The sequence below is a fragment of the Natronorubrum bangense genome, from assembly GCF_004799645.1.
Classification (GTDB): Archaea; Halobacteriota; Halobacteria; order Halobacteriales; family Natrialbaceae; genus Natronorubrum; species Natronorubrum bangense.
Genome location: NZ_CP031305.1, coordinates 1,346,159 through 1,461,501 on the forward strand (window position 1 = coordinate 1,346,159; position 115,343 = coordinate 1,461,501).

105 protein-coding genes (2 of these 105 running past the window's edge) are annotated in these 115,343 nt (G+C 62.4%); 53 read left to right on the forward strand and 52 right to left on the reverse strand.

The genetic code is table 11. The features are described from left to right. On the reverse strand, window positions 1-338 hold the start of the coding sequence (locus DV706_RS06730; RefSeq protein WP_006065386.1) for an AI-2E family transporter. Its footprint begins 793 nt before the window's first position; 338 of the gene's 1,131 nt are visible here — the first part of the coding sequence; the start codon lies at window positions 336-338; its stop codon lies off the left edge, out of view. Window positions 339-421: 83 nt separating this feature from the next. Between DV706_RS06730 and DV706_RS06735 the strand changes: the two genes are divergently transcribed. Together DV706_RS06735 and DV706_RS06740 are read left to right on the forward strand one after the other, a co-directional pair. Further along, window positions 422-1,564 carry a thiamine ABC transporter substrate-binding protein gene (locus tag DV706_RS06735; protein WP_006065385.1) on the forward strand — a complete coding sequence of 381 codons (1,143 nt, stop codon included), beginning with the start codon at window positions 422-424 and terminating at the stop codon, window positions 1,562-1,564. Window positions 1,565-1,752: 188 nt separating this feature from the next. Continuing rightward, window positions 1,753-2,064, forward strand: a complete 312-nt coding sequence (locus DV706_RS06740; protein WP_006065384.1) for a DUF7521 family protein — start codon at window positions 1,753-1,755, stop codon at window positions 2,062-2,064. Window positions 2,065-2,127: 63 nt separating this feature from the next. Here DV706_RS06740 and DV706_RS06745 read toward each other — a convergent pair whose 3' ends face one another. Continuing rightward, window positions 2,128-4,560, reverse strand: coding sequence for an ATP-dependent DNA helicase (locus tag DV706_RS06745; RefSeq protein WP_136350929.1), 2,433 nt, complete (start codon window positions 4,558-4,560; stop codon window positions 2,128-2,130). 185 nt (window positions 4,561-4,745) lie between these two features. Between DV706_RS06745 and DV706_RS06750 the strand changes: the two genes are divergently transcribed. Both DV706_RS06750 and DV706_RS06755 read left to right on the forward strand, forming a co-directional pair. Next, entirely contained in the window at window positions 4,746-4,985 is a 240-nt protein-coding gene (locus DV706_RS06750) for a DUF7127 family protein (protein WP_006065381.1), read from the forward strand. Between the two features lie 121 nt (window positions 4,986-5,106). Then, window positions 5,107-5,700: a DUF1684 domain-containing protein gene (locus DV706_RS06755; RefSeq protein ID WP_006065380.1), complete on the forward strand. Its 594-nt coding sequence runs from the start codon at window positions 5,107-5,109 to the stop codon at window positions 5,698-5,700. A gap of 101 nt (window positions 5,701-5,801) precedes the next feature. Here DV706_RS06755 and DV706_RS06760 read toward each other — a convergent pair whose 3' ends face one another. Further along, a complete protein-coding gene (locus DV706_RS06760) occupies window positions 5,802-6,482 on the reverse strand; it encodes a class I SAM-dependent methyltransferase (RefSeq protein WP_006065379.1) in 681 nt (226 codons plus the stop codon). A 232-nt stretch (window positions 6,483-6,714) separates the two neighbouring features. On the opposite strand from DV706_RS06760, the gene DV706_RS06765 reads away from it, so the two are divergent. The 4 genes from DV706_RS06765 (at window position 6,715) to DV706_RS06780 (ending at window position 11,328) form a co-directional block, all read left to right on the forward strand. Continuing rightward, complete coding sequence (locus DV706_RS06765) at window positions 6,715-7,854, forward strand: extracellular solute-binding protein (protein ID WP_006065378.1); 1,140 nt, start codon at window positions 6,715-6,717, stop codon at window positions 7,852-7,854. A 114-nt stretch (window positions 7,855-7,968) separates the two neighbouring features. Then, a complete protein-coding gene (locus DV706_RS06770; protein WP_240756833.1) occupies window positions 7,969-9,528 on the forward strand; it encodes an ABC transporter permease in 1,560 nt (519 codons plus the stop codon). Then, the gene (locus tag DV706_RS06775) at window positions 9,518-10,720 is read left to right on the forward strand and encodes an ABC transporter ATP-binding protein (RefSeq protein WP_006065376.1); all 1,203 of its coding nucleotides are present in this window, start codon (window positions 9,518-9,520) and stop codon (window positions 10,718-10,720) included. Before DV706_RS06770 ends, DV706_RS06775 begins: the two co-directional genes overlap by 11 nt. A gap of 29 nt (window positions 10,721-10,749) precedes the next feature. After that, window positions 10,750-11,328, forward strand: a complete 579-nt coding sequence (locus DV706_RS06780; RefSeq protein ID WP_006065375.1) for a DUF7090 family protein — start codon at window positions 10,750-10,752, stop codon at window positions 11,326-11,328. Between the two features lie 281 nt (window positions 11,329-11,609). Here the strand turns inward: DV706_RS06780 and DV706_RS06785 are convergent, their stop codons facing one another. The 4 genes from DV706_RS06785 to DV706_RS06800 form a co-directional block, all read right to left on the reverse strand. Continuing rightward, a complete protein-coding gene (locus DV706_RS06785; protein ID WP_006065374.1) occupies window positions 11,610-12,392 on the reverse strand; it encodes a DUF7089 family protein in 783 nt (260 codons plus the stop codon). 334 nt (window positions 12,393-12,726) lie between these two features. After that, complete coding sequence (locus DV706_RS06790) at window positions 12,727-13,716, reverse strand: OapC/ArvC family zinc-ribbon domain-containing protein (protein ID WP_006065373.1); 990 nt, start codon at window positions 13,714-13,716, stop codon at window positions 12,727-12,729. After that, window positions 13,716-14,117, reverse strand: a complete 402-nt coding sequence (locus DV706_RS06795) for a DUF2073 domain-containing protein (protein WP_006065372.1) — start codon at window positions 14,115-14,117, stop codon at window positions 13,716-13,718. The genes DV706_RS06790 and DV706_RS06795 overlap by 1 nt, the downstream gene beginning before the upstream one ends. A 6-nt stretch (window positions 14,118-14,123) precedes the next feature. Continuing rightward, window positions 14,124-14,762 carry an Era-like GTP-binding protein gene (locus tag DV706_RS06800; protein ID WP_006065371.1) on the reverse strand — a complete coding sequence of 213 codons (639 nt, stop codon included), beginning with the start codon at window positions 14,760-14,762 and terminating at the stop codon, window positions 14,124-14,126. A gap of 1,093 nt (window positions 14,763-15,855) precedes the next feature. On the opposite strand from DV706_RS06800, the gene DV706_RS06805 reads away from it, so the two are divergent. Both DV706_RS06805 and DV706_RS06810 read left to right on the forward strand, forming a co-directional pair. Next, window positions 15,856-17,460, forward strand: a complete 1,605-nt coding sequence (locus tag DV706_RS06805; protein WP_006065370.1) for a Cdc6/Cdc18 family protein — start codon at window positions 15,856-15,858, stop codon at window positions 17,458-17,460. A gap of 81 nt (window positions 17,461-17,541) precedes the next feature. Continuing rightward, window positions 17,542-17,997, forward strand: coding sequence for a hypothetical protein (locus tag DV706_RS06810; protein WP_006065369.1), 456 nt, complete (start codon window positions 17,542-17,544; stop codon window positions 17,995-17,997). Window positions 17,998-18,248: 251 nt separating this feature from the next. Here DV706_RS06810 and DV706_RS06815 read toward each other — a convergent pair whose 3' ends face one another. Continuing rightward, window positions 18,249-19,235 (reverse strand): S24/S26 family peptidase, encoded by a 987-nt coding sequence (locus DV706_RS06815; RefSeq protein ID WP_136350831.1) that lies wholly within the window; start codon window positions 19,233-19,235, stop codon window positions 18,249-18,251. Window positions 19,236-19,376: 141 nt separating this feature from the next. On the opposite strand from DV706_RS06815, the gene DV706_RS06820 reads away from it, so the two are divergent. Beyond that, on the forward strand, window positions 19,377-20,945 hold the full coding sequence (locus tag DV706_RS06820) for a DNA-directed DNA polymerase II small subunit (protein ID WP_006065367.1): 1,569 nt from the start codon (window positions 19,377-19,379) through the stop codon (window positions 20,943-20,945). A gap of 203 nt (window positions 20,946-21,148) precedes the next feature. Further along, complete coding sequence (locus DV706_RS06825) at window positions 21,149-22,054, forward strand: amidohydrolase family protein (protein ID WP_006065366.1); 906 nt, start codon at window positions 21,149-21,151, stop codon at window positions 22,052-22,054. Between the two features lie 210 nt (window positions 22,055-22,264). On the opposite strand, the gene DV706_RS06830 is transcribed toward DV706_RS06825, so the two are convergent. From DV706_RS06830 to DV706_RS06905, 16 genes are all read right to left on the reverse strand, one after another. Then, entirely contained in the window at window positions 22,265-22,651 is a 387-nt protein-coding gene (locus tag DV706_RS06830; RefSeq protein ID WP_006065365.1) for an FAS1-like dehydratase domain-containing protein, read from the reverse strand. Window position 22,652: 1 nt separating this feature from the next. Continuing rightward, complete coding sequence (locus DV706_RS06835) at window positions 22,653-23,381, reverse strand: ABC transporter ATP-binding protein (protein WP_006065364.1); 729 nt, start codon at window positions 23,379-23,381, stop codon at window positions 22,653-22,655. A gap of 1 nt (window position 23,382) precedes the next feature. Further along, window positions 23,383-24,141 carry an ABC transporter ATP-binding protein gene (locus tag DV706_RS06840; RefSeq protein ID WP_006065363.1) on the reverse strand — a complete coding sequence of 253 codons (759 nt, stop codon included), beginning with the start codon at window positions 24,139-24,141 and terminating at the stop codon, window positions 23,383-23,385. Next, the gene (locus DV706_RS06845) at window positions 24,138-25,166 is read right to left on the reverse strand and encodes a branched-chain amino acid ABC transporter permease (protein ID WP_006065362.1); all 1,029 of its coding nucleotides are present in this window, start codon (window positions 25,164-25,166) and stop codon (window positions 24,138-24,140) included. The genes DV706_RS06840 and DV706_RS06845 overlap by 4 nt, the downstream gene beginning before the upstream one ends. Then, window positions 25,163-26,089, reverse strand: coding sequence for a branched-chain amino acid ABC transporter permease (locus DV706_RS06850; protein ID WP_006065361.1), 927 nt, complete (start codon window positions 26,087-26,089; stop codon window positions 25,163-25,165). Before DV706_RS06850 ends, DV706_RS06845 begins: the two co-directional genes overlap by 4 nt. Window positions 26,090-26,102: 13 nt before the next feature. Then, complete coding sequence (locus DV706_RS06855) at window positions 26,103-27,428, reverse strand: ABC transporter substrate-binding protein (protein WP_240756835.1); 1,326 nt, start codon at window positions 27,426-27,428, stop codon at window positions 26,103-26,105. A gap of 255 nt (window positions 27,429-27,683) precedes the next feature. Continuing rightward, the gene (locus DV706_RS06860) at window positions 27,684-28,151 is read right to left on the reverse strand and encodes a MaoC family dehydratase (protein ID WP_006065359.1); all 468 of its coding nucleotides are present in this window, start codon (window positions 28,149-28,151) and stop codon (window positions 27,684-27,686) included. Window positions 28,152-28,189: 38 nt separating this feature from the next. Continuing rightward, window positions 28,190-29,971: an acyl-CoA carboxylase subunit beta gene (locus DV706_RS06865; protein ID WP_006065358.1), complete on the reverse strand. Its 1,782-nt coding sequence runs from the start codon at window positions 29,969-29,971 to the stop codon at window positions 28,190-28,192. 2 nt (window positions 29,972-29,973) lie between these two features. After that, window positions 29,974-31,806 carry an acetyl/propionyl/methylcrotonyl-CoA carboxylase subunit alpha gene (locus tag DV706_RS06870; RefSeq protein ID WP_006065357.1) on the reverse strand — a complete coding sequence of 611 codons (1,833 nt, stop codon included), beginning with the start codon at window positions 31,804-31,806 and terminating at the stop codon, window positions 29,974-29,976. A 2-nt stretch (window positions 31,807-31,808) separates the two neighbouring features. After that, window positions 31,809-32,975 (reverse strand): acyl-CoA dehydrogenase family protein, encoded by a 1,167-nt coding sequence (locus DV706_RS06875; RefSeq protein ID WP_006065356.1) that lies wholly within the window; start codon window positions 32,973-32,975, stop codon window positions 31,809-31,811. An 86-nt stretch (window positions 32,976-33,061) separates the two neighbouring features. Then, the gene (locus DV706_RS06880; RefSeq protein WP_006065355.1) at window positions 33,062-34,744 is read right to left on the reverse strand and encodes an acyl-CoA synthetase; all 1,683 of its coding nucleotides are present in this window, start codon (window positions 34,742-34,744) and stop codon (window positions 33,062-33,064) included. Between the two features lie 260 nt (window positions 34,745-35,004). After that, entirely contained in the window at window positions 35,005-36,141 is a 1,137-nt protein-coding gene (locus tag DV706_RS06885; protein WP_049889699.1) for a M48 family metallopeptidase, read from the reverse strand. Window positions 36,142-36,224: 83 nt separating this feature from the next. Then, on the reverse strand, window positions 36,225-37,616 hold the full coding sequence (locus tag DV706_RS06890) for a UbiD family decarboxylase (protein WP_006065353.1): 1,392 nt from the start codon (window positions 37,614-37,616) through the stop codon (window positions 36,225-36,227). Then, complete coding sequence (locus tag DV706_RS06895; RefSeq protein WP_006065352.1) at window positions 37,613-39,121, reverse strand: UbiD family decarboxylase; 1,509 nt, start codon at window positions 39,119-39,121, stop codon at window positions 37,613-37,615. Before DV706_RS06895 ends, DV706_RS06890 begins: the two co-directional genes overlap by 4 nt. After that, complete coding sequence (locus DV706_RS06900; protein WP_006065351.1) at window positions 39,122-39,604, reverse strand: hypothetical protein; 483 nt, start codon at window positions 39,602-39,604, stop codon at window positions 39,122-39,124. A gap of 259 nt (window positions 39,605-39,863) precedes the next feature. Next, window positions 39,864-40,301 (reverse strand): hypothetical protein, encoded by a 438-nt coding sequence (locus DV706_RS06905; protein WP_006065350.1) that lies wholly within the window; start codon window positions 40,299-40,301, stop codon window positions 39,864-39,866. Between the two features lie 157 nt (window positions 40,302-40,458). Here DV706_RS06905 and DV706_RS06910 point away from each other — a divergent pair, with 157 nt between their 5' ends. From DV706_RS06910 to DV706_RS06920, 3 genes are all read left to right on the forward strand, one after another. After that, a complete protein-coding gene (locus DV706_RS06910) occupies window positions 40,459-41,637 on the forward strand; it encodes an aspartate kinase (protein ID WP_006065349.1) in 1,179 nt (392 codons plus the stop codon). Window positions 41,638-41,781: 144 nt separating this feature from the next. After that, window positions 41,782-42,318: a hypothetical protein gene (locus DV706_RS06915; protein ID WP_006065348.1), complete on the forward strand. Its 537-nt coding sequence runs from the start codon at window positions 41,782-41,784 to the stop codon at window positions 42,316-42,318. A 128-nt stretch (window positions 42,319-42,446) separates the two neighbouring features. Beyond that, entirely contained in the window at window positions 42,447-43,793 is a 1,347-nt protein-coding gene (locus DV706_RS06920) for a tryptophanase (RefSeq protein WP_006065347.1), read from the forward strand. 31 nt (window positions 43,794-43,824) lie between these two features. On the opposite strand, the gene DV706_RS06925 is transcribed toward DV706_RS06920, so the two are convergent. The 5 genes from DV706_RS06925 to DV706_RS06945 all read right to left on the reverse strand — a co-directional run bounded on the left by DV706_RS06925 (window position 43,825) and on the right by DV706_RS06945 (window position 46,642). Then, complete coding sequence (locus DV706_RS06925; protein WP_006065346.1) at window positions 43,825-44,184, reverse strand: hypothetical protein; 360 nt, start codon at window positions 44,182-44,184, stop codon at window positions 43,825-43,827. Between the two features lie 67 nt (window positions 44,185-44,251). Then, on the reverse strand, window positions 44,252-44,665 hold the full coding sequence (locus DV706_RS06930; RefSeq protein WP_006065345.1) for a GNAT family N-acetyltransferase: 414 nt from the start codon (window positions 44,663-44,665) through the stop codon (window positions 44,252-44,254). A gap of 3 nt (window positions 44,666-44,668) precedes the next feature. Continuing rightward, window positions 44,669-45,205: a redoxin domain-containing protein gene (locus tag DV706_RS06935; protein ID WP_006065344.1), complete on the reverse strand. Its 537-nt coding sequence runs from the start codon at window positions 45,203-45,205 to the stop codon at window positions 44,669-44,671. Between the two features lie 61 nt (window positions 45,206-45,266). Continuing rightward, window positions 45,267-45,494, reverse strand: a complete 228-nt coding sequence (samp2, locus tag DV706_RS06940; protein ID WP_006065343.1) for a ubiquitin-like small modifier protein SAMP2 — start codon at window positions 45,492-45,494, stop codon at window positions 45,267-45,269. 71 nt (window positions 45,495-45,565) lie between these two features. Continuing rightward, window positions 45,566-46,642 carry a bactofilin family protein gene (locus DV706_RS06945; protein WP_006065342.1) on the reverse strand — a complete coding sequence of 359 codons (1,077 nt, stop codon included), beginning with the start codon at window positions 46,640-46,642 and terminating at the stop codon, window positions 45,566-45,568. Between the two features lie 269 nt (window positions 46,643-46,911). On the opposite strand from DV706_RS06945, the gene DV706_RS06950 reads away from it, so the two are divergent. After that, window positions 46,912-50,001 carry a replication factor C small subunit gene (locus tag DV706_RS06950; RefSeq protein WP_006065341.1) on the forward strand — a complete coding sequence of 1,030 codons (3,090 nt, stop codon included), beginning with the start codon at window positions 46,912-46,914 and terminating at the stop codon, window positions 49,999-50,001. Window positions 50,002-50,027: 26 nt separating this feature from the next. On the opposite strand, the gene DV706_RS06955 is transcribed toward DV706_RS06950, so the two are convergent. Continuing rightward, window positions 50,028-51,473 carry an ATP-binding protein gene (locus tag DV706_RS06955; protein ID WP_006065340.1) on the reverse strand — a complete coding sequence of 482 codons (1,446 nt, stop codon included), beginning with the start codon at window positions 51,471-51,473 and terminating at the stop codon, window positions 50,028-50,030. A gap of 215 nt (window positions 51,474-51,688) precedes the next feature. On the opposite strand from DV706_RS06955, the gene alaS reads away from it, so the two are divergent. Beyond that, a complete protein-coding gene (gene alaS, locus DV706_RS06960) occupies window positions 51,689-54,463 on the forward strand; it encodes an alanine--tRNA ligase (protein ID WP_006065339.1) in 2,775 nt (924 codons plus the stop codon). Window positions 54,464-54,564: 101 nt separating this feature from the next. Here alaS and DV706_RS06965 read toward each other — a convergent pair whose 3' ends face one another. Continuing rightward, the gene (locus DV706_RS06965; protein WP_006065338.1) at window positions 54,565-55,869 is read right to left on the reverse strand and encodes an ArgE/DapE family deacylase; all 1,305 of its coding nucleotides are present in this window, start codon (window positions 55,867-55,869) and stop codon (window positions 54,565-54,567) included. A gap of 219 nt (window positions 55,870-56,088) precedes the next feature. On the opposite strand from DV706_RS06965, the gene DV706_RS06970 reads away from it, so the two are divergent. The 5 genes from DV706_RS06970 (at window position 56,089) to DV706_RS06990 (ending at window position 62,011) form a co-directional block, all read left to right on the forward strand. Beyond that, window positions 56,089-57,099 carry a Bug family tripartite tricarboxylate transporter substrate binding protein gene (locus DV706_RS06970; RefSeq protein ID WP_193787981.1) on the forward strand — a complete coding sequence of 337 codons (1,011 nt, stop codon included), beginning with the start codon at window positions 56,089-56,091 and terminating at the stop codon, window positions 57,097-57,099. Between the two features lie 215 nt (window positions 57,100-57,314). Beyond that, on the forward strand, window positions 57,315-58,199 hold the full coding sequence (locus tag DV706_RS06975; RefSeq protein WP_006065336.1) for a hypothetical protein: 885 nt from the start codon (window positions 57,315-57,317) through the stop codon (window positions 58,197-58,199). Continuing rightward, window positions 58,196-59,707, forward strand: a complete 1,512-nt coding sequence (locus DV706_RS06980; RefSeq protein WP_006065335.1) for a tripartite tricarboxylate transporter permease — start codon at window positions 58,196-58,198, stop codon at window positions 59,705-59,707. The genes DV706_RS06975 and DV706_RS06980 overlap by 4 nt, the downstream gene beginning before the upstream one ends. A 170-nt stretch (window positions 59,708-59,877) precedes the next feature. Beyond that, window positions 59,878-61,146: an ArgE/DapE family deacylase gene (locus DV706_RS06985; protein WP_006065334.1), complete on the forward strand. Its 1,269-nt coding sequence runs from the start codon at window positions 59,878-59,880 to the stop codon at window positions 61,144-61,146. 85 nt (window positions 61,147-61,231) lie between these two features. Continuing rightward, on the forward strand, window positions 61,232-62,011 hold the full coding sequence (locus DV706_RS06990; protein WP_049889697.1) for an alpha/beta fold hydrolase: 780 nt from the start codon (window positions 61,232-61,234) through the stop codon (window positions 62,009-62,011). 11 nt (window positions 62,012-62,022) lie between these two features. On the opposite strand, the gene DV706_RS06995 is transcribed toward DV706_RS06990, so the two are convergent. Then, the gene (locus DV706_RS06995; protein WP_006065332.1) at window positions 62,023-63,180 is read right to left on the reverse strand and encodes an MFS transporter; all 1,158 of its coding nucleotides are present in this window, start codon (window positions 63,178-63,180) and stop codon (window positions 62,023-62,025) included. Window positions 63,181-63,577: 397 nt separating this feature from the next. Here DV706_RS06995 and DV706_RS07000 point away from each other — a divergent pair, with 397 nt between their 5' ends. Both DV706_RS07000 and DV706_RS07005 read left to right on the forward strand, forming a co-directional pair. Then, complete coding sequence (locus DV706_RS07000; RefSeq protein ID WP_006065331.1) at window positions 63,578-63,865, forward strand: hypothetical protein; 288 nt, start codon at window positions 63,578-63,580, stop codon at window positions 63,863-63,865. 197 nt (window positions 63,866-64,062) lie between these two features. Beyond that, the gene (locus tag DV706_RS07005) at window positions 64,063-64,797 is read left to right on the forward strand and encodes a type 1 glutamine amidotransferase (protein WP_006065330.1); all 735 of its coding nucleotides are present in this window, start codon (window positions 64,063-64,065) and stop codon (window positions 64,795-64,797) included. Between the two features lie 121 nt (window positions 64,798-64,918). Here DV706_RS07005 and DV706_RS07010 read toward each other — a convergent pair whose 3' ends face one another. Next, window positions 64,919-67,117, reverse strand: a complete 2,199-nt coding sequence (locus tag DV706_RS07010; RefSeq protein ID WP_006065329.1) for a heterodisulfide reductase-related iron-sulfur binding cluster — start codon at window positions 67,115-67,117, stop codon at window positions 64,919-64,921. A gap of 182 nt (window positions 67,118-67,299) precedes the next feature. Here DV706_RS07010 and DV706_RS07015 point away from each other — a divergent pair, with 182 nt between their 5' ends. Continuing rightward, window positions 67,300-67,890 (forward strand): hypothetical protein, encoded by a 591-nt coding sequence (locus DV706_RS07015; RefSeq protein WP_006065328.1) that lies wholly within the window; start codon window positions 67,300-67,302, stop codon window positions 67,888-67,890. A 128-nt stretch (window positions 67,891-68,018) separates the two neighbouring features. Then, window positions 68,019-68,699 (forward strand): CRISPR-associated protein Cas4, encoded by a 681-nt coding sequence (locus DV706_RS07020; RefSeq protein WP_006065327.1) that lies wholly within the window; start codon window positions 68,019-68,021, stop codon window positions 68,697-68,699. On the opposite strand, the gene DV706_RS07025 is transcribed toward DV706_RS07020, so the two are convergent. From DV706_RS07025 to DV706_RS07035, 3 genes are read right to left on the reverse strand one after another with little or no spacing between them, the layout of a single operon-like run. Further along, window positions 68,696-69,283: an L-threonylcarbamoyladenylate synthase gene (locus DV706_RS07025; protein WP_136350832.1), complete on the reverse strand. Its 588-nt coding sequence runs from the start codon at window positions 69,281-69,283 to the stop codon at window positions 68,696-68,698. The genes DV706_RS07020 and DV706_RS07025 overlap by 4 nt on opposite strands. A gap of 54 nt (window positions 69,284-69,337) precedes the next feature. Beyond that, a complete protein-coding gene (locus tag DV706_RS07030) occupies window positions 69,338-69,847 on the reverse strand; it encodes a redoxin domain-containing protein (RefSeq protein ID WP_006065325.1) in 510 nt (169 codons plus the stop codon). Beyond that, window positions 69,847-70,167, reverse strand: a complete 321-nt coding sequence (locus DV706_RS07035) for a glutaredoxin family protein (protein WP_006065324.1) — start codon at window positions 70,165-70,167, stop codon at window positions 69,847-69,849. The genes DV706_RS07030 and DV706_RS07035 overlap by 1 nt, the downstream gene beginning before the upstream one ends. A gap of 100 nt (window positions 70,168-70,267) precedes the next feature. Here DV706_RS07035 and DV706_RS07040 point away from each other — a divergent pair, with 100 nt between their 5' ends. Then, window positions 70,268-71,665 (forward strand): hemolysin family protein, encoded by a 1,398-nt coding sequence (locus tag DV706_RS07040; protein WP_006065323.1) that lies wholly within the window; start codon window positions 70,268-70,270, stop codon window positions 71,663-71,665. A gap of 8 nt (window positions 71,666-71,673) precedes the next feature. Here the strand turns inward: DV706_RS07040 and DV706_RS07045 are convergent, their stop codons facing one another. From DV706_RS07045 to DV706_RS07055, 3 genes are all read right to left on the reverse strand, one after another. After that, window positions 71,674-72,117 carry an acyl-CoA thioesterase gene (locus DV706_RS07045; RefSeq protein ID WP_006065322.1) on the reverse strand — a complete coding sequence of 148 codons (444 nt, stop codon included), beginning with the start codon at window positions 72,115-72,117 and terminating at the stop codon, window positions 71,674-71,676. An 84-nt stretch (window positions 72,118-72,201) separates the two neighbouring features. Further along, window positions 72,202-73,206, reverse strand: coding sequence for an AAA family ATPase (locus tag DV706_RS07050; protein WP_006065321.1), 1,005 nt, complete (start codon window positions 73,204-73,206; stop codon window positions 72,202-72,204). Between the two features lie 169 nt (window positions 73,207-73,375). Further along, window positions 73,376-74,473, reverse strand: a complete 1,098-nt coding sequence (locus DV706_RS07055) for a DUF7282 domain-containing protein (protein WP_006065320.1) — start codon at window positions 74,471-74,473, stop codon at window positions 73,376-73,378. 727 nt (window positions 74,474-75,200) lie between these two features. On the opposite strand from DV706_RS07055, the gene DV706_RS07060 reads away from it, so the two are divergent. The 9 genes from DV706_RS07060 to DV706_RS07105 all read left to right on the forward strand — a co-directional run bounded on the left by DV706_RS07060 (window position 75,201) and on the right by DV706_RS07105 (window position 86,114). After that, entirely contained in the window at window positions 75,201-76,370 is a 1,170-nt protein-coding gene (locus DV706_RS07060) for a poly-gamma-glutamate biosynthesis protein PgsC/CapC (protein WP_006065319.1), read from the forward strand. Between the two features lie 37 nt (window positions 76,371-76,407). Beyond that, the gene (locus tag DV706_RS07065; protein WP_006065318.1) at window positions 76,408-77,652 is read left to right on the forward strand and encodes a Mur ligase family protein; all 1,245 of its coding nucleotides are present in this window, start codon (window positions 76,408-76,410) and stop codon (window positions 77,650-77,652) included. Next, a complete protein-coding gene (locus DV706_RS07070) occupies window positions 77,649-78,818 on the forward strand; it encodes a poly-gamma-glutamate hydrolase family protein (RefSeq protein ID WP_006065317.1) in 1,170 nt (389 codons plus the stop codon). The genes DV706_RS07065 and DV706_RS07070 overlap by 4 nt, the downstream gene beginning before the upstream one ends. Before the next feature lie 244 nt (window positions 78,819-79,062). Beyond that, on the forward strand, window positions 79,063-79,272 hold the full coding sequence (locus DV706_RS07075) for a YgaP family membrane protein (protein WP_006065316.1): 210 nt from the start codon (window positions 79,063-79,065) through the stop codon (window positions 79,270-79,272). Window positions 79,273-79,404: 132 nt separating this feature from the next. Continuing rightward, on the forward strand, window positions 79,405-80,331 hold the full coding sequence (gene rnz, locus DV706_RS07080) for a ribonuclease Z (RefSeq protein WP_006065315.1): 927 nt from the start codon (window positions 79,405-79,407) through the stop codon (window positions 80,329-80,331). 218 nt (window positions 80,332-80,549) lie between these two features. Then, a complete protein-coding gene (locus tag DV706_RS07085) occupies window positions 80,550-81,860 on the forward strand; it encodes a TIGR00341 family protein (protein WP_006065314.1) in 1,311 nt (436 codons plus the stop codon). Between the two features lie 417 nt (window positions 81,861-82,277). After that, the gene (locus tag DV706_RS07095; protein ID WP_006065313.1) at window positions 82,278-83,390 is read left to right on the forward strand and encodes a pyridoxal-phosphate-dependent aminotransferase family protein; all 1,113 of its coding nucleotides are present in this window, start codon (window positions 82,278-82,280) and stop codon (window positions 83,388-83,390) included. 153 nt (window positions 83,391-83,543) lie between these two features. Further along, on the forward strand, window positions 83,544-83,972 hold the full coding sequence (locus tag DV706_RS07100) for a CBS domain-containing protein (RefSeq protein WP_240756837.1): 429 nt from the start codon (window positions 83,544-83,546) through the stop codon (window positions 83,970-83,972). Between the two features lie 168 nt (window positions 83,973-84,140). Continuing rightward, a complete protein-coding gene (locus tag DV706_RS07105) occupies window positions 84,141-86,114 on the forward strand; it encodes a DUF460 domain-containing protein (protein WP_006065311.1) in 1,974 nt (657 codons plus the stop codon). Between the two features lie 195 nt (window positions 86,115-86,309). Here the strand turns inward: DV706_RS07105 and DV706_RS07110 are convergent, their stop codons facing one another. Next, the gene (locus DV706_RS07110) at window positions 86,310-86,489 is read right to left on the reverse strand and encodes a DUF7470 family protein (RefSeq protein WP_006065310.1); all 180 of its coding nucleotides are present in this window, start codon (window positions 86,487-86,489) and stop codon (window positions 86,310-86,312) included. A 124-nt stretch (window positions 86,490-86,613) separates the two neighbouring features. On the opposite strand from DV706_RS07110, the gene eif1A reads away from it, so the two are divergent. Beyond that, on the forward strand, window positions 86,614-86,904 hold the full coding sequence (gene eif1A, locus DV706_RS07115) for a translation initiation factor eIF-1A (RefSeq protein WP_006065309.1): 291 nt from the start codon (window positions 86,614-86,616) through the stop codon (window positions 86,902-86,904). Window positions 86,905-87,065: 161 nt separating this feature from the next. On the opposite strand, the gene DV706_RS07120 is transcribed toward eif1A, so the two are convergent. Together DV706_RS07120 and DV706_RS07125 are read right to left on the reverse strand one after the other, a co-directional pair. After that, window positions 87,066-87,569, reverse strand: a complete 504-nt coding sequence (locus DV706_RS07120) for a plastocyanin/azurin family copper-binding protein (RefSeq protein ID WP_006065308.1) — start codon at window positions 87,567-87,569, stop codon at window positions 87,066-87,068. 128 nt (window positions 87,570-87,697) lie between these two features. Beyond that, the gene (locus DV706_RS07125; RefSeq protein WP_006065307.1) at window positions 87,698-88,930 is read right to left on the reverse strand and encodes an MFS transporter; all 1,233 of its coding nucleotides are present in this window, start codon (window positions 88,928-88,930) and stop codon (window positions 87,698-87,700) included. A gap of 210 nt (window positions 88,931-89,140) precedes the next feature. Between DV706_RS07125 and DV706_RS07130 the strand changes: the two genes are divergently transcribed. The 4 genes from DV706_RS07130 (at window position 89,141) to DV706_RS07145 (ending at window position 93,424) form a co-directional block, all read left to right on the forward strand. Further along, window positions 89,141-89,797, forward strand: coding sequence for a DUF6517 family protein (locus DV706_RS07130; RefSeq protein ID WP_049889696.1), 657 nt, complete (start codon window positions 89,141-89,143; stop codon window positions 89,795-89,797). 150 nt (window positions 89,798-89,947) lie between these two features. After that, window positions 89,948-91,288 (forward strand): O-acetylhomoserine aminocarboxypropyltransferase/cysteine synthase family protein, encoded by a 1,341-nt coding sequence (locus DV706_RS07135; RefSeq protein WP_006065305.1) that lies wholly within the window; start codon window positions 89,948-89,950, stop codon window positions 91,286-91,288. 5 nt (window positions 91,289-91,293) lie between these two features. Continuing rightward, window positions 91,294-92,505 (forward strand): homoserine O-acetyltransferase MetX, encoded by a 1,212-nt coding sequence (gene metX, locus DV706_RS07140; protein WP_006065304.1) that lies wholly within the window; start codon window positions 91,294-91,296, stop codon window positions 92,503-92,505. Between the two features lie 142 nt (window positions 92,506-92,647). Then, a complete protein-coding gene (locus tag DV706_RS07145; RefSeq protein WP_006065303.1) occupies window positions 92,648-93,424 on the forward strand; it encodes a hypothetical protein in 777 nt (258 codons plus the stop codon). A gap of 240 nt (window positions 93,425-93,664) precedes the next feature. Here the strand turns inward: DV706_RS07145 and DV706_RS07150 are convergent, their stop codons facing one another. The 4 genes from DV706_RS07150 to DV706_RS07165 all read right to left on the reverse strand — a co-directional run bounded on the left by DV706_RS07150 (window position 93,665) and on the right by DV706_RS07165 (window position 96,702). Beyond that, on the reverse strand, window positions 93,665-94,078 hold the full coding sequence (locus DV706_RS07150) for a hypothetical protein (protein WP_006065302.1): 414 nt from the start codon (window positions 94,076-94,078) through the stop codon (window positions 93,665-93,667). A gap of 108 nt (window positions 94,079-94,186) precedes the next feature. Next, entirely contained in the window at window positions 94,187-94,843 is a 657-nt protein-coding gene (gene serB / locus DV706_RS07155; protein WP_006065301.1) for a phosphoserine phosphatase SerB, read from the reverse strand. Between the two features lie 97 nt (window positions 94,844-94,940). Next, window positions 94,941-95,396 (reverse strand): universal stress protein, encoded by a 456-nt coding sequence (locus tag DV706_RS07160; RefSeq protein ID WP_006065300.1) that lies wholly within the window; start codon window positions 95,394-95,396, stop codon window positions 94,941-94,943. Between the two features lie 115 nt (window positions 95,397-95,511). After that, a complete protein-coding gene (locus tag DV706_RS07165; RefSeq protein WP_006065299.1) occupies window positions 95,512-96,702 on the reverse strand; it encodes a mechanosensitive ion channel family protein in 1,191 nt (396 codons plus the stop codon). Between the two features lie 147 nt (window positions 96,703-96,849). On the opposite strand from DV706_RS07165, the gene DV706_RS07170 reads away from it, so the two are divergent. The 3 genes from DV706_RS07170 to serA all read left to right on the forward strand — a co-directional run bounded on the left by DV706_RS07170 (window position 96,850) and on the right by serA (window position 100,340). Next, the gene (locus DV706_RS07170; RefSeq protein WP_006065298.1) at window positions 96,850-97,746 is read left to right on the forward strand and encodes an EamA family transporter; all 897 of its coding nucleotides are present in this window, start codon (window positions 96,850-96,852) and stop codon (window positions 97,744-97,746) included. Window positions 97,747-97,845: 99 nt separating this feature from the next. After that, window positions 97,846-98,253 (forward strand): DUF7475 family protein, encoded by a 408-nt coding sequence (locus tag DV706_RS07175; protein WP_006065297.1) that lies wholly within the window; start codon window positions 97,846-97,848, stop codon window positions 98,251-98,253. 500 nt (window positions 98,254-98,753) lie between these two features. Continuing rightward, entirely contained in the window at window positions 98,754-100,340 is a 1,587-nt protein-coding gene (gene serA / locus DV706_RS07180; protein WP_006065296.1) for a phosphoglycerate dehydrogenase, read from the forward strand. A 78-nt stretch (window positions 100,341-100,418) separates the two neighbouring features. Here serA and DV706_RS07185 read toward each other — a convergent pair whose 3' ends face one another. Continuing rightward, entirely contained in the window at window positions 100,419-100,931 is a 513-nt protein-coding gene (locus DV706_RS07185) for a hypothetical protein (RefSeq protein WP_006065295.1), read from the reverse strand. Window positions 100,932-101,052: 121 nt separating this feature from the next. Then, window positions 101,053-101,856 carry a sulfite exporter TauE/SafE family protein gene (locus tag DV706_RS07190; protein WP_136350833.1) on the reverse strand — a complete coding sequence of 268 codons (804 nt, stop codon included), beginning with the start codon at window positions 101,854-101,856 and terminating at the stop codon, window positions 101,053-101,055. A gap of 195 nt (window positions 101,857-102,051) precedes the next feature. Here DV706_RS07190 and DV706_RS07195 point away from each other — a divergent pair, with 195 nt between their 5' ends. Continuing rightward, window positions 102,052-103,080 (forward strand): NAD-dependent epimerase/dehydratase family protein, encoded by a 1,029-nt coding sequence (locus tag DV706_RS07195; protein WP_006065294.1) that lies wholly within the window; start codon window positions 102,052-102,054, stop codon window positions 103,078-103,080. A 76-nt stretch (window positions 103,081-103,156) separates the two neighbouring features. Here the strand turns inward: DV706_RS07195 and DV706_RS07200 are convergent, their stop codons facing one another. After that, entirely contained in the window at window positions 103,157-103,768 is a 612-nt protein-coding gene (locus DV706_RS07200; RefSeq protein ID WP_006065293.1) for a class I SAM-dependent methyltransferase, read from the reverse strand. Between the two features lie 97 nt (window positions 103,769-103,865). On the opposite strand from DV706_RS07200, the gene DV706_RS07205 reads away from it, so the two are divergent. Next, on the forward strand, window positions 103,866-104,636 hold the full coding sequence (locus tag DV706_RS07205; protein WP_006065292.1) for a hypothetical protein: 771 nt from the start codon (window positions 103,866-103,868) through the stop codon (window positions 104,634-104,636). A gap of 93 nt (window positions 104,637-104,729) precedes the next feature. On the opposite strand, the gene DV706_RS07210 is transcribed toward DV706_RS07205, so the two are convergent. Next, window positions 104,730-105,050 carry a cupin domain-containing protein gene (locus DV706_RS07210; RefSeq protein ID WP_136350834.1) on the reverse strand — a complete coding sequence of 107 codons (321 nt, stop codon included), beginning with the start codon at window positions 105,048-105,050 and terminating at the stop codon, window positions 104,730-104,732. A 134-nt stretch (window positions 105,051-105,184) separates the two neighbouring features. Here DV706_RS07210 and hisI point away from each other — a divergent pair, with 134 nt between their 5' ends. The 3 genes from hisI to DV706_RS07225 all read left to right on the forward strand — a co-directional run bounded on the left by hisI (window position 105,185) and on the right by DV706_RS07225 (window position 108,835). Beyond that, window positions 105,185-105,556, forward strand: a complete 372-nt coding sequence (hisI, locus tag DV706_RS07215) for a phosphoribosyl-AMP cyclohydrolase (protein WP_006065290.1) — start codon at window positions 105,185-105,187, stop codon at window positions 105,554-105,556. Between the two features lie 6 nt (window positions 105,557-105,562). Next, window positions 105,563-106,732, forward strand: coding sequence for a DUF7118 family protein (locus DV706_RS07220; RefSeq protein WP_006065289.1), 1,170 nt, complete (start codon window positions 105,563-105,565; stop codon window positions 106,730-106,732). 312 nt (window positions 106,733-107,044) lie between these two features. Next, window positions 107,045-108,835, forward strand: coding sequence for a site-2 protease family protein (locus tag DV706_RS07225; RefSeq protein WP_006065288.1), 1,791 nt, complete (start codon window positions 107,045-107,047; stop codon window positions 108,833-108,835). A 42-nt stretch (window positions 108,836-108,877) separates the two neighbouring features. Here DV706_RS07225 and glmM read toward each other — a convergent pair whose 3' ends face one another. Continuing rightward, on the reverse strand, window positions 108,878-110,242 hold the full coding sequence (gene glmM / locus DV706_RS07230) for a phosphoglucosamine mutase (RefSeq protein ID WP_006065287.1): 1,365 nt from the start codon (window positions 110,240-110,242) through the stop codon (window positions 108,878-108,880). An 81-nt stretch (window positions 110,243-110,323) separates the two neighbouring features. Between glmM and DV706_RS07235 the strand changes: the two genes are divergently transcribed. From DV706_RS07235 to DV706_RS07250, 4 genes are all read left to right on the forward strand, one after another. Then, the gene (locus DV706_RS07235; RefSeq protein ID WP_006065286.1) at window positions 110,324-111,193 is read left to right on the forward strand and encodes an HVO_0234 family beta-propeller protein; all 870 of its coding nucleotides are present in this window, start codon (window positions 110,324-110,326) and stop codon (window positions 111,191-111,193) included. A gap of 88 nt (window positions 111,194-111,281) precedes the next feature. Further along, the gene (locus DV706_RS07240; protein ID WP_006065285.1) at window positions 111,282-111,812 is read left to right on the forward strand and encodes a hypothetical protein; all 531 of its coding nucleotides are present in this window, start codon (window positions 111,282-111,284) and stop codon (window positions 111,810-111,812) included. Between the two features lie 90 nt (window positions 111,813-111,902). Continuing rightward, entirely contained in the window at window positions 111,903-112,757 is an 855-nt protein-coding gene (locus tag DV706_RS07245; RefSeq protein ID WP_049889693.1) for a ribose-phosphate diphosphokinase, read from the forward strand. 159 nt (window positions 112,758-112,916) lie between these two features. Next, window positions 112,917-113,459 carry a heme NO-binding domain-containing protein gene (locus DV706_RS07250; protein ID WP_006065283.1) on the forward strand — a complete coding sequence of 181 codons (543 nt, stop codon included), beginning with the start codon at window positions 112,917-112,919 and terminating at the stop codon, window positions 113,457-113,459. Between the two features lie 55 nt (window positions 113,460-113,514). Here the strand turns inward: DV706_RS07250 and DV706_RS07255 are convergent, their stop codons facing one another. After that, a protein-coding gene (locus DV706_RS07255) for a hypothetical protein (protein WP_006065282.1) crosses the window boundary here: on the reverse strand, window positions 113,515-115,343 show its 3' portion. It continues 337 nt past the right edge of the window; 1,829 of the gene's 2,166 nt are visible here — the last part of the coding sequence; the start codon falls outside the window, past its right edge; it ends in the stop codon at window positions 113,515-113,517.

The window sequence follows — 115,343 nt, forward strand, 5'->3', positions numbered from 1 at the left end:
GCCGTGATCGGAACCGATCGAGGGAGATCCTCGATGATGGCCATCACCTGATCGACGCGGAAGTACAGCGTGACGAGAATCGGCGAGAAAACGGCGACGGCGCTGGCAAAGCCGATCAGCGTCGCGGCAGCCGCCGCGGTCCACTCCGAGAGGCCGCGTCTGACCAGCCAGCCCTGCACTGGCAACAGAACGTAGGCGACCGTCAGCGCGAACAGGATCGTGCCGAGTACCTCGAGCAAGATTGCGCCAGTTACGAGCCCGAGTAGCACGACGATCCCCCCGAGCACGTATCGGCGAGTCCGGTCTGCAGTCGCGTTCGGATTCGCTGTCACACCCATGGCTCACACTGCGGCGATAAAACCTTTCTGTGCAACAGAAGGTTGGGAACGAGCCTTATGTCTCGACTGCATACATCCGGTGAATGGACCGCCGGACGGTCGTTCGGACAGTTGGAACTGCAGGCGTAAGCGCAGTGGCTAGCCTCGCTGGCTGTCTCACCCGAAACGGCGATGATGAGCCACCGAACGGCCCCGAAGACGGCGACCCGGAGCCTGATGAGCCAGCGTACGATGGCACGCTCCGAATCGCCACCTACCGATCGATGGTGACGGGACCGAATCCGGCCGGTCCGTGGCTCGAGGAGGCGTTTCTGGAAACGTATCCCGACGCCGACCTCGAGTGGGTCGTCCCGGAGAGGGGTGTCGAACACTACGTTCGACGCGGCGAATACGGTGCTGAGATCGATGTCGACGTCCTCCTCGGATTCACCGTCGGCGATCTCGCACGGATCGACGACAGCCCTGGAGAGGGTGCGTTGCTCCGTGAGCTCAACCTCGATCGGATCGACAGGAGCGAGCGTCTCCGCGATGAGCTCGAGTGGGGCGATCCACACAACCGCGCACTCGCCTACGACACGGGATACGTCAGCCTCGTCTACGACGAGACCGTCGTTGACGCGCCCGAAACGTTCGACGACTTGCTCGAGCCAGCGTCTGCAGAGACGCTGTTAGTCCAACATCCCACCCACTCCATGCCAGGCCAGGCGTTCTTGCTGTGGACGATCGACGCGATGGGAGTGGAAAACGCCCTCGAGTACTGGGAAGAGCTCGTGGCAAACGGCGTCGAGATACGTGACTCCTGGAGCGACGCCTACTACAACGCTTATCTGGACGAGCATCGACCGATGGTCGTCTCTTACTCGACCGATCCCGTCTTTGCGGCGGTCGAAGAGCGCGACCCCGAGCGCCACCAAGTCGCGTTCCTGAACGAGCAAGGGTACGCAGTGCCCGAAGGGATGGGGATTTTCGACGCGACGATGGAGTCCGATCTCGCCTACGCGTTTCTCGAGTTCCTCCTCTCGGATGCGGTCCAGCCCGAACTCGCCCGACGGAACGTCCAGTTTCCGGCCGTCGACGACGTCGGCCCCCGACCACTGTTCGAAGAAGCGGCGCGCGAACCACCAGCGTCGGTTGCAACGAGCTACACCGAACTTCGCGGGCAGATCGACGAGTGGCTCACAGGCTGGACAGATCGATTCGAGGCAGAACGGACCGATGCGACGTAACTGATCGACATGGGTGGGTTGCCAGCACTCGAGCACGACGACTCTGCCTTCCGTCACGAATTCCCTCAAACTGAGAACAGACAGCGTTACTAAAGTGGGAGAGTAGCCGACTGCTCGATAACAACGCTGGTGCTCGAGCGAGCGCCGAGTCGTCCACAATCTGGACACGCCGTCGAGTCAGACGATCCATGAACGAATACAGCCTCCTCATCGCGGTTGCGAACACCGCAACACTGCTCACTGGTGGCGCCGTTGCACTGCTCGCTTACCGAGCCTTTCGACGAACTGGATCAGGGGCGTTACGCGCAGTCGCCGTCGGTTTCGGTTTTATCGTCGTCGGCTCGCTGGGCGGTGCAATCGCCCACCTCTTCGGGGGAAGCGTCGCACTCGGCGTGACGATCCAGAGTTCGTTCACCGCTGGTGGGTTCATGATCTTGTTGTACTCGCTGTATGCCAAGACGACGACAACGACGACAGTGACGTTGCGCCGCTCTGACTGAGACGGCGCCGAAAGCCGCTCGGTCAGGTGAGGACGAGCGGCAAGCAGACGCCTCGAGAGCTGACTACGGCCCCGACTCGAGTCGAGATCGGAACCGCTCGAGGCCGAACTCGAGCATATCGGGACTCACTGTCTGGAACTCGCCGTCGTCGGGCAGATACGACTGCACGGAATCCCAGCTCTCGCGAGCGTACCGCTCGTCCAGCAAGACACGGACGCCGACGTCTTCGGGCGAGCGGATAACGCGGCCGATCGCCTGTCGAGCCTTCCTGACGGCAGGGATCGTCAGCGCATACGTAAAGCCGTCCCCGAACGCGTCGTCGTAGGCTCGTCGCACGGCTTTGGTTCGTGGACTCGAGGTGTTGACGATCGGCACACCACAGATAACGGCCGCCGAGAGCCGGTCGCCGCTGTAATCGACGCCCTCAGTCAGGGTGCCCCGAAGACTCGTAACGAGAACCTTCCCCTCGCCCGCGAAGAACTCGTGTTTGAGCGACTGGGTCGTTTCGTCGTCGCTTGCAGCGTCGAGCAACACCGGTTTCTCGAGGCGGGCCTCGAGTTGGCCGGCGATCCACTCGGCCTCGGCGTAGCTTGGCATCCCGACGAGGACGTTGCCCGGGAGGCGGCCGATTCTCGAGATTGCATCGGTGTACGCCGCTCTGGTTGGGTTTTCCTCACCCGGTCTTCCGCGGTTGTCGTAGGTGAATTTCGGGACGGACACCGCAAAGCTCTCGCGGTTTTCCGCAGGGAAGTGTAACCCGTAGCGTCGCTCGACCACGGGTCTGTCTTCCTCGCGAGCGAGATAGTCGAGACCCGTCACTTCGGTGAACGCGTCCATCGGCTCCAACGTTGCACTCATGAGAATTCCGCCGCCAAAGGACCCAAGCCGGTCACCGATCGCGTCGCTTGGCACGCAGTTGTGCAGAGCGAGTCGGGCGCTGTAAGCCCGCCGCCAGGAGTCGGCTGGCTCGGTTTCGTCCCACGTGCGCTCGAGTTCGAGCTCGCGGAAGTAGTCGGTGTGGTCCCGTCGGTACCACTCCCCGAGGATTCGACCCACCGCGGGGGCTGCGCGGGTTCGGTCTCGCGGGCTTCGCCCGCTCGACTGTTCCGAGGTGCTTCGCACCTCGCTATCCTCCTCTTCAGCCTCGTTCAAAATCCGTTCGACGACGGCTCCGACGGATTCGGCACGAACCCACTCGGCGTCGCTGTGGCCTGCCTCGCGCGCCCACGCAGTGAGTTCGTCTTCTGCCGGCTCGGCCGGGTCTCGAAGCGGAATCTCTGCATCGGAAAGCTCGTGGAGATTCGACCGCCATCCCCCGTGATTTCGGTCGAGATACGCCGTCACCCGACGGTCAAGTTCGTCTCGGAGATCGCGGATGAACTCGAGGGTGCGATTCAGTTCCTCGAAGGAGACATCGCTGTCGTCCAGTTCCGCGCGCACGAGATCGGCGTCAGCCGTCTTCGATCCACCCTCGGCGTGTCGCCCCTCGCGTTCGAACTTAATCGGCTGGATAACCCTCGAGAGTTCGGTTTCGGCGTCGCGCAGCGTCGTATCGGCGACGCCGTCGCTGACGAGATCGCGCACGCGTGGCTCTAACATGTGGGCCTCGTCACAGACGACGAACGTCGAGTCATCGAGCAACGCGCCGGTAAACGAGCCAGTCGTCCGCGGGTCGAACGCGTGATAGTAGTTCCCGAGCACGACCTCGGCGTGGCCGAGGACGGCCCCCATGATCGAGTGGGGACAGCTGCCATGAGCTACTGAGCGCGCGATGAGATCCTCGGGCGTGATCATGCCGGCCTCGGTGAAATCGTAGGGAACCGCCTCGCTCGCGTCGCCGTCACTGCCTTCCTCGGGGAGGTCCTCGAGATACTGTGCATAAAATGGGCAGTACTCTGTTTCGGCACCGACGGGGCCGCCGTCCGAGTAGGTCGGCATCTCCGGGGGGTAGGCAGCCGTCTCGCCGGCAGTCTCGAGAAACCGCCCGCTCGGACCGGAGCGGCCGCTGTCAGCGAGGCCGGTCTGTTGTTGGCGTGCGCTTGCGGCGAGGCTTGCAGCGGTCGTCTCGCCTCCCTCGCCGGTGAGATCACGAGTTCGGTCCCGCAGCGTCTCACAGCGGTCGTAGACGTTGCCGTCGTCGATCCCACCCGCCCCTTCGCGGTTGTACGGACAGACGTCGGCCTTTCCAACGAGGGTGAGCCCCGAAACCGGAGTCCAGTCGTCGGGCAGGTTCTCGTTGATCGTCTCGAGGTCGGCTTCGAACTGGCGCAGTTGCTGTTTAACGCTCGTGAGCACGAACACCCGCTCGTAGTCGGTCTCGGGATCGCGCACGAGGTCGATCCCCGCCGTGAGCGCGATCATCGTCTTTCCGGTGCCACAGGCCCCCTCGACGACGGTGTAGCCGTCGTCTCGAGCGGTGTCGATCGTTGTCTCGATGCCGTCGACTTGCTCGTCGTAGGGCTCGGCGTGGCCGAAGATCGAGCGCCAGTCCGTCATGTCTCCCGTACTCATCGTCGGTCCTGCATAGCGTTGACGGAGTGTGTTGGCCGCGTCATCGGTTATAAACCTTCGTCGGTGTCGGCTTGGTCTCGCGGCTGGGTCAAATTCGGCAGCCGACCGTCGTTACCAACGGGAGCGTGTGTAGGGGTGTCACTTTAATTCGGTGAGCCCCTAGCATAGCTATGAAAGTCCCCAAATCCCTCCAGAACGTCGATGACGGCGGCGCAGTCGTCCGAACCCTCGAGTACGAGGACGGCAGCGTCATCGCGGTCGACTTCGGCACTTCGGCCGCCGATATCGCCGTCGACGTCGTCGGCTCGATAGCGATCATCGTCACCGACGACGAGCAGTTCGAGTTCGAACTGCCGCCGGAAGCCAGCGACGTCTCGGTCCACAACGGCGTGTTGACGATCGAGGACTGACGCCAGTCCTGCCGTCGACACCGGACTGAGACGCAGCCATCAGCACCGACACGCACTCCCGAGTGCGAAATCCGCTCGAGCGAAACACAACGCATTCCCCTGCTGCGACGTTAGGTCCAGTATGAGCGATTCCACTGAAACTGACAGCGATGTCGACGTCGAGCGCTGGCGCGACGAACTCGAGTCGAAACGCGACGAGAAAGACGACTTCTTCGCCGAGCACCCGCAGTCGCCGATCCCACCCGAGGAACGCGACGCGTTCGACGGCCTCGAGTACTTCACGCCGGACCCGGAGTACCGCGTGACCGCGACCGTCGAGGCCCACGACGACCCCGAAGTCGTGTTGATGGAGACGAGCGCGGGCCGAGAGATGCGCTATCTGCGCGTGGCGACCCTCGAGTTCGACTTAGAGCGCGAGGACGAGGCCCTCGAGGACGGCACCCACGAACTCGCGGCGTACCAGCTCGAGAGTCCGAACGAGGAACCGCTGTTTATCCCGTTCCGCGATAAGACGACCGGCCAGCAGAGCTACCAGGGCGGGCGCTACATGGAACTGTCGCCGGATCAGGACCTCGCAGATGGCGACGAACTCGTCGTCGATTTCAACCTGGCGTACTCGCCGTTCTGTGCCTACAGCGAGACGTTCGACTGCCCACTCCCACCGGAGGAAAACTGGCTCGAGGTAACGATTCCGGCCGGCGAGCGATTCGAGTAGAGGGTGGCTTCCACTCGAGTCTCAGCTTGAAAACCCACCGAGGGAGGCGTGACTCGAGTCGAAAGAAAGGGGTTGCCAATCGGCGGGGTGTCCAGTCGAAATCAGGGGGCGACGCCGACGGTAAGCAGCGTGCCGAGTTCGCGGTAGCGTTCGACCATCGCCTCGCGAGCGTCCCAGTCGTCGGTCGGGAACGCATCCGCATCGGGGATCGTGATCTCACGATCCGGAACGTGGTCCTGTTCGGCAACGTAGAGGCCGGCGTCGCGGAACGCCTCTCGGTACTGATCGCGATCCCAGCGAGTCATCTCGATCGAGATGTTCGCTTGCCACTCGTGGGAGTAGCTGTTCTCTTCGTAGTAGTTGACCGCACAGTAGAACGTTCCACCAGGCCGGAGAACTCGGGCGATCTCCTCGAGGGTTTGATGCGGGTCTGCAGCGTAGTAAAAGGCCTCCATCGACCAGACGTGGTCGATCGAGTCGTCGGCGAACGGGAGCGAACCGAAATCGCCGACGACGTAACCGACCTGCGGATCGTCGGTGTAGTCGGCGGCGTTTCGGGTCATCTCGGGGGAGCCATCGAGCCCGTAGACCGCACTCGCATCGTAGGTATCCCGCAGGGCACGGCCGGCGTAGCCGCTACCACAGCCCATATCGAGGACGACGTCGCCGGCTTCGACCGGCATCCGTGCGAGCGCGTGTTTGGCGGTGTGCCAGTGGCGCTCTTCCATTCCCTTGTCCCGTCCTTCCGCAGCCCAGTCGTCGAACTCCTCGCGAACGCTCATATCGGGCGATTCGTCCGCGCGTGACTAAACGGGTTCGACCCTTGGCAGGGAAACCACCGGTACATTCTTTAGGATGGCCTAAAAAGACACGTCTCGAAGGGTTTAGGTCAGCCGAAAACCCGTGGGCAACCGGGTTTCGTCGACCGACTAGCTCCTGCTTCTTTCGCCCTTCACCCACTGAACCGTATATTTTCGGAAGGTATTTATGTTTTAGGTCGGCCTAAAACTAGATATGCCAGAACGCGACGACGCGACGTCCATCGGAAGTTCGACGATCGGCCGACGACGCTTCCTCGCTGCCACGGGCGTTTCCGTGGCAGGGATCTCGGGGCTTGCAGGCTGTCTCGGCGGGGCGAGAGAAGACCCCTTCGACGACTACGGACCACAGAGATCGCCTGTAGAGGCGAGTGCCGTTTCCTGGGACGATCTGGGCGACCTCGAGGGCGAGCTAGTGATCTACTCGGCACGAACCTCGGATCAGATCGATCTGCTCTTCGAAAAGCTCGAGGACGAGTACGACGACTTCACGGTCACCGTCGATTACGACGACGAGGGCGACCAGCTGGCGAGCCTCCTCGAAGAAGGGGAAAACAGTCCTGCGGATCTCTTCTACACCCAGTCCTCTGGTGAGTTGGCACGACTCAAACAGGAAGGGCTCGCCCGCGAGCTCCCGGACGACATCGTCGACGCAGTCGAGGAGAACTACCGCGATAGCGACGGCCAGTGGACGGGTGCGTCCGGCCGTGTCCGTGCCGTCCAGTACAACACGGATCACTTCGACGGCGACGACCTCCCCGAGGACATCTTCGCCTACGCCGAGGACGAGCGGTTCAGAGACGTCATCTCGACCCGGCCGAACTCCGGAACCTTCCGCTCGTTCATCGTGGCGATGATCGAAGAGGAAGGCGAAGAGCGCACCCGCGAGTGGGTCAGGGCGATGGTCGACGACCAGAACGCGACGCTCTACAGCGGTGGAACAGAACAGGCCGAAGCCGTCGCAAACGGCGAGCAGGAGATCGCCCTCGGCAACCAGTACTACGCGGGGCGCATCCTCGAGAACGATCCGGACGCACCGATCGACGTCACCTTCACCAGAAACGACCCCGGTTGTCTGTTCAACGTCTCCGGGATCGCGATCCTCGAGGGTGCACAGACGCCGAACCTCGCCGCAGAGTTTACCCGCCACATCCTCGCCGGGGAAGGACAGGAGTTCTTCGTCGAGGCAAACGGCGAGTACCCCATCCTCGAGGGTGTCGACTACATCGGTGACCTGCCGACGCTCGAGGAGATCAACCCCCTCGAGTTCGATCTGAACAAACTCGGGGACACCGAACACGTCAACGACCTCCTCCGAGAAGAGGGCATGCTTTGAGTGACTCGAGTCGACAGTCCCGATTCCGACAGTAGTTTTTAGGAAAGCCTAAATCCCTCCGAAGTTACCTACCGAGTGAGCGATACCGTGGTATCGAATCGACTCGAAAATCTCGTGAATAGGGACGACAGTCAGTCGTCGACTGCGTTGCTCGTCGTGAGCGGGCTGATCGCCGTGGCAGTCGCGTCACCGGTCGTCTGGATCGCCCTGCGTGCGAGAAGGGTCGATCCGGCGAGAGCGGCGGATCTCATGTTCTCGGCTCGGACCGCCGAAATCCTCCTCAACAGTCTCGGCCTGATGGCCGGGGTGACGTTCCTCTCGATCCTGATCGGGGTCCCACTGGCGGTCTTGACCACGCGAACGGACCTCCCGTACCGTCGCCTGTGGACGATCGTCGCTGCCTTGCCGCTCGTGATCCCGAGTTACATCGGGGCGTTCGCGTTCGTCTCCACCTTCGGGCCCTACGGCGAACTGAACTCCGTCCTCGGCGTGGGACTCCCCGACGTCCGTGGGTTCCCCGGGGCCGTGGTCGTGATCACTCTCTACACCTATCCCTACGTCTTCTTGACGACTCGAGCGGCACTGCTGTCGATGGACGCCTCGCTCGTCGACGCCGCACGGACGCTGAACGCCGACCGACTCGAAGCGTTTCGCCGGGTGACCCTACCACAGATCCGGCCAGCGATCGCCGCCGGGTCGTTACTGGTCGCACTCTATGCGATTTCGGACTTCGGGACGCCGGCGTTCATGCAGGTCGACGTCTTCACGCGGGCGATATACTGGGAGTTTGGCGTGCCCAACGTGGAGTATGCGACGCTGTTGTCGCTACAACTGCTCGCGGTGACCGCCGTCGTCCTCCTCATCGAGGCGAAAGTCGGTCAGCAGGACAACGCGAGCGGAGGCGGTGGACGTGGCGCACAGATCCGACTGGGCAAGTGGAAGTGGCCAGCAATGGGCGGCGTCGCCACTCTCGGCGTCGTGACGCTCGTCGTCCCGATCGCGATCTTCAGTATGTGGCTGCTGCGAGGAACCGGGGGAGAAGCACCGTCGTACGCCTTCGAGTGGGGATATGCGATCAACTCCGTCTACCTCGCCGCCTTGGCGGCGCTCGTCGCAGTCGTGCTCGCTCTTCCCGTGGGATACCTCTCGGCGCGGTCTGACTCGCCACTCGCCCGACTGTTCGAACGGGCGACCTACGTCGGCTTCGCGGTTCCCGGAATCGTCATCGGCCTCGCACTCGTGTTCTTCGGTGCGAACTACGCCTCCTGGATCTATCGGACTGTTCCGCTACTCGTGTTCGCCTACGTCGTGCGCTTTCTCCCACAGGCAGTCGGAACGACACGCGCGTCCGTACTCCAGGTCGACGAGAAGTTGCCCGAAGCCGCACGGACGCTGAACGCAGGGAGAAGAGAGACGTTCCGGCGGGTGACTCTCCCACTGATCGCTCCAGGAGTCGTCGCCGGTGGCGTGCTCGTCTTCCTGACCACGATGAAAGAACTGCCGGCAACCCTGATGCTCCAGCCCATCGGAATGGAGACCCTGGTGACACTCATCTGGAGCGCCCACGGCACCGCCTACTACCGCTACGCCGCACTTCCAGCACTTATCCTCGTGGTGATCTCCGGACTCTCGATGCTGATCTTGCTACGACAGGAGGACAACAATGTCAGCTGACGACCAACAGATCGGACGGTCCCGATCGACGACCGAAGAATCGACCGCAACCACAGACACGAACGCCGGCATCTCGAGTCAGACCATCCTCGAGGTCACAAGTGTCACGAAACGGTTCGGCACCGAGACCGCCGTCTCGGAGCTCTCGCTGTCGGTCCAGGACGGGGAGTTCCTCACCTTCCTCGGGCCCTCCGGCTGTGGGAAGACAACGACATTGCGGCTGATCGCCGGCCTCGAGCAGCCCGATGACGGCGTTGTCGAACTCGACGGCGACCGCGTCGCCGACCCCGAGAGTGGAACGTTCGCCCCGCCCGAAAACCGGGACGTCGGCGTCGTCTTCCAGGATTTCGCGCTGTTCCCGCACATGAGCGTCGCCGAGAACGTCGCCTTCGGTCTCCAGGGGTGGGACGACGACAGCACGGACAACCGCGTCACTGAGTTACTCGAGCTCGTCGGGCTGGCCGACAAAGAGGAGGCCTATCCGGAGACCCTCTCGGGCGGCCAGCAACAGCGCGTCGCACTCGCTCGCTCGCTTGCACCCGAACCCGACGTCCTCTTGCTCGACGAGCCGTTCTCGAACCTCGATGTCGATCTCCGCGTCGAGATGCGCGAGGAAGTACGGCGAATCGTCAAGGAAGCGGGTGTTACGACCATCTCCGTCACCCACGACCAGGAAGAAGCGTTGTCGATCTCCGATCGGGTCGCCGTGATGAGCGATGGCCGACTCCAGCAGGTCGACACCCCTGAAGCGGTGTTCCAGCGGCCGAAATCCCGATTCGTCGCCGAGTTTCTCGGCCACGCGAGCTTTCTGTCCGGCGACGTCGACGGCGACCGCGTCCGAACCACGCTCGGCCCGATCGGTCGGGACCGAATCCACGGGCTCTCAGTCGAATACGACCGAACCGAAATCGACGTTCTGGTCCGCCCTGATGACCTCCTGGCTCGCCCGGCGGCGGACAGTGACGCCGATGGTCAGGTCATCTATCGCCGGTATCTTGGCCCAACCGTCCTCTATCGGGTCGAACTCGAGAGCGGTGAGGTCGTCGAAGCGATGCACAACCACTCCGATCGCCTCGAACTCAACGCGCCGGTGACCGTCGAACTCGCGGCCGACCACGGGTTCGCCTGGTTCCCACTTGAAACAGACGACGCGAGTGTGCACCACCAGCAAGAGCCACACCCGCAATCTTAAGTCAATCCCGAAAGTTGTTCACGCCAATAATGGAGTATTCGCTCGAGATCGACGGCACACCGGACACAGTACCTGGCGGGACAGGCGTTCTGTTGTTGCATCCAAGCACCGGCGAAACCGACCGTATCGACACTGATTTCCTCAAAACCGATACCGACCACTTCCTCGTCGTCTCCACCCGAACAACTGCCCGCGAAGTCAGACAGAAACTCGAGTACTACGACGTCGACGAAGAATGCGCCGAAATTCTCGACACGCTGAGCATCGAACGAGGCTACTCTCGGCGAACGAGTGACACCGTCCACTACGTCGCCGCCCCCGACGACGTCGACGGCATCGTCGAACACATCGATGGCTTCCTCGAGGCCCACGACGGCAAACTTCGACTCAGCTTCGACTCAGTCACCGAACTCGCTTACTACGCCGGCGACGACGAAGCGCTCGACGCCGTCGAACGCATCCTGAACCTGCTCGAAAAACACGACGCTGTCGGGCTCTTCCACGTCTCCGAAGAACCGCACGACGAATCACTCGTCGACGAGTTCCGCACTCGCTTCGACGGCATCATCGATCTGGACGCAGACGGCAGCATCGACGCCGAGTTCTGATCGTCGTCGCAACGCGCCGTCCACCTACTGGTTCAGCCCCAAACTGTAATCGCACAGCGACGGCTGGGTTCGGCCACTCGAGACGAATCACGCCACGATCCAATACGTGGCGCGTACGAACTGCCGTTCGATCCGAAAAAATGCACCCCGAAACGACGGTCGACTCGAAAGAGAGGGGGAGCGGCCACGGTCACACTCGGCACTGATCGCTGCGTGGATTTCAGTCACAGCGAACCGGTACCCGCGGTGGTCACAGACGATGCAAATAACTCGTCTGGCCGTTAGTCAGCGAGCGATTCAAATGTCTTTTCAGCCCACTTGATCCCGTACTCGGGACCGTGGTCCCGGTAGGCGTCGGTGTCAAGCGCCGCAAACGGCGCTGGCAACTCGATTGCGTGTTTGATCGCTGCACACGCGAGCTCTGTCGCGTCCGCAAACTCCGTCTCGCCGCGGGCAACCGCACGCGGCAGCCCCGAAACGCGGTCCTCGAGTCGAGTTCCAGCATCTTGCCAGGCCGCAGCGAGTTCGGGATGATCATCGTGCCAGCCCGCAAAGACGTCCCGTGTCTGGAGGCCGACCCAGCCATCGTACAGCGCTGCTGCCACCTGATACGTGCTACTCGGGCCGAGCGCGACCGCTCGATCGAGTTCGCGGTAGTCAGCCTCGAAAAAGCCGAGGAACTGTTCGGGCACCTCGAGATCGAGTTCAACGAACGCCTCGGCAAGCAGAAAGTCGACGAAGGCGTCTGGCGACCCCTCAACACGAGGTTTTACGATGACGAGTGGCGGATCGGTCTGGCGCGTCCAGACGACACTGCCATCGCCAGGCATCCCGATCGTCAGGTCCGAACTCGCGTAGCGAGCGAGCAGGGTTGGTGCGTCGTCGGGCAGCCACGCTGTCGGATAGCTCGCGGGCTCGAGCGAGTCGACGAGGAGGCCAAGATCCTCCGCCTGTGCAGGCGGCAGCGTCTCGAAATCACGTTCACAGTCGAGTACCTGCACGTCGGGCGCGTAGACGTCCCGAACTGCCTCGACCGGACTCGAGAGCTCGCGGCCGTCGAACATCAGACGAGGACCATCTGCGAGATGACCAGCAGCGACAGCAGTGCCGATGCAGCGATCGTCGTGAGGACGACCTTGGTTGGTGTGCTCATACAGAACCCCACTCAGTCACGTCGCTTAAATCCATCTTTCTCGACCGAAACGGTTTCGAGAAAACACGGGACGGGGAGCCCTTCGACGGGTAGCGATATAAAGTCGTTTCACCAGTTTGTGTGATCGACAGACACACCACCAATTCATCTGGAGCCGAATTTGGCCATGAATACACACGGGAGACGGTGCAATAGAGGGTTACAGTCGAAACAGAGGGGTGTCACTGACGCAGAATTCAGAGCCGTTATGCGCCGTCATCGGCATGCCACGAGTCGGGAACGTCGATGATGTAGCGGCCATCCTCTTGCAGCGAAATAATGTATTCCTCGCGGTTGTACAGCTCCATCAAGTTGAGTTCGTACTGGCCAGGGCTGACGATCTTGATGCTCTCGAACTGCTCGTTGAGTTCCGCCCGAAGCTCTTCGATGGATGGCTGATCGCCCGACGGTTCGCTGACAACCCGGCCATGCTCCGGTGGCTGTGATTCCACGTCACCGACTGGATCAGTCGACGGCGTCGGCTCGCCAGTCGTTGCATCCGGCTCATGCCGAGCGGTGTCGGTGGGCAGATCGGCCGACGAAACCACCTCGCTTCGGGCGTCGGCCTGGGCCGTGTCTTCACTCTCTTCGCGTGTCGAGTGACCAACGTTCGTGTTCGACGGGTCAGACGATGCATCGACGGGAGATGCGGACTCGAAGGTGGCGCGCTCACGCTGGGTGTGGCCAGACTCACCGTTCGGTTCTGTCGATCGGTTCTCGGGTCGACGGGCCGTCTCCGGCCACTTGCTGAACTCCGCTGTCTCGGCGCGCTGGTCGGTTTCGACTGGATTCTCCTGTCCAGGCCAGGAGCCGTCAGGCTGCTCGTGCGGAGTCCTGTCGGCCGAACGGCTCCGGTCGTCGGAGTGAACCTGTTCGTCGGGTTCAGTCGGCGTGGCTGACAGATCGCTATCTGTCACACCGTGGTCGACCGACTGCTCCGACTCCGTCGAAACCCACCCGCGAACAGTCTCTGCGGCGCGTTTGACAGTTCCGGAGGAGTTGCCTGTCCCGGAAGCATCTACGACGTTTTCACCGTTCGAAGCGGCTGATTTCGACGGCGCCGACTCGGTCGACCCACTCGTCGTCCCGGCGGGTGCGAACTGAAACTTGTTCCCACCACAGTTAGGACACCCTGACAGCATCTCTTTGGATCCGTCAGGGAACGTTCGGCCGCAGTTCGTGCATTCGTGTGGCATTAGTCTCGAGACACGAGTGCGCTGATCAGCGTTTCGTCCTTGTGGAGCGTTTCGATCTGGTTAGCTGGACCGATGACGGTCAGCTTCGCCGCTGACTCGTCGCCGCCCATGATGCGGCCAAGCAGCGAGGAGTTGCGCGCCTCCGATTTCGGATACGTCTCGATCTCGATACCGTTGAATTCGTCAGGACTGATCTCAGCCATCGTCACCTCGATGAGTCGGCTCTCTTCGTCCGGAGACAGGCCCTCCTCCAAGATGACGATGTTCCCATCGTGGACGCCATCGAGAATCATCCGGATCTTCTCCATGGTCGCCATTCCATCCATACGTTCGCCACTAATCAGGTCGATCTGGACACCGTCGGACGCGTCCGGGTCATCGGTGTTGGTTGCTTTTGGCATTGACTCTCACCCGAAGTACTCCGCGATGTTTGCGTAGACTTCGTCCATGTTCTCGCCTTCCTTGGCCGACAGCGGCACTGTCTTGTGCTGTGGGAAGGCGTCCTCGATCCGCTTGACACTCGAGTCATCGAGGTCAATCTTGTTCGCGAAGATCAGCACCGGAAGATCACGGGATTCGATAATACCGATCAACATCGTGTTGACCTGCGTGATCGGGTCCTCCGCGCTGTCGAGGACGTAGATGACGCCATCGACGTCCTCACGAAGCCAGTGCATCGCTTCCGCGACGCCTTCGGTGGCTTCGCGAGAACGGCGGATCGCGTCGTCTTTATCCATTTCATCGGTGAACTCCTCGTAGTCGACTTTGGTCGTCACACCGGGCGTGTCGACGATATCAATTGTCACCGATTTTCCATTTCGTTCGATCTCGACGTCCTCTTTTCTTCGCGCGCGACGTGTTTCGTGTGGAACGTGGCTCTCCGCACCGATGGCGTCACCAGTCCAGTCTCGAGCGATTCGATTGGCAAGCGTTGTTTTTCCGGCGTTCGGTGGACCGTAGATACCGATTCGTTTGGGTTCCTCTTCCGCAAACAGGCGGTCCGTAACCCGAGAGATACTATCTTTAAGTTCTGTGAACAGTCCCATCTGTGGGGCCCTCCAGCACCGCGGGGTGCATCTGCGCGTACTACAAACTGAACTCACTTAAGCCTACGTCAGACGTGTAGACTGTTCAATAAGTATGAGTTGTCAGCACTGAGAATACTAGTGATATTAACAGCCATGTCGGCAGGTATTTCATGTCATGGCATGTGGTGACTGTTCAGATCGTCGTCGAAGCAACCCCCACCCCTTCGTTTCGACTGGAGACTGCCAAGAGGGTGGCCCGCCACTGAGGAGTCTTGGACTCATTCCGGGGTGAAAATCGGTCAAAACCTCCAATATCACGGTGGAAACAGGGCTCAGCTGTCCGTATTCGATGTGATCGAGTGTTCTAGTAACTCGAGCTGCTAAGAGGGAGCGTTCTAGGAGTTCCTAGTAATAACAACAACTTCACCTAGTAAGATTCTCGTTTTGCTAGTGCTACGGACCGTGTTTCTCACCCACCCAAATAAAACTTCCCGTTGTAAAGACTCCCCCTCCCCCACCCCCTCTCTCGGAAGGTTCCACCTGAAACGAAGGGGTGGGGGGTTAGGCTACTCTCTGGACTGATCATGCTTGTTGCTAACTCATCATCTCATTATTTCCTTAATTCACATTCATTCTCGTGCCACCTGCATAATACTCTCGTGAAGGACAGCCTTCTTACAATCTCGCTTATGTACAGTCGATACGCTGTCACAGTTACGGACGGCTTGGGCAGTCTGATCGCGTCAATCATCTGAAACGCGCCATCTCTCGGAGTCGGATGCGCTATCAAAACTCACGAGCCCGAGTCACGCTTGATCCAGCGGACCCGAAACGGACGTCTCTCGAGCACCTGTCATTTGGAATAAGCGTCTACTACCACCGAACTGGCCTGTTATGGCCGGTAGACGGCCGAACAACTCTCGGTTCGCTGGTAGCCACTGATTGAAGGGAAGAATTTAATACCGTGCTTTTCCTCTGTTTCGTTTGCATCAACTGGACTCGAGCCAGGAACGCAACAGCGGAGGTCGGCCTCGCTGGGCCATCCCCGTTCCGGTATTCCTGTCTTCGGATCCGAGATTCCACTCGAAACGAGGGGGTATGTATACGACGGATGTCAGACGATGATTCAGAGCCGACGGGGTCCGAGCAAGCCGATATCGACGAGACACGCGGATTTTCGAACCTCGAGGGAACTGATCTCGGCGGTGAGGAGTCGAGTCAGGGACTGTTCGACGACTTACTCAGCGGCGAACCGATCTTTGAGAACAAGGAAGTCCTTCGTCCATCCTATACGCCACACGAACTCCCGCATCGAAGCGACCAGATCAACAAGATGGCGACGATTCTCGTCGCCGCACTGCGTGGTGAAACGCCGTCGAACATCCTGATCTACGGCAAGACCGGAACGGGGAAGACGGCGAGTGCGAAGTTCGTCAGCAAGGAACTCGAGAGCACCTCTCAGAAGTACAGCGTTCCGTGTGATGTCGAGTACATCAACTGTGAGGTCACCGACACGCAGTATCGCGTGCTCGCACAGCTGGCAAACAAGTTCATCGAAAAAAACAAGGCCCGGATCGACGACCGGATCGAAGAACTCGAGGCACTACTCGACGCCGTCGACGAACACGGAGAAGCCACCTCGTCTGATACCACCGCTGGTTCGACTCGAAACGACACTGACGCTCCTTCCGTATCCAGTACCACAGACGAGCCTGCAGCCGACGTGACTGGAGAATCCACATCGACCCACCCCCTCGAGTCGACACCGTTTACCGATCGCAGCGAGATCGACGCGCGCATCGAACACCTCGAGGAAGACAAAGACTCATTCGAGGAGGTGCCGATGACCGGGTGGCCGACCGACCGCGTCTACAGCGTCTTTTTCGATGCCGTCGATTACGACGAGCGCGTCGTCGTCATTATGCTAGACGAGATTGACAAACTCGTCGAGAAAAGCGGCGACGACACGCTCTACAATCTCTCACGGATGAACTCCGAACTCAAGAACTCTCGCGTGTCGATCATCGGTATCTCGAACGACCTGAAGTTCACTGACTTTCTCGATCCGCGTGTCAAGTCCTCGCTGGGCGAAGAGGAGATAGTCTTTCCACCCTACGACGCCAACCAGCTCCGGGACATCCTCGAGCATCGGTCGGAGGTCGCGTTCAAGGAGAGTGCGCTGTCGGACGACGTGATCCCACTGTGTGCGGCGTTCGCTGCCCAGGAACACGGCGACGCGCGTCGCGCGTTGGACCTGCTTCGAACCGCAGGAGAACTGGCCGAACGCTCTCAGACGGAGACGATCGTCGAAGAACACGTCCGGCAGGCTCAGGACAAGATCGAACTCGATCGCGTCGTTGAGGTCGTCCGCACACTGCCGACACAGAGCAAGCTCGTCCTCTTTGCGATCATCCTCCTCGAGAAAAACGGCGTACATAGCATCAACACGGGCGAGGTGTTCAATATCTACAAACGTCTCTGTGAGGAGATCGATGCCGACGTCCTGACCCAGCGACGAGTGACAGATCTCATTAGCGAACTCGACATGCTCGGCATCGTCAACGCTGTCGTCGTCTCGAAGGGCAGATACGGCCGGACGAAAGAGATCAGCCTCTCGGTCCCACTCGAAGAGACGGAGGCCGTTTTGCTCTCGGATTCTCGATTGAGCAGTATCGACGACGTCCAGCCGTTCGTTCAGGCGCGATTCGAAAACTGAACCACCGATTCGAGAGCTGTACCACCGATTTTCCGGATCTAAGCCGACGGGCTGATAGTCCTCGAGTTGTTTCGACTCGATATGAACCGACGGGCAGTACTCGCTAGCACGGCAGGACTCGTCTCGATGGCTGGCTGTCTCTCCGACGACGGCCCCGACCACGAGTACGAGCGCGGCGACATCGAGATCGTGATCGACGGCGACGAGTTCGACCTCTCGGCGGATCGCTTCCAGTCAGAACACGCCGATGACTACTCAATGAACTTCCACCTCCACGAGATGGACGACCACTGGTACAACGACTACCCCGAGAGCGGAGAGCGGATCACGTTCGCTGAGGGGATCGATCTGCTTCCGGAGTTTGCCTACGAAGAAGCCGATGGCGAACACGCCGTCACTATCGACGACACGGAGTACGACGGCCGCGAGGACGACACTGAACTCACGTTTTTCGTCGACGACGAGCAGGTCGATCCGACCGAGCATGCCGTTCGGGACGGGGATTCGCTTCGACTCGAGATTACGACCGGAGCGTAGTCGCTGTGACCAGCGTGACCAGCGAGTAGTCGTTGCGACTGGTGGTTGGCCGGACATGAGCGGTCGCTATAGTCACCACTGAAACGATTTACACACCGATCGCGATGTCGTCCTGCAATCGGGTGTGTACTGATTTCCAGTAGTTACTATACTCAACGCCGTCGTTTCGACTCGAGGACCGATTCGCCGGGAATCATCTCACCGTCAAAATCCAACTACAGGCTGTCGAAATTCAACTGCGGACTGGCGATTTAGCTCCGCCGTCGACCGATAGCGACGGCGACGCTGGCGGTGGCTCCGGCCACTCCGGTCACACCGGCGACGCTAGCCTGGGCCGCGGTTGCACTGGAACCGATGGCTGTTGCCGACGCGCTCCCGATGACCGGAGTCGGGGCGAGCATCCCGCCCAGAATCGCGTCGAACGTCAGCCGAACGTGGCCAAGCCACGGGACGCGGAACATCGCTTTTCCAGTGACCCACTCACTTCTGACGACGTCTGTTTGGGCACCACCCTGATGCTGGTCGTAGCCGCTGTTCGCATCGCCTTTCGTGATGAACCCGTCGTGATTTGCGGGACAGGTCTGGATGTCAGCGCAGGTCGCATCGCCGATGATATCCTCGTTGGCTTTGGTGTCGACCCAGTTCTCGCCCTCTTCGACCCAGAAGTGAGCACGGTGTATCACCGGTGTCTGGCGGTCGTCTCCGTTCGGCCGGAAGACGATGACGTCGCCAGCCTCACCGAACTTCTCGTGTCCGCTTGCTTCGCCATGCTCGAGGGGGACGACACCGGTACCTTCGACGGGATTATCACCGACGTAGCGGTCGTCATCGACGACGAAGATGAGATCGCCCCGGTGCATGTTCGGCTCCATACTGCCGCTTTCGACGGCGACCAGTGGCGGCCAGACTCCGCTGAGGCCAAAGAGAAGCAAGCCGATGACTGCGACGATGGCGACGCTGCTTGCAACGTCTCGAGCGAGGACGACGCTCTCGTTTTCGGATTTCAGAAGCCAGCGGACGACGCCGTCGTCTTCGATCGTTACGCTGTCGGTGCCGGCGGCTTTCTCGGGCGATTCGGATGACGCCTCCGGTGGCGTCCAATCGTCAGTATCGCGTCGGTCCTGCCGGTCACGATCGCGGTCGTTCTGTCGAGTACGATCGTCGGTGGACCGACCACCAGAGTCGTCTGTGGAATCTCCAGAATCGTCAGGTGGGCCACCGGGGCTAGGGCCGCTCATCGTCACCCGTTTTGCTGGGGCTCACAATCAACCTTCTGTTCGCACCACCAGAACTGAAACTGTCCACGAGTGTGCTGTCGGCTCGGCCACCGATCGCCGCATTGCGGTATCCTTTTCTTTTCGCTCACGAATGCGAGAGGTGTGCCACTCGAGGCGTCAGCCCGGATCGTCAGCGAACTCACAAGCCGTGGGTACAACGCTGAACGCGAGGCAGTAACACAGCTCTCGTCGGCAGACGATCCACACGCAGCCCTCGAGCGCGTTATGGAGGCGGTGTCTGATGATACCCTGGTGGTTCGAACCGAACACGTCCAAGCAGCGCTTGCGGCGACTGGTTCGGATGCGAACTCGACGGCTGGCGGCCGGGAACCGTCGCCCGGACACGACGCTGACGACCCCTCCGTTTCGACTGGAACGTCGGCACCGAATCCGGCAGCCACGGATGGTGCGACTCCAGTCGAAACGGGGGGGTCTTCGGACGCCGGACGGTCGGCCAACCCCGACCTCCGATCGCTCGAGATTATCGGTGATATGACCGGCGAAAGCACGGGGACCGGCGAGTATAGCGACTTCGTCTCCGTCTTCCGAGATCGTCTCGAGCGACTCGGCTCGAAACTTCGAGGGCGGATCAACCACCGGCCAGCAACGGCGATACAGAACATGCCCGGTGGCGGTGAGGTCGGGATGGTTGGGTTGGTCAACGATATTCGATCGACCGCGAGCGGCCACTGGCTGGTCGAACTCGAGGACGCGACGGGAACGTTCCCGTGGCTGGTGATGAAAGATCGAGAGTACGCCGATCTGGTCGGCGAGTTGCTCTGCGATGAGGTGTTAGCGATGGAAGGGACGCTCGCTGATGACTCTGGGATCGCCTTCGTCGACTCGATGTACTTTCCCGACATCCCGCGAACGCACGAGCCATCGACGGCTGACCGCCACGTACAGGCGGCGCTGATCAGCGACGTCCACGTCGGCAGCCAGGAGTTCATGCACGACGCCTGGAACCGGTTTACCGACTGGCTGCACACGAAACAGGCCCAACACGTCGAGTATCTGTTGATCGCGGGCGACATGGTCGAGGGCGTCGGGATCTATCCCAATCAGGACGAAGAACTCGACATTATCGACATCTACGAGCAGTACGAGGTGTTCAACGAGTATCTCAAGCAGGTGCCCGGCGACATCGAGATCGTCATGATCCCGGGCAACCACGATGCTGTCCGCCTCGCAGAGCCCCAGCCCGGATTCAACGAGGATCTTCGAACGATCATGTCGGCCCACGATCCACGAATCGTGAGCAACCCCTCGACAGTGACGCTTGAGGGCGTCTCCGTGTTGATGTACCACGGCGTCAGTTTGGACGAGGTCATCGCCGAACTCCCCGAGGAGAAAGCGAGCTACGAGGAGCCACACAAGGCGATGTACCAACTGCTCAAAAAGCGCCACGTCGCTCCCCAGTTCGGGGGCCACACACGACTGGCACCGGAAGAGCAGGATTATCTCATTATGGAAGACGTTCCTGACATCTTTCACACCGGCCACGTCCACAAACTCGGCTTCGGCAAGTACCACAACGTCCTCGCCATCAACTCCGGCTGCTGGCAGTCCCAGACCGACTTCCAGAAAAGCGTCAACATCGATCCTGACGCCGGCTACGCCCCGATCGTCGATCTCGATACGCTCGACGTGACCGTCCAGAAGTTCAGCTAAATCGTTCGAGTCCCACACCGATTCATACGGTCTGCTGTACCGATTTACCGCCGATCACCGGTCCCGTCTCTGGTGATCGGCGGTAACTGACGACAGCAGTCCGTATCAGACTCGAGGGTCTGACTCCGTTCATGTCTCGCCGGTTGCAGTACACCTATCTAACAGCCTCGTGAGCATGGTACACACGACCGCTGTTGTTTCCCATGTCACCCTCCGAGTCACAGACGTCATCCGAGGAGCAATCGGCCGCTTTCACCCCGGCGATCGATGCCCACACGCACCTGTTTCCCCAGCGACTCGCCGCCGCGATTCGTCGGTCGCTCAGTGACGAGGCCGGCTGGGAGTTCTCGAGTCCGACGACGCGTCCGGGTATCGAGACTGTCCTCCGTGCGGCGGGCGTCGAGGCCTACGTCGCCCTCCCGTATGCACACAAGGCCGGCATCGCCCGCGGGTTGAACGACTGGCTGCTCGAGCACGCCGCCGACTCCGACATGATGCTTCCGTTCGCGACGGTTCACCCTGATGACGAGGCTGTCGGCGAAATCGCCAGCGACGCGTTCGACGCGGGCGCTCGAGGCCTGAAAATTCATTGTCCTGTCCAAGAGTGTCGCCCCGCAGACTCACGACTCGAGCCAGCGCTCGAGGTCGCGGCAGCGCACGATCGGCCGATCACCTATCACGGCGGGACGGCACCGATGTTCGAGCGCACCGAGTTCGTCGGTGCCGACGCCTTTGCCGAACTGATCGACTCCTACCCGGATGTGCGAGTCTGCTGTGCGCATATGGGCACCTACGAGGTCGACCGGTTTCTCGCGTTCGCCCGCGAGCACGAGACTGTCTACCTCGATACGACGTTCGCGATGTCGACCTCGGCCGAGGAGACGATGGGCTTCGATCCCTCGACGATCACGGACGACACCCTTACCGAGCTCTCGGACTCCATTATGTACGGCTCGGACTTCCCGAACATTCCCTACCCCTACCGCAACGAACGGGCCGGGTTGCTGGCTCGTGATCTCCCTCGAGAGACGACTCGAGACCTCTTTTATCGGACGGCTGCGGACTACCTCGGACTCGACGTCGAGGGCGGCCTCGAGCTCCCAGTCTGACCGTTCGATGGCGCTGTTGCCCGCTCATACTGCCGGACAACACGATTCACGCACCGATCGTACGCGAACGATCGTCGCCGACGAGCCGTGAGACGCGATCGGGCGGGTACTGCTACTGCCGGACAGAGCTCTTGTGAGAATTCGCCGCATCCGTTCGGCGAATTCTCTTCATTGACTTCTATCCGGCGGTATGACTGTTGTCTGGCAGTATCAGGATATCTTCCAGATGAGGCCCTCGATATCGCCGGTGAGAACGGACTCCCCATTGCTGTTCGTACACTCGACATCGACGGTGACGGCGTAGCGGTCGCCCTGTTCGTCGACGGTGTCGAACGTCCACAGACAGGTGATCTGCTCGCCAGTGTAGACCGGCTGGCGGAACTGGAACGTCATCTCCGTTGCAAGGACCTCGAGATCGCCGCCGATTTTCGTCGGCAGCGTCGCAGTCAACAGGCCGTGGACCAGCAGTCGCCCGTCCTTGTCGGGCTCCGTATGCTGATCCTGTCTGTCGCCCGACAGCGCTGCGAACCGTTCGACGTCGCCGGTCGTGAACGTTCGTTCGAACGTGTGTGTCTCGCCTTCGATTGGCCCCTCCATGCTAGCTGCCTTCGAAGATGCGCTTGATCTCTGTGTTGTCGACGATCGGTTCGCCCTCGTCGATACTGGTGACGATCTCACCTCGTTCGATCACGTATCCGCGGTCGGCGATCTCTCCCGCATGGCGGACGTTCGACTCCGCGACGACGATCGCGATACCGAGGTCTTTGATACGCTCGACACCCTCACGGAAGCGCTCTCGTACCGATGGCGCAAGCCCTTCGAACGGCTCATCGAGCAACACGATATCCGGGTCCGACGCGAGCGCCCGGCCGACCGTGACCATCTTCTGTTCGCCGCCGCTGAGCTGGCCAGCAGGCCGATCTAAGAACTCTTCCATCTCCGGGAAGATGTCGAGAATTTGGTCGTGACGCGCCTGGAACTCCTCGTCGCTGATCGAACTGTTGCCCCAGGTTGACATCTGGATGTTGTCCTCGACGGTAAGTGTCGTAAACAGCCGTCGATCCTCCGGGGCGAACCCAATCCCGTGTTGAATCCGCGTCCGCGAGGGCTGGTCCGTCAGATCGGTGCCCCGTACACGGATCGAGCCGTTCTGAATCGACGTCTGTCCCATCACCGTCCGGAACGTCGTCGTCTTGCCGGCTCCGTTACGGCCGATCAGCGCGACCGTCTCGCCCGGCTCGATCCGGATCGAGACGTCCTCGAGGACGGTCGCCTTGTCGAGTGTCACCGTGATGTCTTCGATCTCGAGCAGTGGCGCTTGGCTCATCTCAAACACCCCCCTCGAGGATGAACTGGTTGACCTCTTCTGACTCCATTACGGCTGCGACATCGTCGTCGGCGAGCACGCGCCCCTCGTGGAGGGCGATGATCCGATCGGAGTAATCACGAATGAGTTCCATGTCGTGTTCGATGAATATCAGGCCGATGTTTTGTTCGACCGCTGCCTCGGTGATGGTCTCCATGACGGCGTTTTTCTCACGTGAGCCGACGCCGCTTGTCGGCTCGTCGAGAATCATGATCTCCGGCTCGAGTGCGAACGACATCGCCACGTCGAGTACCTTTCGCACGCCGTGTGGGAGATGCTCGGTGTGATCGTCGGCGTGGGCCTCGAGGTTGAACAACTCGAGAAGCTGTTCCGTCTCACTGACCGAGGCGCTATCTCGGATGGTTGGCATGAACAGGCGGTTGTTCTCCTGTTTTCGCGAGAGTACGCTCGCCTGCATGTTCTCGAACACCGTCATCTCGTCGTAGATCTGTGGGATCTGAAACGAACGGACGAGTCCTCTGCGGACTCGCTTGTACTTCTGCAGGCCGGAAATGTCCTCACCGTCGAAGATGATGGTGCCGTCAGTCAGTGGCAGCGCACCTGAGATGAGGTTCGTGAACGTGGTCTTGCCGGCTCCGTTTGGGCCGATGATGCCGACGATCTCGTCGTCGTAGAACTCGACGCTAACGCCATCGACGGCGACGATACTCCCGAAGTCTTTGCGAACGTTTTCAGTTCTGAGGATTGGCTCTGTACTCATTGTTCACCTCGCCGGTCGTTGAGTCGCTCTACGAGCATCTTGGCACCGCCCCAGATGCCTTTCTCGCGCAGCGTCAGGACGACGACGAACAGCACGAGCCCCATCGTAAAGTGCCAGTACTCGGTGTACGACAGCGCCAACTCTTGGAGCACGATGAAGCCACCGGCACCGACAACCGGACCGAGGAAGGTGCCGATGCCACCGAGCAGTGCCATGAAGACGATCTCGCCCGACATCGTCCAGTCGAGATACTCCGGGGTGATGTGGCCGATCAGGACGGCGTACAGTGCGCCACCGAGACCGACGATCATCGCCGACAGGACCATCGAGTAGACGCGGTATCGAAGGACTGGAACGCCTGTCATCTCCGCTCGCATCTCGTTTTCACGGATCATCTTCAGCGTGAGCCCGAACGGCGACCGAAGGATGAACCAGAGCAGGATGATGGTCGCGGTTAGGAACACTAACACGAAGTGGTAGTAAAACCCCATCAGGTAGATCTGCGCTGGGAGCTCACTGATCGGGATCCCAAAGAAGTCGGGGCGGCTGAGACCGATCCCATCCGTCCCGCGTGTGAGACCGCCGATGTCCCGGATAGCAAGGATATACAGGAGCTGTGCCAGTGCCAACGTCAACAGCGCGAAGTAGATCTCGTGTGTTTTGACGGTCAGTGCGCCGATGATGGCACCGACAATCCCGGACGTGAGCATTGCAAGCAGCATCAACAACACGAGATCGTTGATCCCGACTCGTCCCATCATGAGCACGACGGTGTACATCCCGGTGCCGAAAAACGCCGCGTGACCGAACGACAACAGCCCTGTGTAGCCGAGGACGATGTTGAAGCCGATTGCTGCGATGGCAAAACACATGATCCACGTCAGCAGTCGCGTGTGGTAGGCGTTACCCGTCAGAGCCGGGTACAGAGCAAGCACGACAAACAGGATGATACCCGAGAGGAGCCGCCAGTCCTGGAGTGTCTCTGCCAGTTCGACGTTCTGGAACGTCGGCAAGCGGGTGCTCATTCGACCACCCCCTCATCGCCGAACAGCCCCTCGGGTCTGACGATGATGACGACCACCATTAATGCGAAGACGATCGCCAACTCGATCGCTGGGACGTACGCGATACCGAAGCTTCGCACCATCCCAATGATGAGCGAGGCGACGACGACACCCTTGAGGCTCCCGAGTCCGCCGATGACGATTACGGCGAACGAGAGCAATACGTACTCGAGTGTCACGGCTGGCGTGGCCACGGCAAACGGCACGAACAGGGCCCCACCAAGGGCGGCGATTGCGATCGAGAGGCTGAAGATGAGCACGCGAACCCGGGTGACGTTGATCCCGAGCATCTGGACCATCTCGTAGTCCTCGGACATCGCCTGGGAGATCTTCCCGATCTTCGTTTTGACGAACATCAGATAGAGCCCGACGACACAGAGAACGGCGATCAGGATGACGAACGATCGGTAGGTCGAGATCGATGCCCCGAGAACGTCGACCGTTCCCAACTGTCGTGATGGATTGGTCGCGGCGTCGACGCTGATCGGTGTCGCCCCCCAGAGATACTTGATGATGTCATCGAGCATGAGGATAACACCGAATGTGGCCAGGAGCTGATACACCGGCTCGATCTCGTACAGCGGTGCGAACACCGTCTTGTCGAGGGCTGCAGCCAACACGAACACCACGATCGGGATCACGAAGACGAGCACGAACAGTAGCGCGGCCATCGTCGTCGTGATGTCGCCGATGTTGTTGAGCGTCCAGACGGCGACGTACGCACCCAACCCGTAGAACGCGGCGTGGGCCATGTTCAGCAAGTTGAGAATGCCGAACACGAGCGTCAACCCGACCGAGGCGAAAAACAACAGGGCTGCGAAGTAGAGCCCGTTGAACGTATGTCCCAGCACGAACGGCTGTCCCAGGAGTGTTTCTGGTATCATTGGTAGTCCTCCATTAGAGCGGCTCGATTTCCTCGACCCATTCCATCGTTGGGACACCAGTGGGCGGGTTCACTTCCGTCGCGGCGATGAACTCGAAATCAGTCGTCAGCGGGTGGTCGACGGGGAAGTCGTGGTCCTCCGTTGGCCGCCCGAAGACGGCAGGTGCGGCTGCCTGCGGGCCACGCATCGTGTGCTGACCGTGTGGCATCTCGACTGAGATGTCGTTCATCGACGCCATGAGCTGTTCGCCGGTCGGCCAGTCGCCGATGATCGAGACGGCCCGTTCGACGCCCTCCTGGAGCGTCTTCAGGCCGGCCCAGTCGTGGTACGCTCCCCAGCCTGGGTACTCACCGTACCGGTCGTAGTAGTCGTCGACGAACTGCTGATGATCCTCATCCTCGTCGTAGCGGTAGGTAGGTTGGTAGCCAGCCCGTCCACCAAGCCAGACATTCTCTGGCATATCGCCGCCGAGAGAGCGAAGCAACGGTGCTCCGGTGTCCCCGATGAGCAGCGCTTCACCGATCTGATCGAACAGCCCGCCATCGACGCCCTGCGAGACGAATGTCGCCGTATCTCCGCCCCATAGACTCGAGAACAGGAGATCTGGCTCCTCGCTGGCGATCGCACTCACGTGGGCGCTGTAGTCGGTCTCACCCAGATCGGGGTAGCGCGATTCGACGATGTCGATATCCGGCCTGACGTTCCCAAGAGCCGTCTCGAACATCTCCTGGTGGTCGTGGCCCCAGGCGTAGTCGGGATCGATCGTCACGACCGTCTCGACGTCATCCATCTGCTCGGCCATCCGGACGGCCCCGATCGCGCCCGCAGCGTTCGAGCCGGCTGTGCGGACGACGTGGTCCATCTCCGGGTTCTCCTCGAACAGCTGGTACGTCCCGGGCATCGTCACCAGAAACGGCATCTGCTGATCGTTTGCCGCCGGTGCAACCCCGAGCACGTGCGCACTCGAGATGATGCTAAAGAGCATGTCGACCTCTCCCTCTTGAGCGATCGCCTGCACTTCGCTGATGAGCGAGTCCAGACCAGCACCTTCGTCGAGTCGGTCGACGATTTCGATCTCGCGCTCGCCGAGGAGACCACCCTCCGCGTTGATTTGTTCGACGAGCATATCGGTCGCGTTCATCGCCTGTTCGCCGTAGAACGCGGCCGGCCCGGATTCGAACAGGATCTGTACGATTCGGAACGGTTCGTCCGGAATGCCTTCGATGGTCTCCTGTCCCAGGTCCTCGTCTAAGAGTGCACAGCCGGCTGTCATGCTGACGCCTGACAGTGCCGCTGCCCCTTTCAGATACGTTCGGCGTGATAGTCGTGACTCTCTCATACTCCGTTTCCCCTCAGATTCGTGTTATTTGCGTCGTTCATTGTACTGCCCTGTGTGGCTGTCTGTGTGTCTGGTATCCGCCTCAGCGAGTCCCCTTGCCGACCGTCGATCGCCGCTGCCCGCGTGGGTGGTGGCTTGCACTCTCGAGTCTGCGGTGGGGTGCCCGTCGGGTACCACAGCGACGGCCCCCGCAGCGTAGTCGCCAACGGCCGAGTGCTGGCCGGAGGCTGCCATCGAATCGATGGGAGCTGTTGGTTACGTTTCATTATTGGCTCGTTTTACCGAAAGGACGGTACGTTCGAACTCACAGACCAACGGCTCCTCAGGGTCGTTGACTTTGAACACCTCGACGTGCATGGTGACGATACCCCGTTGGCCGTCGCTGGTCTCTCGTTTCTCCGTCACGGTCGATTGGACACGGATCGTGTCGCCGTGAAAGACCGGCTCCGGATGCTCGACGTCGTCATACGAGAGGTTGGCGACGATGGTGCCGTCAGTCGTCTCGGGAATCGTGATGCCGACCGCGAGCGACATCGTGTAGAGGCCGTTGACCAGCCGTTCGCCGAACGCCGTCTCGGACGCAAACGCCGCGTCGAGATGCAACGGCTGCTGGTTCATCGTCATATCGCAGAACCGCTGGTTATCGCTCTCGCTGATCGTCCGTCGGCGCTCGTGTTCGATCGTCTCGCCGATTTCGAACTCCTCGTAGTACAGTCCGGTCATAAATATATCTATTATCTGACTTTTATTACAGTTCGAGCTTAGAGGATCGTCCCGTGTTTCTTGTCCGGCAGGTCTTTCTCGACGGTCTCGTAGAACGCAAAGCGGGCCTCGAGTTCCTCTCGAAGCGAACTCGGCGCCACGATCTCGTCGATGACGACCTCGCTGGCCATTCGGTGGACGTTGATATCCTCGCGGTACTCCTCGCGCAGCTCTTGCTCTTTTTCGGCGCGTTCGTCCGGATCGTCGATCGCGGCCAGCTTGTTCGCATAGACGGCGTTGATCGCCGCTTCGGGACCCATGATGGCGATCTCGCCGCTCGGCAGGCCGATCACGCCTTCCGGATCGTAGGCCGGCCCCGACATGGCGTAAATCCCTGCGCCGTAGGCCTTGCGGACGACGACGGACTGTTTGGGCACCGTCGCCGAGGACGTCGCGTAGATCATCTTCTTGCCCTGTTCTAAGATGCCGTCTTTCTCGACCTGTGAGCCGGCCATGAAGCCGGGCGTGTCACACAGGTACAACAGCGGGATGTCGTAGGCGTCGCAGGTCCAGATGAACTCCGCGGCCTTCTCGGCAGCGTCGGGGAAGATCGCACCAGCGCGGTGGTTTGGCTGGTTGGCGACGATCCCGATCGGTCGGCCGTCGATACGAGCGAAGGACGTGATGATCTCCGGGCCGTACTCCGGCCGGAGCTCGAGTGTCGAGCCGGCGTCGACGACGCGCTCGATGACGTCGTTCATGTCGTAGCCACGGTTCGGTTCCTGTGGCACGACGGAATCGATCCCCTCGGGAGCCCGTGCGGGAGCCGTCCCCTCGGTCTGCGGTGGCTCCTCGTCTGCGTTGTCCGGCAGGTAGCCGATAAGCTTCGCGACGAGTTCGCGGGCGTGTTCCTCGTCTTCTGCGATCAGGTCCGCGCTGCCGGAGTGGCGAGCGTGGACGTCCGGACCGCCGAGGTCCTGGAGGTCGATCTCCTCGCCGGTGACCATCTCGACCATCCGGGGGGAGGCGATCGCCATCGCCGAGACGTCTCGGACCATGACGGTGAAGTCGGCAAACACCGGTGTGTAGGCGGCTCCGGCGATACAGGGGCCGTAGAGCACGCAGATCTGTGGCACGCGGCCCGACAGCATCGAGTGGTTGTAGTAGTATTTCCCGATCCCCTCGCGATTCGCGAAGAACCCGCTTTGCTGGTCGATCCGGCCGCCCGAGGAGTCCATCAGGTACAGCACCGGCCGGCCGGTTTTCAGCGCGCGCTGTTGCATCCGAAGGAACTTCTCGACGCCTTTCTCGGCCATCGACCCCGCCTTGACGGTGAAGTCGTTGGCCATGAAATGCAGGTCTCGGCCTTCGAACTCGGCAGCGCCGGTGATCAGCCCGTCCGCGGGCAGTCGATCGTCCGACTCGGGGTCGCTGTCCTGGCCGCTCGGATGCCACGCGTCGAAGTTGGCGAACTTGCCGTCTTCGAACGAGAGGCCGTCCTCGCCGAACCAGAGATCGAGTCGGTCGCGAACGAACAGCTTCCCCTGATCGGAGAGGCGCTCGCGGTACTTTTCGGGGCCCCCCTCGAGGATGTCGTCGATCTCGGCTTGCAGCGTCTCCTCGCGCTTGGTTGGGCCGAGTGGCTCCGCACTGCCGCCGTCGCCAGTCGCCGTTTCGCCGGTCGTCGCGTCGCCTGCGCTCGCCTCGGGCGAGGCACTCGCGAGGAGGTCATCGCCCCGTTGGGCGTACAGTTCGACGTCCTCGCCGAAGTGCGAGGCGAGTGCCTTCGCGATCGCCTGTGCTTCCTGATCGGTTGCCGTCGTGTTGATTTTCAGTTCCATCGTTACTCTAGGACGACCAGTGGGTCGCCCATATCAACTGTGTCACCGTCCGTCACGGCAACGTCCGCGACGGTGCCGGCGGCCGGTGCCACCACGTCGTTTTCCATCTTCATCGCCTCGAGGACGCAGACGACCTCTCCCTGTGCGACTCGTTCGCCGGGGGAGACGTTCACGGAGAGCACGGTTCCCTGCATCTCAGCTGTCACTGCGTCGCTCGCGGTGACCTGTCCACCGGCGCTGCCGGTGCTCGAGGCCGTCGATCCCGTCGCGGAGCCGCCCGCGTCGGCCCCGCCGTTACTGCTGGCTGCCCGCGGGATGTCCCCAGTGACGGCGACGTCGAACCGCTGTCCCTCGACCTCGACGACAAGGTCGTTCGTCGAGTCGCTGCCGGTCGCGCCGTCGTCGTCGACGGCCGTACTCCAGCGTTCGACGGCGGCTGCGAGGTCGTCGTCGCTGACTGTCTCATCGAGATAGTTTGTCGTGTGTGCGCCCGCGCGAAACGTCTCGTCTTCGAGCATCAGCCGGTGGAACGGAATCGTCGTCTCGACGCCGACGTCGAAGTGGGTGAGTGCTCGTCGCGACCGCTCGAGACAGCGCTCTCGCGTCGGTGCGCGAACGATCAGCTTCGCGATCATCGAGTCGTAGTCGCCGGCGATCACGTCTCCCTTTGCGATCGCGTCGTCGATCCGGACGCCGAGGCTGCCCGGCGGGTCGTAGGTAGACAACGTGCCTGGCGTCGGCGCGAACCCGTTCGCGGGGTTCTCGGCGTTGATCCGAAACTCCATCGCGTGGCCGTCGATCTCGATGTCGTCTTGCGTGTAGGGGAGTTCCTCGCCGGCTGCGATGCGGAGCTGTTCGCGGACGATGTCGATGCCCGTTACCTCCTCGGTAACGGTGTGTTCGACCTGAATCCGGGTGTTGACCTCCATGAAGTAGAACTGCGGTTCGGCGGCGTCGCCGCCTTCCCCTCGTTGCGTCTCCGACGCAACGCTGTCTTCCACGAGGAACTCCACCGTGCCCGCGTTCGTGTAGTCGGCCTCGCGGACGCCCCGTCGGGCCGCGTTGCCGATCGCCTCGCGAAGCTCCGAATCGAGGGCCGGGCTCGGCGCTTCTTCGATCACCTTCTGGTGGCGACGCTGGAGCGAGCAGTCTCGCTCACCCAGATGCAGCGCCGTCCCGTGTTCGTCCGCGAGAATCTGAACCTCGACGTGTTTTGGGGCCTCGAGGAACTTCTCGACGTAGACCGAGTCGTTGTCGAAGTAGGCCTCGCCCTCGCGTTTGGCGCTCTCGAAGGCGTCCTCGACCTCGTCGTCGCCGCGGACGATCTTCATGCCGCGGCCGCCACCACCGCCTTCGGCCTTGATGGCGATCGGGTAGCCGAACTCGTCGCCCAGCTCGCGCACCTCGGCGGCCGACTCGACGGGGTCGGTCGTCCCCGGCACGACCGGGACGTCAGCGTCTTGCATGATCCGCCGGGCGTTGGTCTTTTCGCCCAAGGCCGTCATGGCGTCACTCGAGGGACCGACCCAGGTGATCCCTTCGGCGTCCTCGACCTGGCTTGCGAACGCGGCGTTTTCCGCGAGAAAGCCGTAGCCGGGGTGGATCGCGTCGGCTCCCGCGCGGTTGGCGACCTCGATGATCTCGTCGCCGTCGAGATACGACTCGCTTGCCGGCGCGGGGCCGATGTTGTACGCTTCGTCGGCGTATTCGATGTGGCCGCCGTCTCGGTCGGCGTCGCTGTAGACGGCGACCGTTTCGATGCCGAGTTCCTCACAGGCGCTCATGACGCGGACGGCGATTTCGCCGCGGTTCGCGACCAGTAGTTTCTCGAACATGGTCAGTAGGATTTGGGGAAGCCGAGCTGTTGGCCGATGTGGTTGTACGCCATCTGCTGAGAAACGGGTGCGAGTCGCGTGAGGTTGATCTCGCGCCACCAACGCTCGACGTCGTACTCCGTGGCGTACCCCCAGCCGCCAAAGGCCTGCATCGAGTGTTTGACTGCCTCGATGCCGGCGTCGACGGCCGTCGCCTTCGCGACGTTAGTCTCGTAGCCACACTCTTCGCCCTGATCGTAGAGCCAGGCGGCTTTCTCACGCATGAGCGCGGCCGTCTCCATTTTCGCGTAGGCTTCCGTGATCGGGAACGAGACGGCCTGGTGGGTGCCGATCGGTGCGCCGAAGATCTCGCGGTCGTTGGCGTACTGGATCGCTGCGTTCGAAGCGAGTTTGCCGATTCCGGTGCCGGCGGCCGCGAAGCCGATTCGCTCGGGGTTGAGCATGTCGACCAGTACCCACCAGCCGTCGTCTTCCTCACCCAGTAGGTTCTCCTTGGGCACGCGAACGTTCTCGAGGAACACCTCACACGATTTCGAGTAGTTCATCGCGTGTTTTGGGATCGGGGAGACGTCGATGTTCGGGTCGTCCATATCGACGACGAAGAGGCTGATTCCGTCGGTGCCGCGGTCGACCTCTTCACGGGGCGTCGTCCGCGTGACGAGGATCATGTTGTCGGCCCGATCCGCGAACGTGATCCACGCCTTCTTGCCGTTGAGGACGTACTCGTCGCCGTCCTTTTCGGCTCGAGTGGCGACGTTGAGCGTGTTCGTTCCTGCCTCGGGCTCGGTGATCCCGATCGAGAAGTTGCGCGCGCCGGTTGCGATGTCGGGCAGGTAGCGTTCTTTCTGTGCCTCGGTGCCGTTTTCGCGGATGCCGACGGCGGCCATCCCGGCGGTCAACACGAGATACCACGTGCCGGCCATGCCACAGCCCTCGGCACAGAGGGTTTCCATGGCCAACCCCATCTCCTGCATTCCCATGCCAGCGCCGTCGTACTCCTCGGGGACGAGGAGACCGTGGAAGCCGGCCTCGCCGAGTTCGTTCCAGAACGCCGTGGAGAACTCGCCGTTTTCTTCTTTCTCGCGCCAGTGTTCCGGTCCGTACTGCTCGGCGATCTCCGCCGCTGTCTGGCGGATCATCGACCGTTCGTGTGTGTCTTCGAAGTTCATCGGTGGATTCGTATCGTATCGTCCGGGACATCCCGGGTGCTGCTGTCGCATCGTTCGATCGCTGTACTCGAGGCGTTCGGACCTGATCAGGCCGCCTCGACTTCCTCTTCGACCTCGTCTTGGAGCTCCGTCCGGCGGATCTTCCCGGTGACCGTCTTGGGCAGTTCCTCGCGGAACTCGATCTCACGGGGGTACTCGTGGGCCGAGAGCTCGTCTCGCACATGGGCTTTGATCTCCTCTTTGAGCTCGGCGGAGGTCGTCGTCCCCTCGCTTGGCACGATGTAGGCTTTCACGATGTTGCCCCGCTCGCGGTGGGGTTTGGGCACGACGGCGGACTCGGCGACGGCCTCGTGTTCGCCGAGTGAACTCTCGACCTCGAACGGACCGATCCGGTAGCCCGACGAGAGGATGACGTCGTCAGCCCGGCCCTCGAACCAGAGGTAGCCGTCCTCGTCTTTGTGGGCGAGGTCGCCCGAGAGATACCACTCGCCATCGGGGCCATCGATGAAACACTCCGCGGTCTTCTCTGGTTTCTGCCAGTACTCCGCGAAGAAGCAGGGGTAGTCCCCGCGTTGGGCGATCTCGCCCGTTTCGCCGGGCTCGAGGACTTCGCCCGTCTCCGGATCGACGATATCGGCCTCGACCCCGGGCAGCGGCTTGCCCATCGAGCCCGGCCGGAGCTCCATCGTCGGATAGTTGTTGATAATCATGTTGCCCGTCTCGGTCTGGCCGTAGGTGTCGTGGATCGTCACCCCAAGCGTCTCCTCGCCCCATTCGACGACGCCCGCCGAGAGTGGTTCGCCGATCGACAGCGCGTGTCGCAGATCAAGCGTGACGTCCTCGAGGACCTCCTCGTGTTCGCGCAGCATCCGGTAGGCCGTCGGCACCGAGAACAACACCGTGATGGGGAACTCATCGAGCAAATCGGCCCACGTTTCGGGGTCGAACTCGCCCTCGTAGGTGAACAGGGCAGTGCCCCAGAACCAGGCCCCGAGCGTGTTGATCGGGCCGGTTAGCCAGCCCAGGTCGCCGGTCGACCAGTAGCAGTCGCCCTCCTGGAGGTCGACAGCGTACTTCTGGGTGGCGGCGACACCGGTAACCCACCGGTGTTTGTGTCGGACACCTTTCGCCAGCCCCGTTGTGCCGCTGGTGTAGTAGAGCAAGGCGTCGTCCTCGCCGCCCGTCGCCGCCGGCTCGTACTCGCGACTCGCCGTCTCCATCTCGCTGTAGTAGCTGACGTCGCCGCGTCGAATGCCCGTCCCGTCGTCGCTGACGATGATGACGTGTTCGACCGACGGGGCGTCCTCGAGGGCCGCTTCGACGGTGTCGCGGTTGTCGGCGGTGGTGACGATCGCTTTCGCATCACAGTCGTCCAGCCGATAGGAGATGCCGTCGGGGCCGAAGCGCTCGTTGATGCCGCCGAAGACGGCCCCGCGTTTGAGCGTCCCCACCAGCGCGACGTAGTGTTCGGGGATTCGGGGCATGTAGGAGAAGACCCGATCGCCCTGGTCGATACCGAGATCCTCGAGGACGTTCGCGAACTGACTCGTCTGGTTGGCCAACTCCCAGAACGTCAGCGTCGTCAACTCACCGTCCTCGCCCACCTGATAGAGGGCGACTTTCTCCTTGTTCTCGGCGTGTCGATCACAGACCTCGTGGGCGATGTTCAGTTCACCCGGTGCGTCCCAGTCAGCCGCATTGTAGAGGTCGTCCCAGCTAAATTCCTCGCGAACCTGCTCGTAATCCGGAAGATTGTGGCTCGATGGCATACACCACTGCTGGTCCCATTCTCAGTAATAACTGCACCGGATGTTTTCAACATCCATGAGTAAAATAGAAACGAATGGTTCCGTCCGTCGCGGTCCAAAACCCGACGCCGGCTTGCGTAAACAGTTTCGAAAACACCATTCAAGTCGATTTGGAGGGGTCGTCAGCGAATGCGCGACTCGAGTTCCTCGAGACGTGGCAGTTGGTGGAATCGACCGAGCGACGTCCACACCGCCAGAAAACGACGGGCAGACCGTCCGTCTCAGTTCCGTCGCCGTCGCTCGAGCGTTCGCAACCGCTCGGTCCGGGCCTCGGTCGCCGGATGGGTCTGCGGCCGCCACGCGAGCAGGCGACGAACGCGTGTCGACACCGGTGTGATGATCCACTCGCGAAGCCACCGGCCAACGTAGAGTACGGCCCGATCCACGACATCCGGATCCGTGAACTCGGGTGTGAGTTTCGGGGCCCATCGGTCGACCCAGTGCTCGTCCTCGTCGTCCTCACGCGCCTCGAGTGCCAGCGGTTGGGCGACGATGCCGAGCGTCGCGCTGGCGTCGACCCGGACGTCCCGCGCCGGGCGTACGTCCTCGAGCGTCTCGAGGGCAGCGGCCAGCGCGGCTGGGTTTCCGGTGAGCTGGACCGCACCACGATCGGCGGCGTACTCGCGAGCCTTCGAGAACAGGCCGAGCGCGATCGCGTTCACGCCGAGTAGGCCCCGCGCGACGGCGCTCAAGCCGAGATAGCCCAGTCCGAGCACGATGATCGGAATCGCGAGGACGATGATCCCAATACCGGTGATGATCGCCAGCCACAGGGTGGCCCAGAGCACGCGCCGAAGCCGCCGTTCGCGCTCGAGCAGCCGATCGCCGACTGCGACGGTCGCGGCGACGGCGGTAACGACCGGGAGGTCGCGGTTCGCGATATGGGCGACCTCGTGTGCGAGCGCCGCGTCGAGTTCGTCGTCGTCGAGAGCCTCGAGCAGTCCCGTCGTCACGACGATCGTCGGCGACCGTTGGGTGCCGACGGTCAGACAGCCCGGGTCGGCGTCGTCGGCGACGGCGACCGAGGGTCGGGGGACGTCTGCCTGCGTTGCCAGTCGCTGGACTCGTCCACCGACGTTTCGCGGTCCATCGCCCTCGAGGTCGGCAAGCGCGAGTCCAGAAACGACTGTCCGGGAGCCGTACCGTGCCTGCACGGCAACGAGGCCGACCGCACCGAAGAGAACTGCGCCGATGGCGGGTGCGAGCCCGACCTCGAACTCGATCGAGCGCCCGCTCGCAGAGAGGAGTTGGCTGCCACTCCACGCGACCACGGACAGTACGAGTCCGTTGACGGCCACTACCAGCGCAAGCGCGCCAGCGATTCGACACTGCAACCGTCTATCTGGCGTGAGTGGCACGGGCCAGTGTACGTTCCGTCTCAGTAACAGTTTTTGGGACAGTTCGGCCTCGAGACTGGCGTGCACTCGAGCCGATCCACTCGCTACAGCACGTCGTCGAGGTCGGCGTCGAACCCGAACTCGCCCCACGAGCCCTGAATGGCTGCCCGAAGCGTGGGCGGGTACGACTCGGTCACCGAGACCCGCGGCGCGATATACGCCTCTTCCCAGCGTGGGTCCCACGTCGCGTCAATGTAGAGGCGAGCACCGGTGTCGTCCCGGCTGTAGGTTGGCAGCCGGGCGACTGGGGCGTTGGGTTCGCTGAACAGCCAGTCTCGAGCGGGATGAGCTTTCACCCAGATATCGCCGAAGACCTGCCCGAGGTCGCGCGGGCTGGTGTCCTCGTCGACGAGCACGACCGTATCGAAACAGTCTGAAAAGAAAAACAGGAAGTTCGACAGCTGCCACTCGAAGCCAGCGTACAGGATCTCCGTCGAGATGACGCAGATGCCGAGCCGGCCCGCCGCCGGGAGCAAGAGCCACTCGACGGGCGAGACGCCCCAGTAGTTGTTGACTCGATCGTAGAGCTGTGCTGCCAGTGCGAGCCCGACGAGTTGCAGGTCGTCGGCGAGTGGCACGCCAAGTGGCGTAAACGGAACGATAGCGTTCTCGCGGGTGAACACGCTGGTGACGTCGAGTGTCAACGTCGACCCATCGACGAGTTGCTCCCAGAACGCTCGCTTTTCCGACCGCGTATCCGGCTGTTTGTCGGCGATTTTGGCCTCGAGAACGACCTCAGTCGAACTCGGGACGACCCCGCCGGCGGTCGGGATCACTGGCACTGTCGAGCCGACGCGTCGGTCCTCGATCGGCTCTCCGAGCCGGTCGGTCACCGTCAGGAGCGTCGTCGATGCAAGCGCTTCGGAGGGGACACCCAGTGCCACGGTCACTGCCTCGCCACGAGCGAACCGATCGGTTATCGCATCGGGCACGCGGGCGCGAATGGTATTAGTATCGATAACCGTCCCATGAAGTGGCGCCCAGTATGTACCCTCGTCAGTTCCGACCGACAGCAGGCCGAGTGTCATATGCGGCCAGGTCTCTCCTGGCGGCGTCGGAAAGCCGAGTTCCCGCACCGTTCGATCGGTGGCGGTCGCCGCGCGTTCGACGTACGTGACGTCGCGTTTGTCGATCCGCTCGCCGAGTCCGGCAATCGTCTCGAGGACATCGACGTACTCGGGGTCTCGGTCGACGCCAAGGCCGATTCCGAGTCGGGTCCAGGGGTATCGTTCCTGGCGACTCAGCTGGTCGACCCCACCGTAGACCCCGCTGACGAGGTTGATGCGGTCGTCGGCCGCCGTCAACCGCACTGCTGGTCCATCAGCCCGGAGCGCCTCGCTGGCGATGACCTGTGGCGACGGCGAATCAGGGCGCTCGAGCGAGCAGCAGTCGTCGGTCTTTCGCAGGAACTCGAGGTGGGTTCGAAACGCCGTCATTGGTCCGGCTCGATCGTGTGAGGAGGTTCGAACGCCGATTCGGGAACGCCGGCTCGAGCGAGCAGGTCGCGGGCCTGCTCGCGGGCAGCTCGGTCGCCGATCGACTGGGGCAGTCGGTCGCCGCCGGCGCGGGCATCGATGTACGCTTTTGCCGTCTTGGTCTTCGACGTTCCGACGCTTGCGCTCCCCTTCTCGTCGGGCGTCTGGTAGATGTTGAGCGGCACTTTCGGCATGCGCTCGACACCGAACTGATGAAAGTCCGTGGCAGGATCGGCGTGGAGAGCGATCGCCTCGATCACTGCACGGGGCGAAAGCGGGTTGACGTCGCTGTCGACGAAGACGAAGAAATCGATGTGCAGCATGCCCCAGGTTGTAAAGATGAAGTTCGCGAGCTCGTGTAGCGAGCCGGGGTACGGCCGCTCGGTCGCGATGACCCAGACCGTCTGGGAGGTAAACGGCCATGGCACGGCTAACTCGACGTCGAAGCCGGCAACCCGCAACCCCAACGTGGCGTCTGGCCCACCCGCCGCGAGAGCGAACGTACTCGTGGAGTTCTCCCCGTAGCCGACACCGCTGCCTTCGACACAGAAAGGGACGTACGGCTGTTTACGGTGGGTAATGGCGTCGACCTCGAGTACGGGCATCGAGCGCCGGGGGCCGTTCATATAGCCGAAGTAGTCGCCGAAGGGGCCCTCGTCGAGACGTTCCTCCGGCATCACACGCCCCTCAATGACGATCTCGGCCGATGCGGGGACGGCAAGATCGTTCGTCTCACAGTCAACGAGGCCGACCGGCGACTGCTGGAGCCCACCAGCGAACGAGACCTCGCTTCGCCCCACCGGGATCCACACCTCGGCGGTGGACTCGATGGCCGGTCCGGCACCGATCGTCAGCGCGATGGGCATCGGCTCATCGTTGCGTTCGTACTCGAAGTAGTAGCGGTTCGGCACCTGTTCGCCTGCCAAAAAGAGCAGACTCGCCTGTGAGTCGTCGTGAATCATCGCCCGGTGGCGCGACCAGCTTCCCCACTCGCTGTCGGGATCGGGCGCGACGACCGTCGCGAGTGTCGCGTATCGGCCGCCGTCGCCCTGGTGAATGTACGGCCAGGGAAACTCGAGCAAGCTCGCATCCGTTCCCGTCCGGACGACCTCCTTGCAGGGGGCTTCGGCGTCGGAGACGACCTGCGGTTCGACCGGCTCAGAGAGCCGATCGATCATCCCCTCGTAGTAGGCTGGGCCGGAGTCAACCGGGAGGTCGAACGCCCGAGCGAACCACTCCCAGGGCCGGTGCTGGGGGCCGCGGTAGGGATCGCCGACGAGCCGCGCAGCAGTCTCACCACACCGAGACTGGACCGACTCGAAGACCGGGATCTTGTCGTCCGTCTCGTTTGCCAGCATCGTGATCGCGCTCGCCTCGAGATCCCAGGAGACCTCGTCAGTGATCCGCGTGAGCGCGTCTCCATCCTCGAGGACGTCGAGAAACGCCCGAAACGATTCAACAGCCATTCAGTGGCCCTCGAGTGCCTCTCGAAGTGGGTCGGTTTCGTGTTCGCGTTTGACCTCGACGTACGTCTCGAGCACTGACGGATGCTCATCGGCGAGGCCGGCAAACAGGAGCGCTCGAGCCGCATCTGCTGTCGAGTCGTACTCCCCAGCGTCGACGAGATACTGCAACAGGACGTTCAGATCGCTCGATCTCGTATTGATGACGTTCGATCGCTCCTGTTGGTCCTCGAGCAGTTCCTCGAGTCGGTCTTCGATATCTCTCGTTTCGTCGACGAACTCGATATACCACTGTTCTGTCGTGGTCTCGTGGGGCCCTTTGACAACCGAGAGCGGCTCCGGCTGCTCGAGCTGTGTCGGATCTTTCGAAACGCGCGCCCGGGAGTGAAAGATCTCTTTCGTCTCGGCATCGCGTATCTGAAGCACTGTCTCCGCCCCCTCACCGTTCGGAAGATGCTTTTCAGCAGTGATATACGTGTTTGACATACCCTCGAGCACCGAAATCGTTCACAGTCCGATATGTGTCTACGACCCGCACGTGCCAGTGTATCAACACTCGATGCAGAGACTATAATGTTTTTGCACGGCAGTGGCTACCGACCGCGGATCAGATCTGGAGTCGCCGGTCGACTCATACGGACTGCTGTCCCGATGTTCCGGCGCGACCGCAGGACGGCTCGCGGTCGTGCCGGCACTGACTGACAACGGTCCGTATCACCACACGTGCCGACGATGACTGTGACGACTATGGCTCGAGCCGGAATCGGACCGTCGGTGAGCCATCAAACTGCGGCCCACGACCATGCCGCTCGAAGCCGAGTTCTTTGGCGGCGTCCTCGACTGGTTCCGTCTCCGGCGAGACCAACACTTCGACGGCCATCGATTCGCGTTCGGCGAACCGAACTGGCTCGGCGAGGAGTCGCTCGCACGCTTCGTTGGTCCCGTCGAGTTGAGTTACGTGAACCGTGTCCGCTTTGGCGTCAAAGCTGATGAACCCCAGTAGATCCTCGGGATCAGAGCCGTTGTACTGTGGGCCATCGATATCCGCGTTCGGATCGTGTGTCCCGTCTTCGGCGACGCGCACCGTCCGATCGTGGACGAGATTCCGCATCACGTCGGTCGGCGAGTCAGCGATCGACGCGAGCGCGTCTGCGTCTGCCTCGAGAGCGTCCCGTACGTTCATCGTCGTGTGGTAATGCTATGCATGAACATAAATCCCGCCTGCGGGACGGCAGCCTGATAAAAGCGCACCAGATGGGACACAGTTATCTGCTCGCTCTGGTAACGGTGTGGCATATGTGCGAAGTTATCGTCATTCGAGCGGCAGATGAGGTGGCAGTATGCGCGTTGTAGCCAAATTCGGCGGTACGAGTCTCGGCAGTGGTGACCGAATCAATCGTGCTGCAGATTCGATCGCAGCCGCCGTCGAGGACGGCCACGAGATCGCTGTCGTCGCCAGTGCGATGGGATCGACCACGGACGATCTCTTAGACGAAATCACCTTCGAGACGGGCGACGCCGACCGTGCCCAGATCGTCAGTATGGGCGAGCGAACGTCCGTCCGGATGCTCAAGGCCGCCCTGTCGGCTCGTGGCATCAACGCGACCTTCCTCGAGCCTGGCAAAGACGGCTGGCCTGTCATCACCGACGAGTTCGGCGAAGTCGACGTCGAAGAGACCCAGAAACGTGCCCTCGAGGTTGCTGATGATCTCGAGAACACGGTGCCAGTGCTCACCGGCTTCCTCGCGGAAGGAACGGATGGCTCGATCACGACGCTAGGCCGTGGTGGCAGCGACACTACGGCGGTCATGATGGGCAAGTACATGGACGCCGACGAGGTCGTCATCGTCACCGACGTCGAAGGCGTCATGACCGGCGACCCGAACGTCGTCGAAGGCGCTCGCAACGTCGGCGAGATCTCCGTCGACGAACTGCGGAACCTCTCGTTCCGCGGGGCCGAAGTCGTCGCCCCTTCCGCGCTGTCGTACAAAGACGGCGGCCTCGACGTCCGCGTCGTCCACTATCAGCACGGTGACCTGCTCTCCGGCGGGACGAGCATCGAAGGCGAGTTCAAGAACCTCGTCGACCTGCGCGAAAAGCCCCTTGCCTGCCTGACCGTCGCTGGTCGTGCGATCCGTAACCAGCCCGGCGTCTTCCACCATCTCTCGGAGTCGCTTTCGGAAAACGAAATCAACATCGACGCTGTCGCCAGCGGGATGGACACGGTCACGTTCTACATCGACGAAGACGAGGCCGAACGTGCCGAAAACATCCTCCACCGTGAGGTCATCGCTCGCGACGAGCTCTCGAGTGTCACCGTCGACTCACCGATCGCAGTCATCCGCGTCACTGGCGGCGAACTCCCCAACCAGCCGGGGATCATCAGCGAGATCGTCAACCCGATCGCTGAGGCACGGATCCACCTCCAGGATATCATCACGAGCGCGACCAGCGTCGCACTGTTCGTCGAATGGGACGACCGTGAGGATACTCTCGAGCTGACCCAGGACCTCTTCTAACCACCGACCGGTGGTCCTGCGGTTCTCGACCACTCCTCAAGCATGTCGTCTGCTGGCCGAAAGCGGTGCGTAGAAACTGGTAGTAACTCGTGAACGTCCAGTAACAGGGTCGTAACGAAGGCCGGGCGTGAGCCACTCGAGGCCATGAGTACGGAGCCAACGGACGCCTTTCCCGAGATCGACCCCGACCCTGACGCGGTTCTGGCCGCGTTCGGCATCGATTCGCCCGACGAGCTCGCTGCAGCTGGCGGTGCCCACGACCCAACACGCGACGACCAGCTCGATGCCGACGACACGACGGCGGCCGACCTGTTCGCCAACCTGCAGGACGCCGATCCGGAGCCACAGCCGGTCGCAGCCGCAGACGGCGGCGACCCGAGTTCGAGCGATGACGCCGACGAATCGACCGCGCAGGCCGACGACGACCTCGAGTTCGAGTTCATCGGCGATGCGGCTGTGACGGTTCGGGACGACGGCGACGTGATCGATGAGACGGCGGCCGACCTCCGTGCGCTCACGGCCACAGCCACGGCCGCGGCGACCGACGCTGAGCCGGACCGGTCGGCGCAGACGGGTCCCGATACCGACACCACGGCCGACCTAGACCTCGTCGGGCCCGAACCGACGCCGACGCGGGTCGCCAACGAGCGCTTCAACAGCGCCAGCGCCGACGGCCGGTAGATCCGCCGACCGCTCCGATACCGCTTTCGCCCATCGATGCGCTGATTCGTCCGAGAGCGGACACCCTGAGACACCAGCAGACACGACCTTCCAGCTAGACTGAACACGCGCGGTCGCGTGAAGCGCGTATGGTCGCCTACAAATCGAAGGTCGTCGAACGAATCCATCTCCCCTCCCGAGCGCGACGCGAGCGCGCGCTCGAGGAAGCCGGCTACAACGTCTTCAATCTCGCCTCCGAGGAGGTCTTCATCGATCTCTTGACCGACAGCGGCACTGGGGCGATGAGCGACGCGCAGTGGGCGGCACTCGTTCGGGGCGACGAGTCGTATGCTGGCTCGCGAAGTTTCGATGAACTCGAAGCAGCCGTCGAGGCGGTAATGGGATTTTCCAACGTCGTCCCGACTCATCAGGGCCGTGGGGCCGAGAACGTTCTCTACGGCAGCCTGCTATCAGACGGCGACGTCGTGCTCAACAACACCCACTTCGATACGACCCGCGCCCACGTCGCCAATCAGGGTGCTGAGCCGGTCGACTGTCCAGTCGAGTCGGCACACGACCCGACGGCCGACGAGCCGTTCAAGGGAAATTTCTCGCTCGAGTCTGCCTGGGCGGTCGTCGACGACGTCGGCGCTGAGCGCGTTCCGGTTGTGATCCAGACCGTTACGAACAACTCGGCGGCGGGCCAGCCGGTCAGCGTCGAGAACACACGCGACGTCGCGGCGTTCGCGGATGAGATCGATGCGACGTTCGTCATCGACGCCTGTCGGTTCGCCGAAAACGCTGCCTTCGTCGCCCGTCGCGAGGCCGAGTTCGCCGATACCGAGATCGACCACATCGCCCGCGAGCAACTCGGCTACGCCGACGCGCTCGTGATGAGCGGCAAAAAGGACGGGCTGGTCAACGCCGGCGGATTCGTCGCGACCGACGACGACGCGCTCTTCGAACAGTGCAAGCAGCGCGCGATCCTTTACGAGGGGTTTCCCACCTACGGCGGGATGGCGGGTCGTGACGTCGCCGCGATGGCCGCCGGCCTCAGAGAAGCCGTCGAGGAGGCCTACGTCACGGATCGCATCGAGCAAGTCCGTCGCCTCGCCACGATGCTCGAGGACGCCGGCGTGCCGATCTACACTCCGGCCGGCGGTCACGCCGTCTACCTCGACGCGGGGACTGCCCTCTCTCATCTCCCGCCCGAGGCGTTCCCGGGGCAGGCAATGGTCTGTGCACTCTACCAGGAGGGCGGCGTCCGTGGGGTCGAACTCGGAAGCTTTGCCTTCCCCGACACCGATCGGCCAGAACTGGTTCGGCTTGCGATCCCGCGTCGGACCTACCACACCGAACACGTAGAGCACGTCGTTGAAACCGCTGTGGCCGTCCTCGAGGAGTCCGAATCGATTCCCGGCCTCGAACTCGTCTCCGAGCCCGAGATGCCCGAAATTCGCCACTTCACGGCCGAACTCGAGCCGCTGTCGTCCTGAGCGGCGCTTGGTCGGCGCACTCCAGACCGGCCTACATCGAGAGCATCGCGCGAGCGCGCTCTCGAAGCGTTGGCTCCGGTTCGGGCTGGCTGCCCAGGCGCTGCTGGGCCATGGTTCGAACCCGCTGTTTTGCCGGTTCGGAGGTCGCGATGTTGACTGCCCAGTCGGGCACCTGTTGTTCGAGCTCTGCCTGTTTCTCCGCTTTGAGCTGGCTGTACTGTCGTAACGCGAGTCCGACGCCGATGAATAGTCCGGCGTCGAGCAGTTCCCGACGGAACCGCTCTCTGTCTTTGCGGATCGCAATCGCCTTGACGAGCGAGAGGCCGCCGATCGCGAGATAGAGTTTCGAGTTCTTCGATGGGTCACCGCGGAGTAGCTGTCCGAGTGGCATGCGACGCGACGTACCACGTTCTTCGGTATAAGCTTCCGCTGGAACACGCCTGCATTGCCGTTCGGGCTCACTCGAGCGCGGAGACGACGCCCCGATACCGGCGGTCGTCGATCGGCTCGATCGAAAAGCCAAGTGCGTCGTAGAACGGCCGGACGCCCGTGTCGAAGCGTGCCGTGAGTCGGCCCCGCCGCTCGAGTGCATGCTCGATCAGCGTCCGGCCGATCCCGCGACCGCGGTGGCGACGGCGAACGCCGATGGCCGCGATGTGGGCGCCGGGGTCGTCCTCGAGGGGCTCAAGAACGACCGTTCCAAGGATTCGCTCGCGACCGCCGCTGCTTCCGCCGCGCTGGTCGCCCGCGACGAGGACGTCACCGGCGTCGATCCGGCCCTCGACGTTTCCGGGCTCGAGCATGGCGGCATCGAGGATGCGCCGGACCTCGAGGGTGTCGTCAGCGGTCGCCGCCCGCACGTGGCCGTCCATTCGTCACGTCCGTTGCTCGACCGTGGCTAACAACGCGTCGATTTCGGGGCGATCCATCGTCGTTCGGCCGCGATAGGTGGCGACGACCTCGAGTTCGTTGACACGGGGAACATCGAAGACGATCGCGGTGGGCATCCGGCCGACGAGGTCGAACTGCTCGCCGAGCGTGCCGAACCGAATCGGTTGCTCGAAGTGGTCGCCGACCGTTGTGTCCGGGTCTGCACAGAGGGGAAACGGGAGTTCGTATCGGTCTTGCCACTCCTGAACTCGGCTGCGGGGTTCGGGAACGACTGAGACGATCTGACAGCCCCGCTCACGGAACTCGTCGTAGCGGTCGGCGACGGCCCGAACCTGTCGTCGACACTGGCCGGCGTGGTGATCGCGGTGGAGCAACAGGACGAGTGCGTCGTGGGCCGGCTCGACGGCGTCGGTTGTCGTTGGGTCCGCGGGCGCAACCGGCACTGTGAGATCGGCGAGCGCGAGCGGGTCCGGCCCTGGGCCGACGTTCGAGAGCACTATGTCATCGACAACACCGGTCATGTTTCTTACTGCGGGACGCCCCATCAAAACGCTCTGGCTTTCAATGGTCGCACCTGTTCCATTACCCACCTTTGATCAGCCGCAACACCGTCACGTGATCGCTGTCGACTGGCTGATCTTCCGGCACCGGCCGCCCGTCGACGAGCACGCTCACCTCGTGTGGGCTGAGATCGATCTCACGAAGTAGATCCGCGTAGGTCGGCTCCCCGGTCGTGGCCTCCGTAGTAGGGACCGCCTCGAGATCGAACTCGTGGGTGGTCTCGCCTTTGACGTCGACGGTGACGTGCATACGCGCCGTTACGAGGGCACGGACTTGAGCGCGTCGCTCGAGCCCGCCACCAACGGGTATCGCACGATGAGCTAGTCGGACGCTGGCCCCTCAGCGGTGACTCCACGTGGCTCGTCTCGGCTCGCCCGTCGGTGGCTATACAGCCCGTACGTGAGCGCGCCGAGTCCGAGCAGGAAGATGAGCAGATTGAGCAGGTCGCCGACGTACGGCAGCTGGGCGAGGGCCGCGCCGCCGACCAGTCCGACGACGAGTGCGAGCCAGCGGTTGCCGACGCCGACCGCCGAGAGCAGCCACGCGGCGACGGCGTAGCGGCCGTAGATGACCCCGATCCAGATCATGAGCGCGAACCCGAACGCGCCGACGATCGCGAACGGAATGCCGACGACCGTGATCGCCAGTGCGATCAGCAGTATCGGGACGGCCACGAGGACACCGAGTCCAGTCAGCCCGGACTTGATGGGCGCGCTTGCGACTCGTCCCGCGACGCGGTCGGAAAACCGCGGGAACAGGGCAAGCAACGCAGCGCCAAGCAGCAGGTTCAACGCGAGCACGTACAGCGAGAACAGCCACGACGCGATCGGCTGGATCGTCGGCGTGAGATCGACGCCGATCGAGGGATCCTGTTCGATCTCGCCGGCGACGGCGTCGGTGTTCCCCTCGAGGGTGCCGCCGTAGCGCAGGTCTCCAGCAATCGCCGCGTTCTCTCCGAGTGTGATCGTCTCGGCACCGATCTCTGCACTGCCCTCTATCGTCCCATCGATGACGGCGGTTCCGGCACCGATGGCGACGTTGCCACCGACGGTGGCGTCTTCGGCCAGCGTGAAGCTCCCGGCCGCGGTCTCGACGTTGCCGTCGACCGTGCCGTCGATCGTGACGCTTCCCGCGGCGGCTTCGACGTTGCCGCCGACATCGCCCTCGATCCGCACCTCGCCGGCGACCGCGTTGACGTCACCAGTGACCGTGCCTTCGACGATGACCGTTCCACCGAACGCCTCGAGTTCGTCGACCGTTTCGCCTTCGTCGACGACGACCGTGCCACCGGTTTGGGCGTCTGACTGGGCGACGACTGGGGCTGGGATCGTCCCGACGAGGACGAGAGCGACCACGGCGACGATGACGACCGCCTGCGAGAACCGATTCCTGCTCATGCGCTATTGTTGGGTCGCTGACGATAAAAACGTACAACAGTGATTTCGGCGAGGAAAACGGTCTCAGGCCCGTGATCGTCACGGCCCGATTCAAATCTGTAGTAACGACTGAAACGATTCACACACAGATCGCATAGCCGTCATGCGATCTGATATGTACTGACTTTCAGTGGCTTCTATACTATACCGTATGATCGCACCGCACACCTGTCTCGAGGGCAACGGCGGCGTTCGGTCGTTTTATCTGCCGGCCACCCCTTTCGAGCGGTATGAGCGAGGCCGACGCCGAGGCGGCGGAGCCGACTCCCGGCAAGACCGAAGTCTGGATCGAGAAGTATCGGCCGGAACGGCTCGACGAAATCAAGGGCCACGAGAATATCGTCCCGCGACTACAACGCTACGTTGAGCAGGACGACCTGCCGCACCTCATGTTTGCGGGGCCGGCCGGAACCGGAAAATGTGTTACTGGAGAGACACCCGTATTGACGAATGACGGCGTCGCTCCGATCTCGACCGTAGTCGGCGATGTCGACGGATTCGAGACACCGGATGACAATCTCGAAATTCTGACCTACGACACCGACGGCTCGTTCGAATACGTCGCTCCTTCACACGTTTTCTCGAAGGAGGCGACTGACCTCGTCTCGATCGAGACGCGAGACGGAAACGAGTTCACGGTCACGCCCGAACACAAACTCCTCGTGGCCGACAAGACGGGACTCGAGTGGCGAGCGGCCGGAACCCTGTCCGGCGACGAACGTATCGTTCGCCCGTTGGAAACGCCGATCGCCGCCGCTGATTCGTCCACATCGCTCGACTGGGTTGCGTCGATGGATGGCGACCGGACGTTCGTGACGGTCTCTGAATCGTTCGCCCAGCGCCACGACATTCCAGCCGAGGAGAACTACGTTGGGCAGAAGAAAACAGTGCTTGGCTATCTCCGCCGCGGCTATACGATCGACGAGATCGCTTCCGAGTACGACATCTCTCGGAACACGGCGGGGAACTACGCACGAGGAATTTCGATCGATCTCGAGGAGTCGTCGACGACCTGCTCGCTGTCGTCTCTCCGATCGCTTGACGTCGCGGAGTCGGAGCTTCGGGATCACGTCAAATCCGTGCAATACGTCACCTCGTGCAACAATCGATCCAGTCCGATTACGCCGCCGTGGGACCTCACGCCGGACCTCGCACGCTTCCTCGGACTCGCGATTAGCGAAGCCCGAATCGAGAACGGCCGGATCAAGTTCTACAACACGGACGACGCGCTTCGTGAGGCGTTCAAACGGACCGCACGGGAACTGTTCGACGTTGAGACGACCCGGGGTGTGCAACAAGACGTCCCCTACGTCGAACTTCGGACGAAGTCACTGCATCACTTCCTCGAGTCCTGTTTCGACGTCTTCGGCGACTCGTCGACATCGGCCATCGGTTCGACGCTCGTTCACGCTCCAGACGACGTTCGAGCGGCGTTCCTGCGGGCCGTCTTCGATTCCGAAGCGTCCGTCGCAGAACAGGGAACGATCGAACTGACACAGAAAGACGAATCACTGGTTACGCTCTGTTCGTACCTGCTCGCCTCGTTCGGTGTTCCGACGAGACGGAAGCGTCTCGAGAAGACGGCGACGAACGGCTCCGGGCCGAAACGTCAGTATCATGCACTGTATCTCTCAGGTGTCTCGGCGCTCTCGCGATTTGAAGACGCCATCGGATTCAGTATCGATTACAAACGCGAACGGCTCGCCGACGCGACTGAAGGGGCCGGGAATCCGAATCACGACACGATGCCCGCACAGGCTGCCATCGATGACTTGTGTCGGACGCTCGCGCTGTCAAAAGAGCCGCTGGTGACCGAAACGCTGAATCCCGACACCCCCGGCCGCGAATCCGCGCTCGAGGATATCGACCGCGTTCTCGAGGCAGCGTCTGACCGGCTTGAGGCGGCACAGCAGGTCAAACGAGTGATCGAGCGGGTCCGGTCCGACATCCGATCCGTAAGCGCCGTCCCGACGGAGTGGGTCGATCGCCGAGACGCGCTGGAACCGCTTGAAGCGCGAAAAGAAGTCGAATCCACGACGGGAATTCGGACGGACCGGTTGCTCGAGTACGCGGACGGGCGACGGTCCCCAACTGCGAGCCGTGCGGGCGAGTTGCTCGTCACCCTCGAGTCGCGCGTCGAAACACCGGAAACCGCCGCTGTACAGCAATCGCTCCGAGAAGCGATCGACGCACTCGGTGTCTCGGACAACCGGATCGCCGAGGGAACGGAACTGCTCGGCAGGGACGTTCGCCAACTCGTCGAGAACGACGATCACGATCTCGCGTCCCTGCCCCGGTTCGAGACCGTCGCCGATCGGCTCCTCGACGTGGCCGACGAGATGTGTTCGATGGCAGTCATCGAGCAACTGGTCGACTTGGATCGACTTGCTCGCGGGACACTGTACTTCGACCGCGTGACGGCTGTCGAGCAGATACAAGACGAGCGACGCGTGTACGACCTCACGGTGCCTGGAACGCGAAACTACGTCGCGGGTGACGTGCCGACGGTCATGCACAACACCACTGCAGCGCAAGCTATCGCCCGCGAAGTCTACGACGACGACTGGCGCGAGAACTTCCTCGAGTTGAACGCCTCCGACCAGCGGGGGATCGACGTCGTTCGTGACCGGATCAAAGACTTCGCGCGCTCGAGTTTCGGTGGCTACGACCACCGTATCATCTTTCTCGACGAGGCTGACGCACTCACCAGCGACGCCCAGTCCGCGCTGCGCCGGACGATGGAGCAGTTCTCCAACAACACGCGCTTTATTCTCTCGTGTAACTACTCGAGTCAGATCATCGACCCGATCCAGTCACGCTGTGCCGTCTTCCGGTTTACCGAACTCTCGGCGGACGCCCTCGAGGCCCAGATTCGCGAGATCGCCGCGATCGAAGGGATCGACGTGACTGACGACGGTGTCGATGCGCTGGTGTATGCGGGCGACGGCGACATGCGAAAGGCGATCAACGGACTGCAGGCCGCTGCCGTCATGGGCGACGTCGTCGACGAAGAGACCGTTTTCGCGATTACATCGACGGCCCGCCCCGAAGAGGTCGAGGCGATGGTCGACCACGCCATCGACGGCGACTTTACCGCCGCCCGCGCCGCCTTGGAGGACCTCCTGATGGAGCGTGGCCTCGCTGGGGGCGACGTTATCGACCAACTCCACCGCTCGGCCTGGGAGTTCGACATTCCCGAACAAGCGACTGTGCGGCTGCTCGAGCGACTCGGCGAAGTCGATTACCGGATCTCCGAGGGCGCGAACGAACGGCTACAGCTCGAGGCGATGCTGGCGTCGCTGGCACTCGAAAACGAGTAGGCTCGAGCCAGCTGCTGACGGAGTTGTTACGTGAGTTCGGCGTCGTCGACGCCGGAGACCACGACCGTTGTCCCCTTTTTGTCGCTGGTACTGGCAACCGTCCAGCCATACGCGTCGGCGATGCGTTCGACCGGGCCGCTGTCGACCCCGGTCCCGTCTGCTGTGGCCAGCGATTCGGGGACCGGAACCGTCTCGAGGCCCCCGTCGCCGACTGCGGGCACACGGCTCGTGTCGTGGCTCCTGATGGCGAACCCGTCGTCGGTGCTGCGGACGACGACGGCTCTGTGCTGTGTCTCACCGTCTCGTTCGCGTTCGAGGACCGTCCGAAAGAGCTGCTCGAACAGCTCTTGGAGGCGTCGCTTGTCCGCCTCGAGGATTCGATCGGTGGCCTCGGGGGTGACGAGTCGGGCGTCGCCGGTCGCGACAGAAGCCCAGGCCCGCCGTGCGATGTCGTGGACGGCGACGGGCTCGAGTTCGCCGACGTTCTCGTCTCGACGGGCGATCGAGGCCAGCTCGTCGACGCGCTTCCGAAGTCGGGTCTGTGCCTTCTCGACCGCCGCGAACTGCGCTCGAGTGCCGGTTCGGTCGGCAGCTTCGAGATAGCTGCCGGCGACGTGCAACAGCGTCTGGACGTCATCCTCGAGCCCGTCAGCGACCGTTTCGAGCCGCGACTGAGTGGCAGCCAGTGTTCGTGCCTGCTGTGTTTTTCCGGTGACGTCGCTGTAGATGATGAGTCCGTCTGACCGACGGTCGGTCGCCTCGAGCGGGCAGGGGACGACGGTCAGTTGGAACATACGAACGCCAGTTGCAGTGTCGTGGCGGCTGGTGAACTGTCGGCACTCGGCCGAGCGGGCGACCTCGGACAGGACTGCGCGTTGTCCCGCGACTCCGGGCGGGACGACTCCCTCGTCGCCATCGATTGGGCTGTCGACGAGCGTCTCGCGATCGATGGCGAAGACGTCGACGAAGCTGTCGGAGACTGCACGCACGAGGAGGCGATTGTCGACACGTTCGTATCGCAGCGCCGGCTCGGGAAGGGCCTCGAAGGCGGCTCGAAACGCATCGCTGGGGTTCGAGTCGGCCGCGTCCTGACAGACCCACTCGATCTCGTCTGCGAGATGTGAGATGGCATCGTCGGTCCCCTTGCGGACGTAGCCGTCGACGCCCTCGGTGGCGTGTGCCGTCCTCGGCGCGTAGGAGGCGTCGGTAAAGAGCACCAGCGGCGTCTCCTCGCAGGCTTCGCTCACCTCGAGTAAGCTGGCCCCAGAGGCGGTCGTCGGTGTTTCGGCGAAGACGACGCAGTCGACGTCGACCACCCACGTCCTCGTCCTTCCGGCCGACGCCGTCGACAGTGGGTAGACCGTACGCTCCCGGCCCGACGGGACGGCCTCGAGTGCAGCGGCCCCTTCGCGGGCTGTCGCTTCGCTCCCCGCAAGGTAGAGCACCGTCTGTGGCCGCGATGTGTGAGTCATGGCAGCAGGTGGGTCGTCTGTTCTGGAACGGAATCTCCACCTTGATAAAGATACACCGAATCGAGATACAATCTCCTGTCAACACAGTCATCTGTCGGATCGATGCGGACGAAATCGGCTCGCACAGCGACTCGCTGTCCGGCACAGATCACCTATACATTTCAAAATAAACGTTGCGGAACTGTTTTAGGCGCTGGCTAGCGAACACACGTGTAATGAGCGAACTGGCGGACGAATACCGCCTCGAGTACTTCGAGGAGGAAGGTTTCGAGCGCAAGGAGTGTCCGAGCTGTGGTGCGCATTTCTGGACTCGCGATCACGACCGGGAAACCTGCGGTGAGCCCCCCTGTGAAGAGTATGGCTTCATCGAGAACCCCGGTTTCGACAGCGAGTACAGCCTCGAGGAGATGCGTGAGGCGTTTCTCTCGTTCTTCGAGGACCACGGCCACGAGCGAATCGACCCTTACCCGGTCGCGGCGAACCGCTGGCGTGACGACGTCCTGCTGACGCAGGCGTCGATCTACGACTTCCAGCCACTCGTGACCAGCGGGGAGACGCCGCCGCCGGCGAACCCGCTGACGATCAGCCAGCCCTGTATCCGGATGCAGGACATCGACAACGTCGGGAAGACGGGCCGACACACGATGGCCTTCGAGATGATGGCCCATCACGCGTTCAACACGCGCGAGGACGCGCCTGACGAGTACGCCTACGAAGGCGAAGTCTACTGGAAAGACAAGACCGTCGAACTCTGTGACGGCTTCTTCGAGTCACTGGGCGTCGACTTAGAGGAGATCATCTATATCGAAGATCCATGGGTCGGCGGCGGCAACGCCGGCCCCGCGATGGAAGTCATCTTCCGCGGCGTCGAACTCGCGACGCTCGTCTTCATGTCGATGGAGCAGGACCCCGACGGCGAGTACGAAATGAAAGACGGGAACCGTTACAGCCCGATGGACACCTACATCGTCGACACGGGCTACGGGTTAGAGCGCTGGACGTGGGTCTCCCAGGGGACGCCGACGGTTTACGAGGCGGTCTACCCCGATATGATCGAGTTCCTCAAAGACAACGCAGAGCTCGAGCACACCGACGACGAAGAACAGTTGATCCACCGCACCGCCAAGCTGGCGGGCCACATGGATATTGACGAAGCCGAAGACATGGAGACCGCCCGCGGCGAGATTGCCGCCCAACTCGATGTCGACGCCGGCGAACTCGAGGCGCTGATGGAGCCGCTCGAGGACATTTATGCGATCGCAGATCACTGCCGGACCCTCGCCTACATGCTCGGCGACGGCATCGTCCCCTCGAACGTCGGGACGGGCTATCTCACCCGAATGGTGCTTCGCCGAACCAAACGGCTCTGTGACACTGTCGGTGTCGACGCACCGCTCGACGAGCTCGTCGACATGCAGGCCGAGCGCCTCGAGTACGAAAACCGTGATACGATCCGTGACATCGTCCGCACCGAGGTCGAAAAGTATCGCGAGACGCTCGAGCGCGGCGGTCGCCGAGTCGAGACGATGGCCGAGGAGTACGCGGAAAAGAGTGAGCCGATCCCGGTCGAGGAACTGATCGAACTCTACGACTCGCATGGCCTCCAGCCCGATATGGTCGAAGAGATCGCCGCGGATGCGGGAGCCGACGTCGACGTGCCAGACGACTTCTACAGTCTCGTCGCAAAGCGCCACGAGACGCCTGAGACCGCTGAGACGGCTGAGGAAGGCGAAGATGAACGCTTCGCGGATCTTCCTGAGACAGAGAAACTGTACTACGACGACCAACAGCGAACGCAGTTCGAAGCTGTCGTCCTCGACGTCTTCGAGCGCGAGGAGGGCTACGACGTCGTGCTGGACCAGACCATGTTCTACCCCGAGGGCGGTGGCCAGCCCGCAGACCGGGGGACGCTCTCGACGGACGACACAACCGTCGAAGTCGAAGACGTCCAGATCGAAGACGGCGTCGTCCTCCACCGAACGGACGAGAGTCCCGGTAAAGGCGGGTTTGTCAACGGACAGGTCGACGGCACCCGCCGGCGACAACTCATGCGCCACCACACGGCGACACACATCGTCATCCACGCGGCTCGGCAGGTCCTCGGCGAGCACATTCGGCAGGCAGGCGCCCAGAAAGGCGTCGACGCCTCCCGGATCGACATGCGCCACTACGACCGCATCTCGCGCGAGGACGTCAAGCAGATCGAGTCACTCGCCAACGATATCGTGATGGACAACACCGCCGTGACACAGGAGTGGCCCGACCGCCACGATGCCGAGTCCGAACACGGCTTCGACCTCTATCAAGGTGGGATCCCGCCGGGTGAACAGATCCGACTGATTCACGTCGATGAAGACGTCCAGGCCTGCGGTGGCACCCACGTCGCCCGCACTGGCGACATCGGCGCGATCAAAGTGTTGAACACCGAACGCGTTCAGGACGGTGTCGAGCGAATCACGTTCGCTGCCGGCGACGCCGCGATCGAGTCCAGCCAGCGCACCGAAGACGCACTCTATGAGGCCGCAGACATCCTCGACGTTGCACCGGCGGACGTGCCCGACACGGCCGAACGCTTCTTCGAGGAGTGGAAAGGGCGCGGCAAGGAGATCGAGGACCTGAAAGAACAGCTCGCTGCGGCTCGCGCCGGTGGCGGTGGCAGTGGCGAGGAAGTCGACGTCGGTGAGACGACTGCCGTCATTGACCGAATCGACGCCGACATGGGTGAGCTGCGTGCGACCGCGAACGCACTCGTCGAGGACGGCAAAATCGCTGTCCTCGGCAGCGGTGAAAGCGGTGCCCAGTTCGTCGTCGCCGTCCCGGACGATTCGGGTGTCAACGCCGGCGAAGTCGTCGGCGAACTCGCCGGCCGCGTCGGCGGCGGCGGTGGCGGTCCACCGGACTTCGCACAGGGTGGCGGCCCGAACGTCGCCGATCTCGACGACGCACTCGAGGACGCGCCGGACGTGTTGCGGCAGATCCAAGACGCATAGACTCGCTTCGCTCTGCGTTCTCTGCCGAATCGTGAAAAAACGGTTTTGCTCGTGACCACCCCTGGTGAGCCTCGGGCTCGGGGGTCGACACTCGCCTGCGTTCACTCTGCGATTCCGCAGTAGTCGATCGCCGACGTTGCGAGCGTCTGTGCAGTCTCGAGCAGTGACGTGACCGTCGTGTACTCGTCGACGCCGTGGAGGTTCGGGCCGTACGGCCCTGCCGTGACGACGGGGACGTCGTAGTATCGCTTGTAGAACCGTTCGTCGAGTGCGGCGTTGCCGCCGACGAACGTTCCGTCCTCGCCGATGATCGACTCGGCGTTTTGGGTGACGATCTCGACGATTTCGGCATCTCGAGGGACCTCGTGTGGAGCGGCGTTCCAGCCGGTCCACTCGATGGTCGGCGGGTTCTCGGCAAGCCATTCGTCTTCGCTGGCTGCGTTCTCGATCGTGCTTTCGATCGCGTCGCGAACGTCGGCACGGCTCTCGCCCGGCGGCCAACCGACGCGTCCCTTCATGAGTACCTCGGCCGGAACCGACGCTGGCCAGTCGCCACCCTCGACGACGCCGATATTGATGTTCGTCACGTGCCCCTCGAGCGAGGGATCGGCCCCGTAGGCGGGTGGGAAGTCGATGGTCGCCTGTCGCTGGTCGTTGAGCTCGTTCAACGCCGACGCAATGTGGCTTGCCTTGTCGAAGGCGCTAACACCCTGGTGTCCCCAGGCTGCATGGGCTTTCTTCCCCGGAACCGTCACGTCGAAGAACATCACGCCAGCGCTGGCGATGCCGACGTTCGGAAGGCCAAACGGCTCGGGAATAATCGCGGCATCCGGAACGTACCCTCGCTCGAGTACTGAGAGAAGGCCACCGACACCACCGGCTTCCTCTTCGATCGTACTCTGGACGTAGAGATCGCCTGCGAGGTCGATACCCTCCTCGGCGAGGACGTCGACGGCGAGCAGTATTGCGGCAAGTCCGCCTTTCATATCCGAGACGCCACGACCGTAAATCTCGTCGCCGTCGCGACGGAGTGTCCACGGATCGGACTCCCACGCTGATTCGGGGGCCGCCGGAACGACGTCGATGTGCCCTGAGAGCGCAAGCGTCGGTCCGTCACCTGCTCCGGAGACCGTCGCTACTGCGTTCTCCCGCCCCTCGTATCCGCACTCGTCGTACGACGACGTCCGGAAAAAGCCAGGGTGGTCCTCGAGTGCGTCGACACTCGGTTCCCACGTGTCGACCTCGAGTCCGAGCCTGTCGAACTCCTCGAGCATCACTGCCTGTCCACAGTATTCGTTTCCGGTGATCGATTTCGCAGCGACGAGGCGCTCGAGGATTTCGAGCAGCTCACGCTCGCTCGCGGCGATACTTCCTTCAACTCGTGTCTTTGCGGTCTGCGTGTCCATGCTGGGTGATGGAGCTTCTCAGGGATATACATATTCGTCTGACCGTAACAGAGATAATCGCTCATTTGTGGGTCATCGCCAATCAGAAACAAAAGGAAAGATGATGTTGTGTGAACAAAATATGGTATTGGGAACTCTAACCCTGTTCTAAATTAATGATTCTCATGAACGATATCTGGCGAAAAGATTATCAGTTGCTGATTCTTGTGGCCAATTGGCATGGACAGACGAACTTTCGTTAAATCCGTTGGTGCTGCGAGTGCAGTTGGAATGACCGGCCTCGCTGGCTGTCTTGGCGGCGATGGTGACACGCGAACCTGGATGATCCCGTGGGGGGAAGGTGGCGGAACTGATACGTACGCCCGCCAGATGCAACCGCTTGCGGAGGAGGAACTCGACGGCTCAATCGAGATCGAAAACCGTGAAGGAGCCGGCAGTATGATCGGCAGCGAGTGGCTCCTCGACCAGGACGACGACGGTAGCGTGTTCGGCACGGTCAACCCGGCCGGTTGGACGTTCACCTGGCGAGCGGACGAATCCCTCGACTGGCATCCGACCGATTTCGAACCGATCGCCTACTCCGGCATCTTCGGATACACGATCATCGTTAACAACGAGTACGAGATCGAAGACTACGGCGAACTCCGCGACGCGTACGAAGATGGCGACATCAGTAACTTCGCGTATCAGGGTGCCGGCAGCGACAGTCACCTCGCGACGCTGTTGCTTCAGGAGGAGTACGACCTCAACGCCGACAACATCGTTCCGTACGACGGCGGCGGACCGGTGCAGGAAGCGGTGCTCGGCGGCGAAGTGGAAGCCGGTATCGCGACGAACACGTCCGCTATCGACGCCGTCGACTCCGGTGAGGCGTCCGCCATCGTCAACCTGATGGACATCGATCTCACGGACACGTTCCCGGAGATCGATCGGATCAGCGAGTACGGAGACAGTCTCGGCTGGCTCACCGAGTTCTACCAGGTGCAGGTCGCGCCGCCGGGTACGGACGAGGACACACGCCAGGAGATTTCTGAGGCCATCCAGTACGCCTGCGAACACGACGACACGCAGGAATGGATGGATGACACCGGCAACATCGTCGAGTATGGCGATATGGCCGCAGCCGAAGAGCAGTACAACGACGCCGCGATCGAGGAGATTGAGTCGAACGTCGACGATGCGATTGGTGGCTTCGACGAGTTCCTCAACCTGGCCGAGGACGCAGAGTAAGGCTAAGCAACTCGGTACGCTCTCCGTGCGATTTCGTTCCGAGCGAACGGGCGGGAAATCACTACATACAACATAGATTCACTGTTAGGAATGGTATACGCTGAATGGGACACCAGTTGGGAGAAGCAGGATCCTCAACTCGAGAGACGTCGGCTGAAGATCTTCGACGCCGAACGAACCGTACCCGATGTCGAAGCCGCTGGACGAGAGTCAGTATGGACCAAGAACACACACCGTTAGACGAACTCCGTCACCGCATCGATCCCGTCCTCACCAAGGTGGTCGATGGCGGCGAGCGGCTACTAGGCGAGCGACCAACGATGGAACACGTGCTGTTGGTCCTGTTTCTCGTCGTCGGGGTCTACATGTATCGAGGCGCTTCCGAGTTCTCGCCAGCAGCACAGACGTTTCCGCAGATGATGTCCGGCGCGACGATTGTCTTCTCGCTGTTGTTGCTCGCGCGGAACTACCTGCAAACCGTCGGCCCGCTGCTCGCCGCGGTGCTGGGCGCGTACCTCGTCTACGACGGGGGTATGACGTTTCTCGACACCGGTGACGGGCTGTTGTACCTCATCTCGGGTACCGTGCTGCTGGTCGCCGCGATCGGCTTCCGCGAACGTTTCGGATCCGCAGTCGAGTCGTTTGTCGCCGAACCGGTGCAGGTGATGGGGGGCAACGACGAGCCGTCCGTGGGACAGGCCGAACCCGACGACGAATCGGAACCCGATGAATCAGATTCCGACTCGTCCGCGATGTACAGCTACGATATCGACGATCCGCGCGGCCCGGTCTTCACCGGAGCGCTCTGTGCGCTGTACATGCTGCTGACGTTTTCGATCGGGATGCTCTATGCGACCCCGATCTTCGTCGCACTCTGGACGATCTGGGTGCGGATGGAGAAGATCCGGGCGGTCGCGATCACCGTCCTGAGTTTCGTCATCGCCATACTCTTCTACGAGTTTGTCGAGGGCGAGATTGCAACCGGCTGGCTTACCGGCTGGCAACTGCCGACGCCGACCGATCTGATCGCCTTCACACACGGGCCGAACCTGCTGACGCACGCTCCTGAGGCGCTCATCTGGGGTGTTTCGATCGTATGACGCTCGAGTCTTTCGTCGGCGCGATCGACACTCTGTTGACCGCTGAGATCCTGCTTTGGCTGTTCGCTGGCATCATTATCGGGATCATCGTTGGCGGACTCCCCGGTCTCGGACCGCCACTTGGGATGGCGATCATCCTGCCGTTGACGCTTCCGATGGAGGCCGCGAGCGCGATCATCCTGCTCATCGGCGTCTACAGCGGGTCGATGTACGGCGGTTCAATTGCCGCGGTGTTGATTAACACGCCTGGGGTCTCCTCGTCGGCGGCGACGATGTTCGACGGCTACCCGATGTCCAAACAGGGGCGCGCAGCCACGGCGCTGGCCATCTCCGCAACGGCGTCCGCCGTGGCCGGGCTGTTCACCATCACGGCGCTGATCCTGTTCTCCCCGGCGCTGGTCGAGATGGTGCTCGCGGTCGGAACGCCGGAGCGATTCCTCGTCGCGATCCTCGGGTTGGCGATGATTACCGTCGTCACTCGGGGCTCGGCCGCGAAGGGGCTGCTTGCGGGCGTGGCGGGGCTGCTTGTCACGACCGTCGGGGCCGCACAGCCGATCTCGCTCGACCGTCGGTACGCCGAGACGCTGTACCTCTACGACGGGATCGACTTCGTTGCGGTGCTGATCGGACTGTTCGCGATCGCGGAGATGATGAAACTCGCCGGACAGGAGGGTGGGATCGCGGAAGGTGACGTCAAGATCGATCGGGCGGGGATCAAAGAAGGCATCGCGCTGACGTTCAAACACCCGATGACGGTATTCAAATCCGCAAACATCGGGATGATCGTCGGCGCGATTCCCGGTGCGGGTGCGACGGTGTCTAACTTCGTCGCGTACTCCGAAGCGGTCCGTTCGTCGCAAGATCCCGAGTCGTTCGGCTCCGGGAACCCGGTCGGCGTGATCGCCTCCGAGGCCTCGAACAACGGGACCGTCGCCGGATCGCTCGTGCCGGCAATTTCGTTCGGTATCCCGGGCAGTTCGTCGACCGCGGTTCTCATCGGTGGGCTGCTCATGCACCGACTGCAACCCGGTCCGGCCATGTTCGATCCGTCGGGCGAACTCCAGTTGACCTACACGCTGTTGCTGGCGTTGCTCGTCGGTAACGTGGTCATCCTCATCGTCGGCCTCTCGATGGTTACGCGACTCGGCTACCTGACGAAGATCGACACGAACTACATCATTCCGATGGTCGTTGTGCTCTCGTTCCTGGGGACCTACGCCCTGCGAGGTAACCCGGTCGACATTCTGACGGTCATCGTCTTCGGGATCATCGGGTTCTACATGGTGCGGTACAACTACTCGGTGATCGCGTTCGTCCTCGGGGTCGTGCTCGGGGACATCGCCGAGGGGAACCTCTACACCGCGTTGCAGCTCTCGGACGGTTCGTTCATGATCTTCGTGAACCCGTTCGAGTACGGCCGCTGGCTGTCGCTGATACTGAGCGTGCTCATCGTACTGCTCGTCTTCGGGCCGTACGTCAAGCAGTGGTGGGTGAAGCGACAGGCGTGAGGGGACGCCGGTAGCCGTCGCGGTCTTCCTGTTCTCCCGTTGTGCCAGGACGATTCTTTTGCTCGTTCGAACCGGCTTTCGACAGTTGATCCGCACGTATTCGATGCCGTCCGACACGAATGCGGCCGGATTCCCGCTGGTATTTTGCCGTCCCCTCCCCAGAGTCGCGTATGGAGTTTTCGACGACCTGGAACGACGCGCTACGGTCGTTCGCCGACGAACTGTGTCGGTTCGAGACGACCGCCGGGAACGAGGCAGCTGCCCAGCGCTGGCTCGCCGATACCCTCGAGGAGTGGGGGTTCGAGACCTACCAGTGGGAGGCAGATCCCGACGTCCTCGCGAACCACCCCTCGTTTCCCGACGATCCAACCGCCATCGAGACGGCAGCCAGACCGAACGTGGGTGGTGTCCTCGAGTTTGGCAACCCCGATGTGGGGCAGACGCTCGTGTTGAACGGACACGTCGACGTCGTTCCGGCCGGCAACGGCTGGGACGCAGACCCGTTCGAGCCGCGCTGGACCGATGGCGACGGCGAGACAGGCGAGACGCTGACCGCTCGTGGCGCGACCGATATGAAGTGCGGACTAGCAGCGTGTGTGTTCGCGGCACGACACCTCGCGTCGGCGGAGCCTGCCATCGACGGCCGGCTCGTCGTCGAGAGCGTGGTCGGTGAGGAGGAAGGCGGCATCGGCGCGGCGGCCGCGGCGCTCGAGAACCCGTATCCCTTTTCTCGAGATGCGGCGATCGTCGCCGAACCGACCCAGTGTCGGCCGGTGATCGCAACCGAAGGAAGTCTGATGAAGCGTCTCCGTCTCGAGGGGCGGTCGGCACACGCGGCGACGCGCTGGCACGGCCAGTCGGTCCTGCCGCCGTTCGAGCGGATCCGTCGCGCGTTCGACGATCTCGAGGCCGAACGCGGCGAGCGGGTCACACATCCGTTGTACGAGGAGTTCCCGATCCCGTGGCCCGTCTGTGTTGGCCGCGTCGAGGCCGGGAACTGGGCGTCGTCGGTCCCGGACGAACTCACGGCGGAGCTTCGAATCGGCGTTGCGCCGGGCGAGACGGTCGACGAGGTCGAACGAGAGTTCGAGCAGCGACTGTCGACGCTCGTTGCAGACGATCCGTTTTTCGACTCGAACCCGCCCGACTTCGAGCGGTTTTCGATTCAGTTCGAACCCGCCGAGATCGATGCGGACGAGCCGATCGTTCGGGCGGTCCAGGACGCGATGGCGTCGGCCGGGCTGACAGCGACCGAGCCTCGAGGGGCGACCTACGGTGCCGACAGCCGTCACTACGTGCACGCAGGGATCCCGACGGTGGTGTTCGGTCCCGGTGACATCCAGCAGGCCCATTTCCCCGAGGAGTCGATCGAGTGGGACGACGTGTTGACGGCTGGTGAGACGATTGCGACTGCAGCGAGCGTGTTTCTGACGACCTGAACGTGGTTGCTGGCGCTCTCGAGTCGTCCCCGAGATGTCGTCCCGAACCGAAACGGTCGCCTTGCTCGGCCCACCCAGTACCTGTATGCCGACAGCCTCGAACGGATCCGTCTCGTTGTACTACGACCGCGATGGTGAGGGCGACCCTATCGTTTTCGTCTCCGCAGCCGGCCTCGGCGGCTGGTCGTGGGGCTGGCAACACGCCGCCCTCGCTGGCCCCGCCGAGGTCGTCGTCTGGGACCTGCGCGGGACAGGCCGCTCCGACACCCCACCCGGCCCATACTCCCTCGAGACGCTCGTCGATGATCTCGAGGCGGTGCTGGCTGACTGTGAGATCCGAAAAGCCCACCTCGTCGGCTGTGGCCTCGGCGGGGCGATCGCGCTTCGTGCCGCTCGAGACTCGAGTCGCGTCGAGACGCTGACCCTCTTTGGCACCGCTGCGAGTGGCGACGCCTACGACCTCGAGCCGTTGTTCGCGCCGCCGACGGACCGCGAGGCGCTGCGAGAGTCGCTTTCAGCCGGGCTCTCAGCGGACTTCCTCGAGGCCCAATCCGACGTGCTCGAAGGCATCGTCGACTGGCGTGCCGATGGCGATGCTGACCGAGAGGGCTGGGCGGCACAGGTCGCCGCGCTCGAGGAGTTCGATGCTGGCGACTGGCTGGTCGAGGTAACCCAGCCGACGCGGGTGATCCACGGCAGCGAGGACCAACTGGTCGCCCCTTCGGCCGGGCAGACTCTCGCGCGTGGCTTGCCCCGCGGGGAGTACATCGAACTCGAGGGCGCGGGCCATCTCTGCTTTATCGAGCGCTCGCGGACGGTCAACGACCGACTCGTCGGCTGGCTCGAGCCGGCTGCCGACGAGTAGTCTTCGGTCGATCAGCTCGGGAGCCGGTTCGTTCGCTCGAGGACGACGAGGACGACGACTGACGCGCCGAGGAGGGCAGCAGCGCCGCCGAACACCGCATCGTACGTCAGTCCGGACTCGATGAGCAGTCCGACGACCCACGAGCCAAGCGCCTGCATGAGCATCCAACTCGAGCTAAAGACGGCGTAGGCGCTGCCTCGTGTCGAGTCCGGGAGCGTGTCGAGCAGGTACGTATCCGTCGCGGGAAACAGGGTGTGGATGACGAATCCGATGATGCCGGTGAGGACGAGCAACGGAAGCAGGCCGTCGACCATCGTCAACGCGAGCATGCTCGCGGAGAACGTCCCGACGATGCCGAGCAGGTACGGAACGTGTGGAAGCCGATCGGCCAGGTCGCCGCCGAAGTAGAACGCGGGGACGCCGGCGGCGAAGACGATCGTGAGCATCGTGCCAGCCATTCGATCGGAGAGCCCTTTCGATTGCATGTACAGCTCATAGAAGTTGAACAGCCCCTGCCAGACGAACGACGCCGCGCCGACGATCACCAGTGCGGTCACGATGAGCCGCCACTCCGACAGCGCGCCGGCGACGAAATTGCGGTCGTCCGCACCCGCCGCCGGCATCTCGGTTCCTTGCGCGGCAAACCACGTGTAGGCCGTCACCACTGCTGCTCCGACGGCGATCGCCCACAGCGAGAGTCGCCAGTCGACGACCAACGTGAGCACGACGAACGGGGCAGCGATCACCGCGGCGATCTGGTTGGCCGCCCCGTGGATACCCATGACCTGTCCGATCCGGGAGGGGTACAGCTCGCTCAACAGCGGGTTCGCTGAGACGAAGTAGACACCCGAGGCGATTCCCATAAAGAAGGCCCCAGCCATGAGGTGTGGCACGGTCGTCGCGGTCGCAGCGAACGCGGACGACACCGCGAGGATCACACCGGAGCCGAGCACGACCTGATGACGCGGGACTTTCGTGAGCAGCCAGCCAGTCGGGAGCCGCAGCGAGGCGCTCCCGATCCAGGCGAGGGTCACGATGAGGCCAGCGGTCCCCTCACCGATCGCGAACTCGCTGATGAAGACGTCTAAAAGCGGCGCGAAGATGATTCTGGCGAGGTTGACGAGAAAGACAAGTCCACAGAGGGATGCGAGGAGTCGGGCGCGGGCCACGACTGCTATTTTAAACAGTGGCTCTCAAGCGTTCCGAAACCGAACCGAACCTGTGCGTTTGGAGACAGCTCGAGGAGATGAGCCAGCGCTGTGTTCTCGAGTACACGCCCCAAAGTTCCGCTCGCAGCCGCTCGACGCCATTGCTCCGATGAGAGATCAACGGCTACACGCACGTGATTCCGTCTCGAATTCGAGTATTCGATCGTTATCTCGCGCCCTCATTTTTGAGTTCGTTCAATCAGAGCTGCGCAGCGACTGACGTCTCTGTGTGGTGGGATTTGGGCGTACGGTCATCGAGGTAAGCTCTATCACGATAGATGGGTGCAGACAGTCGATTGGGTCGACATGCGACCGAAGCATTTAGTTGAATAGAGACTCAATCATACTATGAACACAAATGACTGGGCTATCAGAGTACGTTAGAGCGTTGTTCGACACACTGTCGAACCGCACGTCGGAAGACCCGGTCCAGCACGGCATCTACGCTGATACCCGGTCGAGAGATGGGCTCTACTCGATAACCAACACCCAGCCCGGAACGAGCACCTACGCCGCGGGACAGCGGCCGATGGACCACGAACACGCCACAACTGCGCCGCCCGAAGACGAGGGCCCCGCGACGCTCGACTGTGAGGATCCACAGACGTGTCCCACCTGCAGTCCGCTTACGTCCAGTGCTGACTGAGACGGGCTCCTATCCCGAATGCCCGGTGTACCTCTCCTCGCGCCGGAGCTGACGGACGGAAATCTGTCTGCGGCGCTATTGCTGTTGTCTCGAATTCGAGAGCCGACTCGAGGACGGACTCATTGTGCTGTTCGTGGTTGCGGCAACGTCGGCTCGTGGCAGAAAGCCTATCCATCCTGAGTTGCCAGTACAGAGCAATGAGTCAGCTCCGTATCGCTGTCCTGAACGCAGCTCATCAGGATCAGAACACAACACGGAACTTCCGGCGCGAACTCGACGCCTCGCTGTCGGAGTTCAACGCGACCGAGGGCGAGGTGCCACACGGCTTCGAGTATGACGGAGCCGTCGTCACCGGCTCTCGATCGTCGGTGTACTGGGATGAAGCGTGGATTCAGGCCACGAAGGAATGGGTCGGCGACGCAATCGAGCGCGATATACCGTTTCTCGGCGTCTGTTGGGGACACCAGCTGCTTGCGGACGTTCTCGGCGGCACCGTCGAAGATATGGGTGTTTACGAGGTCGGGTACAGCGAGATCGAACACTTCGGCGAGTCGCGGCTGTTCGACGGCATCGACGAGTCGTTTACCGCTTTTACCAGCCACTCCGACGAAGTCTCACAGCTTCCCCCCGGTGCAGAGCCGCTCGCGACGAACCAGTATTCCAACCACGGCTTCCGAAAGGATCGCGTCTTTGGCGTCCAGTTCCATCCCGAATACGACCCGAAGACGGCCCGCGAACTCGTCTACCGCAAAGAACTCTCCGACGAGCGTCGTGACTCCGTTCTCGAGGAGATTACCCGGGACAACTACCAACAAGCTTGCGAGGCGAAACTCGTCTTCGAGAACTTCCTCGAGTTCGTTCGCGAAGTGAACACAGCCGATGTGGCCGCCGAGTCGGTTACGCAGTCTCCGTCCATTCGGTCGTCCGACTAGCGGGCGCTTTTTTCTGAGTCGAAGCTGTTGGCGGTTCTGTGACGTTGACGCTCGGTGTGGTGTTCTTGAAATGAGGCGACAAAACGAGCGACAGCGGCAGTGAAAACCGAGTCAGACCGTATCAGTCGGCTGCAACTTCGACGCTTGCCTCGTCGGCTTTGCCGATCGCTTCGATGATGAGTTCGGCGACGTCAACGATCTCGATCTCGTCCTCGTAGCCGCCCGTTTTGCGACCGTCTTCGTACATCGTCATGCACATCGGACAGGCGACGACGAACTTCTCGATATCGGGGCCGGCGTCGGTGTCCTCGAGTGCCTCCCGGATGCGTTCCTCGCTCGGTTTCGGTTCTTCTTCGAAGTCCATCCAGAGACCACCACCACCGCCGCCACAGCAGAAGGCGTTGGCGCGGTTACGTGGCATCTCATCGAGCGTACAGCCCGTCGCTTTGATCAGCTCACGCGGGGCCTCGTATTCGTCGTTGTACCGGCCGAGGTGACACGGATCGTGGTAGGTGACGGTGTAGTCGAGTTCGGTCCCGGTGAGTTCGAGGTTGCCCTCGGCGACGAGTTCTTCGACCGCTTGGGTCCAGTGGTAGACGTCGATCTCGCCGTCGTCGTTCCAGAACTCCTCGTACTCGAAGGGCATGATCGGGTCGTCGGCGAACTCCTCGAAGTCGACCTCCGGATACTCGTTTTTGAACGTGTTGTAGGAGTGAGGATCGGTACAGACGATCGTGTCGAACTCACAGTCGTCCCACGTCTCAACGTGGTGGCCAGCGAGTTCGACGTAGAGGAACTCCTCGCCGACGCGGCGGATGTCGTTGCCGTCGTACTTCTCATCGTCGAAGAGGATGCCGAAGCTGACATCAGCTTCCTTGAGAATCGTCGCCAGCGAGCGGGCGACCTGCTTGTTGCGCTCGTCGTAGCTCGGGAAGTCGCCGACGTACCAGAGGTAGTCGACCTTCTCTTCGCGGGCGTCGGTGACGTCGAACTCGAGGTCGTCGGTCCAGTCGCCACGGTTGCGGGGACTGTCGCCGAACGTGTTGCCGTTTTGCATGACGTTCTGGAAGACGTCCTGCATCGAACTCGAGATATCTCCCTGGTCGGTCGCCTGACGGTTGAGTCGGGTAAACGACTGGAGGTGTTCGATCTCGACGGGACAGGCGTCCATACAGGCCATACAGGCCATACAGGACTCCATCGTCTCCGTATTGATGACGCTCGTGCCGCCGTCGGCGATGATCGGCTGTTCCTCGCCACCTGCGTCGAGTTCCTCACGGTACTTTTTCAGGTCGAGGATGACGTCACGTGGGTCAAGCGGCCGGTCGGAGGCCTTGGCCGGACAGACCGACGAACAGCGGCCACACTTGGTACAGGCGTCCTGATCGAGCAGTTCCTTCCAGGTGAAATCGTCGATGGATTCGGCGTTGGTCGCGTCCAGATCGGCGGGGACGTTCGGCAGCCGAGCGCCGGCTTTCTCGTCGCGAACGACGACGTTCGCGAACGACGAGAGCATGTGGAACGGCTTGGCGTAGGGGATCCACGCGATAAAGAACAGCGCGAGCAGCGAGTGCGACCACCAGGAGAGCCAGTGGAGCGTCTCGGCGTTGAACGCGAGGTTCTCCGTCGCCGCGTAGTTCGCACTCAGCGCGGCCTCCGTTGTCGGCAGGCCAACCGCACCGAACAGCAACGCCAGCCCGTAGCCGACGAAGCTGACCACTTCGTGTTCGGGCATCCCCGTGATGTAGATGCGAAGCCCCTCGAGGAGGAAGCCACCAACACCGAGGCCGAACAGCGTCCAGATGAAGATATCGTCCTCGCTGGAGGTGTGACGGCCCCAGAGACGGTTATTTCGGACCCAGTAGCGACGATAGATCGCCATCCCGATCCCAACGACAAACAGCAGTCCCATCGCGTCGACCATGAACTGGTAGGCGAGATAGAAGTCACCCTGCCAGAACGCGATGCCGAAGAGCAGCTCCGTGCCGTACTGTTCGACGGCGATGATCGTCGTCGCGATCAGCAGGGTCAGGAATCCCCAGAGAATAAACGAGTGCATCAGACCGCCGTAGAGATCCCGATTGAACTGCTTCTCGTTTGAGAGGACGATCTTGGCTGCGCTGACGATTCGGGACGGCAACTCGTCGAGTCGTGCGAACGGGTCGTCATCACCGTCGGTGTACCGACTGAACCGCCGGTAGACTCCGTAGGCGAAGACGGCAAGCGTGATTGCGACGAGGAGATAGAACACCGCATAGCCGGTGCTTCCGATCCCCAGGTAGGTTTCTCTCCCCACCTCTGTCTGTGCTATGATGTTCATATACAATGACGTGGTGGGATGTGACTTAGTTCTTGTCACACCCTTCGGTAGCCAATCACTACGCCTTCTTGCGAAAACCCGTCTATAGTTTCAAGTTTATAATTGTTGTCAATGTCTGGTTCGCTACCCCCCACGCTATCTGGCAACAGGCTTAAATAGCCACCCACCGGGAGTGTCCACCCATGAACGAAAAAACCGAGCAGCTCCGCGATATCTTCACTGACGTCACCGACGGCGAGGAAACGATCACCGAATCACAGGAAGACACCCGCGGCTCGCTCGAGCGAGACGAGCGAACGACCGCGGAACGTCTCGAGAACGTCGTCGCACAGATGCGAGACCGATACGAGTTCGAGACGCCGTTGTCGGATGACGACCTCATTACGGTCGCCAAAGCCTTCTACGAGGACGAAACCGACGACGAAATCGCCGCCGACCTCGGTGTCGACGCCGACGAAATTTTCGAGGCACGGCTCTCACTCCACCTCATCGACGAGGCAGATGCCGACGAGGTCGACCTCGCGGCAATCCGTGACCGCGAGGAAGGCGATGCCACGCTTGCCGACGAGTACAACGTCAGCGAAGCCAAAATTCGACGCTATCGGCGTGTCGCCATGGCTCAGGACGAATCGCGAGCGGCAAACGACCGCTACCGCGACGAGTTCGACAGCATTCTCGCGGATGCCGACCTCTCCGAGCGAATGGCGACCGACGTCCGCGAGGACGGCCTCGAGGACGCCACCGAGGGCATGGAAACGGACGTCGAGTTCTAGCTCGCTGATTTTCGAAAACGACTGCGTGCACCGCTGGTGCACTCGAGACGGTCGCTCGCGCCGTCTCTGGATACAGCGGCCGCTGTCGGACACGAGAGTTTTTATCCAATCGGGCGGCCAGACGGCCCGTGTCTCGAGCCCAGATCTCGTTTAGCGACCTCCGGACGGCCGCGTACTGTCCGCGAAAGTGTTACTACCAGCGAACACGCGACGCCGACCGCGAGCCACCACCAGAAGTCGAGGCGATTCGCGACCTCGCGACGCGCTATGAGGCGTTACTCGAGACACCAGCCAGCGCACTCGAGTCCGAACCGATCGCCGTCAGCGCCGTCCGGTATCGCGATCAACTCGAGACGACTCGCCAGCGCCTCACTGACGGTGGTCACTGGGAGCGACTCTGTACCCCTCGCGATCGGAACGTCCTCGCAACTGGACGCCGCTGTCGTGGCATCGTCCATAAGGTCCTCACAGACCCCCTTGAGCCAGCCCTGATTTCGGCTGGGAAGCCACCCGAGCAAGGTGTCTGGGAGCCACAGTCAGTCCATGCCGTCGCGGCCGCGAAAGCGATCGCCTGGGAACACCAGCAATCGGTCGAGCGTGTCTGGCTCGAGTATCCTGCCTACGGCGTTGTCCGGTCGGTCGACCTGACGACACGCCGGAAAGCACGGTACCGGCGAGCGCTGCGGACGGTTCGGGAACTCGACGGGCCACCGGCGCGGACCAGCAACCGTTCGAAGTGTGACAGCTGTGCGTTCGCCAGCGAGTGCGGCGTTCGAACACGGACGCTCCGGTCGTTGCTCGGGTTCTAACACCGGCGCTCGAGCCATGCCTCGATTTCGTCGGCCATCGCTCCGCGACGGTGGATCGTCGCCGTCGAGAGATCGACGACGGTGCTTTCGGTACCCCGGGTTTCGCCCGCCTCGAGAACCACGCTGGCGGCTTCGCGAATTGCCGGATCGAGGGCCTCGGGTGTGCGAACGCTCCCCTGTCCGCTGACGTTCGCACTCGTCGCGGTGATTGGGGTGCCGGCGCGTTCACAGAGCGCGAGCGCGAGGTCGTGGTCCGGCACTCGAACGCCGACTCGGTCACGGCCGGCCGTAAGTTCATCTGGAATGGACTCTCGACGACGACAGAGCACCGTTACCGGTCCGGGGAGGAACCGGGCCATGAACTGGCGTTCGCGGTCGGTCGCGCGGACGTATCTCAGTGCCGACGGCACTGAGGGCACGGCAAACGAGATCGGCTTCGACCGGTCTCGGTCTTTCACGTCGAAGACGGCGTCGACTGCGTCGGGATCGAGCGCATCTGCACCGAGCCCATAGACAGTCTCCGTGGGGTAGACGACGAGTTTCCCGTCGTTGATCGCGGCTGCTGCACGCTCGAGATCACTCATTTGGTACAGATCGGCCGGTCACCGACAAAAGCGTATCGTGACCGCTTGAGAGAGCTACACGAGGCCGAGACGCTCCTCGAGGGCGTCGTAATCGGGGAACTCGGGCCACTCGGTTGCGACCCACGCGGCCTCGACAGTGCAGTCTTGGCCGACCGCGAAGAACGCCAAGCGAGGCTCGCTGATTCCGGTCATCCCGTCGAGCGCGTGGGCGATGCCGTAGTCGTCGGCGACCCCGTTGGCGGGATCTGCAAAGAGCGTGAACGGGGCGTCGTTCTCGTCGATGAACCTCGAAATCGCATACGGCGTCGACGCCGTCACGCCGACGACCTGCTCGTCGCAGTCGGCCCACCCCCGTTCGGTGAGTTCGTCCCAGACGTACTTGCCGACGAACGAGCCGATCATCGGCGTGAACACGAGAATCGTCCGTCCGTTGGCGACGAGTTCAGAGAGCGTTTGATCCTGCCAGAACTCGTCGGTGACCAGTGGCCGAGTGAACTCGGGCGCCTCGTCTCCGGCCGTTGGATGGTCGGTGGGGCCGAGATCGACGACCTCGAACTCCGGCATTACTCACCACCGCCGTTGGCAACGGCCGCTGTCTCGGCGATGGCCGTTCCCTCGCCGTAGGTCGTCTCGAGATAGTCGACGATATTCCCACTTTCGGCCATCGTCACACCAGTCCGCGCATCGACGATGACGGGCACGGTGCGGACGCCAGCGACGCGTTTGACGACGTCTCGATCTGAGTGGAGTGGTTCGACGAACCGAGACGTGTACTCGAGGTCGTACGCCTCGAGCAGCCGGGTCACACGTTCGCAGTACGGACAGGCCTGCAGTCGGTAGAATGTGATCGGCGCGTCGCTGGCTGCGCTGTCGAGTGCTCCCATACCATTCGTTGGGCAAACAGGCGGGTAAGCGTGTCGTCGGCGGCGAGTTCGAGGGATAATGGTAAACTGTTAACCGATTCGGCTACAACTCTCGATATCAATGGCGTTATCTCCGCTCCTCGAGGTCGTGATTGCCGTCTACGAGGTTCCAGTCGTGGGCCTCGAGTTCGATCGGTCGACAGTGACGGTTTTCGGTGCGCTCGCGGTGGCGGTTCTTATTGGCCTCTCCGGATTCTTCTCCTCTTCGGAGATCGCGATGTTTAATCTGCCGAAACACCGCCTCGAGGGAATGGTCGAGGACGGTGTGGCGGGGGCAGAGCTGGTAAAATCGCTCAAAGACGATCCCCACAGACTGCTGGTGACGATTCTGGTCGGCAACAACATCGTCAACATCGCGATGTCCTCGATCGCGACGGCGATCCTGTCGCTTCATTTCGGCGGACTGGTCGGGGTGTTGCTGGCGACGTTCGGGATCACCGCACTCGTGCTCCTTTTCGGTGAGAGCGTACCCAAGTCGTACGCGGTCGAGAACACTGAGTCGTGGGCAGTCCGAATCTCGAAACCGCTGAAAGCTACGGAGTATCTGCTCTACCCGCTGATCGTCCTCTTCGATTACCTCACCCGGCAGGTCAACAAGCTCACAGGCTCGACAGGGGCGATCGAATCCCCCTACGTTACCCGCGACGAGATCCAGGAGATGATCGAATCCGGCGAGCGCGAGGGCGTCTTGGAGGAGGAAGAACACGAGATGCTCACACGCATCTTTCGGTTTAACAACACGATCGTCAAGGAGGTGATGACCCCCCGGCTGGACATGACGGCGGTCCCCAAAGACGCCGGGATCGACGAAGCGATCGAGACCTGTATCCAGAGTGGTCACGCCCGCGTGCCGGTCTACGAGGGGAGCCTCGACAACGTTCAGGGGGTCGTCCACATCCGCGATCTCGTGCGTGACCTCAACTATGGCGAAACTGAGGCCGAAGACCTGTGCCTCGAGGACCTCATCCAGCCGACGCTACACGTCCCCGAGTCGAAAAACGTCGACGAACTGCTGACCGAGATGCGCGAAAACCGGATGCATATGGCAATCGTCATCGACGAGTTCGGGACGACCGAAGGGCTGGTGACCGTCGAGGACATGATCGAGGAGATCGTCGGCGAGATCCTGAAAACCGGCGAGGAAGAACCGGTCGAGCAACTCGACGAGCGGACCGTTATCGTCCGTGGCGAAGTCAACATCGAAGACGTCAACGAGGCGCTCGATATCGATCTCCCCGAAGGGCAGGAGTTCGAGACCATCGCCGGCTTCATTTTCAACCGTGCGGGACGACTCGTCGAGGAAGGCGAGGAGATCACTTACGACGGCGTCCGTATCACCGTTGAGACCGTCGAGAACACCCGAATCATGAAAGCTCGACTGCGGAAACTCGAGGAGCCACCCGAGCCAGCGGCCGACGGGGACCCCGAAGCTGATGAGGGGTCAGCGACTCGAGACTGACCGCGCGTTCATGAGTTGTCTTCGACTTCGAGCATCCGCGCTTGCAGCTCTCGTCCCCGGTCGGACTCGACAGTGAGCTCTGGAACCGGGACCGCGGAGCCGTCTTCGTCAATCGCGACAAAGGTAAACGATGACTCGGTTGTGCGTTCCATTTCACCGCTTCTGGGCTCTTCACGCCAGGCTCGAAGGCCGACATGGACGCTCGTTCGCCCGGCGTCATAGACGAACGCCTCAACTAATGCCGTATCGCCGATCCCGATCGGGCGCTCGAAGTCGAGCTCGTTGACACGGGCGGTGACACAGGTCTCGCCGGCAAAGCGCATCGCCGACATCGCGCCGACCTCGTCTAACCACTTCATGAGGTTGCCACCGTGGAGCGTGTCGTTGTTGTTCGCGTGATTCGGCTGGACACGGAATCGATTCTGGATATGTGTTTCCAGGACAGTTGGCATATCCACCTCTTCACAGGATGGCATCAAGAAAACACCTACTCGAGTTGTCGCTACGCAAGCGACTCGTCACCGATCGATCGCCTCTCAGGCGTCCCGGCCCAGTTCCGCCAACAGATGCGAGACGTGAATCCGGTCGCTCGAGCCCTCGTGCATCTCAAACTCGACATCAGCTGCGAGGCGGTGCATGCGAGCCAGCTTGTCGCCCTGATATCGTTTGCGAGCCACCTCGAGGATCGCATCGAGGACTTCCTCGCCGTCTAATCCCTCGTCGACGAGCAGGTCGTCCAGAGCTTTTCTGGCGTCCGTGAACGACCCGGCTTCGGCATCGTCTACCATCGCCTCGACCTCGTCTTCGAGGCCGACTTCGCCGATCGTCTCGTAGGCCGCCTGCATCGTCAACTCACCCTCGTTTTCGACGGTTGTCTGGGCGGCCAGCACCGCCTGCCGGAGATTCCCGCCGGCGTAGCCCGCGACGAACTCGAGGCCATCGGGCTCGTACGCAACGCCTTCGGCTTCGACGATCCGTTCTAAGACGGTGACGGTCTCTTCGCTCGAGGGAGCGCGCAGGGAGACGGGGAAACACCGCGAGCGGATCGGCGGGATGAGCTTGGTGGGCTGGCGGGTGGCGACGATAAACTGCGTCGTCCGGTGGTGTTGTTCCATGATCCGCCGGAGCGCCTGCTGGAAGTCCTCGCGAACGTCTTCGGCGTTATCGAGCAGGATCGTCTTGTACTCGCCGGAGACGGAAGCGTAGCTTGCGGATTCTTTGAGGACGTGATTGATCATATCCCGTTTGCTCATCGACGAGCGGCCGACGAGGAACTGGGCGAAGCGGGGATCGTTTTTGATCTCTGTTTTCGTGCGTCCGAAGAAGTCAGCGACGTTGATCTCGATTAAGTCGTTGTCCGGGTCAGCGTGTGCCTCCCGAGCGAGTGCGCGCGCCGCCGCCGTCTTCCCGCTTCCGGGTGGGCCCTGTAGCAGGAGGTTGATCGGCTCGTCGACGGCTCGCTCGAGATACTCACGAGCATCGTCCTGTGGCAACTCGGCCAGCGTGGGGGCGTGGGTGTCGGTCCACAGCGGCGCGTCCATCGCCAGACGGTAGGGCTGGGGTGGGTAAGAATCGGTCGGTTATACTGCCAGACAGAACGATTCACGTACCGATCGCACGCGAGCGGTCGTCGCCAAAAGCGACGAGCTGTGAGACGCGGTCGGGCGGTTACTGACTGTTGTCTGGCAGTATTAGTCGTCGCCCAGTGGGTTAGGTGTCGTTGTCCTCTTCCTCGTCAGCCGCGTCTGCGATCGTAAACGTCGTTTCGACGGGCTCGCCCTCGTGCTCGAGCACTGTTGCAGCGTCGAGGTCGTCTGGATCGCCGTCGTAGACGACGGCCGTGAGTTCCGCGTCGTCGTCGACCGTGACGTTCTCATCGAACTCGATGCTGACGTCGATGTGTTCGCCAGCGTCGAGGTCCTCGCTCGTTGCGATCACGGCGCCGTCCTCGTCCTCGATAGCGACGAAGCCGTCTTCTGGTGTTGCCATGTCGACCGTGACGTTCTCGTCGCTTGCATCGACGACCTCGACGTACGGGTCGGTGTGCAACTCGAGGTCGATCGGCTCAAGGACGCCGTCGCCGTCGGTGTAGATACCGAGGATCCGTTCGCCAGGTGGGGTCCCGGTCGTGTCGACTTCGAAGCTGACTTCGCGAGTTTCACCACCCTCGAGGGTCACTGCCCGTTGCTCGAGAGCAGCCCCATCGAGGCGGAAAACGACGTTTTCCTGATTTTCCAACTCTGTTGGGTTAGTAATTTCAGCGGCGACTTCGATCGTCTCGTTCGTGGTCGCTGCTGTGGGCGCGCTGATGTCGTCAACGACGAACGAGTCGGTGAGTGCGTCGTCGTCCTCGACCGTCAGCACTGTCGCGGTGTCTGCAACTGGGAATCCGTCTTCGAGATACGGTCGATCGTCTGCGCCGTCGCTCTCCTCGTATGCGTAGGTTTCGTCGTTGGTGGTATCTTGATGGACCGTCGCGGCCAGGCGGCCGACGAGCTCGGCCTCGTCAGCTTCCACCGTCACGTTCTCGTGGCTGCCCGAACCGAGATACTCCGAGACTGTGAGTGGCTCATCGCCGCCGTCGGTGATGACGACGAACCCGCCATCCGAGAGCGTGACCTCATCGATGACAACGGAGTCGCCGTCGCCTTGCTGGTCCTCGAAGGTGATCGATGCCTCGGGATCTTCCTCGACACCGAAAATGGCTGGAGCTTGCCCGACGATGATCCCCGCGGCGAGTACGATCGTGATTGCGATCAAGATCGCGCCGACGCGTTTGATGGTTCCGAACGTCAATCTCGAACTCATTGTATGATGGTGTTGCTAGCCACAGAGAGACACCGAGTGGGAGTCAAATGGCGTTGCTAGCCGTTTAGCGGTGCAGCGATGTAAAACGTCGAGGTGATTCGCTACTGCTGTCGATTCAGCATGGGCTTATGAACGTCACGAGGCCACGATCCACGTTCAGGTCGAGGAGGCTGCCGAACCGGTTTGCAAACCGGCTACCAGTCTATGACTGATGGTTCTCGATTGCTTGTCGGCGGCTCTTCTCTCGGGCGCGGGAATTGCCACTCGTTTTCGGTAGCGATTGCGTGGAAACATCAGTCACACTGATAGTTACCAATACACTGGCTGCGAATATAACTATTTATATAAATATACGATTGCAGAGCGATTGAAATATACCCGGTCACAGTTGCTCTCTGTGATACTCAGCCTCTCGAGCGGATCAATATCCGCTATCTGTTGTTATTTCCAACCTGATCTAATAGTAATTATATAAAAATATGTTTAAACATGAATTGAAAATATAAAAACTAGTCTAGAAAAGGTTTATTTATCAATGCAAAGCACTTGTATCTATGAGTTCACCGGCATCGAGTAATTGCCCCCGAACGATCAGCGCCGATGACCGCGTCCCGCGGTATCGGTCGTTGGATCGCCGACGGACAGCACCACTGCAGACAGTATGCATACTGGATGAGAGGGGCAGACGAGATGGACGCAACCGAACGACGACGTACGTCGATAACCGATGATCGTCGCTGCGACGCTTACGGTACTTGGGTTGTTGATTGGGATTGGCATCGTACAGCGGCACGGCCTTCGGTTATCCGGAGTCCTCGTCGTCCCGTTGTTTGCAGTGTATGCACTGTACGACTTCATCGCGATCCCGGCGTTCATACTCGGCATCGTTGCCTCCTACTATGGTTTGACTATCCTCCAGCGCCGAACGTTCTTGTTCGGACGCCAGCTCCTGCTGGCCAGCATGGGGATCAGTATGACCGTTCCACTCGGTGTCTTCGGTGGACTCTCACTGGCCGGCGTTCCTGGACTCATGTTGTCAGAAGTCGCGTTCGTCGCGAGTATTCTGCCAGGAGTTGCCGCCTACAACTATCATCAACTCGAGTCGGATCGACGCCGCGACGACGTGTTGTTGAGCGTTGCGACACTGATCGGATTGACTGGACTTGGTGTCGGGCTCGTTTCCCTCAGCCTGGCCCCATACCTTGGACAGCTCACACCACCAGTGTTGTACGGTGATGGTTCCGATATCGCCACGCTCCAGCAGGCAACGGTGGGCGAATCGGCGTTCACCCTCGATGCGTCGTTCTCGTTGATCCTCGGCGTCATCCTCATCGGGTTGTTCGTCTCCGAGGGCGTATACTTCCGCTGGGGGATCAGACTCAACGGCATCATCGCGCTGCCGTTGCTGGCGCTGTTCTCGCTTCAGTCGGCTGCGGTGCTCCCGCTGTACGTCGCCGGGCTCGCAGTCGTCTACTGGTTGATAACCCAGATCCACCGTCGGACGCTCCTGTACGGACGGGTGTTGCTCGCGATCGGACTGGCAATCGCAGTCAGCGGTGCCATCCCGATTGCGATTGTCGCGCCAGTGACGACGGGACTTCACCTGTTCTTTACAGCGATTCTGATCGGTATCGGTGCGTACAATCTTCACCGGATGCCGCCGGAACACCGATCGATGTCGCTCGCACTCTCTGCGGGTGCGTTCGTCGGCTTCCTTGGTGGGTTGCGAGTGCTGATCTCTCCGGCGCAGGCCGGACTGCTCGTCGATCCAGGTCTTCTCGAGTTCGGACTCGCGGCCGCTGCAGTCACTGCGGGCGCGATCACTGCGTTCCGACTCGAGCGGCTCCGACCCAGTGCGGCCGAACGGAGACGCATTACCTCCCACAAACACACTTGACGCTTCGACCATGTCATATTCCAGCTTCACACCACCAGTGACGAAACCACTCACACAGATCGCAAAGCGACTCGCTGAACCGTTCAACCGCGGCGTTAGACACCGCCAGCGGTTGGAGGAGATCGACGTCCGTATCGTCGTCTCGGGGACCCGTGGGAAATCCGGGACGACCGAACGGCTGTATCATACCCTTCGGTCCCGCGGATACGACGCCTACGCGAAGATCACTGGTAATCACCCGCTGTCGCTGTACGACGGCGAGGAAAACGATATCAGTCGTGGTGAGCGCGTCACGCTCTACGAGAACGTCCGCGAACTCCGCAAGTACACACCTGCGGACGCGCTGATTCTCGAGAATCAGGGTATCACGGACTACACGACCAGGATGATGAACGAGGCGTTCGGCAAGCCGGACGTCCTCGTCGTCACGAACGTCCGCCAGGATCACCGCGATACCCTCGGTGGCAGCCGTGCCGACATCGCTCGGGCGTTCGCCCGGGCAACCCCCGAGGGGACCCACGTCGTCAGCGGTGAGCAGGATCCGCGCCTGCAGGCGTACCTCGAGCGCGAGCTCGAGACGGTTGGCGCGACGATCTCTCACGTTGCTGTCCCGGACAAACACAGCGATCTGCCTGGTGCGGAGACGGTGTATGGCGTCAACGAGGTTCTCGACGCGATCGACGAACCGCCGCTGTCGGAGCGTGCGATCGACGACATGCTCGATGAGTTCCGCATCGACTGGAAGGCACTCCCAGGAGGGAACGCGTTCAATGCCGCTGACGTCAACGACGTCGAAAGCACGGAACTCGTCAGGCAATCGCTCGTCGACGACGGCGAGGTAATCCAGCCGTTCGTCTACCTGCGTCGCGATCGCCGTGCCCGAACTGCCTCGTTTCGCGACTATCTCGAGGCGCTTGCCGATCAGGGCGCGATCGAGCAAGCACGCGTTGCAGGCGGCCACGCAGAACTGTTCGCTGAGAAGACCGACTTCCCGGTCATCGTCCACGATGATGATCGAGAAGACGCAGGCGACGTCCTCGATGACGCGGTTGCCGACGGCTGGCCAGTTCTCGTCATGGGGAACACAGTCGCGGGGTTCATGCGTGATCTCGACGACGAAATTCAGCGACGAAACGAGGCAGTCACACAGCGCCACCGTTGCGGGGGAACGGACGACAGCAGCCAGATCGATTCGACGCACCTGTCTATCCAATCCACAGACAGCTCTGAACGACGCGACACGAACACAACAGAAACCCAACCAATTGCTCCAAACCAATGACAAACGAACCTACAGACAACGACACGAACGAGCAGCACCGCTCTATTTCATCCCGACGGACGTTCCTCGGGGCAGCCCTTGCCTCGCCCGCATTGCTCGGGCTCGGCGTCGGCTCCTACGAGGCCGCCTCGAGCTACGCCAGCGACGAAACGTATGAGACCGGCCTGATTTCCGGACTCGCCGACAATCAGGACGACCTCGTGCTCGAGCCGACGGCGATTTCGGCCGATCCGCGACTGCTCGACGCACAGGGTCTCTCGGTCGGCCAGCAGGTCCGGCTCACCCGAACGGACGACGAGTTTGCGGCGTACACGGTCACCGAAGATCGGCCGGAAGCGTCCGAAGAAACGCTTCGAATGCCCGACAGCGGGAAATCCAGGCTCGACCTCTCCGATGGTCGGCCGTTTCCGAGCGACCGGAACAGCTGTCCCGGACCGCAAACCGACCACTCGCTCGGCGACGAGTTCGAAGTAGAGGTTTCGACGCCCGTTCCGGCACCCGACCTCTCAGCCAAGGAGGCACGTCGAGACGGCGAACTCGTCGAGCAACTCGACGAGCGTGACAGCTCGCTCGTCATGATCGCCCCACACGGCGGGGGCATGCAGCCGTGGACCGACGAACAAGCGGCGTACGCCGCCGAACTCACGTCAGCGACGAGTTGGCGAGCGCTCGGCTGGGGCCCGACCCCTGCGGGTGGCGCGTTCCAGCGCTGGTACGTCCCATCAACTGAAATCGACCCAGCATCGTACCCCGAACTCGGACGGATCGCCGACACCGACTTCGACGTCGCTGTCGACTTCGGTGGAGTCTGTGAGCGGGGCGTTCTCGTCGGCGGGAATGCCGACAAGTCGCTCCGGGAAGCAGTCCGCGACTCGATCAACGAGGCGATGCCGAGCCGTGTTCTCAAGGCGGAGCTGTCCGACGACGGTGCCGCCGACTCGATGCTGGTCAATCGCTTGGGCGACGACGGAATCTTCATCTCACAGAGCTACACGACTCGTCACGCCTATCATGAAGAAATCGCCTACGGTGTCGCTGCCGCGCTCGAGGATGACCTCGATCCAGGTGCTCGAGAGCGACCTGGTCAGGGAAAACGGCGGTCCCGTCCCGACGTCCCTGGACAGGACCGACGGCCATCCCGTCCTGACGCTCCCGGCGAGCAGTAGTCGCCCCTCGAGCGACGTACCCGACCACGCTGACTCCATTTTTTCGAACGAACCCGGAGCGATGGCCACAGACTCGTCCTGGGCAGCGCATCCTGCGGGAGCGGAGACCTGCCCGTAGAGCGAACGAAGACCGCACCAGCTGATGGTACTTCGCGAACGGTTCTGGCGGCGACAGCCACGGCAGCCGATACTGTTCGTCAATAGTACCACAATGCTCTTTACTCGTGATGGGGGCTAGTCATTTATGAATCAGAACATCGGCGAAACGGATCGACTCGTGCGCTTCGCCCTCGGCGCAGTCTGTGGCCTGATCTCGTTGGCGATTTTGGGTGGCGTCATCTCCACGGCGATGGTGTACTCACTCATTCTCGGTGTGATCGCGCTCGTCTTGCTTGGGACCGCCGCCACAAGCATGTGCGGGCTGTACTCGGCGCTTGGCATCAGCACAAAGTAACGCGATATCGTCTCTGGCGGTCTTTCGGTCGTTTGTCGACCACGGCACCGACGACCTCCTGCACGGACAGGCAAGCCACACGACGCCGCCCATCCGAAGGGCGTTTAGTCACGGCACACGGAGCATGGAGCGATGTCATTATGCGTGACGTTTCTGGGGACGGCTGGGGCAATTCCGACGACTGAGCGAAACCCGAGCAGTCTCTTCGTCGCTCGAGAGGGTGACCAACTGTTGTTCGATGCTGGTGAGGGCACCCAGCGCCAGATGATGCGCTTCGGGACTGGCTTTTCAATCTCACACCTGTTTGTCACGCATCTTCATGGCGACCACGTGCTCGGCATTCCGGGGCTCCTCCAGACGATGGCGTTCAACGATCGCGAGGAACCGCTTTCGATCCACACGCCCCACGGCACGCGCCGCCAGATCAATAGCCTGGTCAACGCCCTCGGCAACCGCCCCTCGTTTCCAGTGCGAATCAACGAGGTCGGCGACGGCGATGTCGCCTCCCGGGCCGACGAGTACGAGGTCCGCGTCTTCGGGACCGACCACGACACCCGATCGGTCGGCTACGCACTCGTCGAAGACGACCGCAAGGGCCGGTTCGACCGCGAACACGCCGAGGAACTCGGTGTCCCTGTCGGGCCGAAGTTCTCGAAACTCCACGCGGGCGAGTCGGTCGAACTCGAGGACGGGACCGTCGTCGCCCCCGAAGAGGTCGTTGGCGAGCCACGCCCCGGTCGCTCGCTCGTCTACACCGGTGATACGCGGCCGACGACGACGACGATTGAAGTCGCCGACGAACCCGACTTGCTGATCCACGACGCGACCTTCGCTGACGATCGCGCTGATCGCGCTGCGGCGACAGCCCACTCGACGGCGCGACAGGCGGCTGAGATTGCAAACAGAGCCGGCGCGGATCGGCTCGCCTTGATGCATCTCTCCTCGCGGTATGCGGGCCACACCGATGACCATCTCACACAGGCTCGAGCGATCTTCGACGGCGAGGTGTTCGTCCCCGAGGACGGGCAGAAACTCGGGATTCCGTATCCAGACGACTGATACGGGCTGCTATCTGTCAGTTCCGGCGCGACCTCGAGCTGTCCTGTGGTTACGCCGGTACATCGGTACAGCAAACCGTATGCGGTAGACTGACCGAAATGTGCTCGGTCTGTTTCGCTGACTGCTGTTCGGCTTGAACGGCGACTTTACGGGTCAGCTGTCGGACACACGCAGCTTCCGACCCAGGTATTTTCGCTTCCGGACACGACCCTGTGACAGTGCGCCACATTCAGGTCACAGTACCGATCGGCAAACGGGAGACTGTCCTCGAGTTGCTCGATGAGGAGGGAGTCGACTACGTCGTTACTGATGAAACCAGTAGCCGAGAGTACGACACAGTCGTCTACTTTCCGCTCCCGACGAACGCCGTCGAGCCGATTCTCGATTCGCTCCAGAATGTGGGCGTCGATCAGGAGTCCTATACCGTCGTCATGGACGCTGAGACGGTTGTCTCGACGAAGTTCGACGAACTTCAGGAAGCGTACGCGACAGAAAGTGTCGAAGAAGAACAGATCTCCAGACAGGAACTGCTCACCCAGGCAAACGAACTGACGCCGACGTTCAGCGTGTTCTTTACGATGACGCTGATCAGCGCCGTCGTCGCAACCGTTGGGCTCCTGTTAGACTCGCCGGCTGTCGTTGTCGGCTCGATGGTGATCGCCCCGCTGATCGGGCCCGCCTTGAGCGCATCCATCGGTACCGTCGTCAACGATCGAGAGGTGTTTTTTACGGGGATGCGCTATCAGTTTGCGGGCGTCGCTGGAGGCATTGTCGCTGCGGCGATCTTCGCGTGGCTGTTCCAGACACTGTTTCTCGTACCACCCGGAGCCGAGATTACCGAAATCGACGAAGTTGCGGAGCGTATCGCGCCGGAGCTGCTCTTGTTGCCTGTGGCACTCGGGGCCGGCGCCGCAGGCATCCTCAGCCTCGCAACCGGCTTTTCGGTGGCGATCGTCGGTGTGATGATCGCTGCGGCGCTGGTTCCTCCGATGGCTGCCGCCGGAATCGCGCTCGCGTGGGGGCTCCCCGTTGCGGCGCTGGGTTCGACAGTACTCGTCCTGGTGAACCTCCTTGGGGTCAATCTCGCCGGACTCCTGACGCTCTGGTATATCGGCTATCGTCCGGAAAACTGGTTCGAGACGTCGATCGCACAACGCAAGCTACTCAAACAGATCGGCGTCTTCGTCGTTGTCATCGCCGTTCTCTCGCTGTTTCTGGCTGGGATAACGTACACGTCCTATCAGGTTTCGGCGTTCGAAGAGACGGCGTCTCAGGAAGCGGAAGACGTGCTGGCCGAGCACGACGCGTTAACACTCCTCGAGCTCTCGGTCGAGGTCCACGAAGATGGAGCGCCGTTTGGGTCCTCGCTCGATGCAACCGAGCAGGTTGATGTCGTCATCATCGAGGTTGGTGGGCCGCCGGAGACGTACGATTCTGCCGTGATCGAGCAACTCGACGAGCGGATCAACCAGCATACGGCCGACGAGACGACGGTCCAGGTCAGGTTTGTCACGACTGGCTCGGGATGACCGTTCCGTCAGTCTCTGGCGACGCGTTCGATGCTGGCCGAGCCACATCGTGGACACTGCTGAAAGGGTGACTCATCGAAGCTCGTGCCGCAACTCGGGCACGTCTCACGATCCGTCTCGATACCGCTCGTGCCACAGACCCCACACTGTTTTCGTGACGCCCTGAAGTGAGCCGTGCAGGAATCGCATCTGTATACCCCCGGCATAGTCGTCCGACATTCGGGGCGGTCAAATGTGTTGGGCCGTCAGCTGGCTCGGCGTTTAGCGTGCGTGTTCTATCGCGGCCTGCTCTCGTGGCCGACGCACGGACAGTTCCCTCGTCATCGCGTTGTTTGCCGGCCACCCGACGCAGTTTCGCTGCGGTATCAAAAGTACCATACCACCCCACGACTCAGTAGACCGTATCAGGTGGTTTCCGTGACCGAAAAACGCGAATACAAAGACGACTATCCAAACAAGACGCTGTATATTCCGGGTCCGACCGAGGTACGCGAGGACGTTATCGAGGCGATGTGCGAGCCGATGTTCGGCCACCGCATGGACCAGATGACCGACCTCTATACGACTATCGTCGAGGACACGAAGGAGTTCCTCGGCACCGACAACGAGGTCGTCATCCTCACGGGCTCGGGAACGGAGTTCTGGGAGGCGTCGACGCTCAACCTCGTCGACGAGAACATCCTCGTCCCGACCTGTGGCAGTTTCAGCGAGCGCCACGCCAACGTCGCCGAGCGACTGGGCAAGAATGTCGACCGCCTCGAGTACGAGTGGGGCCAAGCCATCAAGCCCGAGGACATCCGCGCGGAACTCGAGGAAAGCGACACCGACTACGACGTGGTCGCGACCGTGATGAACGAGAGTTCGACCGGCGTCCGCAACCCCATCGAGGAGATCGGTGACGTCGTCGCCGAGTATCCGGACACCTACTTCGTCGTCGACGCCGTCTCCTCGCTTGGCGGCGACTACGTCGACATCGACGAGCACAACATCGACGTCATCTTCGCCTCGAGCCAGAAGGCCTTCGCCATGCCACCGGGGCTGGCGATCTGTGTCGTCAGCGACGATGCCTACGAGCGTGAACTCGAGAAAGGCTCCGCCTCGTGGTACGGCGGCTTCCAGCGCACGATCGACTACTACGAGCGCAAAGGGCAGACCCACTCGACGCCGGCGATCCCGATCATGCTCGCCTACCGCAAGCAGATGAAGTACATGCTCGAGGAGGGCCACGAGGCACGGAGCGAGCGCCACCGCGAGATGGCCGAGTACGTCCGTGAGTGGGCCGACGAACACTTCGAGATGTTCCCCGAGGAGGGCTACGAGTCCCAGACTGTGGCCTGTATCGAGAACACACAGGGAATCGACGTCGCCGAAACCATCGAAACCGTCAACGAGGAGTACGACATGGCGTTTTCGAACGGCTACGGCTCCCAACTCGGCGAGAAGACGTTCCGCATCGGTCACATGGGCGAACACGACCTCGAGTCGATCACAGAACTGACCGACGCCATCGAAGACGTCGCTGACCTCTGAGACGGACCGCTGTAAGCCTTTTTCGGCGCGACCGCGCCCCATCCTGTGGTCGTGCCGGTCTATCGGTACAGCATTCTATCTCGTGTGCTGAACCAACTGCTCTGTAGATGTTTTCCCATATGGGGTTAACCATCTCCGGAGCGAATGAGTGGTATGATTGATCAACCAGTAGAAGATGTGATGACACGCTCGGTGCACACCATCAGTAGAGAGACAACGGCGTGTGAGGTTGCCGTCCTCTTCGCAGAGCATACCATCGGTTCTACGGTGGTGGTTGCGCCCGAGACGGGCGAGGTCACTGGTATCGTGACCGAATCAGATATCATGCAGCAAGTTGCAGCAGGCGCTGATATCGAATCCGTTCGTGTCGACTCGTTTCTGTCTGCGCCGGTCATCACGATCGACAGTTCGGAAAATATCCACACAGCAGCCGACGTGATGAAAGACCACTCAATCCGGCGGCTCCCTGTCGTTGACGATGGTGATCTCGTCGGCATCCTCACAACGACTAATCTCACTCATTATCTGCCCCGCTTACGCAAAACGATCCTTCGTGAGCGGAACGAACGGTCCGGGCAGTGATGGTTCTTTTCGCAGTGACTGTCATCGCTCGCTGACTGTCAAAGCGTGCTGAAGACGCGCTCTGTACCTTGTACAGCCGCGAGAGCAGATATTGCAACCGATGCTAGCCACCGAAAGCCGACGAGAACCCGCGTCGGATTTATACGCTACTCGCCCCTAGGGCCGCCTGTGAGCACGCGAACGAGTGCCCTCGATGCAGTCGTCTTCGGGGTCGATATTCAAAGCGGTGACGTGCGGGGCGATGCGCCGTCGTACGCGCTCGTGGTCTATGACGGCGACAACCTCACACGGGACGTCGTCACCCACCGCAAACTCCGGCGGCTGATCGACGACGAGGAGCCGGCGATCATCGCGACGGACAACATGTACGAGCTGGCGGCCGACAAGGACCAGCTGATTCATTTCCTTGGCTCGCTGCCCTCCGGGACGATGCTCGTCCAGGTAACGGGGGCCGAACAGCCCGAGCCGCTCTCTCGAGTCGCGAAACGCCACGGGATTCCCTACGGCAAACAGCCGATGCAAGAGGCCGAAGCCGCCGCGCGGCTGGCCGCCCACAACGTCGGCCACGAGGTCTCTGCGTTTACGGATACGACCGAAGTCAAGGTCTCGAGAGGCCGATCGACCGGCAGCGGTGGCTGGAGCGAGGATCGCTATACGCGTCGCATCCACGGCTCGGTTCGGAAGCGGACGCGAGAGGTCGAGTCCGAACTCGAGAACGAAAACCTCGAGTACGACAGGGAGATCCGGGAGGCTTACGGCGGCTACGCGAACGCCGTCTTCACCGTCTCCGCCCGCCCCAGCGACATCCCCGTCTCGCGCAACCGGTCGGGTGACGTCCGCGTCGAGATCGAACGCGAGCGCCGCGATGGCATCGAGTTCCGTCCGCTCGCCAAACGTCGGGATCACGTCATCGTCGGCATCGATCCCGGCACGACAACCGCGGCTGCGATCGTCTCTCTCGAGGGCGAGGTGCTCGACGTCTGGAGTTCGCGGACCAGCGACACCGCCGACGTGATCGAGTGGATCGTCGAGCGCGGCCGTCCGATCATCGTTGCAGCGGACGTGACGCCGATCCCCGAGACGGTCGAGAAATTCCGCCGGAGCTTCGATGCGGCGGGCTGGACGCCGACGAGCGATCTCCCGATCGACGAGAAACAACACCGGACGCGTCACGACCCCTACGACGATGACCACCAGCGCGACGCGATGGCCGCGGCGCTGTATGCCTTCGACGCCCACGAAGACCAGTTCGAGCGGATCGCCACCAAACTCCCGCCGGGGCTCGACCGTGGCGAGGTGACGGCGCGTGTCGTCGCTGGCGAGGAAAGCGTCGAAGCCGTGCTCAGGGAGCTGGACGACGACGAAGAGCCAGAGTCGGAGTCGACTGAACACGAACCGCGTGAGCTGACGCCCGAAGAACGTCGAATCAAGGACCTCGAGCGACAGGTCGAGCGCCTTCAATCACACGTCGGGACCCTCGAGGGTCGCCTTGAGGACCGCGAGGATCGTATCGACGACCTCGAGACCGAACTCAGCGTCGCCCGACGTGAGGAGCGAACGAAGGTGCGAAAGGACCGGGAGGTCTCCCGACTCGAGCGAAAGGCCAACCGCTTGGAACGCGAACGAGATGCGGCCCGCGAGGAGGTCGACGGCCTCGAGCGGAAAGTCGACCGGATGAAAGCACTCTGGAAGCTCGACCATTCGAACTTCAGCGACGTCTCGGCGGAAAAAGAGGGACTGGTGCCGGTCAAGGTTGCAGAGAAGTTTACGAAAGGCTCAATTCGCGAGGCTAACGAACAGTACGGCATCGCGCCCGGCGACATCGTTTTCCTCCGGGATGCAAGCGGGGCGGGCCGCTCGACGGCCGAACTGCTCGCTGACTTCGAGCCACGGGTCGTCCTGAAACAGGGCGGGCTCTCAGAGATCGCCGACGAGATCCTCTTCGACGCCGACATTCCAGTCGGTCCCGCTGACGACGTTGCGATGCAGGAAGTCGACGAACTCGCTGTTGCCCGTGAGGACGATGTCGAAGCCGTCATCGACGACTGGCACGAACGTGCCGAAGAACGTAAACGAGACCGCAAGGCGGCGATGGTCGATCAACTCATCAGCGAGCATCGAGCGGGCGACAATCAGGCGTGAGCTGTGCTCGCGGGCCGGCTCGGAGTCTCACTCCGGCGGCCCCCTCGGCAACAGCAGCTGTGGAATCGCTTCGATCTCGAGTTCGTCGACGGGCCGGTGACGAACAGCGCGTGCCCGAGACAGCCGATCGCGACGAGACTGAAGACGGCGACTGCGGCCTCGAGGGAACGAAGCGACAAAATCTTTCGCTGTCTGTCAGAACATCCCGAAACTCTGGAGCATGCCCGAAACCAGCGCCTTGACGATGATGCCAAGGCCGGCGAGGACGAGTGCGATACCGGCGGCGATCAGGAGGTTCTGAGAGGCGATGAGTGCGATGCCGGCGAGAAGAATCAACAGGCCGGCGATACCCTGCGGACCGAGATTTTTCAGCATACGAAGGGCTGGCCAGCCAAGGGAAATAAACGGCCTGGTTTTTCGGCCTCGAGGGCGATGTTGCCGGATAGACTGTCAACTGAATCGATAAAGGGTTAAACCGATCGAATGTGAACTATGGGCCATGAGTGACGACGGTGAGGGCGGTCGGAAGAACCTCCGGATGCCTGAGGACGATGAGGTCTTTGCGACCGTCACTAACATGCTCGGGGCGAACCGTGTAAAAGTACGCTGTGCAGACGGACAAGAGCGCACTGCACGTATTCCTGGGAAGATGCAAAAGCGCATCTGGATTCGCGAAGACGACGTCGTTCTCGTCGAGCCGTGGGACTGGCAAGACGAGAAAGCAGATATCACCTGGCGCTACGAAAAAAGCGAAGCCGACCAGCTCCGACGCGAAGGCCATATTCAGTAGCGGCACACGGTTTTGCTGTCGTTCGATGCTACGGACTCGAGTCAGTAGCGACTCGGTAGGGACTCGAGTGGAACGGTTTTGATACAGAAAGAAGAGCCGAGCGACACCAGCGTCAGTGTTCGATCGGTTCGGTAAGCCGCAATAAAAACGCTACCGGGTCGTTATTCTTCGTCGCCGTTTTCTTCGTCGCCGTTGTCAGCTGCCTCGACCTCGATCGAACCACGCATTGCGGTGGAGTGAGGCAGACAGACGTAGTCGACCATCTCCTCGCTGGCTTCGAACTCGAGGAACTGGTCGTCGGGTTCGGTGTCGTTGGTCTCATCGGTTGCGTAGTCGTCGATGACCTGGTCGTCTGCGTCTCGGATTTCGATGTTGTGGGACTGACCGTCGCCTTCTTCCCAGCCGATCTCGTACTCTTCGCCCTCTTCGAGGACGAGCGTTGGGTTCTGGACGCCGTCGATCTCCGACGGTTCGACGCCTTCCCAGCCAGCCGTGTCGCCGTAAAGGACGATTCTCTCGCCCGCCTCCATCTCGAAGCTTTCCTCTTCCTCGTCACCATTCCCGTTGTCGTCGTCGTCGGAACAACCGGCGACGAGTGCGGTTGCCGCTGCTGCGCCCGTGACCTTCAGCGCTGTCCGCCGCGAAATTGGGTTGTCTCGTGCCATCACCGACGGATAAGGGTTGAGTACATAAAAATTGATACCCTCCACCGCGACGCTGTCATGCGTTTCCATACCATATCAGTTACTGGTAGTTCTCACCGAGAAGCTAGTTGGAATCTACAAGACAGCGATCAGATCTCTCCGTGATCGTCGCTTGGCTGCCGTCCACGACGGCCAATCGAGAGCCGGAGAAACGCTGGGACGGCAATCAGGGCGATCATGATCTCGAGGCTCCCGACGGTGAGAAACGCGAGATCGTAGCCGTAGCTGCCGGCGATGGTGCCGCCGACGAGAAAGCCACCGAGAAAGCCCAGGCTGCCGGCGATGTTGAAGCCGGCCATCGCAACGCCGCGTTCGTTTTTATCGGCGATGTCCGTGACGAGTGCCATCGTCGCAGGTGAGACGAGTGCCCCGAGAACGCCGACGGCGACCATCGCAACCGCAGCCGTGGTGACCGACGGCGCAGCGCCGACGGCGAGAATGCCGAGGCCGTAACACACCGACCCGACGACGATCGGGATCGTTCGACCGATTCGGTCCGAAAGCGCGCCCATGGGGTACTGTAGCAGGGCAAACGGGGCGAAAAAGCACGCCAGCAACAGTCCCGTCGTGGCAGGCCCAAGCCCGAACGTCTCCTGGAAGTACAGTGTCCCAACGAGGGCGAAAAAGCCGGCTGTCATCCGATCAACGAAGCCGAAAGCGTAGGGAACCGACAGCGTTGGCCGTTGCTTGACACCCTCGAGGAGCGCTCGAGCGCTCCGGCGACTGTTCGGCGTGCGGTCGTCGACCTGCGAGACGAGCGTACCAACGCCGACGAGCAAGACGGCGGCACCGACCAGCGGCGCGAGCGGATCGAGTTCGGTGAGTTGGCCGCCGATGGGGGCGCCGAGGGCTGCTCCGAGCCCGATTGCGATCCCTGCAGCACCCATGTTTCGGCCGTGACCACCCTCTAAATCCATTAACATGGTCATCGTCAGCGAGAACGCGCCGACGGTCATCGCGCCCTGCACGACCCGCAAGAGGAGGACGCCCTCGAACGAAATCGACCCCACTGCGGGGACGACAGCGAGCATGGCGTAGCCGACGGCTCCAGCGAGTGCGCCGGCGACAATAAACGGCGTCCGCCGCCCTGTCACGTCGCTTGCGAGCCCCCAGACGCCGACGAAGGCGATGTAGGCGGCGAACTCGGCGACGAGAAACCACATGCTCGCATCGAGTGCCGTCGACGCAAACGGCGATGCCGTCGCGTCGGCCCCAAGCGTCTCCACGAGCGTTGCAACACCAGGATAGAGCAACAGCTGTGAGAACAACACCGCGAAAACGACGGCCGCGAGCACGACCCGATCACGGTCACTCGAGTGCACGACCGATACGTTGCCACCCGAGGACTATCAACCCGTCCGTCTCGAAAGCGCTGCTTGGGTCGATCTCTCCGATCTCTCGTCGCCACTGCCGTCATGCACACTGCACTGCACGACAGCTCGGCGAGGGGTGTGTCCACTTTTTAATTATGACGCCAATCGAATGTGGCCCGAATCGATATCCTTTCGGCTCTCGGTCCCCTGTTTCTGTCGATGACACTCACGCGCAGACACGTCCTTACGGCAGGTGTGACGGCCGGGATCGGACTCCTCGCCGGCTGTACCGATGTCGCTCGCGACTCGCTTGCCGCGTCTCCGGCCACCGTCTCTCCGGCGGCTCTCGCCGAAACCGGTTACGGCGAACACACGGTCGAGGAGCTGCGCATCGAGCGAACCGTCGGCCGGTTCGGAATCGAGCGGACGATCTCGGTTCAAAACTGGAACGCCGAGTACGACCGGGCGCTCGCACTTGACGCACTCGGCCTTGGACGTGTCCAGACCGCGGTCGTCTCCGTGCTCGCTACACCACAGATCTCCGTACTCGGCCGCACACTCAACCCCGTCGGCGACTATTCGACGGACGAACTCGTCGCCCTGATCCAGGACCGCTACGACGAACTCGAGGACGTCCAGTACGTCGATGAGGAACCCGTCTCGGTGCTTGGCAGCGAGACGACGCTCGCTCGCTATCGCGGACGCGCCCGACTGGTTCCGGTCGAAACCACGATCGACGTCACCGTTCGGGTGAGCGAAGCCGTCGCCAACGGTGACGACTTCGTCATCTGTGTCGCGGTCTACCCACAGGCGGTGAACGCCGAATCCGAGTCGACCGCTGTTCGAACGCTGCTCGAGGGACTCGAGCACGAATAAGCTACGTGCTGCCCCTGTCCAGCCACGAGCGTCTCACGCCGGCGGCACACCCGTACGGACCCGAGGGATGTATGTGAATGCGACCGAATCGACTACGGTTTTTGCCGTTACTGCGACGCATATGAGTCTGTAGAAGTATGCATACTAAACATGAGCGACGACGCGAGCGACGGGACGAACACAGGCTGTCCCGAGCGCGGTCTCGGGACACGAAGCGTCCACGCCGGACAGTCCCCCGACCCGGAGACGGGGGCGATGGCACCGCCGATCTACCAGACGACATCCTACGTCTTCGACGACGCCGACACCGCCGCTGAACGCTACGCCTTGGAGGACGACGGTTACATTTACTCTCGGATCGCCAACCCGACCGTCACGGTCCTCGAGGATCGACTCGCCTCGCTCGAGGGCGGGGCTGGTGCGGTTGCGACGGGCAGCGGCATGGCGGCACTCGACTCTGCGGTTCTCATCCTTGCACAGGCGGGCGACAACGTCGTCTGTTCGACGGACACCTACGGCGGGACGACTGCCTACTTCTCGAAGACGGCAAGCCGCCGGAACATCGAACCACGATTCGTTCCCACCCTCGAGTACGACGCCTACGAGGAGGCGATCGACGAAAACACCGCCTTCGTCCACGTCGAGACGATCGGCAACCCCTCGCTTGTCACCCCTGACTTCGAGCGCGTCGCCGAGATTGCCCACGACAACGGTGTCCCCCTCGTTGTCGACAACACCTTCGCGACCCCAGCGCTCTGTCGACCGCTCGAACACGGTGCGGACGTCGTCTGGGAGTCGACGACGAAATGGCTCCACGGCTCGGGCACGACGGTCGGCGGCGTCCTCGTCGACGGCGGCTCGTTCCCGTGGGGCGAACACGGCTACGACGAGATCGCTGGCCAGAACCACGCCTACCACGACGTCGACTTCTCGCGGGATTTCCCCGAGGCCCCCTTCGCCGCGACGGCTCGATTCCGGTCGCTGCGCAGTCTGGGTAACCAGCAGTCACCCTTCGATGCCTGGCAGACTTTACAGGGCCTCGAGTCGCTTCCCCTCCGGGTCGAAAAACACTGCGAGAACGCCGCCATCGTCGCCGAGTACCTCGCCGACCACGACGACGTCGCCTGGGTTACCCACCCCGGCCTCGAGGAGCATCCGACCCACGACAATGCCACGAACTACCTCAACGACTTCGGCGGCATGGTCGCGTTCGGCCTCGAGGCAGGGTACCAGGCGGGCAAGGTCTTCTGTGAGAGCGTCGAGGTCGCCTCGTTCCTCGCGAACATCGGCGACGCGAAGACGCTCGTCATCCACCCTGCGAGTACGACCCACGGGCAGTTGACTCCCGCGGAGCGCGAAGAAGCGGGCGTGACGGACGATCTGGTCCGGATGTCCGTCGGCATCGAGGACCCCGAAGACATCCTGGCCGACCTCGAGCAGGCAATCGAGACGGCGACACGAGCCGCGACCGTCACGACGAGCGAGGACTGATATCCATGACAACCAGAGATTCCGCAACTCTCGGCGAGTTCCAGTTCTGTTCCGGTGAGTCGATCCCCAACCTCGAGGTCGCCTACGAGACCTACGGCGAGTTTACCGGCGACAACGCGGTGCTGGTCTGTCACGCACTGACCGGCAGCCCCCACGTCGCCCGTCGGCCTGACGCTGGCGGCAACACGGCCGGCCAAGCGCGGGCCTGGTGGGGCGACGTCGTCGGCCCCGGGAAGGCAATCGACACCACCGAGTACTACGTCGTCTGTGCGAACGCGCCGGGCTCGTGTTATGGCACGACGGGGCCAGCAAGCGAAAACCCCGAAACTGGTGAGCCCTACGGCACCGACTTCCCACCCGTCACCGTCGGCGACTGGACGCGCTCCCAGCGTCGACTGCTCGATGAACTCGGCGTCGGTCGACTCCACGCCGTCATCGGCGGCAGCGTCGGCGGCATGAACGTCCTCGATTGGCTGCGACGCTTCCCCGACGACGTCGACCGGGCGGGTGCCGTCGCCACCGCCGCCCGACTCGACCCGCAGTGTCTCGCGCTCGATACGGTCGCCCGCCGGGCGATCACCAGCGACCCCAACTGGAACGGTGGCCACTACTACGGCGGTCCCGAACCCGAGGACGGCCTCGCACGCGCGCGCCAGATTGGCCACATCATGTATCTCTCGAAGGCCTCGATGGGCCGGAAGTTCGGCCGCCGCTCCGCAGGCCGAGAGACGGTTCGAGAGGAGCCGCCGGACCCAGCGGCCGCCTTTTTCCCCTACCGGGAGGTCGAGTCCTACCTCGATTATCAGGCCGACAAGTTCACCGAACGCTTCGACGCGAACAGCTATCTCTACATGACCCGTGCGATGGACGACTTCGACCTCTCGGCGGGGTATGAGTCCGATGCTGACGCACTGGCTGCGTTCGAGGGCGAACTGCTGTTGCTCTCGTTTACCGGCGACTGGCATTTCACCGTCGAGCAGTCAGAATCGCTGGCCGAAGCCTGCCGCAAGGCGGACGTCGACGTCGCCCACCACGTCGTCGAATCCGATCACGGCCACGACGCGTTCCTCGTCGAACCCGAAAAAGTCGGGCCGCCGCTTGACGAACTACTCGAGGACGGCCTCGCCGGGCGGACGATTACTGATACGGCACCCGAACCCGACCTCGAGCCCGAGTCGTCGTTCGCCCCTGTGCATACGAGTCTGTTTTCGGAATAACGGTCGCTCACTGACACGACCGGCTTCGTTATCGATCTTAATACTGACGAGTCACGCTTCTGTCACACGATAATACGATGAAAAGTATAGCTCAACAGAATATATAGAAATATATAATATCCACTCATTTGATGTATCATTGATGGCAGATAATAGCCAACTCGAGTACGACGACGACGAACAGGCAGACGAACAGCCGACACAGCGCGTGGCGACCGGACAGGACGCAGATCTACCGTTCAAGCAGGGTGCAGTATTCGGTGCGATCGCGGTCGTTCTCTCGTATTTCGCACACCTCTTCTCGACGATCGTTTCGACCGCACAGACGACTCCAGCGACGTACACCGATGATGGGTCGCTGGTCGTCACGGAGATGGTTGCCTCCTGGGAAGCCGCTGGCTGGAGCTACCTCGCTGCGTTCGGGACTGGATTCGAGGCAGAGGGCGAACCCGCAACGCTCGGCGATGCGCCGAACCACGCCGCTGCGGCCGCGTCCCCACCGTTCTTTCTGATCGACACGGCGCTGTTCCTGCTCACTGCCGGTCTGGTGGTCGGGGCCGGATATGCGATCGCCACGTACGTCGACGCCGACGACGCTGTTGGGGCAGTGAAAGCCAGCGTGACGGTCGTTCCAGTGTATCTGGTGTTTGCGGTGCTTGCCGCGTTCCTGATGACGACCACCTACAGTGATCCGGCACTCGTCAGCAGCGTCTTCGACAGTGTCGGTGCACTCGAGGCTGAGTCATTCCTAAACGATTCGGGTGAGGTCACGGGCGAGATTACGTTCGGTCCGGCGACCATGAGCGCGATTCTCCTTGCTGGACTCGTCGTTCCTGCCGTCCTCGCGGCTATCGGTGGCGTGTTGACCCAGCGTCAGGACGCCCTCGAGACGCTGATGACGAAAGCCACCGACCGCTAACGTCATCGATCACGAACTGCCGAACCAGCCAGCGACGGTTCGGTTTGTACGGATTGTCCACCGCCGCGTTTCGTGATGGCGGCTAGCAACTCACCGCACAGCGGTACAGCGCGGACCCACGTGGCTTCCGTCTGGGTCGCTGGCGGCCAACTGGTGTGGCTCTGGCCGGCCGTGAGTCCACCCGTCTCGTGTTGCCGACCGGTCCGATGCAGTTTTGCCGTCGAAAACGCCCGATAGAACTCAGTCTGCAGGTGTTTCCGTCGTGTGTCGATAGCCGTGTTGCTGGTCGTATGCGACGTCAGCGGTGACGTACTGTTCGACAGGCGACGACGAGCGGAAACTGGCGAGCCAGCGTCGCAGATCGGCGATAAACAGGGAGACACTTTCAACCCGGAACAGTCGCAGTGAAAGGCCGATGCCGCCCGGCGACCGGATCAGGGCGATCAGCGACCACATCATTCCGGCTGCGAACGCACCAACAGCGGAAAAGGTCATGCCGAGCGTCGCGAACGTCACCCCGTAGACGAAGCCGATCCCCATCGAGGGAAGGCTCGTCCCGAGCGGGACGCGCGCACTGGCGTCGCGAAGCGTCGGTGCGAGAAAGATAATCGAAAGGCCACTGCCGAGCATGAACACGAGGTCTTGCCACATCATACAACTTCTTACTCGCCCTCGAGTTAATAGGTCTCTCGGTATCAAAAACGGCTCTCGAGCCCGATTTTCGCCGAGAGAAGACGTTCGTCCGAACTGAGAAACGAGCCGTTACCGGTCGGCGGCTGGAAGGACGTCGGCCTCGAGCAGCTCCGTTCGGGCCTCGTCCATCGAGGTGACGACGACATCACAGTGGGGTTCGACCGCCGGTTTGGGGACGAAGCCGACCGCGAGGCCAGCGACGTTCAACATCGGGAGATCGTTTGCGCCGTCACCGACGGCGACGGTGTCTTCCATGTCGACACCGACGTCCTCGGCGAGGCTCTCGAGGGCGTCGTCTTTGGTGCCCTCGATGAGCGGGCCCTCGACGTCGCCAGTCAGTTCGGTTTCGTCGTCGGTCATCGGGAGTCGGTTCGAGACGATGTGATCGACGGTGGCTCCCTCGCGCTCGAGAGCGGCCGCGACGCCGCGTTCGAAGCCGCCGGTGAGGATCGCGGTCGTCACGCCGGCGTCGTTTAGCTCCTCGATCAGCTCGGCTGCACCTTCACGGAGTTCGACCTGGTCGTAGGCGGCCTGTGCGTCTTCGGCTGGCAGCCCCTCGAGGAGGGCGGCTCGCTTGCGAAGGCTCTCGGCGTAATCGATCTCATCGTTCATCGATTGCTCAGTGATTTCGGCCATCTCGTCGGCGACACCGCAGCGATCGCCGAGCAGCACGGTCATCTCGGAGTCTGAAAGCGTCCCGTCGAAGTCGAAAGCGACGACTGTCATCGGGCGCTGCTTGTAGCGCCCCGGATAAACCAGTTCAGGTTTCCGTCTCGACGAGTGTCGGCTTCCCAACCACTGTGTGTTGTCCTCGATCGACTGCTCACTCTCCGTCTTCGACCGGCGTCTTGACGATCGTCACTGGTCGCGAGGCCAGTCGTGCGACGCGGTCGGTGACGCTGCCCAGTAGCCGGCGGTACTCGCCCGAGCGGGCTTTCGACCCCAGTACGAGCAGGTCGACGTCTTCGTCCTCAGCATGCGCGAGAATCTCCTCGTGTGGCGTGCCGTGTCGGACGGCCGTCGTCGGCTCGAGGCCGGCCTCCCGTGCTGCCTCGGCGGCCGACTCGAGGGCTTCCTCGCCTTCTTGCTCGAGGGCGGCCTCGAGGCCCTCGAACTCGTGGACGTACTCGTCGCCGGTGTAGGAGCTGTAGACGTCACTGTCGACGACGTACAGCAGGTGGAGCTCGGCACCGGTCGACTCAGCGACGGCGATCGCGTGTTCGGTTGCCAGTTCGGCTCCCTTTTCGGCGTCCGTCGGAAGGAGAATGCGGTCGTACATCGACAGTTCCTACGTGACCAATCAAAATAAGGCTCGGTGTCGGTTCAGATCGTGATAGACGGCCGATTCCGGGATCGATCCCGAGAGGCCGTCTGCGACTCCCGCCGACAGGCGATCAGTCGCGATCGGGTGCCGGCTCGTCCGCAGCCAGTCGTTCGTCGAACTCGTGGCTGGTGTCCGATGGCTGCTCGAGAAAGCTGAGTTCCCGCTGTGGGAACGGGATCGTGATGTCAGCCTCATCGAAGGCGTCGTAGACGCCTCGATTGATGCTGTCGAGCGCGCGTTTTTCGACCAGCGGATGGTTGATATAGACCCGGAGCTCGAAGCCAAGCGCGGAGTCGCCGAACTCCGCGAAGATCACTTTCGGTGTCGGCGTGTCGCGGACGAACTGACACTCCTCACAGACCTCAAGCACGAGTTTCTCGACCGTCTCGTAGTCAGTCCCGTAGGCGGCCGTGATCGGCACTCGAAGTCGCATGTGGCGCTGTGGTGCGCTTTCGTTGACCACCTGTGAGGAGTTCAGGATCGCGTTTGGCACCGTGACAAGCAGGTTATCCTCGGTCAGAACGGTCGTACTCCGAATGCCGACGTCGGTGACCGTCCCGCGCATGTCGTCTTCGACTCGGATCACGTCGCCGACTTTGTACGTGTTGTCGAAGTACAGCGCGACGCCGCCGATCAGGTTGCCGATCGCATCCTGAGCGGCAAAGCCGAGGACGATCCCGAGAATGCCGGCCGAGGCGAGAAAGGGGGTGAGATCGAGATTCCAGATCGAGAGCAACAACAGGACAGCACCGCCGACAACGGTGATCGTCCAGAGGTTCCCGAACATCGGCGCGAACTCGTACCCGGTCTGGCCTTCCTGAAGCACTTCGATCCAGCGGCGACCGATCCGGATCGACGCTCGAGCCCAGAGGACGACCAACACCGTGGCGATCCCGCCGACGATCAGCGTCGTCGACTCGAGGAGATCGAGCACGACCAGGCTGAGATACACCCCGAGCAGGGCGGTCGAGATCGCAAGCGGGGTGTGAAGTTCGGCGAACGCCGCGCGACCAAACGTCGTCTCGGCGGTCTCGCCGTCCAGATACCGACGGCTCCCCCACTGGATGAACCGTGCCAGCAGGACCGACCCGATCAGGATGAGCGCGACCAGCAGCCAGGATCGATCGATGCTCCCGAATCCAGTCCCGAACAGGTCCGGGCGCGTCGCCGTCCAGACGAGTAGTGCTCCGTAACCCGTCGGCTCGAGCAACGCCGGAACGGCGTCGGCGAGAGGCCACGTGCCGACGGACGGAGAGAACATCAGTGTCGGTAACGCATAGTTAACCGAGTGGTAAATACTGTCTGATGTCCGCGCTGGCTGCACCTGTCGGCTGTATACCACAACGTTGACCCATCAGCCGACCCCAGTGTCGCCGATGGCAGTCTCGTCGGCCTCGGAGGTGCTGTGATGGCGAGCGCCACGCTCGAGGTGCTGGTCCTCGCCCTGATTCCAGCAATTTTCTGGGGATTTACGCCGATTTTCGACAAGCGCGGGATGGCCGCGGGCGGTGGCTCCGTGCAGGCGTCGCTGGTCGTCGTGGTCGTCGACTCGACAATCTACTGGCTGCTCATCGCTGTCCTCTACGGCCGGTCGGCGTTTTCGGGACTCACGCACGAGGTCCTGGTTGTGTTCGTCTTCGCAGGCGTTGTCGGTACTGCACTCGGCCGAATCACGATCTTCGTCGGCGTCGACAAGGTGGGTGCGAGTCTCAACAGTACGATTCTCAGCACGCGGCCGCTGTTTGCGACGCTGATCGCACTCGCCGTCCTCGGCGAGCCACTGGGGCCAGTGACTGGCGTCGGCATCGTCATCCTCGTCGCTGGGCTTGCCGTGTTGACGGCCTCGAAAGGCGGCGACCTCGCGGGCTGGCAGCCCCGTGATCTGTTGTGGCCGATCGCCGCTGCGGCCACCTTCGCCGTCGCGAACGTCTCTCGGCGGTACGGGATGCTCGAGACGCCGATTTCAGCGCTCGAGGCCGTCGCGATAAACGAGACGGCCGGCTTGGTCGCGCTGCTCGCCTACGTGGCTGCCGTCGGCGGGCGCGACGTCCTCGAGCGTCCACGCGCGTCATACACGTATTTCGCCGGCAGCGGTCTTCTGACGACTGTTGCGATGCTTTCGCTGATGGCTGCGCTGGGGCTCGAGGAAGGGCGGATCGCCATCGTCGATCCGCTGGTCGCGACCGCGCCGCTGTTTACGCTGCTGTTTGCCGCCGTCCTCTTGCGCGACCTCGAGCGCGTAACGAAAGGCGTCATCGTCGGGGCGACGCTGGTGGTCGTCGGTGCGGTGTTGATCACGCTCTGATCGCTCGACAGCCGTTTACGACTTCGACGCCGTCGTGGATCACTCGTTTTCGACGTTCTTACCAGACTACTTTTGTTCGACCCTGCAGACGCCACAGTTATGTGCGCAAATCCCACAACTGAGGCGAACCAACGATTCGTTCGCCCGTCGAATCCGATCGGATACGTTGCCATCGTCATGGCACTCGTGACGGGTGTGTTACACTTGCTGGCCACGATGAACGCGATTCAGTTCAGCGAGGTGCTCGCTGCTCTGTTTGTCCTCAACGGACTCGGGTTCATCGGCGGCACGATCCTGTATCTGACGCCATACTGGCAGCGCTCGCTGTTTCTCGTCGCAGCCGCGTACTCGATCATCACCATCCTCGCGCTCTTTCCGGTCCAGGGCTGGGGCGTTGAGGCGTTCTACATGGAGGGCAATCTCAACCCGATTGCGGTCATCACCAAAGCCGCTGAGGCTGTTCTCGCGGTCTGTGCCGTCTATCTGTACGCCGATACGGAGGCGTAAACTCTGACCGGAGCGCGCTCGAGGCTGGTTATCGAACGCAGATTCTTTCTCCGACGCGAGCAGGACGGAACGATACTGAGCAGTGTCGATAGCGGCTGTTGTAGTAGCCACTGAAACTCACTGCATACCGCATCGCACGACTGCTGTGCGATGCATGTGTCAATCGGTTCAGTTGTTACTATAGACTGCAAGCGAGGCAGTGACCAAACTCGTCGCCGTCGTCGAACTCCTGTTTCTCCTGCCGTGTTGACCACCGTTCTTCGCATCTCGAGGCTCTGTGGGTTGTCCCGTGGACGCCGTGGGAGCGGGCCTGCTTCAACGATGAATGAATGTCAGTTGACACCCCATCTCGAATTCCCGGGAGTAACTACCGTTCAGGGCCACTGCACCGGATGGAAATTCATCGATAAACGACCATGTTCGGTCAAACCGAGGTGGTAGATTTTGCCACCGGCGACGACAACGGAAGGGTTTACCTGCTCCACACGATTGTCTCGCGCATGAAAGTACTGGTCACGGATCCCATCGCGGATGCGGGTCTTGACGTACTCAGAGACGCCGGCCACGAGGTCGAGACGGGCTATGAACTCGAGGGCGAGGACCTCCTCGAGGCGGTTTCGGACGCACAGGGACTGATCGTCCGCTCGGGAACCGAGGTCACCGACGAGGTGCTCGAAGCGGCCGAGGAACTCGTCATTGTCGGCCGAGCGGGCATCGGCGTCGACAATATCGACATCGAGGCGGCGACGGATGAGGGTGTCATCGTCGCCAACGCACCGGAAGGGAACGTTCGCGCCGCAGCCGAACACACCGTCGCGATGACGTTCGCGACCGCGCGCTCGATCCCGCAGGCACACATCCGCCTGAAAAACGGCGAGTGGGCCAAAAGCGAATACCTCGGCACCGAACTCGACAGCAAGACGCTCGGCGTCGTCGGCCTCGGCCGCGTCGGCCAGGAAGTCGCCAAGAAGCTCAACTCGCTGGGGATGGACCTCGTCGCGTTCGACCCCTACATCTCCGAGGAACGCGCCGACCGCCTCGGTGCTGAACTCGTCGACTTCGAGGACTGTATCGAGGCCGCTGACTTCCTGACCATCCACACGCCGCTGACCCCCGAAACCGAGGGCATGATTGGCGCGGACGAACTCGACCTTCTCGAGGACGGCTACATCGTCAACGTCGGCCGCGGTGGCATTATTCAGGAAGATGCTCTCGCCGCGAAAGTCGAAGACGGCACCCTCGCCGGGGCCGCACTCGACGTCTTCGCCGAGGAACCCCTGTCGGCCGACTCGCCGCTGCTCGAGCACGACGACATCATCGTCACGCCTCACCTCGGTGCGTCGACCGAAGCCGCACAGGAGAACGTCGCGACCTCGACGGCCGAGCAGATCAACGCCGCGATCGCAGGCGAGCCAGTCGCCAACGCGCTCAACGCACCCTCGATCGACGAGAGCGCGTTCCCACGCCTCGAGCCGTACATCGACATCGCCGAAACCGGTGGCAAGGTCGCCGCACAACTGCTCGACGGTCGTGTCGAGTCCATCGAGATCACCTACGAAGGCGAGATCGCAGACGAAGACGTCGAGTTCGTCACCGCGAGCGCGCTGAAAGGCGTCTTCGAACCGCTCGAGTGGCAGGTCAACGCCGTCAACGCGCCACAGATCGCCGAGGACCGCGGCGTCGACGTTACCGAATCGAAGACTCGACAGGCCGAGGACTTCCAGAGTCTGATCTCGGTGACCGTCAGCAACGGTGACGACGAGGTTTCCGTCGACGGTACTCTCTTCGCCGGCGACGACCCACGGATCGTCCGTGTCGACGGCTACCGTGTCGACGCCATCCCCCACGGCAAGATGGTCGTCACGCGAAACACCGACGAACCCGGCGTCATCGGTCTCATCGGCTCCGTTATGGGCAAACACGGCGTCAACATCGCTGGTATGTTCAACGCCCGCGAGACCATCGGCGGCGAGGCGCTGACCGTCTACAACGTCGACAGCGAGGTTCCCGAGGACGCGAAGGCGGAACTCGAGGGCGACGACCGGATCATCGGGATCAACTACATCACGCTGAACGGTCAGAACTGAGCGCCTCGTTCGGCTCGTTTTTGCCGTTTTTCTGAAACTGGTCCTGTGTGCGTCCGCGGGTTACCGTCGGGACTGTGCTCAGTACTGGAAGACCGCGGTCGCGATGCCAATCGTCTGCCCGACGTTCACCAGGCTGAGTCCCGCGACCAACACGCCGGTATCGCCCCCGGCCAGCGAGGAGCTGGCGTAGACGAGCAAGCCGAGGACGCTGAGGACGGCCCCGAGGAGGTAGCGCCGCGGTGTCTCGGCGACGTGTTGACTCGTGTAGGCAAGCCCCGCTGCCGGGATGAGCATCCAGCCAGCGAGACTGAGCGTAAAGAGTGGCGTCGCCACGGCCGGGACCAGAAAGCCGACACCCCCAGCCAAGGTGACGACGAGGCCGGCGAGCAGCACGCGCCGCCACGCAAGCAAGACGCCGTGATCCATCGCCGACCACGAGAGGGCGGTGAAGACGACGATGATCACCGCCATCACCAGATGGGCGACGAACAGGGCGTGCTCGCTCGCGAGGTCGAGGTGGACGGCGGTGACGAACGTCCACGCGAGCGGAACGAGGATGATAGGGCCGTTTTCCCGAAGCCGACGGAGCATGCATCACTCTATGGACTGGCCCGCCACAGTTGTTGTGCCGATCGCACGCCGCTCCGGCACTCGGCCAGTATGCCCACGGAACTGCAACACGGCCGTTTGATCGTCGCCGACCGCTGGTCGTTCAGGCGATTCCCAACCCGCCGAGGACGAGTCGACCGCCGATGAGTGCGAGGAGCGCGAGCACGCCCTGTCGCTGGATTCGTTCTGAGAGCTGCGGTCGGACGCGTCGGCCAGCGAGGACACCAGCGAGAGCCGGAATCGCAAGCGCCACCGAAAGCACGCCAACCGCCAGCGATGGATACAGGCCGAAAACCACCGCGGCACCCACTCGAACGGCGTTGATACCGACGAACACGAGTGCGAGGACGCCGACGAACAGCCCGGCCTCGAGGTCACGACTTCGGATGTAGGCGACGACCTGCACGCCGACGTTCGTCGCGCCGAAGACGACCCCCGAGATGGTGCCGAGGCCGACCATCATCCCCCGCCGTTCGACGAAACAGCGATCCTCGAGCGCGGCGCGTCCGGGGATCGGAACAGCCCGCTGTGTCGCCCCGACGTACGCGAGCGTGACAACCCCGAGTGCGATCGTCAGCGGATCAGCCGGGATTGACTCGAGTGCGGCCATGCCGACGAGCGTGCCGACGAGGGTCGCCAGCACGTAGGGCCAGAAGCGCCGACTGCACGAGCGGACGGCGTCGGCGTCGAGTTCGCCCAGTAGCGAGACGTTCGTTGCGAGAATCGGGACGATCATCAGCACGACCGCGACCGAAGGATCAACGACGGTCGCCAACGCCATCGTCCCGACGAGGGCAAAGCCGAAGCCGGCGATGCCGGTAACGACGCCGGCCAGGAGAAGTGTTACGAGGACGAATGCGGCGGTCGTCGGATCGACGGCTCCGATAACCGCGTGCTGTGAGAACACGCTCGTCCGTCTCGTTCGCTCGCTTGATAGATAACCCTGTCCGGCTCTGCTGAAACCTGAAACAACTGATAAGCACTTCAAGCGGTAGAGTGGGACCTAGAATTTCGCGACACGTTCATTCTGTAAAATCTACTGGAAATCGGCCGCTCAGCGGTTCGAGGCACTTATATAGCGCTTGGCGGCGTACACCGTCTAATGGAGTATTTTGTCACTGGCTCAACTGGATTGATCGGCTCGCACGTTGTAACGGAACTTCTCGCAACTGGTCACGATGTCGTTGCGCTGACCCGTTCGCGCTCGAACGCGAGTCACCTGCCGGAGGCGGTCACGGTGGTCGAAGGCGACGTCACCGAGAAAGAGAGTATGCGGGAGGCGATGACAGGTGTGGACGGCGTGTTTCACCTTGCCGCATGGTTCTATCTCGGTCCGGGTCCTCGCGAGGCCGAAAACGCCGAACGGATCAACGTGGAGGGGACCCGAAACGTTCTCGAGTTGATGGCAGAACTGGATGTACCAAAAGGCGTCTACACCAGCACGCTCGGCGTGTATCCACTTCGATCGTTTGCGTACATCGACGAAACGATTGCGCCGGAGTGCCCGGAATCGGCCGTGTATTACCGGACGAAATGGGAGGCCCATTACGAAGTCGCCAAACCCATGATCGACGATGGACTGCCACTCGTCATCGTCCAACCGGGCATCGTCTACGGCCCGGGAGACAAGTCGCACGGATCGATTCGAGGCCTGTTTCGGAGCTACCTTCAGGGCGAGCTTCCGATGATTCCGCGCGGCCACTACGTGCCCTGGGACCACGTCGGAGATATCGCTGACGGGCACCTCCGCGCGATGGGACAAGGCGCTCCTGGGGAAACGTACATCATTTCAGGGGCGCCTCGAGACGCTGTCGACGTCCTCGAGTGTGCAGAAGCGATAACAGGCGTTCCGGCCCCTCGTGCCGTCTCCCCGAAGGTGTTCGCAGGGTTCGCCAGCGTAATGGGGGCAGTAGAGCGGGTCATTACGCCGCCGGAAGGATTCGAATCCGAGGGGCTCCGGTTTTTCGCCGGCGGCCGATGGCCGGTCGATACCAGCAAGGCGACCGAGGAACTGGGAATCACTCATAGGCCTCTCGAGGAAGGCCTCCGAGACTATCTGGAGTGGGAGATGAAACAGCTGAAGATGCGGGGGGACACGGGAGGCGAGGTCCAGGAAGTCACTCACCGCTAGATAGCCTCCATCAGTTGCGCTGGCAAGCCACAGACCACCGCGCCCGTGGCAGTTGACCGGAGCCCCTTGCCCTAGTTTACTGTCCCCGATATTCGGCCAGCACGAACGGCACCGAACTCCCCAGCGGATCGTCGACGACTCGCTCCCAGATGATTGCAAAGCCTGCCGCCTCGAGTGAGCTCCGAGTCCGACGGCGGCCGGGGGTGCTGAAGAACATCGACTGGCCGCTTCCGAGCCAGTCGTGTCGGGTCGTCTCGTAGCGACTCGAGCCGACCGTCGCGAGGAGTCGCCCGCCCGGCCGGAGGACGCGAGCGAACTCGCCGTAGACGGCCGGATGCTCGGTTTGGGGGACATGAAAGACGGCGTGATACGCCGTGATCGCGTCGACAGCGTTCGCGGCCAGCGGGAGCCTCGTCATCTCACCCTGAATGAGGTGGGCTTCGGGAACGTTTTCGGCTGCCAACTCGAGTTGGCGACTCGAGAGATCGAGCCCGATTCGATCGACGCCCGCGAGGTTTGCAAGCGTTCGCATCCCATCGCCACAGCCGACGTCGAGGACGGTTGCGGCTTCGGGGAGGCCCTCGAGTAGCTCATCGATTAGGGCGGCGTCCTCGCCGTCGGCGCGTCGGGTGCTGGCGTAATCGTCGGCGACGGCGTCCCATGCCCGTCGAAGTTCCTGTCGATCCATGGCTGGGAGACGAAAGCAGACGGTATGGTGCTGGTGCCAAACGGGTATGGCCTGTGGTGGCTAGACGCTCTTATCGCTCGGCGTCGTAGGGGTAGTGATGACATCCCACGAACCCTCGCGGCTCGCGGCCGTCGTTGCGGCACTCCGTGACCGGGGCTACCGCTGTCCAGATCCGCCCGAGGCCGATGGGCCGGTCGTGGCGACTGGTGGCGACCATCCAGCAGACGGTCCCGACGTACCGCTGTCGGTCGAGCGCCTCCGAGACGTCACGCCGTTGACCCTCGCCAGCAGCGTGGCGGCTGCCGCCCACGCCGGTCGGGCGCCGGTGCTCGTCGTCGACGAGTGGGGACTCGAGGCCGCACACACGATCCTCGGTGACCCGTTCTTGCTCCGTGGCCGTGTCGATGGCTGCCGTCAGTTCTACTCGATCCCGGATCGGATCGCGCTGACCGACGGGCGGTATGCCTGCGTCCGAACCGACGCGGAGCCACAGTGGCGAGAAGATTCGTCGACGACCACAGCCGATGACGACCGCGACAGGACGGGGACCGACGAGCCACGACTGTTGCTCGAGGCCGATGGCTCGGTCCTCGCCGTCCTCGCGGCCACCGAACTGACCTGCCCTGGCCCCGAACCGGACGCGTTCCCCTATCGATACGGCCGCGGCGCGGACAAGCGTATCCACGTCTTCGATCGAGATCGGGAGGTCGGCCGCTACGCCGGTATCGCTGCAATGCGGGAAAACGCCTACCGTCCAGTAGCGATGCCGTTGCTCCCCGAACACCACATCAGAACGGGTGGCCGTCTGGCTCGAGGCGTGACCCTCGCGGTCGCGACGGCCGACGGCATCGAGTTCCATCGGCCCTGAGACGGGCTGCCGGCCCGCGCTCTCGGTGGGAACGAAAGCGTCACGGGTGCACTGGCACTGACTGCAGGAGTCCGTCTGCGACGGCGGGCGCTCCTACGGTGCTCCCATCAGCACGAACCGACTTTCGGTGTCGCCGTTGTGGATCTGGTGTGTCGCGTCCGGCGGAATTCGGATCGCGTCACCTTCGGCCATGTCGATCGATTCGTCGTTGACGGTGACCGTCGCTTCGCCTTCCATCAGCAGGTACACTTCTTCGTGGCCTTCCTCCTCGTGGTCGTGTTCTTTGCCTTCCCAGCCGGGCTCACACTCCACGACGGTCACGCCCATGTGCTCGCAGTTCAACTCGTCACGTAGGAAGTGCATCCCGTTCTGATCGTCGACGTCGTGATAGTTGGTCTTCGTATAGTCGGCCATCACGGTCTCCCGCCCACTCCACGCGTCATAAATGTTGGCGCTACTCATGATTGGGCCGATGGGTGACGGTTCGTCGTTGTCGAGGTGACCCTCTCGGCAAAAGACCTATCGCCCTGACGGTCATCCACCCAGCTATGACCGACGAGATTGCAGTCGACTTCGGCGAGGACGGGCTCGTCCCCGCCGTTGCACAGGACGCAGCGTCCGGTGAGGTGCTCATGCTCGCCTACGTCTCGCCGGAGGCACTCGAGCGCACGCGCGAGACAGGTGTCGCCCACTACTACTCCCGTAGCCGAGACGAACTCTGGGAGAAAGGTGCCACGAGCGGGCACACACAGGACGTTGCGGAGGTTCGGGTCGACTGTGACGCCGACACGCTGCTCTATCTGGTCGACCAGGAAGGCGGGGCGTGTCACACCGGCCACCAGTCGTGTTTCTACCGGACGATCGACGGGGAAAACGTCGGCAAGAAGGTGTTCGACCCCGACGCGATCTACGACGACTGATCTCGGATGAGCGAACGCGTTCACCACCCCGATGCGGACGCCACTGCGGACGACCAGACACCACTCGAGACCCTCGAACGGGCTCGAGAGCGCTTCAAACAGGCCGAAAGCCGGGTCGAAGCCCACGGTGGTGGAGCGGTGACCGACGCAGCCGAGGCATACCGGAACGCGACGGAGTTACTCGAGAGCTACGTCGACCGAGCGACGGGAACCGGCCGGGAGAACTTCAAGGCCTACGTCGAACTCGAGGGGAAGTTCGACTCGCTGGTCACGAACCTTCCCGACGATCTGAAGGGGCGTGAGGCGTTCGACGACGCCCTCGAGGCGATCGATAAACGCCGGCTCAGCGAGTCGGATTTCGAGCGCGCCCACGACGCCCTGGAGCCGGCGGCTCAGTATGCCGAGTTACTCGACGAGCGCGAAACGGCCCGCGAGGCCGTCGACGACGCTCGGACGTCTGCCGCGAAACGGCTCCGGGAACTCGACGACGAGATCGCTGACCGCGAGCGCCTGCTCGAACTCGCAACCGCCGATCTCGACGCGCCCGTCGAGGCGCTTCGCGAACCGATCGAGGCGTACAACGACGCGATCGAGACGGCGTTCGAGGCGTTTCGACTCGAGGCGTCGGCCCGCGAGGTGTTCTCGCTGGTCGAGCGCAGCCGCTGGTATCCGTTTGTCCCCTACGAGCAGCCCCCGACTGAGCTGGCTGACTACGTTCAGGACGACCCTGCCGGCGAGTACACCATTCCGGAACTGCTCGAGTATGCGAACTACTCACATTCAAAACTCTCCCATTACGTCGAGAGCGCGGACGAACTCAAACGCCGAGTCGCGACCCAGCAGACGTATCTCGATGGGATCGACGCCGAGCCACTGACGATTTCGTGGCCGCCGGGCGAAGCGGGGGTGCTTCGGCGAAAGATACGCGAGATCCGTCCGTTCGTCGCTCGTGTCGCCGACGAGGACGTCGTCGCCCAGCTGCGATCTCTCCGTCGGCTCACGACCGACCCCGAGTTCGACTACGATCGGCTGCAGACCGCCGCGCAGGCTGTCGTCCAGCTCACCCCCGACGAACGCAAGCGGCTTGCTGACGGCCAGATCGCGGACGAACTCGAGGCGTTGCGGGACGAACGGGAAGCGATCGAAGACGCACTCGAGGTTGACGATCCGATCTGAACGACCCGGGCTTCCGCGGAGTCTCGTGTTCTGGCTGCTATGCCCAGACAACTGCTCGTCCCGGTTGACCGTACTTTTGATACGATTCCGTTCCAATCACGAGCACACGAAGATGAACGAAGCGAGGGTTCGACGGCAGTTACTCTCACAGCGACCCGGTGAGTTCTGGGTTGACGGCCCACAGCCGACTGCTGACTGGAGCGTCGACGGTCAGAGACACGACACGGAGACTGACCGCCGTCTTTCGGGAGCCGACCTCGCTGTGGCGTGTCGGCGAAGCCACAACAATCAGACCTGCGAGCAGTGTTTGCTATGCTGACGACTGCCCTCTGGATCGCTCTCGGGCTCGTGATCTATACGGCAATCGCAATGGGGCTTCGAGCTCGTGGCTCGCTGCCGCCGTGGATCAGCGTCTTCGGACCGCTGGTCACCTTCGAGACGCGAAACGGGCTCGAGCGGCTCGATTCGCTGGCACGCGGTCGCTCGCGCCGGCTCTGGCAGGCGGTGACGACCGGTGGCGTAGCCGTTTCGGTGCTGTTGCTCGTCTGGACGTTCGTTCTCGTCCTGTTTGCGGCCTATGCCGCACTGACGACCGAGAGCGCAAGCGACGTCAACCAGCCACGAAACGCGCTGGCGATCCCGGGTGTCAACGATTTCTTGCCGCTGGCTGCGGCTCCAGAGATCGTCGTTGGCCTGTTCGTCGGCCTGTTCGTCCACGAGTTCGGCCATGGCTTGCTCGGCCGCATCGAGGACGTCGGCGTCGAGTCGGCGGGCGTGATCTTCCTCGCGATTGTTCCGTTCGGCGCGTTCGTCGGCCTCAACGAATCGGACGAGCGCGCCGCCTCGACGGTCAGCCGCGCCCGGATCTACGCTGCCGGGATCACGAACAACCTCGTGGTGGCACTGCTCGCTGTCGTCTTCTTGCTGGCACTCGTCTCGACGTCGATCGCCGCCGTGTCCGGTCTCGCCGTCTCCGGTGTGTACCCCGCGACGCCAGCCGACGAGGCGGGCCTCGAGCGCGGTGACGTGATCACGGCCGTCGACGGCGACCCGATCGCGGATGGCGACGAACTGCGTGCGGCGCTCGATGCGACTACCCAGCGCGTCACCCTCGCCGTCGACGGCGATCGGGACGGCACCGAGACGATATCGCTCGAGCGCTCCGTCGTCGTCACGAGCACGCTCGAGGGCGATCCGGACCGTCTCGACGAGACGCCCACGCTCGAGCCCGGCGACACGATCACGGCGGTCAACGACACGCCGGTCGACACCGAACGCGAGTTCGCCGACGCCCTCGAAAACGAGACAGTCGCCACCCTCGAGACCGACGAGGGCACGACGACGATCGTCGCTGGCGTTGCCGTCGCCGAGATCGACCCCGACGGGCCGCTCGCAGCAGCCGGTGTCACCGACGCCGACGCGCTCACCATCACCCACCTCGATGGCGAACGGGTCGTCGACGCTGAAGCGTTGCTCGAGGTGCTCGCGGACGCTCCGCCCGGCGAAACGGTCACGGTCGAGTTCGCTGTTGACGGCGAGCGCGAGACGACCGACGTCACGCTCGGCGACCACGATGGCGAGGCGATCCTCGGCATCACGCCAGTCGCGGGAACGAGCGGCGTGACAGTGACTGATCTCGGCGTCGATCCCCACCCGAGCGAGCAACATCTCGCCATCCTCCAGGGCCAGCCCGCGGCGGATGGGCTGGGCTCGTCCTCGCTCGAGCGGGCGCTGGCGGTGTTTACACTCCCCTTCGCCGGACTGATCGGCGGAATATCGACGGCCAACTTCGGTGGCTTCGTCGGCTCGGTCGCGAACTTCTACACCGTTACTGGGCCGCTGTCGATCTTCGGTGGCGGCGTCTTCCTCGCCGCGAACGTCCTGTTCTGGACGTGGTGGCTCAACCTGTTGCTGGGCGTGTTCAACTGCATTCCCTGCTATCCACTCGACGGTGCCAAACTACTCTCGACGACCGTCGAAGGCATCGGCTCGAGACTGTCACTCGACGACCCTGACGGAGTCGCGACCGTGGCGATGGTAGCTGCGAGCGTGCTCACAGCGGGCGCAATCATGCTCGTACTCGTCAGTCCGGTACTGGGCTAGCCGTGGTTCGGTGGGGTGGGCTCGTCCTCGAGAACGTCCTACCTAAGCGTCAGTTTTCGCGTCGGAGAGCGTCTCGTACAGCTTATCGGCCAGTTCGCGTGCGCGCTCGGTGTCGCGGGCTTCGGCGTAGATTCGGACGAGTGGTTCGGTGCCGGAGGGGCGGGCAAGCACCCACGCGTCGCCGTGGTCGAGTCGGTAGCCATCGCGCGTGTTGAGGTCGGCGTCGGACGACTGGGCGTGGTTTGCGGCGGCATCCAACATCGCGTCGCGTTCAGCCGTCGATTCGTACTCGAGGTTGTGTCTGACGTTCGCGTAGCCGTCGTAGGGGGCGACGATCTCGCTGACCGGTTGTTCGGCGACGAGTTCGAGAAACCGGGCTGCGGTGAACGCACCGTCTCGGGTGAGTCGGAACGACGGGAAAAAGATCCCGCCGTTGCCTTCGCCGGCGATCGGCACGTGCTCGCCTTTCGCCTCGAGTTCCTCGATCCGGGTGATGATGTTCGTCGAGCCGATGGGCGTCAACTCGAGTTCGGCCCCGGCTTCGGTGACGACGTCGACCAGCCGCTGGGAGACGTTAACTGCCGAGACCGTCGTGTCGCCGGCCTCGAGTTCGGCGGCGGCGAGGGCAGCCAGCGTCGCGTCACCGTTGACATACGCACCGGTTTCGTCGAAGAAGATGGCGCGGTCGGCGTCGCCGTCGTGGGCAATGCCGACGTCGGCGTCGGTCGCCCGGACCAGTTGACCGAGATTCTCGAGGTTGTCGGGGACGGGTTCGGGGTTCCGGCCAGGGAACTTGCCGTCGGGCTGGCCGTTGACGGTGACGACACGACAGCCGAGTTTCCGGAGGAACTCGGGGCTGGTGAGCGCGCCGGCACCGTGTCCGGGATCGAGTGCAACCGTCAGGTTGGCGTCGGCGATCGTTTCTCGGTCGGCTGCCGAAAGCAGTTCGTCGACGTACGTCTCTGTGACGCCGTCGATCGTTCGAGAGCGGCCGGTCTCGTCCCACGGGGCGACCGTGAACGTCTCTCCCAACAACACGTCTTCGATCTCCTCGAGTTCCGAAACGACGAGTTCGATCCCGTCGCTGCCGACGAGTTTGATCCCGTTGTACTGTGGCGGGTTGTGCGACGCCGTGATCATAATGACGGGGACGCCTTCCCGTTCGGCGTACGACTGTGCCCCCGGTGTCGGAACGATCCCGATCCGATCGACATCGGTTCCGGTGCTCGCCAGTCCGCTTGCGGCCGCATCGGCGAGCATCCGTCCAGTGTATCGCGTATCGCGCGCGATGGCAACCCGATCGGCCCCCCAGGCCGTCCCCGCCGCTTTCGCGACGCGCAGGACGAACGCGGGTGTCAGCTCCTCGTTGGCGACGCCCCGTGTCCCGCTCGATCCGAACACTTGCATTAGTCGCTAGTCCGCGGGGCCACCTCAAAGGGATTCCGGAGCAGACAGAACGCTTTCGGGGCGGGGACTCGACGTTTACGTATGCACTCGATCGAAGAGAAACGCGTCTACGGCGATCGCGAGGGAGCCACCGAGGCCTACGTCTCGAGTTCGATCGGTGTCGTCCGTGTCCGCGTCGCCGACGACACTGTCGGCGAGTTCGGCCTCTGTGACCGCTGTACCGCACACGATGTTGCAGCGGCCGACGGGATCGTTGCGGTCGCAACCGACGAGGACGTCCGGCTCTTGGTGCCCCCAGCCGAGGGCGACGAGTCGGCAGCTGACGATCCGGCTCTCATCGAAACCGGCTTCGGTCCCGCAGTCGCCGTCGGCCTCGACGACGCGGGATTGCTCGCGGCCAGTCCCGACGGCGAGATTGCCCGACTGGCAGGAGACGTTCCGGCCGACGACGGCGACTGGGAGTCGATCGAGGCCGCCGGTATCGACACGGTTTGCGCCATCGATGGCGACCTCATCGGCACCGATGACGGTGTCTACCGCGTTCACGACGGCACGCTCGACCACGCCGGACTCACGGCCGTCCGGGACGTCTCTGCGGCCGGCGTCCCGCTTGCCGCCACCGGCGACGGCCTTTATAAACTCGGCAATGGCTGGATGCAGGTCCTCGAGGGATCGTTCGAGGTCGTCGCCGCGGACCCCCGAAGCGATCGGGGGCGACTCGCACGGGCCCACGCCGTCTCCGGGGAGACGGTCTATGCCTACGGCGAGGACGACTGGCAGGAGTACGACCGTTCGGGGTCATCCATCGTCGGCGTCGGGTACGGCGAGACGTGGTACGCCGTCACCGAACGGGGAACCTTCCTCTCGGCGACGCCGACGGACGCCAACGGTCCGTGGCGCTCGCGAACACTTGGCGTCGGAGACGTGACAGGACTCGCCGTCCTGCGATAACTGGCCGGCACAGTCCCGATCTGGCTATTGATTGATACTGTCGTCCCTGCCGGACTGTTTAACTATCCTGAATTCGTTCGCTCCGAACATGAACGAACTTCCACGCCGCAAACTCCTCGCCGTCACCGGGACTGCCCTGACCGGCGCCGTCGCCGGCTGTTCCGGCAGCGACGACGACCCAGACGACTCCACCGAGGCCGACGAACCGGATACCGGTGACGAGGCCGACTCTCAACCGAGCGAAACGGACAGTTCGACCAGCGTCGAGGGCACCGTGCTCGGCGATGTCATCGTCGACAACTCGGGCGAGACCGCACACACGGTTGACGTCCTCGTCGAGTTCGATCGCGAGATCGAAGCCTGGTCGACCGAGACCCTCGAGGCAAACGAGGACGTGACCCTCGATCGGAACTGGCCGACTGAGCCGGGTCAGTTTCGCGTGGTCGCCCGCCTCGATCAGGGCGAGCCCGTCGAGATTACGCCCGCCAGATGGAACGACCCCGACTGTCTCAATCTCTACGTTCGAATCGGCCGAGAGGGGACACTGACGTTCCTGAGTGATACTAGCGGTGGCCCCTGTGGCGACGGCGACGCCGATATCGACGACGCCGAGTCGTAATCGCTCGAGCCACCACCACGACACTGCGAGTCACTCACGGTGTACGCGAGAACGAAAACGGGTTTTATGCTTCGTCCAGTCCACTCGAGTATGACCACGATCGTCAGCGGTGCTGACTCGCAGACGCTTGCCGCTGCGCTTGCCCGTGAACTCGACGTCTCGCTCGCCACTGCCGAGTACAATCGGTTTCCCGACGGCGAACTGCTCGCTGCGGCGCCCGACTTCGACGACGACCGCGCGATCGTCGTCGCCTCGACTGTCTCGAGTGACGCCCACATCGAACTGCTCCAGTTGCAGGATGCCGTCCGCGAAGCCGGCGCCGACGAGGTCGTTACCGTCCTGCCGTACATGGGCTACGGCCGCCAGGACAAGGCGTTCGAGGCGGGCCACCCGATCTCTGCCCGTGCGGTCGCCCGTGCCATCTCGACTGGCGCGGATCGCGTGCTGACCGTCACGCCTCACGAAGAAGCAGTGTGTGAGTTCTTCGAGCCGACGGCGACCGCTATCGACGCTGCCGGCCGACTCGCCGAACCGCTTCCCGACGACCTCGAGGATCCGGTCTTCCTCTCGCCCGACGCGGGCGCGATCGAACTCGCCGAGACGGTTCGTGACGCCTACGGTGACGGCGAGACGGACTACTTCGAGAAGAAACGCCACTCCGGCACCGACGTCGAGATCACCCCGAGCGATGTCGACGTGGCCGGCCGCGACGTCGTCGTTGCGGACGACATCATCGCGACTGGGTCGACGATGAGCGAGTCCGTCTCCGTCCTGCAAGACCGTGGCGTTGGCCGCGTGTTCCTCACCTGCGTCCACCCGCTGCTCGCCGATAACGCAGTGACGAAACTCTCTCGAGCCGGTGTCGAGGCGATCTACGGCACGGATACGATTGAACGACCGATGAGCGACGTCTCGGTCGCGCCGTCGCTCGCCGAACACCTCTAAGCGAGCGCGACGTGGCGGCGCTCGAGTGGGTGTTACTGTTAAGTCGCTTCACGTGACAGTCTCACGCAGAGACGATTCGGCCCGGGCCGATGGCTGCCTGTTGGTTGACTCGAGCAACTGGCCGTCACCCGTGGGGGCAACCGAAGGGAGTGAGACCTGATGCACGGAATCATCCACAAAACACTCGAGGAGTACGTCATCGCAAAGACCGATGAGGAGACATGGGCCTCGATCGTCGACCGAGCTGGCATCGAGCCGACGTTGTATCTCCCTGTCTCGTCGTACGACGATGCCGAAATCGAAGCCATCCTCGAGACGCTCTCGTCGCTGGCTGTCCAGGACCGCCGGCAGATCGAACGTGATTTCGGTCGAACGCTCGCTCCCGAACTCCTGTCGACGTTCGCCGCGCACGTTCGCGATGATGGGGACCTGTTCGCCGTCCTCGAGCGTCTCGAGTCGATCGTTGAGAGCGTCGACACGACGACGAACGCGAACGCGGTGCCAGCCGTTTCGGGAACCCGCGAGTCGCCAGACTGCGTTCGTGTGACCTACCGAACCCACCGGGAGCCGTGTTACTGCGGGGTGGCACAGGGCGTTCTCGAGGGGATGGCCGATGCACTCGAGACGGACGCGACAGTCACCGAAACGTCGTGTACTGCTGACGGTGACCAGACGTGTGTGTTTCGGGTGGAACGCGTCTAACGAGTGCACTGCCAGTGACGGACGGCTCGATGTGCTGCCGTGGGTGCTCGATCCGTTATCGTCGTCGACCGACCAGCACAACGGCGAGTGCCACTGCGAGCGCGACGACGCCGGCGATCCCGCCGAAGCCGGGCATCGACTCGATGCTCCCGAGCACGCCACCGACGGTGACCGTCGTCGACTGCCCGCCAGCGACGATCTCGTAGCGCCCATCCTCGTTGAACTGGAGGTCGACCTCGACAGTGCCGGTCTCGCCGGGTGCGAGGGCGATCGGCTGTCCGCTGACGGTCTCCGCGGCGGTTTGGAACTCGAGTGTGCCCGCGGCCGGCCGGTCGTCGCCGGCCGTGACCGTCGCCGTCGCCGTCACCGACTCGCCGGGGTCGATACGCTCCGGACTCACCCGTAGGTCGGTCACGGTCAGACTCGTCGTCGAGCGAACGACCACCGTCAGTCGATCGTCTCCGACCAGAACGTCGTAGATGCCGGGATCTGTCGGGGTCCACGACAGCGTCTCGCTCGCGTGCTCGCCGCTTTCGAGGTGGTGTTGGCTCTCGGCGACGATCTCACCGCCGGCTTGCAGAACCACATCAGCGGTACCGGCCCGCTCGCCGACGTTGCTGGCCGCGACCGGAACGGTGACGCGCTCGCCGGCCGGCACTGCGAGCACGCCGCGATCGGTCCCGCTGTCGGGACGCCATCGGTCATCGATGCCGTCGATATCCGTGCGATCCCAGCGCTCCCAGGGGTGATCGTCGACGCGGATCGGGTCCGTGCCGAGTCCGTACTCGATGGTCGCCCGTGGCTGGTCGAACGCGTCACGGTGCTCGAATCGAGTCCACGGCTCCGGCGTCTCTGTGGTTCGGGTGTATCGTTCGGCACGCTCTCGAATCGCCGGGTTGCCGGCTCGCTCGAGGGCCTCGAGCACGTCGGCTTCGCGTATCTGCCCATCCTTGGCGTTCAGCGACCGGAAGACGTCGTCGAGACTGCGGTCGCCATCGGTCGCGAGTCGCAGCTGTCGATCGAGATCACCGTACACCAGCGCTCCCTTGCGGTAGTTCGCATTGCTGTCTCCCCAGGTCGACGGCTCTACGAGGACGGCATCAGCGGCCGGCGACGCCGTGCCGCGCTCGAGTAACCGACTGAACTCGCGAAACGGGATCAACTCCTGTTCGTACGCGAGCAGGCCCGCGTAGTACTCCGCTTGGGCCTCGATGAGCCACTCGCTGTCGCTTGCCGTGCCGACACCGGGGTTGGCAAACCGCTGTCGGATATGGACGTATTCGTGGAGCCAGACGTTGGTTGCCTCCGCAAGCGGCGCGTCGGCGACGACCCACGCGTCACTGGGGCCGTACTGCAACCCTCGTGACCCCCAGTCAACGTCGGTCGGCACGGCGACGATGACGGCCTCGGTGGTGCTCGAGCCCACGTCGAGACGCTCGCTTGCGGCCTCGAGGCTGTCGAGGATCTCGGTCGGTCGTTCTCGAAGGTCGGCGGCCTCGAGCACGACCAGCCTGATCCGTTCTCCGTCGACGGTCCGTTCGTGTTCGGTCACCTCCCCAAAGACGGCCAGTTCCGTGCCGGCTGTGCCGGGGCCGTCGACGGTAACTGTTTCCTCGATACCGATCGGGTCGCTGGTCGCCGTTCGGTAGGAGAGGCCCACGGTGGGAACCCGGACGACGCCCCACTCGCCAGTCTCGAGGAAGGTGTAGCCGTGCTCTCCGTCGCTCGTCGGTGCCATCGCCGCTGTCTCGGCGACGGGCTGGCTCGTGTGGCCGTCGACCGTCCCCGTTCGGTTCGCCGGCATCGTAAACCGAACGGTCGGTGACTCGGTCGTCTCATCCCACCGGTACGTTCCTCGATCGGTCGCCTCGAAACCCTCAGCAG

Coding starts and splice junctions, on each gene's coding strand:
- DV706_RS06975 (WP_006065336.1), top strand. CDS start 57,315: ATGGACCAAGAACACACACCGTTAGACGAACTCCGTCACCGCATCGAT.
- DV706_RS07165 (WP_006065299.1), bottom strand. CDS start 96,702: ATGTTCTCTCCGTCCGTCGGCACGTGGCCTCTCGCCGACGCCGTTCCG.
- glmM (WP_006065287.1), bottom strand. CDS start 110,242: ATGCAAGTGTTCGGATCGAGCGGGACACGGGGCGTCGCCAACGAGGAG.
- DV706_RS06810 (WP_006065369.1), top strand. CDS start 17,542: ATGAACCGACGGGCAGTACTCGCTAGCACGGCAGGACTCGTCTCGATG.
- DV706_RS06950 (WP_006065341.1), top strand. CDS start 46,912: ATGAGCGAGGCCGACGCCGAGGCGGCGGAGCCGACTCCCGGCAAGACC.
- DV706_RS06945 (WP_006065342.1), bottom strand. CDS start 46,642: ATGAGCAGGAATCGGTTCTCGCAGGCGGTCGTCATCGTCGCCGTGGTC.
- DV706_RS06785 (WP_006065374.1), bottom strand. CDS start 12,392: ATGTTCGACGGCCGCGAGCTCTCGAGTCCGGTCGAGGCAGTTCGGGAC.
- DV706_RS07130 (WP_049889696.1), top strand. CDS start 89,141: ATGACACTCACGCGCAGACACGTCCTTACGGCAGGTGTGACGGCCGGG.
- DV706_RS06955 (WP_006065340.1), bottom strand. CDS start 51,473: ATGACTCACACATCGCGGCCACAGACGGTGCTCTACCTTGCGGGGAGC.
- DV706_RS07225 (WP_006065288.1), top strand. CDS start 107,045: ATGCTGACGACTGCCCTCTGGATCGCTCTCGGGCTCGTGATCTATACG.
- DV706_RS06990 (WP_049889697.1), top strand. CDS start 61,232: ATGCCGACAGCCTCGAACGGATCCGTCTCGTTGTACTACGACCGCGAT.
- DV706_RS06970 (WP_193787981.1), top strand. CDS start 56,089: ATGGACAGACGAACTTTCGTTAAATCCGTTGGTGCTGCGAGTGCAGTT.
- DV706_RS07150 (WP_006065302.1), bottom strand. CDS start 94,078: ATGATGTGGCAAGACCTCGTGTTCATGCTCGGCAGTGGCCTTTCGATT.
- DV706_RS07210 (WP_136350834.1), bottom strand. CDS start 105,050: ATGGCCGACTATACGAAGACCAACTATCACGACGTCGACGATCAGAAC.
- DV706_RS07060 (WP_006065319.1), top strand. CDS start 75,201: ATGATCGTCGCTGCGACGCTTACGGTACTTGGGTTGTTGATTGGGATT.
- DV706_RS06780 (WP_006065375.1), top strand. CDS start 10,750: ATGGAGTATTCGCTCGAGATCGACGGCACACCGGACACAGTACCTGGC.
- DV706_RS07030 (WP_006065325.1), bottom strand. CDS start 69,847: ATGCCGGAGTTCGAGGTCGTCGATCTCGGCCCCACCGACCATCCAACG.
- DV706_RS07005 (WP_006065330.1), top strand. CDS start 64,063: ATGAGTCAGCTCCGTATCGCTGTCCTGAACGCAGCTCATCAGGATCAG.
- DV706_RS06775 (WP_006065376.1), top strand. CDS start 9,518: ATGTCAGCTGACGACCAACAGATCGGACGGTCCCGATCGACGACCGAA.
- DV706_RS06755 (WP_006065380.1), top strand. CDS start 5,107: ATGAGCGATTCCACTGAAACTGACAGCGATGTCGACGTCGAGCGCTGG.
- DV706_RS07015 (WP_006065328.1), top strand. CDS start 67,300: ATGAACGAAAAAACCGAGCAGCTCCGCGATATCTTCACTGACGTCACC.
- DV706_RS07145 (WP_006065303.1), top strand. CDS start 92,648: ATGGCAGATAATAGCCAACTCGAGTACGACGACGACGAACAGGCAGAC.
- DV706_RS07250 (WP_006065283.1), top strand. CDS start 112,917: ATGCACGGAATCATCCACAAAACACTCGAGGAGTACGTCATCGCAAAG.
- hisI (WP_006065290.1), top strand. CDS start 105,185: ATGACCGACGAGATTGCAGTCGACTTCGGCGAGGACGGGCTCGTCCCC.
- DV706_RS06880 (WP_006065355.1), bottom strand. CDS start 34,744: ATGCCATCGAGCCACAATCTTCCGGATTACGAGCAGGTTCGCGAGGAA.
- DV706_RS06840 (WP_006065363.1), bottom strand. CDS start 24,141: ATGAGTACAGAGCCAATCCTCAGAACTGAAAACGTTCGCAAAGACTTC.
- DV706_RS06735 (WP_006065385.1), top strand. CDS start 422: ATGGACCGCCGGACGGTCGTTCGGACAGTTGGAACTGCAGGCGTAAGC.
- DV706_RS06965 (WP_006065338.1), bottom strand. CDS start 55,869: ATGGACACGCAGACCGCAAAGACACGAGTTGAAGGAAGTATCGCCGCG.
- DV706_RS07075 (WP_006065316.1), top strand. CDS start 79,063: ATGAATCAGAACATCGGCGAAACGGATCGACTCGTGCGCTTCGCCCTC.
- DV706_RS07050 (WP_006065321.1), bottom strand. CDS start 73,206: ATGGACGCGCCGCTGTGGACCGACACCCACGCCCCCACGCTGGCCGAG.
- DV706_RS06875 (WP_006065356.1), bottom strand. CDS start 32,975: ATGAACTTCGAAGACACACACGAACGGTCGATGATCCGCCAGACAGCG.
- DV706_RS06790 (WP_006065373.1), bottom strand. CDS start 13,716: ATGCCACACGAATGCACGAACTGCGGCCGAACGTTCCCTGACGGATCC.
- DV706_RS06760 (WP_006065379.1), bottom strand. CDS start 6,482: ATGAGCGTTCGCGAGGAGTTCGACGACTGGGCTGCGGAAGGACGGGAC.
- alaS (WP_006065339.1), top strand. CDS start 51,689: ATGAGCGAACTGGCGGACGAATACCGCCTCGAGTACTTCGAGGAGGAA.
- DV706_RS06765 (WP_006065378.1), top strand. CDS start 6,715: ATGCCAGAACGCGACGACGCGACGTCCATCGGAAGTTCGACGATCGGC.
- DV706_RS06920 (WP_006065347.1), top strand. CDS start 42,447: ATGGTCGCCTACAAATCGAAGGTCGTCGAACGAATCCATCTCCCCTCC.
- DV706_RS06750 (WP_006065381.1), top strand. CDS start 4,746: ATGAAAGTCCCCAAATCCCTCCAGAACGTCGATGACGGCGGCGCAGTC.
- DV706_RS07185 (WP_006065295.1), bottom strand. CDS start 100,931: ATGCTCCGTCGGCTTCGGGAAAACGGCCCTATCATCCTCGTTCCGCTC.
- DV706_RS06805 (WP_006065370.1), top strand. CDS start 15,856: ATGTCAGACGATGATTCAGAGCCGACGGGGTCCGAGCAAGCCGATATC.
- DV706_RS06815 (WP_136350831.1), bottom strand. CDS start 19,235: ATGAGCGGCCCTAGCCCCGGTGGCCCACCTGACGATTCTGGAGATTCC.
- DV706_RS06870 (WP_006065357.1), bottom strand. CDS start 31,806: ATGTTCGAGAAACTACTGGTCGCGAACCGCGGCGAAATCGCCGTCCGC.
- DV706_RS06865 (WP_006065358.1), bottom strand. CDS start 29,971: ATGGAACTGAAAATCAACACGACGGCAACCGATCAGGAAGCACAGGCG.
- DV706_RS06910 (WP_006065349.1), top strand. CDS start 40,459: ATGCGCGTTGTAGCCAAATTCGGCGGTACGAGTCTCGGCAGTGGTGAC.
- rnz (WP_006065315.1), top strand. CDS start 79,405: ATGTCATTATGCGTGACGTTTCTGGGGACGGCTGGGGCAATTCCGACG.
- DV706_RS06850 (WP_006065361.1), bottom strand. CDS start 26,089: ATGATACCAGAAACACTCCTGGGACAGCCGTTCGTGCTGGGACATACG.
- DV706_RS07175 (WP_006065297.1), top strand. CDS start 97,846: ATGTGCGCAAATCCCACAACTGAGGCGAACCAACGATTCGTTCGCCCG.
- DV706_RS07110 (WP_006065310.1), bottom strand. CDS start 86,489: ATGCTGAAAAATCTCGGTCCGCAGGGTATCGCCGGCCTGTTGATTCTT.
- DV706_RS06740 (WP_006065384.1), top strand. CDS start 1,753: ATGAACGAATACAGCCTCCTCATCGCGGTTGCGAACACCGCAACACTG.
- DV706_RS06925 (WP_006065346.1), bottom strand. CDS start 44,184: ATGCCACTCGGACAGCTACTCCGCGGTGACCCATCGAAGAACTCGAAA.
- DV706_RS07200 (WP_006065293.1), bottom strand. CDS start 103,768: ATGGATCGACAGGAACTTCGACGGGCATGGGACGCCGTCGCCGACGAT.
- DV706_RS07205 (WP_006065292.1), top strand. CDS start 103,866: ATGACATCCCACGAACCCTCGCGGCTCGCGGCCGTCGTTGCGGCACTC.
- DV706_RS06930 (WP_006065345.1), bottom strand. CDS start 44,665: ATGGACGGCCACGTGCGGGCGGCGACCGCTGACGACACCCTCGAGGTC.
- DV706_RS06980 (WP_006065335.1), top strand. CDS start 58,196: ATGACGCTCGAGTCTTTCGTCGGCGCGATCGACACTCTGTTGACCGCT.
- DV706_RS06825 (WP_006065366.1), top strand. CDS start 21,149: ATGTCACCCTCCGAGTCACAGACGTCATCCGAGGAGCAATCGGCCGCT.
- DV706_RS07035 (WP_006065324.1), bottom strand. CDS start 70,167: ATGGGAGCACTCGACAGCGCAGCCAGCGACGCGCCGATCACATTCTAC.
- DV706_RS07100 (WP_240756837.1), top strand. CDS start 83,544: ATGATTGATCAACCAGTAGAAGATGTGATGACACGCTCGGTGCACACC.
- DV706_RS06800 (WP_006065371.1), bottom strand. CDS start 14,762: ATGGGACTGTTCACAGAACTTAAAGATAGTATCTCTCGGGTTACGGAC.
- DV706_RS06795 (WP_006065372.1), bottom strand. CDS start 14,117: ATGCCAAAAGCAACCAACACCGATGACCCGGACGCGTCCGACGGTGTC.
- DV706_RS07010 (WP_006065329.1), bottom strand. CDS start 67,117: ATGAACATCATAGCACAGACAGAGGTGGGGAGAGAAACCTACCTGGGG.
- DV706_RS07120 (WP_006065308.1), bottom strand. CDS start 87,569: ATGGCACGAGACAACCCAATTTCGCGGCGGACAGCGCTGAAGGTCACG.
- DV706_RS07000 (WP_006065331.1), top strand. CDS start 63,578: ATGACTGGGCTATCAGAGTACGTTAGAGCGTTGTTCGACACACTGTCG.
- DV706_RS07235 (WP_006065286.1), top strand. CDS start 110,324: ATGCACTCGATCGAAGAGAAACGCGTCTACGGCGATCGCGAGGGAGCC.
- DV706_RS07240 (WP_006065285.1), top strand. CDS start 111,282: ATGAACGAACTTCCACGCCGCAAACTCCTCGCCGTCACCGGGACTGCC.
- DV706_RS06890 (WP_006065353.1), bottom strand. CDS start 37,616: ATGACGGCGTTTCGAACCCACCTCGAGTTCCTGCGAAAGACCGACGAC.
- DV706_RS07025 (WP_136350832.1), bottom strand. CDS start 69,283: ATGAGTGATCTCGAGCGTGCAGCAGCCGCGATCAACGACGGGAAACTC.
- DV706_RS06985 (WP_006065334.1), top strand. CDS start 59,878: ATGGAGTTTTCGACGACCTGGAACGACGCGCTACGGTCGTTCGCCGAC.
- DV706_RS07220 (WP_006065289.1), top strand. CDS start 105,563: ATGAGCGAACGCGTTCACCACCCCGATGCGGACGCCACTGCGGACGAC.
- DV706_RS07055 (WP_006065320.1), bottom strand. CDS start 74,473: ATGAGTTCGAGATTGACGTTCGGAACCATCAAACGCGTCGGCGCGATC.
- DV706_RS07195 (WP_006065294.1), top strand. CDS start 102,052: ATGGAGTATTTTGTCACTGGCTCAACTGGATTGATCGGCTCGCACGTT.
- DV706_RS07040 (WP_006065323.1), top strand. CDS start 70,268: ATGGCGTTATCTCCGCTCCTCGAGGTCGTGATTGCCGTCTACGAGGTT.
- DV706_RS07135 (WP_006065305.1), top strand. CDS start 89,948: ATGAGCGACGACGCGAGCGACGGGACGAACACAGGCTGTCCCGAGCGC.
- DV706_RS06855 (WP_240756835.1), bottom strand. CDS start 27,428: ATGAGAGAGTCACGACTATCACGCCGAACGTATCTGAAAGGGGCAGCG.
- DV706_RS07245 (WP_049889693.1), top strand. CDS start 111,903: ATGACCACGATCGTCAGCGGTGCTGACTCGCAGACGCTTGCCGCTGCG.
- DV706_RS06895 (WP_006065352.1), bottom strand. CDS start 39,121: ATGGCTGTTGAATCGTTTCGGGCGTTTCTCGACGTCCTCGAGGATGGA.
- DV706_RS06830 (WP_006065365.1), bottom strand. CDS start 22,651: ATGGAGGGGCCAATCGAAGGCGAGACACACACGTTCGAACGAACGTTC.
- DV706_RS06935 (WP_006065344.1), bottom strand. CDS start 45,205: ATGACCGGTGTTGTCGATGACATAGTGCTCTCGAACGTCGGCCCAGGG.
- DV706_RS07045 (WP_006065322.1), bottom strand. CDS start 72,117: ATGCCAACTGTCCTGGAAACACATATCCAGAATCGATTCCGTGTCCAG.
- eif1A (WP_006065309.1), top strand. CDS start 86,614: ATGAGTGACGACGGTGAGGGCGGTCGGAAGAACCTCCGGATGCCTGAG.
- DV706_RS06745 (WP_136350929.1), bottom strand. CDS start 4,560: ATGACGGACTGGCGCTCGATCTTCGGCCACGCCGAGCCCTACGACGAG.
- DV706_RS06915 (WP_006065348.1), top strand. CDS start 41,782: ATGAGTACGGAGCCAACGGACGCCTTTCCCGAGATCGACCCCGACCCT.
- DV706_RS07170 (WP_006065298.1), top strand. CDS start 96,850: ATGGCGAGCGCCACGCTCGAGGTGCTGGTCCTCGCCCTGATTCCAGCA.
- DV706_RS06835 (WP_006065364.1), bottom strand. CDS start 23,381: ATGAGCCAAGCGCCACTGCTCGAGATCGAAGACATCACGGTGACACTC.
- samp2 (WP_006065343.1), bottom strand. CDS start 45,494: ATGCACGTCACCGTCGACGTCAAAGGCGAGACCACCCACGAGTTCGAT.
- DV706_RS06905 (WP_006065350.1), bottom strand. CDS start 40,301: ATGAACGTACGGGACGCTCTCGAGGCAGACGCAGACGCGCTCGCGTCG.
- serA (WP_006065296.1), top strand. CDS start 98,754: ATGAAAGTACTGGTCACGGATCCCATCGCGGATGCGGGTCTTGACGTA.
- serB (WP_006065301.1), bottom strand. CDS start 94,843: ATGACAGTCGTCGCTTTCGACTTCGACGGGACGCTTTCAGACTCCGAG.
- DV706_RS06845 (WP_006065362.1), bottom strand. CDS start 25,166: ATGAGCACCCGCTTGCCGACGTTCCAGAACGTCGAACTGGCAGAGACA.
- DV706_RS07160 (WP_006065300.1), bottom strand. CDS start 95,396: ATGTACGACCGCATTCTCCTTCCGACGGACGCCGAAAAGGGAGCCGAA.
- DV706_RS06900 (WP_006065351.1), bottom strand. CDS start 39,604: ATGTCAAACACGTATATCACTGCTGAAAAGCATCTTCCGAACGGTGAG.
- DV706_RS07070 (WP_006065317.1), top strand. CDS start 77,649: ATGACAAACGAACCTACAGACAACGACACGAACGAGCAGCACCGCTCT.
- metX (WP_006065304.1), top strand. CDS start 91,294: ATGACAACCAGAGATTCCGCAACTCTCGGCGAGTTCCAGTTCTGTTCC.
- DV706_RS06860 (WP_006065359.1), bottom strand. CDS start 28,151: ATGACCGGACTGTACTACGAGGAGTTCGAAATCGGCGAGACGATCGAA.